This window comes from Pseudomonas sp., from assembly GCF_030683065.1.
Lineage (GTDB): Bacteria > Pseudomonadota > Gammaproteobacteria > Pseudomonadales > Pseudomonadaceae > Aquipseudomonas.
The window spans coordinates 57,672-154,006 of the sequence record NZ_JAUXMX010000063.1 but is presented as its reverse complement, the minus strand read 5'-3'; the positions used below and the strand labels follow the sequence as shown (position 1 = coordinate 154,006).

At 61.3% G+C, this 96,335-nt stretch carries 75 protein-coding genes, 1 tRNA gene and 3 pseudogenes (1 of these 79 only partly in view); 38 read left to right on the top strand and 41 right to left on the bottom strand.

The window, feature by feature from the left end; genetic code table 11:
- The 8 genes and pseudogenes from Q8K09_RS20780 to Q8K09_RS20745 all read right to left on the bottom strand — a co-directional run.
- Positions 1-140 (bottom strand): annotated as a pseudogene (locus Q8K09_RS20780) (4-aminobutyrate--2-oxoglutarate transaminase); the annotation flags it as partial.
- A gap of 105 nt (positions 141-245) precedes the next feature.
- Positions 246-1,703, bottom strand: a complete 1,458-nt coding sequence (gabD, locus tag Q8K09_RS20775) for an NADP-dependent succinate-semialdehyde dehydrogenase (protein WP_305256903.1) — start codon at positions 1,701-1,703, stop codon at positions 246-248.
- Positions 1,704-1,728: 25 nt separating this feature from the next.
- Positions 1,729-2,556 (bottom strand): ABC transporter permease, encoded by an 828-nt coding sequence (locus tag Q8K09_RS20770; RefSeq protein WP_305256902.1) that lies wholly within the window; start codon positions 2,554-2,556, stop codon positions 1,729-1,731.
- An 86-nt stretch (positions 2,557-2,642) separates the two neighbouring features.
- Entirely contained in the window at positions 2,643-3,896 is a 1,254-nt protein-coding gene (locus tag Q8K09_RS20765; RefSeq protein ID WP_305256901.1) for an ABC transporter permease, read from the bottom strand.
- Positions 3,897-3,972: 76 nt separating this feature from the next.
- Positions 3,973-5,007: an ABC transporter substrate-binding protein gene (locus tag Q8K09_RS20760; protein ID WP_305256900.1), complete on the bottom strand. Its 1,035-nt coding sequence runs from the start codon at positions 5,005-5,007 to the stop codon at positions 3,973-3,975.
- A 53-nt stretch (positions 5,008-5,060) separates the two neighbouring features.
- Positions 5,061-6,170, bottom strand: a complete 1,110-nt coding sequence (locus Q8K09_RS20755; RefSeq protein WP_305256899.1) for an ABC transporter ATP-binding protein — start codon at positions 6,168-6,170, stop codon at positions 5,061-5,063.
- 365 nt (positions 6,171-6,535) lie between these two features.
- The gene (locus tag Q8K09_RS20750; protein ID WP_305256898.1) at positions 6,536-7,165 is read right to left on the bottom strand and encodes a response regulator transcription factor; all 630 of its coding nucleotides are present in this window, start codon (positions 7,163-7,165) and stop codon (positions 6,536-6,538) included.
- A complete protein-coding gene (locus Q8K09_RS20745) occupies positions 7,162-9,570 on the bottom strand; it encodes a PAS domain S-box protein (RefSeq protein ID WP_305256897.1) in 2,409 nt (802 codons plus the stop codon). Before Q8K09_RS20745 ends, Q8K09_RS20750 begins: the two co-directional genes overlap by 4 nt.
- Before the next feature lie 199 nt (positions 9,571-9,769).
- On the opposite strand from Q8K09_RS20745, the gene Q8K09_RS20740 reads away from it, so the two are divergent.
- Positions 9,770-10,786 (top strand): alpha/beta hydrolase family protein, encoded by a 1,017-nt coding sequence (locus Q8K09_RS20740; RefSeq protein ID WP_305256896.1) that lies wholly within the window; start codon positions 9,770-9,772, stop codon positions 10,784-10,786.
- 115 nt (positions 10,787-10,901) lie between these two features.
- On the opposite strand, the gene Q8K09_RS20735 is transcribed toward Q8K09_RS20740, so the two are convergent.
- The 3 genes from Q8K09_RS20735 to Q8K09_RS20725 are packed head-to-tail and all read right to left on the bottom strand — an operon-like array spanning position 10,902 to position 13,354.
- Positions 10,902-11,660 (bottom strand): DnaJ domain-containing protein, encoded by a 759-nt coding sequence (locus tag Q8K09_RS20735; protein WP_305256895.1) that lies wholly within the window; start codon positions 11,658-11,660, stop codon positions 10,902-10,904.
- The gene (murU, locus tag Q8K09_RS20730; RefSeq protein ID WP_305256894.1) at positions 11,661-12,332 is read right to left on the bottom strand and encodes an N-acetylmuramate alpha-1-phosphate uridylyltransferase MurU; all 672 of its coding nucleotides are present in this window, start codon (positions 12,330-12,332) and stop codon (positions 11,661-11,663) included.
- On the bottom strand, positions 12,329-13,354 hold the full coding sequence (locus Q8K09_RS20725; RefSeq protein ID WP_305256893.1) for an aminoglycoside phosphotransferase family protein: 1,026 nt from the start codon (positions 13,352-13,354) through the stop codon (positions 12,329-12,331). Before Q8K09_RS20725 ends, murU begins: the two co-directional genes overlap by 4 nt.
- Positions 13,355-13,478: 124 nt before the next feature.
- Here Q8K09_RS20725 and Q8K09_RS20720 point away from each other — a divergent pair, with 124 nt between their 5' ends.
- The 11 genes from Q8K09_RS20720 (at position 13,479) to Q8K09_RS20670 (ending at position 27,996) form a co-directional block, all read left to right on the top strand.
- Positions 13,479-16,244, top strand: coding sequence for an LPS-assembly protein LptD (locus Q8K09_RS20720; RefSeq protein ID WP_305256892.1), 2,766 nt, complete (start codon positions 13,479-13,481; stop codon positions 16,242-16,244).
- On the top strand, positions 16,225-17,517 hold the full coding sequence (locus Q8K09_RS20715) for a peptidylprolyl isomerase (RefSeq protein WP_305256891.1): 1,293 nt from the start codon (positions 16,225-16,227) through the stop codon (positions 17,515-17,517). The genes Q8K09_RS20720 and Q8K09_RS20715 overlap by 20 nt, the downstream gene beginning before the upstream one ends.
- Positions 17,518-17,631: 114 nt before the next feature.
- On the top strand, positions 17,632-18,624 hold the full coding sequence (gene pdxA / locus Q8K09_RS20710; protein WP_370869590.1) for a 4-hydroxythreonine-4-phosphate dehydrogenase PdxA: 993 nt from the start codon (positions 17,632-17,634) through the stop codon (positions 18,622-18,624).
- A gap of 142 nt (positions 18,625-18,766) precedes the next feature.
- Positions 18,767-19,597, top strand: a complete 831-nt coding sequence (rsmA, locus tag Q8K09_RS20705; RefSeq protein WP_305256890.1) for a 16S rRNA (adenine(1518)-N(6)/adenine(1519)-N(6))-dimethyltransferase RsmA — start codon at positions 18,767-18,769, stop codon at positions 19,595-19,597.
- Between the two features lie 148 nt (positions 19,598-19,745).
- The gene (apaG, locus tag Q8K09_RS20700; protein WP_305256889.1) at positions 19,746-20,126 is read left to right on the top strand and encodes a Co2+/Mg2+ efflux protein ApaG; all 381 of its coding nucleotides are present in this window, start codon (positions 19,746-19,748) and stop codon (positions 20,124-20,126) included.
- Positions 20,126-20,950: a symmetrical bis(5'-nucleosyl)-tetraphosphatase gene (locus tag Q8K09_RS20695; RefSeq protein ID WP_305256888.1), complete on the top strand. Its 825-nt coding sequence runs from the start codon at positions 20,126-20,128 to the stop codon at positions 20,948-20,950. The genes apaG and Q8K09_RS20695 overlap by 1 nt, the downstream gene beginning before the upstream one ends.
- Positions 20,947-21,276, top strand: a complete 330-nt coding sequence (glpE, locus tag Q8K09_RS20690) for a thiosulfate sulfurtransferase GlpE (RefSeq protein WP_305256887.1) — start codon at positions 20,947-20,949, stop codon at positions 21,274-21,276. Before Q8K09_RS20695 ends, glpE begins: the two co-directional genes overlap by 4 nt.
- Positions 21,277-21,557: 281 nt before the next feature.
- Positions 21,558-23,480 carry a PrkA family serine protein kinase gene (locus Q8K09_RS20685; RefSeq protein WP_305256886.1) on the top strand — a complete coding sequence of 641 codons (1,923 nt, stop codon included), beginning with the start codon at positions 21,558-21,560 and terminating at the stop codon, positions 23,478-23,480.
- Positions 23,481-23,585: 105 nt separating this feature from the next.
- Positions 23,586-24,857 carry a YeaH/YhbH family protein gene (locus tag Q8K09_RS20680; RefSeq protein WP_305256885.1) on the top strand — a complete coding sequence of 424 codons (1,272 nt, stop codon included), beginning with the start codon at positions 23,586-23,588 and terminating at the stop codon, positions 24,855-24,857.
- Positions 24,854-26,434: a SpoVR family protein gene (locus tag Q8K09_RS20675; protein ID WP_305256884.1), complete on the top strand. Its 1,581-nt coding sequence runs from the start codon at positions 24,854-24,856 to the stop codon at positions 26,432-26,434. Before Q8K09_RS20680 ends, Q8K09_RS20675 begins: the two co-directional genes overlap by 4 nt.
- Positions 26,435-26,772: 338 nt before the next feature.
- Positions 26,773-27,996: a multifunctional CCA addition/repair protein gene (locus Q8K09_RS20670; protein ID WP_305256883.1), complete on the top strand. Its 1,224-nt coding sequence runs from the start codon at positions 26,773-26,775 to the stop codon at positions 27,994-27,996.
- Positions 27,997-28,035: 39 nt separating this feature from the next.
- Here Q8K09_RS20670 and folK read toward each other — a convergent pair whose 3' ends face one another.
- Complete coding sequence (folK, locus tag Q8K09_RS20665; RefSeq protein WP_305256882.1) at positions 28,036-28,575, bottom strand: 2-amino-4-hydroxy-6-hydroxymethyldihydropteridine diphosphokinase; 540 nt, start codon at positions 28,573-28,575, stop codon at positions 28,036-28,038.
- Positions 28,566-28,922 carry a dihydroneopterin aldolase gene (gene folB / locus Q8K09_RS20660; protein WP_305256881.1) on the bottom strand — a complete coding sequence of 119 codons (357 nt, stop codon included), beginning with the start codon at positions 28,920-28,922 and terminating at the stop codon, positions 28,566-28,568. The genes folK and folB overlap by 10 nt, the downstream gene beginning before the upstream one ends.
- 251 nt (positions 28,923-29,173) lie before the next feature.
- On the opposite strand from folB, the gene plsY reads away from it, so the two are divergent.
- Positions 29,174-29,743, top strand: a complete 570-nt coding sequence (gene plsY, locus Q8K09_RS20655; RefSeq protein WP_305256880.1) for a glycerol-3-phosphate 1-O-acyltransferase PlsY — start codon at positions 29,174-29,176, stop codon at positions 29,741-29,743.
- 226 nt (positions 29,744-29,969) lie between these two features.
- On the opposite strand, the gene tsaD is transcribed toward plsY, so the two are convergent.
- The gene (tsaD, locus tag Q8K09_RS20650; RefSeq protein ID WP_305256879.1) at positions 29,970-30,995 is read right to left on the bottom strand and encodes a tRNA (adenosine(37)-N6)-threonylcarbamoyltransferase complex transferase subunit TsaD; all 1,026 of its coding nucleotides are present in this window, start codon (positions 30,993-30,995) and stop codon (positions 29,970-29,972) included.
- A 205-nt stretch (positions 30,996-31,200) separates the two neighbouring features.
- Here tsaD and rpsU point away from each other — a divergent pair, with 205 nt between their 5' ends.
- The 4 genes from rpsU to Q8K09_RS20630 all read left to right on the top strand — a co-directional run bounded on the left by rpsU (position 31,201) and on the right by Q8K09_RS20630 (position 35,800).
- Positions 31,201-31,416: a 30S ribosomal protein S21 gene (gene rpsU / locus Q8K09_RS20645; RefSeq protein WP_003296736.1), complete on the top strand. Its 216-nt coding sequence runs from the start codon at positions 31,201-31,203 to the stop codon at positions 31,414-31,416.
- A gap of 140 nt (positions 31,417-31,556) precedes the next feature.
- Positions 31,557-33,536: a DNA primase gene (gene dnaG / locus Q8K09_RS20640; protein WP_305256877.1), complete on the top strand. Its 1,980-nt coding sequence runs from the start codon at positions 31,557-31,559 to the stop codon at positions 33,534-33,536.
- Between the two features lie 67 nt (positions 33,537-33,603).
- Entirely contained in the window at positions 33,604-35,451 is a 1,848-nt protein-coding gene (gene rpoD, locus Q8K09_RS20635; RefSeq protein WP_305256876.1) for an RNA polymerase sigma factor RpoD, read from the top strand.
- Positions 35,452-35,723: 272 nt separating this feature from the next.
- Positions 35,724-35,800: transfer RNA gene (locus tag Q8K09_RS20630), tRNA-Ile, on the top strand.
- A 57-nt stretch (positions 35,801-35,857) separates the two neighbouring features.
- Here Q8K09_RS20630 and Q8K09_RS20625 read toward each other — a convergent pair.
- A pseudogene (locus Q8K09_RS20625) lies at positions 35,858-36,015 on the bottom strand (YqaE/Pmp3 family membrane protein).
- 132 nt (positions 36,016-36,147) lie between these two features.
- Here Q8K09_RS20625 and Q8K09_RS20620 point away from each other — a divergent pair.
- The 8 genes and pseudogenes from Q8K09_RS20620 to Q8K09_RS20590 all read left to right on the top strand — a co-directional run bounded on the left by Q8K09_RS20620 (position 36,148) and on the right by Q8K09_RS20590 (position 47,967).
- Complete coding sequence (locus Q8K09_RS20620; RefSeq protein ID WP_305256875.1) at positions 36,148-37,617, top strand: sigma-54-dependent Fis family transcriptional regulator; 1,470 nt, start codon at positions 36,148-36,150, stop codon at positions 37,615-37,617.
- Positions 37,618-38,056: 439 nt separating this feature from the next.
- Positions 38,057-39,442 (top strand): GntP family permease, encoded by a 1,386-nt coding sequence (locus tag Q8K09_RS20615; protein ID WP_305256874.1) that lies wholly within the window; start codon positions 38,057-38,059, stop codon positions 39,440-39,442.
- 113 nt (positions 39,443-39,555) lie between these two features.
- Entirely contained in the window at positions 39,556-41,106 is a 1,551-nt protein-coding gene (locus Q8K09_RS20610; RefSeq protein ID WP_305256873.1) for an acyl CoA:acetate/3-ketoacid CoA transferase, read from the top strand.
- 640 nt (positions 41,107-41,746) lie between these two features.
- Positions 41,747-41,893, top strand: a pseudogene (locus tag Q8K09_RS21410) (ATP-binding protein); the annotation flags it as partial.
- Complete coding sequence (locus tag Q8K09_RS20605; protein ID WP_305256872.1) at positions 41,890-43,851, top strand: ATP-binding protein; 1,962 nt, start codon at positions 41,890-41,892, stop codon at positions 43,849-43,851. The pseudogene Q8K09_RS21410 and the gene Q8K09_RS20605, both read left to right, overlap by 4 nt.
- Positions 43,848-46,718, top strand: a complete 2,871-nt coding sequence (locus Q8K09_RS20600; protein WP_305256871.1) for a CHASE domain-containing protein — start codon at positions 43,848-43,850, stop codon at positions 46,716-46,718. The genes Q8K09_RS20605 and Q8K09_RS20600 overlap by 4 nt, the downstream gene beginning before the upstream one ends.
- A gap of 37 nt (positions 46,719-46,755) precedes the next feature.
- Positions 46,756-47,151 (top strand): diguanylate cyclase domain-containing protein, encoded by a 396-nt coding sequence (locus Q8K09_RS20595; RefSeq protein ID WP_370869591.1) that lies wholly within the window; start codon positions 46,756-46,758, stop codon positions 47,149-47,151.
- A 153-nt stretch (positions 47,152-47,304) separates the two neighbouring features.
- Complete coding sequence (locus Q8K09_RS20590; protein ID WP_305256870.1) at positions 47,305-47,967, top strand: endonuclease; 663 nt, start codon at positions 47,305-47,307, stop codon at positions 47,965-47,967.
- 103 nt (positions 47,968-48,070) lie between these two features.
- On the opposite strand, the gene Q8K09_RS20585 is transcribed toward Q8K09_RS20590, so the two are convergent.
- The 6 genes from Q8K09_RS20585 to Q8K09_RS20560 all read right to left on the bottom strand — a co-directional run bounded on the left by Q8K09_RS20585 (position 48,071) and on the right by Q8K09_RS20560 (position 56,706).
- Positions 48,071-50,026, bottom strand: coding sequence for a PhoX family phosphatase (locus Q8K09_RS20585; protein ID WP_305256869.1), 1,956 nt, complete (start codon positions 50,024-50,026; stop codon positions 48,071-48,073).
- Positions 50,027-50,066: 40 nt separating this feature from the next.
- On the bottom strand, positions 50,067-50,861 hold the full coding sequence (locus Q8K09_RS20580) for an energy transducer TonB (RefSeq protein ID WP_305256906.1): 795 nt from the start codon (positions 50,859-50,861) through the stop codon (positions 50,067-50,069).
- 5 nt (positions 50,862-50,866) lie between these two features.
- Positions 50,867-51,310: a protein TolR gene (gene tolR, locus Q8K09_RS20575; RefSeq protein ID WP_305256868.1), complete on the bottom strand. Its 444-nt coding sequence runs from the start codon at positions 51,308-51,310 to the stop codon at positions 50,867-50,869.
- Positions 51,311-51,320: 10 nt separating this feature from the next.
- Complete coding sequence (gene tolQ / locus Q8K09_RS20570) at positions 51,321-52,031, bottom strand: protein TolQ (protein WP_305256867.1); 711 nt, start codon at positions 52,029-52,031, stop codon at positions 51,321-51,323.
- 185 nt (positions 52,032-52,216) lie between these two features.
- Positions 52,217-54,142, bottom strand: a complete 1,926-nt coding sequence (locus Q8K09_RS20565; RefSeq protein WP_305256866.1) for a phytase — start codon at positions 54,140-54,142, stop codon at positions 52,217-52,219.
- A gap of 71 nt (positions 54,143-54,213) precedes the next feature.
- Complete coding sequence (locus tag Q8K09_RS20560) at positions 54,214-56,706, bottom strand: TonB-dependent receptor (protein WP_305256865.1); 2,493 nt, start codon at positions 56,704-56,706, stop codon at positions 54,214-54,216.
- A 401-nt stretch (positions 56,707-57,107) separates the two neighbouring features.
- Here Q8K09_RS20560 and Q8K09_RS20555 point away from each other — a divergent pair, with 401 nt between their 5' ends.
- Both Q8K09_RS20555 and Q8K09_RS20550 read left to right on the top strand, forming a co-directional pair.
- Positions 57,108-58,025: a GGDEF domain-containing protein gene (locus Q8K09_RS20555; RefSeq protein WP_305256864.1), complete on the top strand. Its 918-nt coding sequence runs from the start codon at positions 57,108-57,110 to the stop codon at positions 58,023-58,025.
- Between the two features lie 11 nt (positions 58,026-58,036).
- On the top strand, positions 58,037-59,071 hold the full coding sequence (locus Q8K09_RS20550; protein ID WP_305256863.1) for an AraC family transcriptional regulator: 1,035 nt from the start codon (positions 58,037-58,039) through the stop codon (positions 59,069-59,071).
- Positions 59,072-59,277: 206 nt separating this feature from the next.
- Here the strand turns inward: Q8K09_RS20550 and Q8K09_RS20545 are convergent, their stop codons facing one another.
- Together Q8K09_RS20545 and Q8K09_RS20540 are read right to left on the bottom strand one after the other, a co-directional pair.
- A complete protein-coding gene (locus Q8K09_RS20545; RefSeq protein ID WP_305256862.1) occupies positions 59,278-60,282 on the bottom strand; it encodes a DUF481 domain-containing protein in 1,005 nt (334 codons plus the stop codon).
- A gap of 120 nt (positions 60,283-60,402) precedes the next feature.
- A complete protein-coding gene (locus Q8K09_RS20540) occupies positions 60,403-61,401 on the bottom strand; it encodes a DUF481 domain-containing protein (RefSeq protein WP_305256861.1) in 999 nt (332 codons plus the stop codon).
- Between Q8K09_RS20540 and Q8K09_RS20535 the strand changes: the two genes are divergently transcribed.
- Entirely contained in the window at positions 61,400-61,792 is a 393-nt protein-coding gene (locus tag Q8K09_RS20535; protein WP_305256860.1) for an MGMT family protein, read from the top strand. The genes Q8K09_RS20540 and Q8K09_RS20535 overlap by 2 nt on opposite strands.
- Before the next feature lie 43 nt (positions 61,793-61,835).
- Positions 61,836-63,404, top strand: coding sequence for an AmpG family muropeptide MFS transporter (locus Q8K09_RS20530; RefSeq protein ID WP_305256859.1), 1,569 nt, complete (start codon positions 61,836-61,838; stop codon positions 63,402-63,404).
- Between the two features lie 189 nt (positions 63,405-63,593).
- Here Q8K09_RS20530 and Q8K09_RS20525 read toward each other — a convergent pair whose 3' ends face one another.
- The 10 genes from Q8K09_RS20525 to bioB all read right to left on the bottom strand — a co-directional run bounded on the left by Q8K09_RS20525 (position 63,594) and on the right by bioB (position 75,973).
- Positions 63,594-65,372, bottom strand: a complete 1,779-nt coding sequence (locus Q8K09_RS20525) for an acyl-CoA dehydrogenase C-terminal domain-containing protein (protein WP_305256858.1) — start codon at positions 65,370-65,372, stop codon at positions 63,594-63,596.
- 169 nt (positions 65,373-65,541) lie between these two features.
- Positions 65,542-67,338 carry an acyl-CoA dehydrogenase C-terminal domain-containing protein gene (locus Q8K09_RS20520; protein WP_305256857.1) on the bottom strand — a complete coding sequence of 599 codons (1,797 nt, stop codon included), beginning with the start codon at positions 67,336-67,338 and terminating at the stop codon, positions 65,542-65,544.
- Positions 67,339-67,785: 447 nt separating this feature from the next.
- Entirely contained in the window at positions 67,786-69,591 is a 1,806-nt protein-coding gene (locus Q8K09_RS20515; protein ID WP_305256856.1) for a phenylacyl-CoA dehydrogenase, read from the bottom strand.
- A 416-nt stretch (positions 69,592-70,007) separates the two neighbouring features.
- On the bottom strand, positions 70,008-70,778 hold the full coding sequence (locus Q8K09_RS20510) for a putative metalloprotease CJM1_0395 family protein (protein WP_305256855.1): 771 nt from the start codon (positions 70,776-70,778) through the stop codon (positions 70,008-70,010).
- 161 nt (positions 70,779-70,939) lie between these two features.
- Complete coding sequence (locus Q8K09_RS20505; protein ID WP_305256854.1) at positions 70,940-71,239, bottom strand: hypothetical protein; 300 nt, start codon at positions 71,237-71,239, stop codon at positions 70,940-70,942.
- A gap of 96 nt (positions 71,240-71,335) precedes the next feature.
- Positions 71,336-72,025, bottom strand: a complete 690-nt coding sequence (bioD, locus tag Q8K09_RS20500) for a dethiobiotin synthase (RefSeq protein WP_305256853.1) — start codon at positions 72,023-72,025, stop codon at positions 71,336-71,338.
- Between the two features lies 1 nt (position 72,026).
- Entirely contained in the window at positions 72,027-72,830 is an 804-nt protein-coding gene (gene bioC / locus Q8K09_RS20495; protein WP_305256852.1) for a malonyl-ACP O-methyltransferase BioC, read from the bottom strand.
- 78 nt (positions 72,831-72,908) lie between these two features.
- Positions 72,909-73,640 carry an alpha/beta fold hydrolase gene (locus tag Q8K09_RS20490; RefSeq protein ID WP_305256851.1) on the bottom strand — a complete coding sequence of 244 codons (732 nt, stop codon included), beginning with the start codon at positions 73,638-73,640 and terminating at the stop codon, positions 72,909-72,911.
- Positions 73,633-74,805: an 8-amino-7-oxononanoate synthase gene (bioF, locus tag Q8K09_RS20485; protein WP_305256850.1), complete on the bottom strand. Its 1,173-nt coding sequence runs from the start codon at positions 74,803-74,805 to the stop codon at positions 73,633-73,635. The genes Q8K09_RS20490 and bioF overlap by 8 nt, the downstream gene beginning before the upstream one ends.
- Positions 74,806-74,917: 112 nt before the next feature.
- Entirely contained in the window at positions 74,918-75,973 is a 1,056-nt protein-coding gene (gene bioB, locus Q8K09_RS20480; protein ID WP_305256849.1) for a biotin synthase BioB, read from the bottom strand.
- A 79-nt stretch (positions 75,974-76,052) separates the two neighbouring features.
- On the opposite strand from bioB, the gene Q8K09_RS20475 reads away from it, so the two are divergent.
- From Q8K09_RS20475 to rarD, 3 genes are all read left to right on the top strand, one after another.
- Entirely contained in the window at positions 76,053-76,787 is a 735-nt protein-coding gene (locus Q8K09_RS20475) for a ComF family protein (protein ID WP_305256848.1), read from the top strand.
- 245 nt (positions 76,788-77,032) lie between these two features.
- On the top strand, positions 77,033-78,007 hold the full coding sequence (locus Q8K09_RS20470) for a serine/threonine protein kinase (RefSeq protein ID WP_305256847.1): 975 nt from the start codon (positions 77,033-77,035) through the stop codon (positions 78,005-78,007).
- Between the two features lie 468 nt (positions 78,008-78,475).
- On the top strand, positions 78,476-79,369 hold the full coding sequence (gene rarD / locus Q8K09_RS20465) for an EamA family transporter RarD (protein ID WP_305256846.1): 894 nt from the start codon (positions 78,476-78,478) through the stop codon (positions 79,367-79,369).
- Positions 79,370-79,618: 249 nt separating this feature from the next.
- Here rarD and Q8K09_RS20460 read toward each other — a convergent pair whose 3' ends face one another.
- Positions 79,619-80,137: a glycine cleavage system protein R gene (locus Q8K09_RS20460; RefSeq protein WP_305256845.1), complete on the bottom strand. Its 519-nt coding sequence runs from the start codon at positions 80,135-80,137 to the stop codon at positions 79,619-79,621.
- A 56-nt stretch (positions 80,138-80,193) separates the two neighbouring features.
- Positions 80,194-80,652, bottom strand: coding sequence for a GNAT family N-acetyltransferase (locus Q8K09_RS20455; protein WP_305256844.1), 459 nt, complete (start codon positions 80,650-80,652; stop codon positions 80,194-80,196).
- 362 nt (positions 80,653-81,014) lie between these two features.
- On the opposite strand from Q8K09_RS20455, the gene Q8K09_RS20450 reads away from it, so the two are divergent.
- The 6 genes from Q8K09_RS20450 (at position 81,015) to Q8K09_RS20425 (ending at position 89,563) form a co-directional block, all read left to right on the top strand.
- Entirely contained in the window at positions 81,015-83,204 is a 2,190-nt protein-coding gene (locus Q8K09_RS20450) for a malate synthase G (protein ID WP_305256843.1), read from the top strand.
- Between the two features lie 276 nt (positions 83,205-83,480).
- Positions 83,481-85,100 carry a methyl-accepting chemotaxis protein gene (locus Q8K09_RS20445; protein WP_305256842.1) on the top strand — a complete coding sequence of 540 codons (1,620 nt, stop codon included), beginning with the start codon at positions 83,481-83,483 and terminating at the stop codon, positions 85,098-85,100.
- Positions 85,101-85,123: 23 nt separating this feature from the next.
- Positions 85,124-86,305: a porin gene (locus tag Q8K09_RS20440; protein ID WP_305256841.1), complete on the top strand. Its 1,182-nt coding sequence runs from the start codon at positions 85,124-85,126 to the stop codon at positions 86,303-86,305.
- A gap of 11 nt (positions 86,306-86,316) precedes the next feature.
- The gene (locus Q8K09_RS20435; protein ID WP_305256840.1) at positions 86,317-86,721 is read left to right on the top strand and encodes a phosphate ABC transporter substrate-binding protein; all 405 of its coding nucleotides are present in this window, start codon (positions 86,317-86,319) and stop codon (positions 86,719-86,721) included.
- A gap of 209 nt (positions 86,722-86,930) precedes the next feature.
- The gene (locus Q8K09_RS20430; RefSeq protein ID WP_305256839.1) at positions 86,931-88,862 is read left to right on the top strand and encodes a putative nucleotidyltransferase substrate binding domain-containing protein; all 1,932 of its coding nucleotides are present in this window, start codon (positions 86,931-86,933) and stop codon (positions 88,860-88,862) included.
- On the top strand, positions 88,859-89,563 hold the full coding sequence (locus Q8K09_RS20425; RefSeq protein ID WP_305256838.1) for a PolC-type DNA polymerase III: 705 nt from the start codon (positions 88,859-88,861) through the stop codon (positions 89,561-89,563). Before Q8K09_RS20430 ends, Q8K09_RS20425 begins: the two co-directional genes overlap by 4 nt.
- 164 nt (positions 89,564-89,727) lie before the next feature.
- Here Q8K09_RS20425 and yegQ read toward each other — a convergent pair whose 3' ends face one another.
- The 6 genes from yegQ to Q8K09_RS20395 form a co-directional block, all read right to left on the bottom strand.
- Positions 89,728-91,044 carry a tRNA 5-hydroxyuridine modification protein YegQ gene (yegQ, locus tag Q8K09_RS20420; protein WP_305256837.1) on the bottom strand — a complete coding sequence of 439 codons (1,317 nt, stop codon included), beginning with the start codon at positions 91,042-91,044 and terminating at the stop codon, positions 89,728-89,730.
- A 169-nt stretch (positions 91,045-91,213) separates the two neighbouring features.
- Entirely contained in the window at positions 91,214-91,720 is a 507-nt protein-coding gene (locus tag Q8K09_RS20415; RefSeq protein WP_305256836.1) for a hypothetical protein, read from the bottom strand.
- Between the two features lie 83 nt (positions 91,721-91,803).
- Positions 91,804-93,573 carry a sodium:solute symporter family protein gene (locus tag Q8K09_RS20410; RefSeq protein WP_305256835.1) on the bottom strand — a complete coding sequence of 590 codons (1,770 nt, stop codon included), beginning with the start codon at positions 93,571-93,573 and terminating at the stop codon, positions 91,804-91,806.
- Between the two features lie 3 nt (positions 93,574-93,576).
- On the bottom strand, positions 93,577-93,837 hold the full coding sequence (locus Q8K09_RS20405; protein ID WP_305256834.1) for a DUF4212 domain-containing protein: 261 nt from the start codon (positions 93,835-93,837) through the stop codon (positions 93,577-93,579).
- Between the two features lie 608 nt (positions 93,838-94,445).
- Complete coding sequence (locus Q8K09_RS20400) at positions 94,446-94,598, bottom strand: DUF3096 domain-containing protein (RefSeq protein WP_305256833.1); 153 nt, start codon at positions 94,596-94,598, stop codon at positions 94,446-94,448.
- A 266-nt stretch (positions 94,599-94,864) separates the two neighbouring features.
- Positions 94,865-96,335 carry the 3' portion of a methyl-accepting chemotaxis protein gene (locus Q8K09_RS20395; RefSeq protein ID WP_305256832.1) on the bottom strand. It continues 560 nt past the right edge of the window, so only the last 1,471 of its 2,031 coding nucleotides appear in the window; its start codon lies off the right edge, out of view; the stop codon is at positions 94,865-94,867.

Here is a 96,335-nt window from a genome sequence, read left to right as displayed (position 1 = left end):
AAGTCAATAAACTCGTGGCCTTCAACGTCGATCACCGTGGCGTTCTGCGCCCGGTCGGCGAAGATCGGGTGGATCTGCCCGACGCCACGCGGAACGGCAGCGGTGCGGCGTTGCATCAAAGATTCGTTGGTCTTGCTCATGTCATTCCTCGGATCTGGCTTTACCGTAGGGTGCGCCGTGCGCACCGAAAATAGGGGCAAGGTGCGCACGGCCTAGGCGACCCCGCGCACCCTACGAAAGGGCCATCAGATGCCCATACAGAGGTATTTGATTTCCAGGTACTCATCCAGGCCGTATTTCGAGCCTTCACGACCCAGCCCTGAGGACTTCATGCCGCCGAACGGCGCCACTTCGGTGGAGATCACCCCGGTATTGATGCCAACCATGCCGTACTCCAGCGCCTCAGCCACGCGGAACACGCGCCCCAGGTCGCGGGCATAAAAGTAGGCAGCCAGACCGAACTCGGTGTCGTTGGCCTGACGGATCACATCGCCCTCGTCGCTGAACCGGAACAGTGGCGCCAGCGGGCCGAAGGTTTCTTCACGCGCCACCGCCATGTCTGCAGTCACGCCGCTGACGATGGTCGGCTCGAAGAAGTTGCCGCCCAGGCTGTTGCCGCCAGCGACAAGGGTCGCGCCCTTGTCCAGGGCATCAGCCAGATGCCGCTCGACCTTGGCCACCGCCTCGGCGTTGATCAACGGGCCGGTGGTGATGCCCTCGTGCATGCCGTTGCCGACCTTGAGCTTGGCCACCGCCACCTGCAACTTGGCGGCGAAGGCGTCATACACGCTGTCCTGCACATACAGGCGGTTGGCGCAGACGCAGGTCTGCCCGGCGTTGCGGTATTTGGAGATGATCGCCCCTTCGACTGCCGCATCCAGGTCGGCATCGTCGAAGACGATAAAAGGCGCGTTGCCGCCCAGTTCCAGCGAAAGCTTCTTCAGGGTCGGCGCGCACTGCTGCATCAGTTTGATGCCGACGCCAGTCGAGCCGGTGAACGACAGCTTGCGCACGATCGGGTTCTCGCACAGTTCGGCGCCCACCTCACGGCTGGCGTCCACGTCGGCCGGGATCACGCTGAGCAGGCCGGCAGGAATACCCGCGCGCTCGGCCAGAGCGGCCAGGGCCAGGGCCGAGAACGGGGTCTGCGGCGCAGGCTTGAGGACCATCGCACAGCCCACGGCTAGAGCCGGACCGGCCTTGCGGGTGATCATGGCGCTGGGGAAGTTCCACGGCGTGATGGCCGCGGTCACGCCGACGGGTTCCTTCTGTACCAGAATGCGCTTGTCCATGGCATGCGCCGGAATCACATCGCCGTAGGCACGCTTGGCCTCCTCGGCGAACCACTCGATAAAGGAGGCGGCGTAGGCGATCTCGCCGCGGGCCTCGGCCAGGGGCTTGCCCTGCTCGGCGGTCATGATCCGCGCCAGGTCTTCCTGGTTGGCCATGATCAGGTTGAACCACAGCCGCAGGCGATTGGCCCGCTCTTTGGCGGTCAATGCGCGCCAGGCCGGCTGCGCGGCTTGCGCCGCTTCGATGGCACGACGGGTTTCACCGCGGCCCATGTTCGGCACACTGCCGATTTTTTCAGCGTTGGCCGGATTGAATATCTCGGTGCGCGCGCCGCTGTCGGCCTCGCACCACTGGCCATTCACATAAGCCTGCTGGCGCAGCAGGCTGGGGTCCTTCAACTCAAGGCTCATGCGGACTCTCTTATTCGTTTGGCGATCAGGTTGGTTGCTGGGTACGCATTTTTTCGCTGCGCCCGCGCAGCCATTCCAGGGTCAGCAACAGCAGGATGGAGAAGCCAATCAGCAGGGTCGCCGCGGCGGCGATGGTCGGGCTGAGGTTCTCGCGGATGCCGCTGAACATCTGTCGTGGCAAGGTGGTCTGCTCCGGGCCGGCGAGGAACAGAGTAACCACCACTTCGTCGAAGGACGTGGCAAAGGCAAACAGTGCACCACTGATCACCCCTGGAGCGATCAGCGGCAGGGTCACCCGGCGGAACGCAGTCAGCGGCGAAGCGCCGAGGCTGGCAGCAGCGCGCACCAGGTTATAGTTGAAGCCCTGCAGGGTGGCCGACACCGTGATGATGACGAAGGGCACGCCCAGCACTGCATGCACCACGATCAGCGAGAAGTAGCTGTTACCCAACCCCAGCGGAGCGAAGAACAGGTAGCTGGCCACACCGACGATCACCACCGGCACCACCATCGGTGAGATCAACAGGCTCATCACCAGGGCCTTGCCGCGGAACTCGCCGCGGGTCAAGCCAATCGCCGCCAGAGTGCCGAATACCATGGCCAGGGCGGTGGCCGCCGGGGCGATGATCATGCTGTTCTTCAGCGAGCGCATCCAGTCGGCGGAGGTAAAGAAGTCCTCGTACCAGCGCAGGGAAAAGCCCTGCAGCGGGTAGACCAGAAAGCTGCCGGAGTTGAACGACAACGGGATGATCACCAACACCGGCAGGATCAGAAACAGCAGCACCAGGGCGCAGAGAGTGCGCAGGCTGTAGTACCAGACGCGCTCGACGGGTGACAGGTAGGGGCTGAGCATAGGGGCTTACTCCACTTGATCTTGTGCTTGAAGCGCCCTCTCCCAAAACGGGACAGGGCCATCAGATGCCTGCGACGCAGACTGTTTTAGGCCAGCCTCAACTTGCTTGCACCAACCAGCCAGCTGTACACCACATAAAGCACCAGGGTGGCACCCAGCAGCAGACTGCCAAGGGCGGTGGCCATGCCCCAGTTGATGGTGTTGTTGGTATAGAAGGCGATGAAATAGCTGATCATCTGGTCGCTCGGGCTACCCAGCAGCGCCGGGGTGATGTAGTAGCCGATCGACAGGATGAACACCAGCAGACAGCCCGCGCCGACCCCGGCCAGGGTCTGCGGGAAATACACCCGCCAGAAGCTGGCGAAGGGATGGCAACCCAGGGATACCGCGGCGCGCATATAGGTGGGCGAGATGCCCTTCATCACGCTGTAGATCGGCAGAATCATGAACGGCAGCATGATATGCACCATGGCGATGTACACCCCACTGCGGTTGAACACCAACTGCAAGGGTTCATCGATGATGCCTAGCGACAGCAGCGCGCCATTGATCAACCCGCCTGACTGCAAGAGCACGATCCAGGCCGCGACCCGCACCAGGATTGAGGTCCAGAAGGGCAGCAGCACCAGGATCATCAGCAGGTTGCTTTGCCGGGTCGGCAAGGTGGCCAGCAGGTAGGCAAGCGGGTAAGCCAGCACCAGGCAGATGACGGTAATCACCAGGCTCATCCAGAAGGTGCGCACAAAAATATCCAGGTAGATGGCCTGGTCCGGAGTGGCACTGGCCAACTCGCCGAGATCGTCGATGCGATGGTCGAGGGCAGCCAACAGGTAATAGGGGGTAATGCTCGAACTGTTGCGGCGGATCACCTGCCAATAGGCCGGATCACCCCAACGCTCATCCAGGTTTTCCAGAGCGTCCTTGTAAGACGCCGGTTCGCTGGCGAAAGGCAAAGCACGGGCGGTGCTGCTGATCAAGCTACGAAAGCCGGCCAATTCCATGTTCAGCCGTTTGGACAGATCACCCAGGCTGCGCTGCTTGCGCGCCTCGACGATATCCAGAGCCACGGCGCGATACACCGCCTCGCTCGGCAGTGCCTTACCATTCCACTCGGCGATGGCATCGACAGTAAGCGGCAGACTGGTGACCACTTCCGGGTTATCCACACTGCGCCAGAGCAAGGCACCGATTGGCACCAGGAAGGTCAGCAGAAGAAACACCAGCAAGGGCAAGATCAGCGCCTTGGACTTGAGCCGATTGAAACGTTCGGCGCGGGCCAGACGCTGCTTGAGACTGGGGCTGGTGGTAGGCAGGTCGGTAACAGGCAGTACGCTGGCCATGAAAAACTCCGTATGCAACGGCCGCACGGGCCGACGAGTAACCCCGGCCTTGCAGCCGGGGTCGGGTCAGGCGGCTTTAGTTACGCGCAGCCCAGGCATTGAAGCGCTGTTCCAGCTGCTCGCCGTAGTCAGCCCAGAAGGTCACGTCGATGGCGACCTGGTCTTTGATGTTTTCAGGCGTGGTCGGCATGACGCTCAGACGCTCGGGTGCCAGCAGGTCGATGGCCTGTTTCTTGGCCGGGCCGTAGGCAATGTTTTCGGCGAAGATTTTCTGCTGCTCAGCTTCTACCGAGAAGGCGATGAACTGCTTGGCCAGCTCCTGATTCGTGGCACCACGCGGGATCGCCCAGGAATCGAAGTCGTAGATGCCGCCGTTCCACACCACCTGCAGGTTGCTTTCGTCCTGCACGGCAGCGATCCGACCGTTGTAGGCCGAGCTCATCACCACATCACCCGAGACCAGGTACTGCGGCGGCTGGGCACCGGCTTCCCACCACTGGATATTCGGCTTGAGCTCATCCAGCTTGCGGAAGGCGCGATCAACACCTTCGCGGGTCGCCAGTACTTTGTAGACTTCTGTCGGCGCCACGCCGTCAGCCATCAGGGCGAATTCCAGGGTGTATTTGGCGCCCTTGCGCAGACCGCGCTTGCCGGGGAATTTCTCTACGTCCCAGAAATCGACCCAACCGGTCGGTGCTGCACTCAGCTTGTCGGCGTTGTAGGCCAGCACCGTCGACCAGACGAAGAAACCTACGCCGCACGGCTGGATAGCGCCGTCGATGAAATCGTCCGGGTTACCGAACAATGCCGGATCGAGCGGTTCGAACAAGCCTTCGTCACAGCCACGCGCCAGCTCGGGCGATTCAACTTCGAGCAGGTTCCAGCTCACGCTGTTGGTGTCGACCATGGCCTTGACCTTGGCCATCTCGCCGTTGTACTCGCCGGCCAGAATCTTGTTACCGGTTTTTGCCTCGAAGGGTTCGTAGAAAGCCTTGACCTGCGCAACCTTGCTCGCGCCGCCAAATGAAATCGCAGTCAAATCGACAGCCATTGCCGGTACTGCAAGGGCCACCCCAACGGCCAGGGCCGCAAACTTCAGGGATCTCGACATTGTTGTTATCTCCTCTGTGTCACATGGGTAAGGATGAAGCACTACTAATAGGTTCAGTCCGGCTGCTGCGGGTCGAGTGCACGGACGTGCTCGACATGCCAGCCGAGCGGCACCAAGTCGCCGACGGCCAAAACGGAGTCCAGCTCGGCCACCGGCTGTTTGATGTAAAAGTCGCTTTTACCGCAGACCTCCATGCGAATCCGCACGTGGTCGCCCAGATAGATGAACTCGGCAACTCGCCCGGAGAAGCGGTTCGGGCAGGCCTCGCTGTGACCGTTCAAGCGGATTCGCTCGGGACGTACCGAAAGGGTCACCGGCTCGCCTGGCTGACCGACATTCACCGCCAGCGCTTCGACCCGCTCACCACGGGCCAGGCCGACCACACAGCGCTCGCCATCACGGCTGATCAGGTGACCGCTGAGGCGGTTGTTCTCGCCGATAAAGTTGGCGACGAAGGTATTGCTCGGCTGCTCATACAGGGTGCGCGGGTCGGCGATCTGCTGAATCTCGCCCTGATGGAACACCGCGACCCGGTCGGACATGGTCAGCGCCTCGCCCTGGTCGTGGGTGACGTAAACCACAGTCACGCCCAGACGCTGGTGCAGGTGCTTGATCTCCATCTGCATGTGCTCGCGCAACTGCTTATCGAGGGCACCCAGGGGTTCGTCCATCAGCACCAGTTGCGGCTCGAACACCAGGGCGCGGGCCAGGGCCACACGCTGCTGCTGGCCGCCGGAAAGTTGCCCGGGGTAGCGATTGCGGAAGCTATCCAACTGCACCATCGACAGTGCACGCTTGACCCGCTCGCTGGTGTCGGTACGCGACAGACCGCGCACCGTCAGGGGGAACGCCAGGTTCTCGGCCACCGTCATGTGCGGGAACAACGCATAGTTCTGAAACACCATGCCGATGTCACGCTTGTGCGGCGGCAGCTTGGTCAACGAACGTCCACCGAGGAGAATTTCCCCGGCGGTGGGGGTTTCAAAACCGGCCAGCATCATCAAGCTGGTGGTCTTGCCCGAACCGGACGGCCCGAGCAGGGTGAGGAACTCGCCCTTGCGGATATCCAGATTGAGATCTTTAACGATCAGGTTTTCGCCGTCATAGCTTTTTTGCACGCCACGAAAGCTCACCAACACATCGCTTGCCTGAGACCCGGTCATTGCCACACCCTTTGTTGTTGTCTGCACGCTGATGGCACAAGACTAGGGGCGTTATACCGGCGGCAAAATCAGGCAGGATGACAACCTTTTATAAGGCGAACGGAGAGATTGGCGTAGGGATTGCCCTACAAAAACAACGCCCCGCGCAACGCCCCAGTAAGAGGCGCCCAATGCACCAGAATGGCCGTCGCTGGGAGGCCTGCACGCCTTGCCTCGGGCAGGATTAGCGCAATATCCAGGCAGGCTGAACGCCCTATTGCAGAGCAGTGCGCAGGCGGTTCTGAGTCAGCAGTGCTGCGGCAGCAGGCGAGCGTTTTTCCACAGCACGCATCCGATGACTCACGCCGCATGGCGAGATCAGCCGCTCAGACCAGACGATGCTCCATGGCATAGCGCACCAGGTCGGCCATCGAGTGCACGCCGAGCTTTTGCATCAAGCGCGCCTTGTGGGTGCTCACGGTCTTGTTGCTGATCGCCAGATGCAGGGCGATATCGTTGACCCCTTCGCCGCGCACCAGACGCTCGAACACCGAGAACTCACGTTCGGAAAGCTGGGCATGGGGCGGCCGTGAATCGGTCAGGCCGACCTCGAAGACCATGCGATCGGCCAGATCCGGGTCGATGTAGCGGCCACCGCCGGCCACCTTGCGGATGGCGGTGATCAACAGCGCCGGGTCACTGTCCTTGGTTGCATAACCGGCCGCGCCGATCTTCAGCGCGCGGGCGGCCATCTGCGCCTCGTTGTGCATCGACAGCACCAGGATCGCCGGGCCGTTGGCCAGCGCACGGATCCGTGGAATCGCCTCCAGGCCATTCACGCCAGGCATGCTGATATCCAGCAACACCACGTCGCAGGCAGTCTTGCGCAGGCACTCGAGCAACAGTTCACCATTGCCTGCCTCGCCGACTACCTCGAGGTCACGGGCCATACCGATCAACTGTTTGATTCCTTCACGCACTATGGCGTGGTCCTCAGCCACTATTACCCGAATCACACCACGTCCTCCTCGGCCACCGCCACTCGTGCGTACAGCGTAGTCCCCTCGCCGGGCTGGCTGTCAATCTGCAACTGGCCGCCGAGCATCAATACCCGCTCCTGCATGCCGACCAGGCCGAACGATTGTCCCGGCTTGCGCTGCTCGGGCGCAAAACCCTTGCCGTCATCGCTGACGCACAGGCACAGCTCGCCGTCCTCCAGGTGCAGGCTCACCTGAACGCTGTGCGCGCCGGCGTGGCGCATGATATTGGTCAGCGCCTCCTGCAGAATGCGAAACAGGCCGATGGCCTTGGCATCGCTGAGTTTCGGCAAGTTTTCCGGCACCTCGACCATGCACGGGATCTGGGTGCGCGCCTCGAAGCGGCGCACCTGCCACTCGATGGCCGAGGCGATGCCGGCATCGAGAATCGGCGGGCGCAGGGCGCTGGCCACATCGCGCACCAGCTGAAACAGCTGGGCGATCAGGCGCTTCATGTTCTGCAGGTGCTTATCCAGCTCCGGCATCTGACCGGAACAGACCAGCTCGCACATGGCCGTTTCCAGCTTGAGCACGGTGAGCACCTGGCCCAGCTCGTCATGCACCTCGCGGGCAATGCGCGCCTTTTCCTCTTCGCGCACGCTCTCCAGATGCGCCGACAACTCACGCAGGCGCGCCCGCGATTCGCCCAGGGCCAGCTCCACCTGTTTATTTTCGGTAATGTCCCAGACGATCCCGTCCCACACCACCCGCCCCTCGCCCAGGCGCCGCGCGGTGGCCTTGATATCGGCCCATCGCAGTTGCCCGGCGCGAGTAACAATGCGCCCCTGCCACTGCCAGTCACTGTCCCCGGCGAGGGCCGCGTCCTGGGTGCGCCGGTAGCTGGCCTGATCGTCGGGATGCACCAGGCTGCGAATCCCACGGTCAACGCGTTGCAACTCGACGGCCGGATAACCGACCAGTTCGGCGCTGGCCTCGCTGATGTAAGCAAACACCACCGGCTGCTCAATCGCGGCGCGCTCCAGGCGGAACACCAGCCCAGGCACATTGCCAGCGATACCTTTGAGCCGTGCCTCGCTTTCCTGCAGGGCGGCGCGGGCGCGACGACGCTCGGTAACATCGGCGAGGAACACCACTAGGTATTCCGCCCGATCGAAACGCAGGAAGCTCAGCGACACATCTGCCGGCAAGCCACTGCCATCGGCGCGCCGGCACTCGGCCTCGAAACCCGGCAAGGCTTCGCCGGTGCTACGCGCCAGCTTCCACAGGCTCAACCAGCGATCCATATTCAGGCTGGGCTCCAGCACCTGCAACGGCAGCTCCACTAATGACCCGCTGGCATAGCCGAGCATCTCTTCGGCGGCGCGGTTGGCATAACGCACATGGCTGTCCCAATTGACCCAGAGAATGCCTACGGTGCTGTGGTCGATGGAAAACTGACTGAGGCGCAGGGCCTGCTCCGCCACCTCGCGCTGGCTCAACTCCTGGCGCACACCGAGTAGTTGCCGCTCCAGACCGCGGCGCTGCTGACGCAGGTGCAAGACGATGGCCGCGGCGCTGAGCAAGGCCAGCAACAGCAACAACGCGAGGCCGCGCCAGAAGGCCAGGGATTCACCGATCTGCGGGTATTTCAACGGCAGCCAGCGCTCACGCAGGCGCTCGATCTCGCGCCCGGGCATGGCCTCAAGGGTTCGCTCGATGATTTCCGCCAGCAGTGGTTCGTCGCGCCGACTGGCGACGCGCAGCAACTGGGGCAGACCGATATCGCCGACGATACTCAGGGTCGCAAACTGCGGCTCGCGCAACAGCAAGCTGAGCCGCGCCTCGTCAACCACCGCGTAGCTGACCTCCTTACGCAGCAGGCGCAACAGCCCCACTCGCTCCGAACTCACCGCCTGCAACTGGAGGTTGTTGTGGGTCTTGTACAGGTACTCGAACGCGGCGCTCGGCTCGCGTACCGCGACCGGCTCATCGTACCCCAGGCGATCGAGGTCAACCGCACTGATACCGCGCTGCTCACTCACCACCAGATGCGGCACCCGCATGTAAGGTGCGGAGTAGAGCCATAAGCGCAGGCCTCGTGGAGTCTGTTGCAGCCCTGGGGCAAGGTCGACCTCGCCTCGGCGCAACGCGGCATCCAGCTCGTCCTGGTCGGCGTAGCGCAACCAGACCGGCTGCACACCCATGCCCTTTAATACGCGGCTCATCAGCTCGACATTGGCCCCGGAAAGCCGCTGCAGACGCCGGTCATACAAGGCCCAGGGCGCTTGCATGAGCAGCCCTACACGCAGCTGCCGATGCTCGCCGAGCCAGGCCTGTTGCTCGGCCGTATACAGTGGACGCAGGGGCAGCAGCGTATCTTCAGCCCCTGCAAAAAACGGCCACACCAGCAATAAAAAGAGAAAGCGCGACCACATGGAACTCATTGCCAAAACTACTCTGTCAGGACGTGGGAAAAGATTCGCAAGAGGTGAAAACAACCATCGTCGTCAGGCCAAACCAGCACGAGGGTTCACGTGTTCATACCTTACTCCAGTCGAGGGCCCGCTCGCCAAGGGATAGCGCTGACAAAGCGCCGCGCAAGCAGTAGGCTAAAGCGCTTATTGTCCTGCTCTGGAGTAGCCCATGCCCCGCGCCCTTCGCCCCCTGCTGACAGCCCTGAGCCTGAGCCTGCTACTGCCGATCAGCTCGTCACTGCAGGCCGAAGAACCCGGCACCGCAGACGACCAGGGCGCAGCACTTGATCCGACCGCGGCAGACCTGGATCGCCCAGCACAAACCGAGCGCAGCGCAGATGCTGCCAGCGCGCTGAGCCGCCTCTTACCCGACCAGGAACAGCAATTACTCCAGGCTGGAGAGGAGTCTTTCCTCGCCCTGTGGCTACCCGCCAATACGGCCGAGGCCCATGGCGTGGTGATACTGGTGGCTGGCGATGGCGAAAGCGCCGACTGGCCCAACGTGCTTGGCCCATTGCGACGCAAGTTGCCAGAGGCCGGCTGGCACAGCCTGACCCTGAGCCTGCCAGACCCACAGGATGCACTGCCGCCAGCATCCAGCATCAACCCCGCAAACACGGCTCCGCCAGCCGATGAACCGGTCAACAGCGATGAGACTGACGCTGCGGGCGCTACCGAGGAGCCGGCCCCAGCGGCCGACGCCGTAGAGCCGGCGCCAAGCATCCAGAACGATCAACCCGCGCAAGACCCCGCCGAACGTCACGCCGAGCGCATCAAGCAGCGCATCAGCGCGGCGCTGGAACTGGCGCGCCAGCGGCAGGTCAAGCACATCGTCCTGCTCGGCCACGGCAGCGGCGGATACTGGAGCACACGCTACCTCAGCGAAGAACAACCCGCCGACGTGCGCAGCCTGCTGCTGGTGAACGTCAAGCCGGCAGCCGATGCCAGCCCAGGACTGGACGAACTGCAAGCCAGCCTCAAACTGGCCACTGGCGACTTCTTCTACAAAGATCAACAGCTTGAACGCAACGCCGCTGCCCGACGCGTCCAGGCCAGCAAGCGCCAGGAACACCCGGCTTATACCCAGGTGGCCCTCAAGGCCTTGCCGGGCAACCTTGAGGTCGAGCAGGAGCAACTCTACCGCCGACTGCGCGGCTGGCTGACGCTGCAACTGAAGGCGCGCTGAGTGGCCATGGTGCACTGCCCGCGGCGAGTGACACGGATCGCGGGTTGCTCGGGGTAATTAATAGGCGCGCAGGACCCTGGAGGCGAGAGCTTTACAAGCCCTGCGGGAGCATCGCCTAACGAAAGCCGCGGCGCTGGCGAACCAGCCCATAGGCCTGGTGCAGCTCACGGGTCTTTTCCGTGGCTTCGCGCAGCCGCTCCGCCGATGCACCACTGCCGACCAGCTTGTCCGGGTGGTGGCGGCTCAACAGGCGCCGGTAGGCGCGTTTGATCTGCGCCGGTTCGCTATCGGCAGTCACGCCGAGCAGCTGTAGCGCCTGCTGATAACTACCACCGCCGGCCGCGACCGACCCCTGTTTCGGCGCATAGGCCGCGCTCAGCACTTGCTGGGTTGCCATCGACACAGCCAACCACTTGCCCCAGAGCAGAATCAACTCGCGCTCCGTCTGGCTGAGCCGACCGTCCACCCAGGCCATGCGCCAGCACGCACGCAACAGGGCTTCCGCCTGGGCGCGCTGGCGGCGCAGTGGCGCACGCAAGCCATCACGTCCGGTCTTGCCACGCGCGAAAGCCTCGACCGCCCGCTGCCGCCCCGCGGCATCCAGGCCCAGGCGCTGCATCTCGGCACGCGCCTGGAGGATATGCGCTTGCAGCACCCGGCCATCGCACTTGGCCAGACGACCAAGCAGGACAAACAGCAATTCCTCATCCCCCGGATGTGGCTTGCCGCCAAGCCGCTCGCGCAACGCCGACCAACTGTGCAAGCGCAAGCGTCGATCCACGACCTGACCGAGCAGCCCGCCCAGCAAGGCGCCTGGAATACTGGCCAGGGCCAGGCCGCCGACGGCACCGAGCAACGTCGCAGGCCAGAGCACTTAGTGCCCCACGGCGAGCAAATGCTCGACTTCGGCCAGGCGCTCATGGGTGCCAACATCGACCCAGCGGCCGGCGAAGCGCTCGCCACTCACCACACCTTCGCCCATGGCACGGCGCAACAGAGGGGCCAGCTTGAAGGCGCCCGGCTGGCAACCAGCAAACAACGCCGGAGCCAGCACGGCGATGCCGCTGTAGGTCAGACTCGGCTGCTCGGCATGCGTCTCGCTGACCTGCTCGGCACACAACGCGAAGTCACCAATACGGTGATGCGGCGGGTTATCCACCAGCACCAGATGAGCCAGCCCCGCCAAGGGCTGACGCAATTGAGCAAAGGGGTAATCGGTAAAAATGTCGCCATTGACCAGCACAAAAGGCTGATCGCCCAGCAGCGGTAACGCACGAAAAATCCCGCCACCAGTCTCCAGCGGCTCGCCTTCGGCGGAATAGGTGATGCTCAGGCCAAAGCCCGCACCATCGCCCAGGTAGTCTTCGATCTGCTGACCGAGCCAGGCGTGATTGATCACCAGCTCGCTAAAGCCGGCGGCGGCCAAGGCGCGCACGTGGTACTCGATCAACGGCACACCGGCGGCCCGGACCAGCGGCTTGGGCGTATGCAGGGTCAAAGGACGCAGGCGTTCGCCCTTGCCAGCCGCCAGGATCATCGCCTTCATGCTGGCACCGCCGCGACCCGGGGCAGGCTGGCGAACAGCTGCGCCAGTTCGGCCAACTCCGGCCGGCGCGCCAGTACGGCTTCTATATAGGCGAAGAAGCGCGGCACATCGTCCAGATACCTGGGCTTGCCATCGCGGTGGCAGATTCTCGCGAAAATGCCGATTACCTTGAGATGCCGCTGCACGCCCATCAGGTCGCTGGCACGCAGGAACTCGTCCAGCTCGGCCTGCACCGGAATCCCTGCCGCCCTGGCCTGCTGCCAATAGCCGGCAAGCCAGGCGCGCACCCGCACCTCGGGCCAGCTGAGAAAGGCATCCTTGAACAGACAGGTAATGTCGTAGGTCACCGGACCGTAAACCGCATCCTGAAAATCCAGCACACCCGGGTTCGGCGTGCCGAGCATCAGATTGCGCGGCATGAAGTCGCGATGCACCAGCACCTTGGGCTGGGCCAAGGCGCTGTCGATCAGCAGCGTGCAGATGCGCTGCCAAGCGGCCTGTTGCGCCGCATCCAGCTCCACGCCCAGGTGACGCTGCACATACCACTCGGGAAATAGCTGCAGCTCGCGGCGCAGCAAGGCATCGTCATAACTGGGCAGCGGCGCATCCATCGGCAGCTGCTGAAAAGCCAGCAAGGCCTGCACGGCATCGTCGAACAACTGATCGGCGTTCTGCCCGTCGATCACGTCCAGGTAGGTCTGCCGCCCCAGATCACTGAGCAGGAGAAACCCCCGCTCCAGATCTGCCGCAAGAATCTGCGGCACATTGACTGCGGCCTCGGTCAGCCGCTCGGCGACCTTGACGAAGGGCCGGCAATCCTCTTGAGGCGGCGGTGCATCCATCAGGATCAAGCTGTGACCATCACCCTGCCAACGGAAATAACGGCGAAAACTGGCGTCACTGCTGGCGGAGGTCAGCGTGCCAGTCGGCACATTCCCCCAGCCGCGGGCAGCAAACAGGGCTGGCAGTTGCTGGTCGAGCCAACGTTCAAGGAGCTGCAGGCGTATATCTTCATCAGGCATTACGAGGGTCTCCGACGGCGCTAGCCGTTACGCGGGTCATGCTTTATTATCCAGCATCTTTTTCAGCCCATCGAGAGGCGTGCGGCCCCTGGGCCCAATGCGCGCAGGAAGCCCGGAAAACAAGATGGCAGTAAAATACCCTAGGTTCAGCAAAAAATTCCCTCTTCTGGTAACTGGCGGCCTTCTGGCCTTACAGCCAATGGCCAGCCAATTTGCTGTCGCTGCCGAGCAGTATAACTGCCAGGTATCCGCTACCGGGGGCTGGGCATGTGCCCCAAAAGCCAGTAGCGCTGCGGTGCCTGAACGGCCCGCGCAGACAGTGACGCCAACCGCCACGGCCCAGCGCCAAGGCAGCCCTGACACCGGCCGAGCCTCTGGCACGACCCTGGTCACAGAGAGTGGCGGCAAAGCCCTGGCTTCACGCAGCGCCGACTACAGTCACCTCGACTGGGTGCCCCGCGAGAACCTGAGCGAAGCGCAATTGGCAGAAGTCGGCCCCTACTGTGCAGGCGGCTATGTCGAGCCGAGCCGGCCGGGAATGAACGACCAGACGCCGATGAGTCAGGCGCCACTGTTTATTTCTGCCAAAGCCTCGCGCTACGCGCAGGAAGAGCAGGTCGCCACCCTGGCTGGCGATGTTGTACTGCGTCAAGCCGGGCTGCAGGTCGAGGCCGACGAAGCCAACCTGTATCAGGCCGAGAATCGCGGCGAACTGACTGGTAACGTGCGCTTGCGCGATCAGGGCATGTTGGTCGTCGGCGACCGCGCCGAACTGCAACTCGACAACGGTGAAGCCAAGGTCGAGAACGCCGAGTACGTGCTACACAAAAGTCATGTACGCGGCAGCGCGCTGTACGCCAAGCGCGAAGAGAGTGCCGTCATCCGCTTAAAGGACGGTACCTATACCTCCTGCGAACCGGGCAGCAATACCTGGCACCTGAAGGGCAACAACGTCACGCTGAACCCGGCCACCGGTTTCGGAACGGCGACCAACGTGACCCTGCGGGTAAAGGATTTCCCGGTCTTCTACACACCCTATATCTACTTCCCGATTGACGACCGCCGTCAGTCCGGCTTCCTGCCGCCGAGCATCAGCAGCTCCAGCGACAACGGCATGACGCTGCAAACACCGTACTACTTCAACCTGGCGCCGCACTACGACGCCACGCTCTACCCGACCTACATGAGCGATCGCGGCCTGCTCCTCGAAGGCGAGGGTCGCTACCTGACCAAGAGCAGCGAAGGCCAGCTTGGCGCGGCCTACCTCGACGACAGCAACGACGACCGCAAACTGCAGTCCGAATTCGAAGATCAGCGCTGGCTCTACAGCTGGCAGCACAAGGGCGGCCTCGACTCGCGCCTGCTGACCGAAGTCGACTACACCGACATCAGTGACCCCTATTACTTCCAGGATCTGAACACCGATCTCGGCATCGGCTCCACCAGCTACGTCAACCAGCGCGGCACCTTGACCTATCGCGGCGGCAGCTACACCGCGCGCCTTAATGCGCACGCTTACGAACTGGCCAACATCACCGATATCACGCCGTATAACCGCATGCCGCAGATCACCCTGAATGGCGCCCTGCCATTCCAGCCCGGTGGCCTGAACATCAGCTACGGCAGTGAACTGGTGCGTTTCGACCGCGACTTGCGCTCCGGCAACTTTATCAATGAAGAGGGCGTGGCCGAACAGCCTTGGTACGACGCCAACCTGCGTGGCTTGGCCCGCGCCAACGGTAGTCGCCTGCACCTGGAGCCAGCCGTCAGCCTACCGATCGACTGGAGCTGGGGCTTCGTCAAGCCACAGGTCAAATACCTGCACACCAATTACGACCTGAGCCTCGACCAACAGGGCAAGGCTAGCCTGCTGGCCGAAGAGGAGTTCAACGGTAGCCAGGATCGTGGCGTGCCAATCTTCAGCGTCGACAGCGGTCTGTACTTCGATCGCGACACCACGCTGTTCGGCAAATCCTACCGCCAGACTATGGAGCCACGCCTGTTCTACCTCTACGTGCCCGAGGAAGACCAGACCGATATCCCGATCTTCGACACCGGCGAAAGCACCTTCAGCTACTCATCGCTGTGGCGTGAAAACCGCTTCTCCGGCAAGGACCGCATCGGCGACGAGAACAAGCTGTCGCTGGGCGTTACCAACCGCTGGATCGAGAGCAACGGCTTCGAGCGCCAGCGCTTCAGCATCGGCCAGGCCTTCTACTTCGAAGACCGCAAGGTGCAGATGCCCGGTATCGACTACCGCACCAATCAGGACGCACTGGCCTCACAATCGCCTTACGCCCTGGAGTATCTGTATCGCTTCAACCGCGACTGGCGCTTCTCCTCGGACTTCAACTGGGACCCAGATACCCGCAGTACCCGTTCGGGTAGCGCGATGTTCCACTATCAGCCAGAAGACAATCCGAACAAGGTGGTCAATGCCGGTTATCGCTACCGCAACGACACCGTGCGTTTTGACCAGACCACCGGTAACTGGTTGGTTGGTGGCGGTGACTTCGGCACGCCAGGCAGCCCCAACTACATCAAGGACTACTACAAGGTCAGCCAGCATGACGTCTCGGTGATCTGGCCGATCGTCCCGCAATGGAGCGTGATCTCTCGCTGGCAGTATGATTATGGCCGTGATCGCACCCTCGAAGCCTTCGGCGGCTTTGAGTACGACAACTGCTGCTGGAAGCTGCGCCTGATCAATCGTTACTGGATCGACTATGACGAAGTCAGCCTGAATCCAGCACTGAATGATGAGCCGGACCGCGGTATTTTCCTGCAAATCGTCCTCAAGGGCCTGGGTGGTGTAACAGGCAACAAGGTTGAGACTTTCCTCGATCAAGGCATTCAAGGTTATCGTGAACGTGAAGATCAAGCTTTCTGATTGCGTGCGCCCGCTGCTGCTGGGCGCACTGTTTCTGGGTGCTGCGGCGCAAGCCGAGGTACAACCTCTCAACCGCGTCGTGGCAATTGTCGACAATGACGTAATCATGCAAAGCCAGCTGGACGTGCGGGTGCGCGAGGTGCAGCAAACCATCGCCAAGCGCGGTGCGGAATTGCCTCCGGTGCAGGTCCTCAGTCAGCAGGTGCTGGAACGCCTGATCATTGAGAACATACAACTGCAGATTGGCGACCGCTCCGGCATTCGGATCACCGATGAAGAGCTAAACCAGGCACTGGCCAGCATTGCCCAGCGCAACAACATGAGCCTCGAGCAGTTCCGCGCAGCACTGGTGCAGGATGGCCTGTCCTTTGACGACGCCCGTGATCAGGTGCGCCGTGAAATGATCATCAGCCGTGTGCGCCAACGCCGGGTAGCCGAGCGCATCCAGGTCACCGACCAGGAGGTGCAGAACTTCCTCGCGTCCGACCTCGGCAAGATGCAGCTGTCGGAAGAGTTCCGCCTGGCCAACATCCTCATCCCTCTGGCGGACGGTTCTTCTCCACAAGACATCCAGGCCGCTGAGCGCCAGGTACAAGAGCTGCACCAGCAGCTGCGTGCAGGCGCAGACTTCGCCCAAATGGCAGTCACCCGCTCAGCCAGCGAGACCGCTCTTGAAGGTGGCGAAATGGGCTGGCGCAAGGCCGCGCAACTGCCGCCGCCATTCGACGCCATGATCGGCGCGATGTCGGTCGGTGACGTCACCGAGCCGATGCGCACGCCCGGCGGTTTCATCATGCTCAAGCTGTTGGAAAAGCGTGGCGGCGGCACTCAGGTGCGTGACGAAGTCAACGTTCGGCACATCCTGATCAAGCCTAGCGAGATTCGCAGCGAAGCAGAAACCAAGCGCCTGATCGAGCGCCTGCACGAACGCCTACTGGCTGGTGAAGACTTCAGCGAGCTGGCGAAAAGCGTCTCTGAAGACCCAGGCTCGGCGCTCAACGGCGGCAGCCTCGACTGGATCGACCCCAGCGTGCTGGTACCCGAGTTCCGCGACGTGATGAGCAACACCGCCAGCGGCGAGCTGTCCAAGCCGTTCAAGAGCCAGTATGGCTGGCATGTGCTGCAGGTTGTTGGCCGTCGGGCCACCGATGGCAGCGCGCAGTTCCGCGAGCAGCAGGCGTTGACCGTGCTGCGTAACCGCAAATACGACGAAGAACTGCAAGCCTGGCTGCGGCAGATACGCGACGAGGCCTACGTCGAAATCAAACTCTGACCGACGTTCGCAACGAAAAGCCCGGCCCACAACGCCGGGCTTTTTCGTTCTGCAGCAGGCACAACCGCAGCGTAAAGTAGTGCTCCCCGCCCCCTAGCCCAGGAGAATCTGTCCATGAAGGCACACCACCTCTTCGCACTGACCCCAGGCGAGCCAGCGGGCATCGGCCCAGACCTGTGCTTGCTGCTCGCGCGTCAGGCGCAGCCCCATGCGCTGATCGCCATCGCCAGCCGCGAGCTACTCACCGAGCGCGCCCACTGCCTGAACCTGAACATTCAATTGCTCGACGCAGGCCCCGGCAACTGGCCGACCGCCCCTGCGCCGGCCGGCAGCCTGTTTGTCTGGGATACCCCGCTGAGCGAAGCTGTGCAGCCCGGCCAACTGAACCCGGCCAATGCCGCTTATGTACTGGAAACCCTGAGACGCGCCGGCCAGGGCTGCCTCGATGGGCACTTCGCCGGCATGATTACCGCACCCGTGCACAAGGGTGTAATCAACCAGGCCGGGATTGCCTTCTCCGGGCACACCGAATTTCTTGCCGAGCTGACCCACAGCGAACAGGTGGTGATGATGCTCGCCACCCACGGCCTGCGCGTGGCTCTGGTGACGACCCATCTGCCGCTCAAGGATGTCGCCGCCGCCATCACCGCCGAGCGCCTGGCCCGGGTCAGCCGCATCCTCGACCATGACCTGCGTACTAAATTCGGCATCGCCCGGCCGCGCGTTCTGGTCTGCGGCCTCAATCCGCATGCCGGCGAAGGTGGCCACCTCGGCCGCGAAGAGATCGAGGTGATCGAACCGACCCTTGCGCTACTGCGCGGCGAAGGCATTGACCTGGTCGGCCCGCTGCCGGCCGACACCCTGTTCACCCCCAAATACCTCGACCACTGCGATGCGGTGCTGGCGATGTACCACGACCAGGGCCTGCCAGTACTCAAGTTCAAGGGCTTCGGCGCGGCCGTCAATATCACCCTGGGCCTACCGATTATCCGCACCTCGGTCGACCACGGCACGGCGCTGGATCTGGCCGGAAGCGGCAAGATCGACACCGGCAGCCTGCAGGTCGCCCTGGAAACGGCCTATCAGATGGCCGCTAGCCAGGCCTGAGGGCGCGGCCTCAAGCGCGTGCCGGAGTGAGAGTTTCACCCGGCAACGGCTTAAGGGTTGAGGCTTGTGGCTGCTTCACTGTTAAACTGCGACGTTTTACGTATTCGCTTTAAGCTGGCGGCTTGAAGCTTGGAGCTGCTCCATGTCCGAACATCCCCAACACCGCGCGCGCAAGCGCTTCGGCCAGAACTTCCTACACGACGCAGGAGTCATCCACCGCATTCTGCGCGCCATTCACGCCCGTGAAGGCGAGCGTGTGCTGGAAATCGGCCCGGGCCAAGGCGCCCTCACCGAAGGGCTGCTGAGTAGCGGCGCGCAACTCGACGTAATCGAACTGGATCGCGACCTGATCCCGATCCTCAATGCCAAGTTTGCTGCCGAGCCGCGCTTCCAACTGCATCAGGGCGACGCCCTGAAGTTCGATTTCAGCAGCCTCGACCCGGCACCGCACAGCCTGCGCGTGGTCGGTAACCTGCCGTACAACATCTCCACCCCGCTGATTTTCCACCTATTGAACAACGCCGCACTGATCCGCGACATGCACTTCATGCTGCAGAAGGAAGTAGTAGAGCGCTTGGCTGCAGTCCCCGGCGGCAAGGACTGGGGCCGGCTGTCGATCATGGTGCAGTACCATTGCCGTGTGGAACATCTATTCAATGTCGGCCCCGGCGCGTTCAATCCACCGCCCAAGGTCGACTCGGCGATCGTCCGCCTGGTACCGCATGACGTACTGCCCCACCCGGCCAAGGATCACCGCCTGCTCGAAAACGTGGTGCGCGAGGCTTTTAATCAGCGCCGCAAAACCTTGCGCAATACGCTAAAGGCCTTGCTCAGTAATGATGAAATCGAAGCCGCCGGTGTAGATGGCAGCCTGCGGCCCGAGCAGCTGGACCTTGCCGCTTTCGTCTGCCTGGCTGATCGACTGGCTGATCGACTGGCCGAGCAACAAGCCGAACAACCAAGCGCTGTCTGAGCTCGTTAAACTGACTGTTCGCATTGAACGGCGACGGCTGCTTTAGTCGAGCTTACGGATTGCAGATGAGCCTTGCGAGACAACATGTTCCGGCTCGCCTGCAACACAGCATTACCCAGTGCAGCAGATTACAAGCAGGTTTTTATCCATGTCAGATTCTCGCTACCAGGTCGACGTCAAGATTGTTACCCGCTACCTGCCAGAGCAGTCGCAGCCGGAGCAGAACCGCTTTGCCTTCGCGTACAACGTGACCATCGTCAACCTAGGTGAGTTGCCGGCCAAACTGCTGTCGCGCCACTGGCTGATCACCGATGGCGACGGTCATGTGCAGGAGGTTCGTGGCGCGGGAGTAGTCGGTCAACAACCACTGATCGCAGCCGGCGACAGCCACATCTACAGCAGCGGCACCGTCATGGCCACCCGTGTTGGCACCATGCAGGGCAGCTATCAGATGCTCGCCGAAGACGGCAAGCAGTTCGACGCCCTGATCGCGCCGTTCCGCCTGGCGGTTCCGGGCTCGCTGCACTGATGGCTACCTATGCCGTAGGCGATCTGCAAGGTTGCCTCAAGCCCCTGCAATGTCTGTTAGAGCAGGTTGCCTTCGATCCAGTGAATGACCGCCTGTGGCTGGTCGGCGACTTGGTCAACCGCGGCCCCGAATCGCTTGCCACTCTGCGCTTTCTCTACCAGATGCGCGATGCGCTGACCTGCGTCTTGGGCAACCATGACCTGCACCTGCTGGCTGTCGCGTCGAATATCGAACGCCTGAAGAAAAGCGACACCCTGCAGGAGATTCTCGACGCGCCTGATCGCGCCGACCTGCTCGATTGGCTGCGCCGCCTGAAACTGCTGCATTACGACGCCGAGCGCGACACCATCCTCGTGCATGCAGGTATTCCACCGCAGTGGTCGCTGCACAAAGCCCTCAGGCGCGCCGCCGAGATTGAGGAGGCCTTGCTCGACGATGCGCGTTTTCCGCTGTTCCTCGACGGCATGTACGGTAACGAGCCAGCCAAGTGGGACAAGGACCTGCATGGCGTGGCCCGCCTGCGGGTAATCACCAACTACTTCACGCGCATGCGTTTCTGCACGGCCGATGGCACCCTGGACCTGAAAAGCAAAGAAGACGTGGCCAGCTCGCCGCCCGGTTATGCGCCCTGGTTCAGCCACAAACAGCGCAAGACCCGCGGGCACAAGATCATCTTCGGCCACTGGGCGGCCCTGGAAGGACGCTGTGACGAGCCCGGCCTGTTCGCACTGGATACCGGTTGCGTGTGGGGCGGCGCCCTGACCCTATTGAATATCGACAGCGGCGAACGTCACCGCTGTGACTGCAGCGAGGTGCACGCATGAGCGAATTTTCCCGTATCCCCCCGGCCGCCGCCCAGGTTTTGCGCCAGCAAGGCGCCACAGTGGTCGACATCCGCGACCCGCAAAGCTTTGCTGCCGGCCATATCAAAGACTCGCAGCACCTGGACAATCATTCGCTGCATGATTTCATCGCCAAGACCGATCTCGACCTGCCGCTGATCGTCACCTGTTACCACGGAAACTCCAGCCAGAGTGCTGCAGCCTACCTGGTCGGCCAGGGCTTTTCGGCGGTGTACAGCCTGGACGGCGGCTTTGAATTGTGGCGCGCGACCTTCCCCGACGAGGTTGCACAAACGCCTGACGAATAAAAATTTATCACCCCTCAAAACCACGCCGGCACTGGGCTACCGCCCCGCCTAACGAGCGGTAATATCCTGTTATCGTTCGTTGCCACTTGATCTTGCCGATTCCGAACTATCCTTTAGCTCAGGCCATCCAAAATCAAGGTAGAGCCGGCTAGCCGGCATCCGGGCCATCGGTAAGACCTTTAGGTGTTCTGGGGGAGTCTTCTCGGCTGACATGCCAGCAGATCACCCGTACCCGCACAACCGAGGCCACGGCGGCTCTAAGCATCGCGCGAGGTGAAGTCATGAGCATATTCAGCCACTTCCAACAACGTTTCGAGGCGACTCGGCAGGAGGAATACTCCCTGCAGGAGTATCTCGAACTGTGCAAGCAGGAGCGTAGCGCCTACGCCACTGCAGCAGAACGTCTGCTACTGGCGATTGGCGAGCCTGAATTGCTCGACACATCGAGCAACTCACGGCTGTCACGCATCTTTTCCAACAAGGTGATCCGCCGCTATCCCGCCTTCGCCGACTTCCACGGCATGGAAGAATGCATCGACCAGATCGTTTCCTACTTCCGCCATGCCGCCCAGGGCCTGGAAGAGAAGAAGCAGATTCTCTACTTGCTTGGACCGGTTGGCGGCGGCAAATCATCACTGGCGGAAAAGCTCAAACACCTGATGGAAAAGGTGCCTTTCTATGCGATCAAAGGTTCACCCGTATTCGAATCGCCGCTCGGGCTGTTCAACGTCGACGAGGATGGCGCCATCCTCGAAGAGGAGTACGGCATTCCGCAGCGCTACCTAAGCAGCATCATGTCGCCCTGGGCAACCAAGCGCCTGACCGAGTTCGGCGGCGACATTAGCCAATTCCGCGTGGTCAAGCTGTACCCCTCGATCCTCAACCAGATTGCCATCGCCAAGACCGAACCGGGCGATGAGAACAACCAGGACATCTCAGCCCTGGTCGGCAAGGTGGATATCCGCAAGCTCGAGGAATTCCCGCAGAACGACGCCGATGCCTACAGCTATTCCGGTGCCCTATGCCGCGCCAACCAGGGCCTGATGGAATTCGTCGAGATGTTCAAGGCCCCCATCAAGGTGCTGCACCCGCTGCTGACCGCCACCCAGGAAGGCAACTACAACAGCACCGAGGGGCTGGGGGCGATTCCCTATAGCGGCATCCTGCTGGCCCACTCCAACGAGTCGGAATGGCACAACTTCCGCAACAACAAGAACAACGAGGCGTTCATCGACCGCATCTATATCGTCAAGGTGCCCTACTGCCTGCGCGTCACCGACGAAATCAAGATTTACGAGAAACTGCTGTTCAACAGCTCCCTGGCCAAGGCCCATTGCGCGCCGGACACCCTGAAGATGCTCGCCCAGTTCTCGGTGCTGAGTCGCCTGAAGGAACCGGACAATTCGAACATCTACTCGAAGATGCGCGTCTATGACGGCGAAAACCTCAAGGACACCGACCCCAAGGCCAAGTCGATCCAGGAATACCGCGACAGCGCGGGTGTCGATGAAGGCATGAACGGCCTGTCGACGCGTTTCGCCTTCAAGATCCTCTCCAAAGTGTTCAACTTCGATCCCCACGAGATTGCTGCCAATCCGGTTCACCTGCTCTATGTGCTGGAGCAGCAGATCGAGCAGGAGCAGTTCCCCGGCGAGACCCGTGAGCGCTACCTGCGCTTTATCAAGGAGTACCTGGCGCCGCGCTATATCGAGTTTATCGGCAAGGAAATCCAGACCGCCTACCTCGAGTCCTACAGCGAATACGGGCAGAACATCTTCGATCGTTACGTGCTCTACGCCGACTTCTGGATTCAGGACCAGGAATACCGCGACCCGGAAACCGGTGAAATCCTCAACCGCGTGGCGCTCAACGAGGAACTGGAGAAGATCGAGAAACCAGCAGGCATCAGCAACCCGAAAGATTTCCGCAACGAGATCGTCAATTTCGTGCTGCGTGCCCGGGCCAACAACAACGGCAAGAACCCGACCTGGCTCAGCTACGAGAAACTGCGCGTAGTGATCGAGAAAAAGATGTTCTCCAACACCGAGGACCTGCTACCGGTCATCAGTTTCAACGCCAAAGCGAGCAAGGAGGACCAACAAAAACACAACGACTTCGTCACTCGCATGGTCGAGCGCGGCTACACCGACAAGCAGGTTCGCCTGCTGTCCGAATGGTATCTGCGGGTTCGCAAATCGCAGTAAGGCAGCCATAAGCAGCAAGCTTCAGGCTGCAAGCACCAGCGACCGCACGCCGGGGTCGCACTTGCAGCACGTAGCTTGTGGCTTGCAGCTCCTCGGAGGGGCCCTATGAGCCATGTGATCGACCGCCGTCTGAACGGCAAGAACAAGAGCACGGTAAACCGTCAACGGTTCTTGCGACGCTACCGTGACCACATCAAGAAAGCCGTCGAAGAGGCGGTGAGCCGTCGCTCCATTACTGACATGGAGCATGGCGAACAGATCAGCATCCCCGGACGCGACATCGACGAGCCGGTATTTCACCATGGCCGCGGCGGCAAACAGACCGTCGTGCATCCGGGTAACCGGGAATTCACCACCGGCGAGCACATTCCACGCCCGCAAGGTGGCGGCGGTGGGCGCGGCGCCGGCAAGGCCAGCAATAGCGGCGAAGGCATGGATGAATTCGTCTTCCAGATCACCCAGGAAGAGTTTCTCGACTTCATGTTCGAGGATCTCGAACTGCCCAACCTGGTCAAGCGCCACCTGACCGGGGCCGACACCTTCAAGACCGTACGCGCAGGCATCAGTAACGAGGGCAATCCATCGCGGATCAACATCGTGCGCACCCTGCGCTCAGCCCATGCCCGGCGTATCGCGCTGTCCGGCAGCAGCCGTACCAAACTGAAAGATATCCAAGCCGAACTGGAGCGGCTCAAGCGTGAAGAGCCAGACAACTTCAGTGATATTCAGGCGCTGGAAGCAGAGATCGGCCGGCTCCAGGCCCGAATCAAGCGGGTGCCCTTTCTCGACACTTTTGATCTCAAATACAACCTGCTGGTCAAGCACCCCAACCCCAGCTCGAAAGCAGTGATGTTCTGCCTGATGGACGTCTCCGGCTCCATGACCCAGGCCACCAAGGACATTGCCAAACGCTTTTTCATCCTGCTGTACCTGTTTCTCAAGCGTAACTACGACAAGATCGACGTAGTGTTTATCCGCCACCACACCAGCGCCAAGGAGGTCGACGAGGAAGAGTTTTTCTACTCCCGCGAGACCGGCGGCACCATCGTCTCCAGCGCACTTAAACTGATGCAGGAGATCATGGCCGAACGCTACCCCAGCAACGAGTGGAATATCTATGGTGCCCAGGCGTCGGATGGCGACAACTGGAATGACGATTCGCCGATCTGCCGGGATATATTGATCAAGCAGATCATGCCGTTCATGCAGTACTTCACTTACGTCGAGATCACCCCGCGCGAGCACCAGGCGCTGTGGTTCGAGTACCAGCAGGTGAGCGAAGCCTTTGACGACACATTTGCCCAGCAGCAACTGGTGTCGGCAGGCGATATCTACCCCGTGTTCCGCGAACTGTTCCAGCGGAGGCTTGTGACATGACAGCGTATGACAGCAACGTACCGGCGAAGAAACGCCAACCGATCTCCACCGGCTCGGAATGGACCTTCGAGCTAGTTCGCGCCTACGACCGCGAAATCAGCCGACTTGCCGAGCGTTATGCGCTGGACACCTACCCCAACCAGATAGAGGTGATCACCGCCGAACAGATGATGGATGCCTACGCCTCGGTTGGCATGCCGCTGGGTTATCACCACTGGTCCTATGGCAAGCACTTCCTCAGCACCGAGAAGAACTACAAGCGCGGGCAGATGGGCCTGGCCTACGAGATCGTGATCAACTCCGACCCCTGCATCGCCTACCTGATGGAAGAAAACACCATGTGCATGCAGGCACTGGTGATCGCTCACGCCTGCTACGGCCACAACAGCTTCTTCAAGGGTAACTACCTGTTCCGCACCTGGACCGATGCCAGCTCGATCGTCGACTACCTGGTGTTCGCCAAGCAGTACATCATGCAATGCGAGGAGCGCCACGGCATCGATGCAGTAGAAAACTTGCTCGACTCCTGCCATGCCCTGATGAATTACGGTGTCGACCGCTACAAGCGCCCCGATCCGATTTCCGCCGAGGAGGAGCAGCGCCGACAAAAGGAGCGTGAGGAGCATCTGCAGAAGCAGATCAACGACCTCTGGCGCACCATTCCCAAGGGCGCAGGCAAGCGTGGCGACCACGACAACAAACGCTTCCCCTCGGAACCCCAGGAAAACATCCTCTACTTCCTGGAGAAACACGCACCGCTGCTCGAGCCCTGGCAGCGTGAGGTGATCCGTATCGTGCGCAAGATCGCCCAATACTTCTATCCGCAGCGCCAGACCCAGGTGATGAACGAAGGCTGGGCCTGTTTCTGGCACTACACCCTGATGAACGACCTGTATGACGAGGGTCTGGTCACCGACGGTTTCATGATCGAGTTCCTTCAGTCGCACACCAGCGTGATCTACCAACCGTCCTTCGACAGCCCCTACTACAGCGGCATTAACCCCTACACCCTGGGCTTCGCCATGTACCGCGACATTCGCCGGATCTGCGAGGAGCCCACCGACGAGGACAAACACTGGTTCCCCGATATCGCCGGCAGCGACTGGCTGACAACGCTCAAGTTCGCCATGAGCAGCTTCAAGGATGAGAGTTTCATCCTGCAGTACCTGTCACCCAAGGTAATCCGCGACCTCAAGCTGTTCAGCATTCTCGATGACGACCAGAAGGACGAACTGCTGGTCCCGGCCATCCATGACGAGCCCGGCTACCAGAACATCCGCGAAGCCCTGGCGGCCCAATACAACCTGGGCAATCGCGAGCCCAACATCCAGATCTGGAGCATCGACCGGCGTGGCGACCGCTCACTCACCCTGCGCCACCAGCAGCACGACCGCAAACCACTGGGTAACTCCACCGACGAAGTGCTCAAGCACCTGCATCGCCTGTGGGGCTTCGATATTCACCTGGAGACCCTACAGGGCGACAAATTGATCGACACCCAGCACGTACCACCCAAGGGGGACAGCGACCACAACAGCGACTACCCCCGACTGGACCTGATCATTCCACCGATTTGATACCCGGTCGCCCTCCATTAGCCTGGATGACACGAGCAACAGCGTTTGCGGCAAGCAGGGTGACGAAGGTGCAGCCGGATACCATCCGGGAGCGGTTGTCTTCCACCCTCGCAAGCGCACCACCGCACCGTAGGAGGGGCCTTGGCCACGAACCGTGGCCCGGGCAATATCCATTCGCGGACAAGTCCCCTCCCACAAAAGCGCCACAGAACCGCAGCACGGAGCATTGGCCGCAAACCGTGCGGAAACCCGCTTCCACTCTCGCCTGTCAACACACTCAAAGCGTGGCCGCCAAGGCCTTGTAGCCGCTATGCTGTGCCGCCTACAGAGGAGCAGACATGCAGATCTACAAAGTTGGCGGCGCAGTGCGTGATCGCCTGCTCGGTCGCGACGTCACAGAGGTTGATTGGGTGGTGGTCGGTGCCAGCGCCGAGCAGATGTTGGCGCAGGGCTATCGCCCGGTGGGCGCAGACTTCCCGGTGTTCCTGCACCCGCAGACCAGCGAGGAGTATGCCCTGGCGCGAACCGAGCGCAAGAGCGGGCGCGGCTATGGCGGCTTCACCTTCTACGCCAACCCGGACGTCACCCTCGAAGAAGACCTGATCCGCCGCGACCTCACCGTCAATGCCATGGCCGAGGACGATCAGGGCCGCCTGATAGACCCCTATGGCGGCCAACGTGACCTCGAAGCCAGGTTGCTACGGCATGTCTCCCCGGCCTTCGCCGAAGACCCACTGCGCGTCCTGCGCGTCGCCCGCTTTGCCGCGCGCTATGCGCCACTGGGTTTTCGCGTGGCGCCCGAGACCCTGGCGCTGATGCAGCAACTGAGCGACTCCGGCGAACTCTCGGCACTGACCGCCGAACGCAGCTGGAAGGAAATCTCCCGCGCCCTGCTCGAACCGCGCCCCGATGTGTTTATCCAGGTCCTGCGCGACTGTGCCGCCCTAAAAGCGCTGCTGCCGGAGGTCGACGCCCTGTTCGGCGTGCCACAACCGCCCGCCCATCACCCGGAAATCGATACCGGCTTGCACGTGCTCAGCGTCATGCGCCAGTGCGCCGAGCACCAGCAACCATTAGCAGTACGCTGGGCCTGCCTGCTGCATGATGTCGGCAAAGGCCTGACACCAATGGCCGACTGGCCTCGGCATATCGCTCACGAACAGCGCGGACTGAAGCTGATCCGTGCAATCAACGCACGCAGCAAGGCACCGAAAGACTGCCAGGAACTGGCCCTGCTGGTCGGCGAATACCACACCCATGGCCACCGCGCACTGGAGCTGAAAGCCTCGACGCTGCTGGAGTTATTGCAACACTTCGATGTGTTTCGCCGCCCTCAGCGCTTCGAGGCGTTCATTGCTGCCTGCGAGATGGATGCACGCGGCAGGGACGGGCTGGAGCAGCGCGATTACCCGCAGGCGGCCTACCTGCGCGGCGCCATGCAGGCCGCCCGCGCAGTGGCGGTACAGCCGTTGGTAGAGCAGGGTTTTCAAGGCCCCGAGCTGGGCGAGGCCCTCAACCGCGAGCGCCTCAAGGCGCTCAACGCCTACAAGGCACAGTCGTAGGCTGTGTGCGCTGCGATCCACTGGTGCGCACGGCGCACCCTACGCCGGTTTAGGAAACGCCTGGAGCAACTCGCTCGGAGTCAGTTCGACGCCGCGCCACTGGAATGGCACGGGACACAGCTGCTGCTCGATCTGCGCCGCCCGCCAGAGGGCGGCAAAACTGCGCTGCTCTGCAGGATGCAGGCGATCCGGCAGCAGCAGCGCCAACGGCCAGAGCACAAAGGCGTTTTTCAGAATTTCTGCGCGCGGCAACACCAGCCCGTCGAAATTGCCGACCTGATCGCCATACAACAGCACATCGATATCCAGAGGCAACGCCTTGCGCTCGGGCGCATAACGGCCGTTGTCCGCCTCGATAAATTTCAGCCGCCGATCAAATTCACCCAATGGCAGCTCGCTATAGCCCGCCACCACCAGGTTGAAGAAGGGGCCACTCTTGATGCCCACCGCCTGGCTTTCGAATACTGGCGAACAGCGCATGTCGCGCAGCATGCTGGCCAGCGCATCGAGCCCGGCCTGCAAATGCACCTCACGCTCGACATTGCTGCCCAGGCCAAGCACTACGGGAGTTAGCGACATCCGCGCTCGATCTCCACACCAACACTGCCAACCGCCGCCGGCACCGCCCCAGGCTTGGTCAGCCTGAGACGCAGCCAGGGGATCTGAAACTCGCTCATCAACACCTCGGCCAGCCGCTCGGCAAAAGTTTCAACCAGAATAAACTGCGCGTCGCTGGCGAAAGCCTGCACACGCGCCGACACCGCCGCGTAATCAAGCGCCTTGCTCAGGTCATCACCAGCGGCAGCAGGACGGTTGTCCCAGCCCAAGCACAAATCCAGGCGCAAGCACTGGCGAATGGTGCGCTCCCAGTCGTAGGCGCCGATTACCGTATCGACTTCCAGGCCGTCAATAAACACTGTGTCCACACACTTTCTCCACAACACGCCAACGCCGCAGCATATCGCTGACGGACCAAGTAACAACTACTACCGTGTATGACTATACGGCGTTGAAATCAGGTTTAAGTGCTCATTTGCGACGCACACGCCACGCTTTCGACGTGCCAGGCTAGCCCAGCACGCCATAAAAGTAATGCAGCCGAGGCATAGCCTGCGCTCGCTACCTTTTTCAACCGCCTGCTAGAATCTCGCCACTCCCTCAGCGTGGAATGGCTACCATGTTTTGGCTACTGGCGATCCTCGCCTACCTGCTCGGCTCACTGTCTTTCGCCATCCTGCTCAGCCGCAAGGCGGGTGGGCCGGATCCGCGCATCAGCGGCTCAGGCAACCCCGGCGCTACCAATATGCTGCGGGTCGCCGGCAAACGCCTGGCCATCCTGACCCTACTTGGCGACCTGCTCAAAGGCCTGCTACCGGTTCTGGCCGGCGCCCTGCTCGGCCTCAACATGCAACAGCAAGCCTGGCTAGGCCTTGCGGCCGTGATCGGCCACCTCTACCCGTTGTACTTCCGTTTCCGTGGTGGCAAAGGCGTCGCCACTGCGGCCGGCATGCTGCTGGGGCTTTACCCGCCAGCCGCACTATTGGCCATCTGCGCCTGGCTACTGAGCTTCAACCTGACCCGCACCAGTTCACTGGCCGCGCTGATCGCCACCCCAATCAGCTTGCCATTGCTAGCCTGGCAGCAACCTGCAGCACTCCTCCCCATGAGCGTCGTAACCGGCATGATGGTCTGGCGGCACCGCAGCAACCTACGCGATCTTTTCGACGGCCAAGAACGGCATTTTTGAGTAGCAGCTGCAAGCCACAAGTGGGCTCGACGGCGGCGCGCCCGTCCTTATCAAAAAAATAACTCGTTGTTTTATATTTAAAAAATAAATATTCCAAAGCCTTGTAGGAGCAAGCTTGCTGGCGATCTTTGCAGGTCAAAAGCATCGCCAGCAAGCTGGCTCCTACAGAGTTTGCTGCGCGACAGCGCTAAGTCGAAGACGGGGCGGCCCCTCTTATGGCTTTCGACTAGAGCGCCGGCAATGCCTCCATCGGCCAACGCGCCTGCACCTTGATGTTCAGCTCTTCATGCTGGCCCGCCTTGAGGCGCTGACAACCGGCATAGGCAATCATCGCACCGTTGTCGGTGCAGAATGCCGGGCGGGCATAGAACACCTGCCCGTTGAACTCGGCCAGCATTTCCTCCAGCCTCAAACGCAATGCCTTGTTCGCACTCACCCCGCCTGCGATCACCAGAGAGCGCAGCCCAGTCTGTTTGAGCGCGCGCCGGCACTTGATGGTCAGGGTCTCGACCACAGCCTGCTGGAACGCCAGGGCGACGTCACAGCGGGTCTGCTCGCCGTCGTCGCCAGCGGCGCGGCACTGCTGCCAGGTGTTGAGGGTAAACGTCTTCAAACCGCTGAAACTGAAATCCAGCCCTGGCCGGTCAGTCATTGGCCGCGGAAAAGTAAAGCGCCCTGGCGTGCCTTGCTCAGCGCGCCGCGCGATTTCCGGCCCGCCCGGATATTGCAGGCCCATCATCTTGGCGGTCTTGTCGAAAGCTTCCCCGGCGGCATCGTCGAGCGACTCGCCAAGCAATTGATAACGACCGATACCGTCGACCCTCACCAACTGGGTATGACCACCGGAAACCAACAAAGCGACGAACGGAAAAGCCGGCGGGTTTTCTTCCAGCATCGGAGCCAGGAGGTGACCTTCCATATGGTGCACGCCAAGCGCCGGAATGCCCCAGGCGAAAGCCAGCGCCTGGGCACAAGACGCCCCCACCAACAGCGCGCCGACCAGCCCTGGCCCTGCGGTATATGCAATCGCCTCGATATCGCCCTGCGTGCATTTAGCCTCGGCCAATACCTCGCGAATCAACGGCAGCATGCGTTTGACGTGATCGCGCGAGGCCAGCTCAGGCACCACCCCGCCGTAAACGCGGTGCTGCTCAATCTGACTGAACAAGGCATCGGCCAGCAGGCCACGCTCACTGTGATAGAGCGCGACACCCGTCTCATCGCATGAAGTTTCCAATCCCAGTACCAGCATGGACAACGCCTTGATATCGAGGGGCTAAACGCCAGAAGGCGCGCATGATAATCGGCGCTGACGGACTCAGACCAGTCCTTTTCGATCAGAGGCTTTGCATTCCTCGCGATGAGGGGGTAACATCCGCAACCCTTAAAACGTACGTTCTCCAGCGCCATTTGCCAGGAGTACGACACCCCCCGGTAATAAAGAAGGTACGCCCTGGATGCCAGCCGTCAAAGTTAAAGAGAACGAACCCTTCGACGTAGCTCTGCGTCGCTTTAAGCGCTCCTGTGAAAAGGCCGGTGTTCTGGCCGAAGTTCGCAGCCGTGAATTTTATGAAAAGCCGACTTCCGAGCGTAAGCGTAAAGCAGCAGCCGCTGTTAAGCGTCACGCCAAGAAAGTACAGCGCGAACAGCGCCGCAGCGTTCGTCTGTACTAATACGTACAAGCGCAACGCCTGAATGCCCGGTTTCGGCCGGGCTTCGCTTTCGGACTCCGCACCACTCATGAGTGTTGCGGGGTCTTTTAGTTTCCGTAACATTTGCCTGACTGCCTCACACGGCAGCATCCTGAGCGCCCATGGCCGGCCTGATCCCACAGTCTTTTATCGATGACTTGCTCAACCGCACCGATATTGTCGACGTGGTCGCCTCGCGCATTCAGCTGAAAAAAGCCGGCAAGAACTACACCGCCTGCTGCCCCTTCCACAAAGAAAAAACCCCCTCCTTCAGCGTCAGCCCGGATAAACAGTTTTATTACTGCTTCGGCTGTGGCGCGGGCGGCAACGCCCTGGGGTTTATCATGGACCACGACCAACTGGATTTCCCCCAGGCAGTCGAGGACCTGGCCAAGCGCGCCGGCATGGACGTGCCTCGCGAGGAAGGCGGACGCAACAGCAAGCCGCGCCAACCGACCGACTCACCGCTCTACCCGCTACTGACCGCCGCCGCCGACTTCTATCGCCAGGCCCTGAAGAGCCATCCGCAGCGTAAAGCCGCCGTGGACTATCTCAAGGGTCGCGGCCTGTCCGGAGAAATCGCCCGCGATTTCAGCATGGGCTTTGCCCCGCCCGGCTGGGATAATCTGCACAAGCACCTGGCCAGCGACAGCCTGCAACAAAAAGCCATGATTGATGCCGGCTTACTGGTAGAGAACGCCGAGAGCGGCAAACGCTACGATCGCTTCCGCGACCGCATCATGTTCCCCATCCGTGACAGCCGCGGCCGGGTAATTGCTTTCGGCGGACGCGTGCTCGGCGATGACAAACCCAAGTACCTGAACTCCCCGGAAACCCCGGTATTCCACAAGGGCCAGGAACTCTACGGCCTGTTCGAGGCACGCAAGCACAACCGCGACCTCGACGAGATCATGGTGGTCGAGGGCTACATGGACGTTATCGCCCTCGCCCAACAAGGCCTGCGCAACGCCGTCGCCACCCTCGGCACCGCAACCAGCGAGGAGCACCTCAAGCGCCTGTTTCGCGTCGTACCCAGCGTATTGTTCTGCTTCGACGGCGACGCCGCAGGGCGCAATGCCGCCTGGCGCGCCCTGGAAGCAACACTACCAAGCCTGCAAGATGGCCGGCGCGCGCGCTTCCTGTTCCTGCCTGACGGCGAAGACCCGGACACCCTGGTACGCAGCGAAGGTACTGACGCCTTCCGCGCGCGCATCAACCAGCACGCCCAGCCCCTGGCTGATTATTTCTTCCAGCAACTCAGCGCAGAAGCCGATCCGCGCTCGCTCGAAGGCAAAGCCCACCTGGTGACCCTGGCCGCCCCACTGATCGACAAGATCCCCGGCAACAACCTGCGCACCCTGATGCGCCAGCGCCTGACCGAAATCACCGGACTCAGCGGCGAAGCCTTGAGCCAGATGGCGCCAACCGCCAAAAGCAGCGCCCAACCCAGCACTGGCGCAGCACCCGGCGACTACTACCCGGACCATGGCGAAATACCCGACAGCGCCTATTACGACACCGCTCCCAGCCACAATGAATATGAAAACCCAAGCCCGACAGCGGGTTTCGAGCGCAATAAAGGCAAGGGCGACTGGAAGAAAGAAGGCAGCAAATGGAGCAAAAAGGGCCGCGGCGACTTCACTCCGCGCGCGCCACGCACCGCTGTCAGCGTCGAATCGCCGCACCTGAGCGCTTTGCGCACCCTGCTGCATCACCCCGAGCTGGCACAGAATGTTGAAGACGTCAGCCACTTCGCCGCCGAAGACGACACTTACGCACAACTGCTGGTAGCCCTGCTCGGCGCCCTGCAAAAAAACCCGAAACTGCGCGCACTGCAGCTGATCGCGCGCTGGCACGGCACCGAGCAGGGCCGCCTGTTACGGGCTCTGGCGGAAAAGGAATGGCTGATTTCAGCCGATAACCTTGAACAACAGTTTTTCGACACTATAACTAGCCTTGTGGCTCGCCAGCGCGAGCGCAGCCTGGAACATTTGATCAACAAAGCCCGTCAAAGTGAGTTGAGCGCAGAGGAAAAAAACCAACTGCGCAACCTGCTAAGCCGTAATGCATCACCGGTAATCCCGAGCCCAACTGGCGCATAGGGGTCTTATTCGGGTATAATCCGCGGCTTGTTTTTAGCCCGCCAAGACCTTCAATGGATAGGGTGTTATGTCCGGAAAAGCGCAACAGCAGTCTCGTATCAAAGAGTTGATCACCCTTGGTCGTGAGCAGGGCTACCTGACTTACGCGGAGGTCAACGACCACCTGCCCGAAGATATTTCAGATCCGGAGCAGGTGGAAGACATCATCCGCATGATTAACGACATGGGGATCAACGTATTCGAGGTTGCGCCAGATAAGGATTCTCTTATGCTGGCCGACGCCGATACCGACGAAGCGGCTGCGGAAGAAGCAGCTGCTGCGTTGGCAGCGGTCGAGACCGACATTGGCCGGACTACGGACCCAGTGCGCATGTACATGCGTGAAATGGGCACCGTGGAACTCCTCACGCGTGAAGGCGAAATCGAAATCGCCAAGCGTATTGAAGAGGGTATCCGTGAAGTGATGGGGGCTATTGCCCACTTCCCAGGCACAGTCGACAGCATCCTCGCCGAATACACCCGCGTTACCACCGAAGGTGGCCGCCTGGTTGAAGTCTTCAACGGCTACATCGACCCCGACGACGGAAGTGTCCCTGCCGAAGCCGCCGCGCCGGTACCGGTCGCCGACGGCACTGCCACCGATGCCGCTGACGACAAGGAAGAGGACGATAGCGACGCCGAAGAGGAAGAAGAAGGCGATGGCGGTCCTGATCCAGAAGAGGCTCTGCGCCGCTTCACGGCCATCTCCGAGCAAATGGAGATTGCCAAGGCTACGCTGAAGAAGCATGGTCGCAGCAGCAAGCAAGCCATCGCTGAGCTGAAAGCCCTGGCCGAACTGTTCATGCCGATCAAGCTGGTGCCCAAGCAGTATGAAGCACTGGTGGTTCGTGTGCGCGGTGCCTTGGAGCGCTTGCGCGCCCAAGAGCGCGCCATCATGCAACTCTGCGTGCGTGATGCACGCATGCCGCGCGCTGACTTCCTGCGCTTGTTCCCAGGCAATGAAGTCGACGCGACCTGGTCTGAGCAACTTGCCAAGGGCAAGGCCAAGTACGCGGAAGCCATCGGCGGCCTGCAAGTCGACATTCAGCGCTGCCAGCAGAAGCTGGTTGCCCTGCAAGCCGAGTGCGACCTGACGCTGGCCGAGATCAAGGACATCAACCGTCGCATGTCGATCGGCGAGGCCAAGGCCCGTCGCGCGAAGAAAGAGATGGTTGAAGCCAACCTGCGTCTGGTGATCTCGATTGCCAAAAAGTACACCAACCGCGGCCTGCAGTTCCTCGACCTGATCCAGGAAGGCAACATCGGCCTGATGAAGGCGGTGGACAAGTTCGAATACCGTCGCGGCTACAAATTCTCGACCTATGCCACCTGGTGGATCCGTCAGGCGATCACTCGCTCGATTGCCGACCAGGCCCGCACCATTCGTATTCCGGTGCACATGATCGAGACGATCAACAAGCTCAACCGTATCTCCCGGCAGATGTTGCAGGAGATGGGTCGCGAACCGACCCCGGAAGAGCTGGGTGAACGCATGGAAATGCCCGAGGACAAAATCCGCAAGGTATTGAAGATCGCCAAAGAGCCGATCTCCATTGAAACCCCGATCGGCGACGACGAAGATTCGCACTTGGGCGACTTCATTGAAGACTCCACCATGCAATCGCCTATTGATGTGGCGACCGTGGAAAGCCTCAAGGAAGCCACCCGCGAAGTACTCTCCGGCCTCACCGCGCGTGAAGCCAAGGTACTGCGCATGCGTTTCGGCATCGACATGAATACCGACCACACCCTTGAGGAAGTCGGCAAACAGTTCGATGTAACCCGCGAGCGGATTCGTCAGATTGAAGCCAAGGCGCTACGCAAGCTGCGTCACCCGACGCGAAGCGAGCATCTACGCTCCTTCCTCGACGAGTAATACCAAACCCCCGGCCCAAACCGGGGGTTTTGCTATCTGCCTAGCCAAGCCCCTCGCAACAACGATCAGCGCCCACGCCCCCTTACTCCTGGCCGCGGCACGCAACTCATGGCGATCGCCAAAGGCATAAAAACCAAGACCCGGGAGCTGCTTCTCAACACCGGGGGCCGCGAGCCGAGCGCAAACAGCTCCAGCGCACCCATAATCTTCCTCGACCCACGCGTTCGGTTGTCACTACAGAGCCGGCACCGGTATACTCCGCCGGCCTCTGAGGGCCCATAGCTCAGTTGGTTAGAGCAGAGGACTCATAATCCTTTGGTCCACGGTTCGAGTCCGTGTGGGCCCACCAACTCCAAAGCCGCGCACTGCGCGGCTTTTTGCTGTGTGAGCTTCGCCGAGAACAAACTCAGCGCTTGGCGATGACGTACACCGCGTGAACGATACCGGGGATGAAGCCGAGCAGGGTCAGCAGAATATTCAGCCAGAAGGCGCCAGCGAAGCCGACTTGCAGATAGACGCCGACTGGTGGCAAGGGATGGCGATCAGAATACGGACCAGATCCAAAGGTGTTCTGCGTTATTGGATAAATCGGGCATGTATAGAAGATCTAACGCGCAGGTTTATCCGAGGTTCCTTGCCGCTTTCGCGCAGCGCTGGCCATAATCGGCCGCACTCCTTCCTCGGAACCCTGCTGCCATGGCGATTTCTCGCGCAGATCTCGATCAACACGGCCTGATCATCGGCGTTTCGCCCGAGCGTTTTCGCGCCGTGGCCATGCCCCTGCTGTTCGACCATCTGAATGCGCAATGCGAGGGCACCATCGCGGTCAACCGCCAGGCGCGCATCGTCTGGATCAATGACAAGTACGCCGAGAAGGTCGGCATCAGCGACCCGCGCAGCGTGCTCGGCAAAGAGATCGAAGAAGTGCTGCCAGCCAGCCGCCTGCGTGAGGTGGTGGAAAGCGGCCAGCCGAGCATGCTCGACCTGATGGCCTTCGGCAGCGAGCACTTCGTGGTCACTCGCATTCCGTTGCGTGACGAGGACGGCACCCTGGTCGGTGCCCTGGGCTTTGTGTTGTTCGACCGCGCCCGTCACCTCAAGCCGCTGATGGCCAAGTTCAACGTGCTGCAAAGCCAGTTGGTCGCCACCCAGCACGAACTGGCCAAGGCGCGCCGCGCGCGTTACACCATTGCCGGCTTTATCGGCAGCAGCCCGGCGGCCAGCGAAGTGAAGCGCCAGGCCCGCCGCGCCGCACAACTGGACGCAACGGTGCTGCTGCGCGGCGAAACCGGCACCGGCAAGGAGCTGCTGGCCCAGGGCATCCACAACCTGTCGCCACGGGCCAACGGCCCTTTCGTCGCGGTCAACGTGGCAGCGATTCCAGAAACTCTGGTCGAGGCCGAGCTGTTCGGCACCGCGCCCGGGGCCTTTACCGGCGCGGATCGCAAGGCGCGCATCGGCAAATTCGAGGTGGCCAACGGCGGCACCCTGTTCCTCGACGAGATCGGCGATCTGCCGCTCGCATTGCAGGCCAAATTGTTACGGGTGCTGCAGGAGCAGGAGGTTGAGCCGCTCGGCTCCAATCAGGTCAAACCGCTGAATGTGCGAGTGATCGCCGCCACCCATATCGACCTGGAAGCCAAGGTCGCCGCCGGACAGTTTCGCGATGACCTGTATTACCGCCTGAATGTCCTGGCCCTGCATGTACCGCCACTGCGCCAGCGCCGCGAGGATATTGCGATGCTGATCGAACACCTGCTCGACGATATCGCCAACCGCTCCGGCCAGGCGCCGATGGAGCTGAGCGCAGACGCCCTGACCCTGCTCGCCGAACAGCCCTGGAGCGGCAATGTGCGCGAATTGCGTAACTTGCTGGAGCGGGCGCAGTTGGCCGGCGAAGGCGCCGAGCTGGACGCCGCACGCATAGGCACGCTGCTGGACGCCAGCGGCAAACTGGCGGCGCCAGCTAGGGTACAGCCGCCACCTGCACCACAACCCGGCTCGACCGAGCCGCTGGCCGAGAGCCTGGCCCGTAGCGAGCGCGCCGCCCTGCAAGCGGCCCTGCGCGCCTGCCAGGGCAACCGACGCCAGGCCGCCGTGCAACTCGGCATCTCCCGCGCCAGCCTGTACAACAAGCTGCAACAGCATGGGCTGAGCGAGCGTTAAGCCGCAAGTGGGAGCGGTGGCGGCATACCCGGTTTTGTCGGCGCATCGGAGAATTGGTGCGCGCGGCGCACCCTACGAGGTGCGGCCAGGCCGTAGGGTGCGCCATGCGCACCAAGAACCCGAGCCAGCCAGCGTCCACAAAGCTGGACACATCCTGGGAGAAAACTTCCAAAAATCCGGACATGTCCACATATATGGACACTATCCCGCCACTCGCGGGAACCTCTGACCATTCCAGAAAACCGGAACATCCCTGCACATACCCGGATAAAAACCCCTGGTTAGCCGCTGATCGCTACCCAATCTAGCCTTTCCACCCAGGCACAAGCAACCTGGCACGTCTTTCGCTCTGGGTTGTTGCATGGATTGCGTACCCCGCAGCCATCCGCGGCCCGCCAGCAAGAGCGGCGCCTAAAACAACAACAAAAGGAACGCCCCAATGGGTACCCTCGGTATTCTGATTTCCCTCGCATTGTTGATGTACCTCGCCTACCGCGGCATCAACGTACTGATCCTCGCCCCGCTGCTGGCCCTGCTCGCCCTGTTGTTTTCCGGCGATATCGCCATGCTGTTGCCGACCTACACCCAGGTCTTCATGAAGGCCATGGGCGGTTACGTTATCCAGTTCTTCCCGCTTTTTCTGCTCGGCGCGCTGTTCGGCAAGCTGATGGACGACTCAGGATCAGCCCGCGCAATCGCCCATGGCATCGTCGCCAAGGTCGGCAGCGAGCGGGCGATTCTGGCTATCGTGCTGGCGTGCGGCATCCTCACCTACGGTGGCGTGTCGCTGTTCGTGGTGGCCTTCGCCGTGTACCCGATCGGCGCCGCGCTGTTTCGTGAAGCCGCGATTCCCAAGCGCCTGATCCCCGGCGCCATCGCCCTCGGTTCCTTCACCTTCACCATGACCGCCCTGCCCGGCACCCCGGCGATCCAGAACGCCATTCCCAACCCGTTCTTCGGCACCGACGCCTTTGCCGCGCCGGGCCTTGGGGTGATCGCCGGCCTGATCATGTTCGGCCTCGGCACCTGGTGGCTGACCGCCCAGGCGCGCAAGCTGAAAGCCGCAGGCGAAGGCTACGGCGAGCATCGCGACGATCCGGTGGCCCAGGACAACAGCGGCATTCCCGGTTTCTGGCTGGCCCTACTGCCGATCCTGCTGGTGATCGCGCTGAACTTCCTGATGGCCAAGCAGGTGCTGCCCAACCTCGACGCCAGCTACCTGGCCAAGCCGGAATTCGGCGGTCTGCAGGACGCCAAGTCGCTGATCGGCATCTGGGCGATCATTGTCGCCCTGAGCGCGGCCATCCTGCTGCTGATCGCCATGCACTGGAAGCGCTGGATGGACCTGAAGAAGACTGTCAACGACGGTGCTTTCGGCTCGATGCTACCGATCCTAAACACCGCAGCCGAAGTCGGTTACGGCACCGTGATCGCCTCGCTGGCAGGCTTCGTGGTGATTCGCGACCTGGTGCTCGGTGTCTCCGATAACCCGCTGATCTCCGAAGCCGTGGCGGTGAACATCCTCGCTGGCATCACCGGTTCGGCCTCGGGTGGCATGTCGATTGCGCTGAAGACCCTCGGCGAACAGTACCTGACCCTGGCCAACGCCGCCGGCATCAGCCCGGAACTGCTGCACCGGGTGGCGGCCATGGCCTCCGGCTGCATGGACACCCTGCCGCACAACGGCGCGGTGATCTCGCTGCTGGCGATCTGCAAACTGACTCACCGCGAGTCGTACAAATTCATCTTCGTCAACACCGTGGGCTTTCCCATGGTGGCGTTGGTGGTGGTGATCACCCTGGGCACCCTGTTTGGCAGCTTCTGATCGATACCCCTGTAGGAGCGGCCCATGGCCGCGCTTGCGGTTCGCGGGCATGGAACTAGGCGTCGCCCCCGCTCCTACAAATGATTTAGCCCCTTTCGCTTCGAGTACCCACCATGAGCAAGATCATGACTGCCGCCGCTGCGGTGGCACGCATCGCCGATAACGCCAACCTCGCCACCGGCGGTTTTGTCGGCATCGGTTTCGCCGAGGAAATCGCCATCGCCCTGGAGCAGCGCTTCCTCGCCGAACAGGCACCTCAGGGGCTGACCCTGGTGTATGCCGCCGGCCAAGGCGACGGCAAGGGCCGCGGCCTCAACCACCTGGCCCATGAAGGCTTGGTGCGGCGGGTGATCGGTGGCCACTGGGGTCTGGTGCCGGGCCTGCAGAAGCTGGCAGTGGACAATCGCATCGAGGCCTACAACCTGCCGCAAGGGGTGATCTCCCAGCTGTTTCGCGACATCGCCGCCGGCAAGCCAGGGCAGCTGTCGCGGGTCGGTCTGGGCACCTTCGTCGACCCTCGCCTCGGTGGCGGCAAGCTCAACGCGTGCACCACCAACGAGCTGGTGCGGCTGATGCCCATCGACGGCGAGGACTATCTGTTCTACCAGAGCTTCCCGATCCACGTCGGCATTGTCCGCGCCACCAGCAGCGATGCCGATGGCAACCTGTCGTTCGAGCGCGAGGCGCTGACCATCGAAAGCCTGGCCATCGCCATGGCCGCACACAATTGCGGCGGCATGGTGATCGCCCAGGTCGAGCGTATCGTCGAGCGCGGCTCGCTCAATCCGCGCGAGGTGAAGATTCCCGGCATTCTGGTCGACTGTGTGGTGGTCGCCGAGCCGCAGAACCACCAGCAGACCTTCGCCACCGCCTACAACCCGGCCTTCGCCGCCGAGATCCGCATACCGGTGGACAGCCTGGCGCCGCTCCCGCTGGACGTGCGTAAACTGATCGCCCGCCGCGCCGCCCTGGAGCTCAAGGCAGGCGCGGTGGTCAACCTGGGTATCGGCATGCCCGAAGGCGTCGCCGCGGTAGCCGCCGAGGAAGGCGTGATCGAGCGCCTGACCCTGACCGCCGAACCCGGGGTGATCGGTGGCATTCCGGCCTCGGGCCTGGACTTCGGCGCGGCGAGCAATCACAGCGCACTGCTCGACCAGCCCTATCAGTTCGACTTCTATGACGGCGGCGGCCTGGATTTGGCCTTCCTCGGCCTGGCCCAGGCGGATGCGGCCGGCAATCTCAACGTATCCAAGTTCGGTTCGCGCCTGGCCGGTGCTGGCGGCTTTATCAACATCAGCCAGAACGCCAAGCGGGTGGTGTTCGTCGGCACCTTTAGCGCCGGCCCTCAGGACATCCGCATCGACAACGGTCAGCTACGGATTGTCCGGGACGGCGAGTTGCGCAAGTTCGTCGCCGAGGTGGAGCAACGCACCTTCGCCGGTCGGCTGGCTGCCGAGCGCGGCCAGCCGGTGCTGTATGTCACCGAGCGCTGTGTGTTCCAACTAACCCTGGATGGCCTGGAGCTGATCGAGGTCGCCCCCGGTGTGGATCTCGACCGCGACATTCTTGCACGCATGGACTTCATGCCTATCGTGCGCCAGCCCAGGCTGATGGATGCACGGCTGTTTCACCCTGAGCGCCTGGGCCTGCACCAGACCTTGTAACGCTTTGAGCGAAAACGCGGGCCCGATCTTGGGCCCGCGCTTTTTTTGGATTCACCCCAACCCCACGACGCTGTTCCGACAGGTTGTGCGCAGCACTATCCTTCCTGCCCCGCCACATCGCCGCCCGCATCGACTTAAAGCGACTTAAAGAGTCAGAGTCGATTTATCTCAGTCAGCCCAATAAATGCGCATCCATTTATTTTTGGTCGCCCTGCGGCGTTGCTACCTGCTGCACGGCCGTCATCAATCGAACACGCCGTGAATTTCATCCAGCGTGGACATTCTTGCGAGCACATCCGCGCGTTCACAGCCGAGGGCTGCAGGTCAGCACAGCCAGAGTCAGCCCATGATTGAGGCGACGCTGGCGAACCCAAGTCGCGTTGCGACAAAGCAATAGTCCACGCTCTGTATTCGCTACAAATGATGTTGAATGTAACGCGCACATAACTGTTGAAAAAACAAAGCGGGTACTGGTATCTGCAGCCCGAGCACTGGCCTAATGACAGGTCGCCGATTGAGGCCTGCCTTGCCTCCGCCGTTCGGGGCGTTGACGGTCGTGGGGCGTGGTGGCAATTGCATGGGCAGTGCGTGAAGCGCGCATTAGGCTGCCAGGTAACAGCTCGTAAGCCTTAACTAAAAGGGCACCGGCCTGGGGCTGGCCATCAGCAAGCAGTTGATGGAGCAAATGGGCGGCCGGATCGGCTTCGACTCGATAGAGGGCCAGGGCAGTACCTTCTGGCTTGAGCTTCCCATCAGTACAAAAACAATACAGAGCGCTAGCCTATGAACAAGCATCCGGGTCACCCGATCGCCCCGCTTAACGAGCCTCGCCGGCTGGCGGCTCTGCTGGCCTTCGAGTTGCTGGATACGCCAGCCGAAGCGATGTTTGACACCATCACTGCATTGGCCGCACATATCTGTAATACCCCCATAGCACTGATCTCGCTGATCGATGTAGAACGCCAGTGGTTCAAGAGCCGTGTCGGCCTGGAGGCAAGCGAGACACCGCGCGAGATCGCCTTCTGTGCCCATGCGATCAACCAGGACGAACTCTTCGAGGTAGAGAACGCCTTGCTCGACCCGCGCTTCTGCGATAGCCCATTGGTCGTCGCTGCACCGGATATCCGTTTCTATGCGGGTATGCCGCTGAGCGATGGCCGGGGAAATAACCTCGGCACGCTGTGCGTCATCGACCGCCAGCCGCGCCAGCTCAACGAACAGCAGCGCAAGAGCCTGCAAATGCTCGCCCAACAAACCGTACAGCTATTTGAACTGCGCCTGCAGGCCCGCCATCAACGTGAGCAGGCCGCGTTGCACAAGGCCATGCTGGGCAGTGCTGGCACGGCGGTAATCGTGGTCGATCCAGAGGGTTTGATTCAACAGGCCAGCCCCGGTGTTACAACGTTGCTGGGGTACAACGCCGATGATCTACCGGGACGACCACTGGCGTTACTGCTGGCCCAGGATGGTCACCAATTGCCTAACGACCTGTTGCGCCCGAGCTCGCCTCAGGGCAGCAGTCAAACGCCACTGTATGAAGCGCAGATGCGTCATGTGGCAGGCCATGCGGTGCCGGCGCTACTGAACATCTCGCCAATCAATCTGGACGGAAGGTTCGACCTGGGCTATCTGTGCATCGCCCATGACCTGAGCTATCGCGAGGAGGCCCTGCAACGTCTGCAGCGACTTGCCGCTCAATTGCCCGGAGTGGTCTACCAATTCCAGTTGTTTGACGATGGCCGCAGCTGCTTTCCCTATGCCAGCCAGGGCATGGAGGTTATTTATGGCGTCACACCGGAGGCGGTCAAGGATGATGCCAGCAGGGTCTTCGCCCTGATTCATCCCGACGATTTGAGTACGCTAACCGATAGCATTGCCGTCTCTGCGGCCAACCTTGACCTGTGGCATCAGGAGTACCGCGTATTGCACCCCGGTAAAGGGCTCATCTGGGTCGAGGGCCGGGCTGCGCCACAACGGCGCCCCGATGGCAGCGTGCTTTGGCATGGTTTTATCAGTGATATCACTGAACGCAAGCATATGGAGCGACTAAAAAGCGAGTTTGTCTCCACCGTCAGTCACGAACTGCGCACCCCACTGACCTCCATTACCGGCTCATTGGGCCTGATTAACGGCGGAGCACTAGGGCCGGTGCCCGACACCATGAAAGGCATGCTTGCCATCGCCGAAGGCAACACCCAGCGCCTGCGCAACCTGATCGACGACCTGCTGGACATAGACAAACTAATCGCAGGAAAAATGACCTTCAACCTGCAATCCATACAGCTCAATGAGCTGCTGGCAGAGTGCAACGCTAGCAACCAGGGTTTCGCTCAGCAGCACAGCGTGAGCTTGTTGCACAACGACGACGGCGCGAGACTGCAGGTAGTTGCCGACCCGCTGCGCCTGCAGCAGGTGCTGAGCAACCTGCTTTCCAATGCGCTGAAGTTCTCCCCGCCCCAAGGTGAGGTTTGCCTTTACAGTCAGCAACAGGGCTCGCGGGCACGCATTTTGGTCAGTGATCAGGGCTCTGGTATAGCTGCAGAGTTCACCACCCGAATATTCGAAAAATTCTCCCAGGCAGATGCCAGCGACCGTCGACAGAAAAGCGGCACGGGCCTGGGGCTGGCCATCAGCAAAGAACTGATCGAGCGCATGGGTGGCAGCATTGGCTTTATCAGCGAGCCGCAACAGGGCAGCACCTTCTGGATCGAGCTGCCATTGCGCGGCCAGCAAGACGCCTCATGAAGTTACTCGAAAAACTCCTGTATCAACGTCCCAGAATGATGCCGCTAGTGGTACTGCTGTGTGCCTCGCTGGCAACGCTGGGGGCTTGCTACGGCTTGCGTCAGAGTCAGCTAGCTGCTGCTGAGCTGCACTTTCAGCAACTCGCCGGGGAAGTACTCGAAGCCATCGAAAGGCGCATGAACAATCACCGACAAATCCTCTTGGGCGGTGCTGGTCTGTTTGATACCCACGATGCGATCACGCGTGAAGATTGGCAGCGTTATGTCAGTCGCCTTGATTTAGAAATGCTCTACCCCGGCATCCAAGGCGTGGGCTACAGCAAGGTGATCCGCCCCGACCAGCTGGCAAATTTTGAGGCTGGGGTACGCCGCGAGGGCTTCGCTAATTTTACCCTGCGGCCCCCAGGTGCTCGCGAGCTGTACACCCCCATCCTGTTCCTGGAACCCTTCACTGACCGCAACCGCGCCGCCCTCGGCTTCGACATGTACTCTGAGCCTGTGCGCCGAGCGGCCATGCTTACGGCAGCGCAAACGGGTCAGCCGCAGCTCAGCGGCAAGGTCCGGCTGGTTCAAGAAAACAGCGGCCCAGTGCAGCCCGGGTTGCTGATGTATGTGCCGGTTTACCGATCAGGGGTATCGTTGAATAAGGCACATGAGCGCCTTGCGGCGCTGCAAGGTTTCGTCTTCAGCCCCTACCGGGTCAACGACCTGATGAGCGGGATACTCGACGGACGTAATCTGCAGGTCGATTTTGCCCTCTTCGCGGGTCCCGAGGCCGACCTCGAACAGCGGCTATTCGTCAGTCATCCTCGTATCGAATCCGTCGGTGCCGCACTGAGCCAGGCACAACTCCAGTTGTTCGGCCAAACATGGACCGTGGCCTTTCATGCCCAGCCGGGGTTCTTCAAGGGCTTCCAACAAGGTCAGGGTGTCCTGCTGCTGCTTGGCACGATTATCAGCCTGCTGCTGTTTTTCCTTACGCGCACGCTTGCGCAGGGCCAGCAGCAGGCGCTTGCACTGGCCGGCGATATGACCATGCAGTTACGCAACAGCGAGGCGCGGCTGCAGCGAGTCCTGCAAGGCGGCCATGACGGCTGGTGGGACCTGGATATGGTTAGCAAGGCGTTCTATGCATCGACCCGCACCTGGCAGATGCTTGGCTACCCTGAAGACGGCCCGCAACCACCGCTCAAAGACTGGACGCAACTGGCTCACCCCGAAGACTGGCCTGAGCTGCAAAGCCTACTGCTACCGCCCGCCGGTGAACTGGTGCAGTACTTGAACCATGAGTGTCGCCTGCTGTTGCAAAGCGGCCAGAGCTTGCCGGTACTGCTGCGGGCACTGGTGCAGTATTCAGGCGAAGGTCAGATGCTGCGCGCCAGCGGCACCGCGATGGATCTCAGCGAACAAAAACGCATCGAGCAGTTGAAGAACGATTTTGTCTCAACTGTCAGTCACGAGCTGCGCACGCCGCTGACGTCCATTTCGGGCTCACTTGGCCTGATCAATGGCGGGGCACTGGGTAACGTTCCCGAGGCCATACGGCCGATGCTGGAAATCGCTCAACAGAATAGCCTGCGCCTTTGCCACTTGATCAACGACCTGCTGGACATGGACAAGCTTGCCGCAGGAAAACTCAGCTTCGAGCTGGCCAATCTGCAACTAGGCGCACAACTCACCGAGTCTTTGCAGAGCATCCAGGCGTACGCCAGGCAGCATCACATTGAGCTGCAACTCGATACTGCAGCGCCGGTGCCTATTCGAGCCGACTCCCTGCGCTTACAACAGGTTCTGGCCAACTTCCTGTCGAACGCCATCAAGTTCTCCCCACCTGGTGCTCAGGTACGGCTGCACAGCACACTGCGCGATGGCCGCGTACGGGTCAGCGTGACTGACCAGGGCCGCGGTATTGCCGAACATTTTCGCAGCCATATTTTCCAGAAGTTTTCCCAGGCCGACACTGGCGATCAACGCCAGAAAGGTGGCACCGGTCTGGGCCTGGCCATCAGCAAAGAATTGATCGAACGCATGGGTGGCCACGTCGGCTTTGACTCGCAGGAGGGTAAGGGCAGTACTTTCTGGTTCGAGCTGCCGGTAATGGTCAACCACCCACCCGAGCAGGATCTGCACCGCCCCAGCATTCTGGTGGTAGAGGATGAAGCCGATATTGCTCGGCTACTGCAATTGCTGCTTCAGCGTGCGGGCTACCGGGTTTTACTGGCCTATAGCCTCACGCAGGCGCGCCAGTTGCTGAGCAGCGAACCTGTTGCTGCCATTACCCTGGATCTGCGCTTGCCCGATGGCAACGGCATCGAATTCATCCAGGAAATACACCGCGACCTGGCCACTCGAGAGCTGCCTATCCTGGTGATCTCGGCTGCAAATGAGCAGGGTCAGCTTAGCCTGCAAGGCGGGTTCCATGTCGTTGACTGGCTGGACAAACCAATTGATCCGGCACGTTTACTGGGGGGGTTGCGCAGGGCACTCAGTGGCACGGGCGAAAAACCACGCATCCTGCATGTCGAGGATGATGCGGATCTGCGCTTGGTGATTGCTGAGCAGGGTCGCCACTTGGCAGACTTCGTTGGCGTTGCAACGCTAAGCGAGGCTCGCCAGCGCCTTAACGCTGGCGGCCTGGACTTGGTGCTATTGGATTTTAACCTGCCCGATGGCAACGGCCTGGAGCTAATTGATGAGGTTCACCGGCTCTGCCCAGGGCTGCCTATAGTTGTTCTGTCATCGACGGAACTGTCCACTGAGCAATTGAGTCGAGTAGAGGCGGCACTGGCCAAATCGCGAACGGACGCTCAAGACTTCCTCAACGTTCTGGCCCGCCTGCTACCGACCAAAGAGACCGACCATGCCTGATCTCAAGCGCATGTTGCATGTGGAGGACGACCTCTAAATCCAGGCGGTTGCCAACCTGCTACGCCAGCGCCTTCGCCGAGTTGGCAGCCTCGGTCCTTACGGCGGCGAAGAATTCATGGCCGTGCTACCCGACTGCAGTGGCGAACAGGCCGTACGCATGCTCGATTGGCATCAGCGCGCCTGCAGAGCAACACAGCGTAGCTGCCAGAAAACCCGGCATCGCGTGCAGGCGCTGATCGGCTCTGGAAAGCAAGAATTGGGCGGGGAGGAATTGCAGCGGGCGAATGCCCAAAAAAGAAAAACCCCGCTGGTGCGGGGCCTTTGCAGACTGTGTACTGACATCCGTGTTGCGCGCACCATCCTGGCGGCTATCCAGCGTATCCCTTTTGGTTACTCTGCGCTTCCTGCGCTACGTCCATGCCAAGTAGATTAGTCCTCTGGCGCAGATCGCAGTAGTGGCGATCTGCAGCACGCCCTGTAAGCTGAGGCTTACATATTACCGATCACCGCGCGGCGTCATCATGTGACGTCGGCCCCTCCTACAAAAACAACAGACCCCGAACACAGCGGTCAGCAGGGCTTTATCATGCGCGCAGTAATTATCGCTCTCGGTTGCCTGGCAGCCAGTTTCAGCCTGCCGGTTCTGGCCAATGGTCAGAGCCAGATTGCCGATCCGCAGGTTCGTGACCACTTGTTCTGGAACGAGCTGTATGGCGCCGGCGGCACCTCGCTGTATTGCGCCAAGGCCTTCACCGGAGACAGTGGTGGCGGACTGCTCAGCGCCAGCCTGATCTACAGCAGCCCGCAGTTGAAAAGCGCCCTGCGCTGCAGCACTGATCGCCAATGCAACATCATGAACCCGCGCTATGCCTATATGGCCGCCGACCTGCATAACCTCTACCCGGCGCTAAACCGCGTCGAACAGACGCGGCGTAACGCCCAGTTCGGCGAACTGGGCGCTGACGGCCAGAGTGCGTTCGCCGACATCGGCTGCGACCTCAAAAGCAGTTTCAAACTGCTGGAACCGCGCAACGCCGCCAAGGGCAATATCGCCCGGGCGATCTTCTATATGCACATCGAATACGGCCTGCCCATCGTCGGCCAGGCGAGCATGTACAAACGCTGGCACCAGATGGACCCGCCGGATGCCGAAGAAAATGCGCGCAACGACAAGATCGGCAGCCTGCAGGGCACCCGCAATCGCTTTATCGACGACCCGGCCCTGGTCGATCAATTGATCGCCGACTGACCAAGCCATGACCCAGCCAAATTAGCGCACCCGACAGCCGAGCGGCCACGCCGACCGCTCACGCTCGCGGCTCCGCTCGGCTAATACGCAGTACCTGGCAGGCTTAGCTGCCGATTACCCCACCATCGTTTTTGCTGATCATTACCGTGGTCGAGCGTGGCCGGGTTTTGCTGTCGCTGGCCGGGTAGCTGATACCCGGATGCTGGATATTTGCCCACATGGTTTTGCCGTCCGGGCTCCAGGCCAGGCCTGTCACTTCGCAGCCACGCGGGCCAACCAGAAAGCGCCTGACCTCACGAGTACTCGGGTCAGCGCAGAGCAACTGGTTGCAGCCCATAGCCTGCATGGCCGGCTCGTCGTCGCCGTAGTCGGTCTGGATCCACAGGCGGCCATGGCGGTCGAAGGCCAGGCCATCGGGCGAGGAGAAAATGTCGCCGTTGATGGTGCCGGTCAGATTGGCTGGCACGGCGTTGCCAGCGGCGTCCCTGGCGCCTTTTTGCTCACCCGCCAGAAGGAACAGCTCCCAGCTGAAGGTGGTTGCGGTGGGATCGGCGCCCTGTTCATTGAACCGCAAAATCTGCCCGTGCAAGTTCTGCGGGCGCGGGTTGGCTTGGTCGGTGGGTTGTTTGTCGCCACGGCCATCGTTGTTGGTCAGGGCGACGTAAACCTCGCGGCTCGTTGGGTGCACGGTGGCCCATTCCGGACGATCCATCGGTGTGGCGCCAGCATGGTCGGCGGCAGCGCGGGTGTTGAGCAGCAGTTCGGCCTGGCTGGCAAAACCATTGGCGGCGGTCAGGCCGTTTTGCCCATGCACCAGCGCCAGCCATTGACCAGAGCCATCGGCATCGAAGCGCGCGGCGTAGAGGGTGCCGGCGTCGAGCAGGTCGCGGCTGGCCTTGGGGTTGGCCGCGTCGAAACGCCCGTTGGGGACGAATTTGTAGACATACTCGCCCTTGGCATCATCGCCGGAATAGAACGCCATACGCCCGTCATCGCCCAGGCTGAGGGCCGCGCACTCACGGCTGAAGCGACCAAAGGCGGTGCGTTTGATCGGCTGCGCTTGCGGGTCGAAGGGGTCAATTTCCACTACCCAGCCAAAGCGATGGGGCTCGTTGACGTAACCGCCGTGGTCTTGCTGCGTATCGGGGGTGGCGTTGAAGCGCGGGTCAGCAGTTTCCCAGGCGTAGTTTTTACTGGTGCCTTCTTTGGCCAGACCGTAGCGCTTGTGCGACACGCGCGCGGCGTAATCGACCTGATCACGGTTGATAAAGTAGTTGTGCCAGTTTTCTTCGCAGGTGAGAAAGGTGCCCCAAGGGGTCACGCCGGTGGCGCAGTTGTTGAGGGTGCCGCGCACTTCGTGGCCAGTGGGGTCGGCCACGGTTTTCATCAGCTCATGTCCGGCCAGCGGACCGGCGATGCGCATGGCGGTCAGGGCGCTGATACGGCGGTTGTAGGGCGAGTCCATGACCCGCTGCCATTGGCCGTCAGCGGCTTTTTTCACCTCGATTACCGAGACGCCATGGGCGGCTTGCTCCTTGCGCACTTCGCTCAGCGGGCGCGGCTTGCTCTGGTCGATCTGGTTGGTGGGGTGCAGCGGCGGGTTGACGTATTCGTGGTTCATTACCAGCAGGCCACGGTCTGTCTCGCCGTCAAAGGCGAAAAAATCCATGCCGTCGTGGTTGTCACCGGCCTGCTTGAGCTGGGCCTGCCAATCGTCGCTGGCATCCGGGTTCCACTGCGGCGCGCCAGCCTCGACCGGGTCACCCCAGGAGAAGAACGGCGTGGCGCTGTAGCCCTCGGCGACCAGCACGCGGTCGAATTGCGAACCAACCTGGACCGGCACCCCCTTGAAATTGAGCAGCGGGCTGGCATGGGCGCGTAGGCTCAGGCCCATGCCACCGGCGAAGAAGCTCAGGGCCGCCAGGCTCAGGCCGCCTTTGAGTACGTTGCGCCGACGGGTGTCGACCAGCTGGGCGAGAGTTGGGTTGGCGCTGGGGTTGATCGACTGGTCGTCGTGGGCTTCGAGGCTGGCGTGAAATTGGCTGTGGTCGTGGCTCATCAGTGGCTCTCGCTGATTATCGGGTGGCTGGCGGCGCGGTTCATTCGATGCGATAGGTAAAGGTGTTTTTCACGTTGGGCACGGCTACGGCTTTGCCGTCGATCACCCGCGGTTGGTAGCGGAAGCTTTTACTGGCGGTTAATGACGGGCGGATGAACAGGGGATGGCACTCACCCGCCACCTGCGGGTCTTCCACCCGGCCCAGGGCGTTGACCGTGTAGCTGACCGTGCACTCACCCTCAAGGCCCTTGTCCAGCGCGCGCTGCGGATACGCCGGCGCCTGTTTGGCAATCGGCAGGTACTGGCGACTGGCAGCCGCAGCCTGGGCCTGGTGCGCACGCGCGGCGGCGTCGGCCTGCTGACGCTGCTGGTCGGCGACCTGTTGCAGGCGCTCGGCCTGCTGGCGCTGTTCCTGCTCACGTTGCTGCTGGTCGAGGCGAGTCTGTTCCTCACGCTTGCGCTCAAGCCGCTGACGGTCCTGCTCACGCTTCTCGTGCTCCACGCGCTTACGCGCCAGAGCGGCCTGCTCCAGTTTCTGCTGGGCGATACGCGGATCGATCTGCGGCTCCACGGGCGCACGCACGTCTGCCAGCGGGGCTTCAAGCGGCACGGGCAGCGGGGCTTCCATCACCGGCGCGGGTGGCGGCAAGCTGACCAACTGCATGCTGAGGGTGCTGATGCTCGGCGCCAGCGGTTTTTCCACCGGCCAATTGGCCAGCAACAGAGCCAGCACCACCCCATGCAACACCAGGGTCAACAACACCGCCTGGGCATTGCGCAGGCACGACGCGGGCAACCTGGGCCAGGTAATCGAGGCGGGCCGTTCCATCAGCATGCTGCTCACTGCGGCGCCTCGGTAATCAGGCCCAGGTTACTCACCCCACCCTGCTGCAAGGCGGCGATCCCGGCCACCACCGTGGCGTAGTCGGCGGTCTGATCAGCGCGGATATACACCTGGGTATCGCCACGCTCGGCGATGATCTGCGTGACCTTGGCGGTCATTTCGTCCAGGCCCACGGCGCTATCGGTCTGCTGCTCAGTGTTCAGCTCGCTGCCCAGGTTCCAGTAATAGCCACCGTCAGCCTGTACCGAAAGGGTGAGGATCTGCTGCTGGTTGTCAGTCGGCAGCGCTTCGCTGGCGACCTTGGGCAACTCGATCTTCACCCCCTGGGTGAGCATCGGCGCGGTGACCATAAAGATCACCAGCAGCACCAGCATCACGTCGATGTAGGGCACCACGTTCATCTCGGCCTTGGGGCCGTGTTTGCTCATCGGCTTGCGCATGGCGGGCTCCTCAGGCAGCGGCGCTGACGTGGCTGCTGGCGGCATGCAGCTTGCGGTGCAGACGTGCCTGCAATTCGTTACCAAAGCCGTAGTAGCGCGAGGTCAGGGTGGCGACGCGAGCGCTGAAGCGGTTGTAGGCGATCACCGCGGGAATAGCGGCGAACAGGCCGATGGCGGTGGCGATCAGCGCTTCGGCGATGCCCGGGGCGACCGTGGAAAGCGTCGCCTGCTGCACTTGAGACAGGCCGATAAAGGAATTCATGATCCCCCAGACGGTGCCGAACAGGCCGATATAGGGGCTGACCGAACCGACCGTAGCAAGAAACGGCAGGCCCTTTTCCAGGCGTTCTTCCTGCTCGCTGATGGCCACCAGCAGCGAGCGCTCGACCCCATCGATCACCAGCTCGCCGGCAATCCCCGGTTCGCGCTTGAGCTGGATGTACTCGTGATAGCCAGCCTGAAATATCTGCTGCAGGCCGGCATCCTCATCGAGTGAGTCGCTGCCTTCGCGGTACAGCTGGGCGAGGTCGTGGCCGCTGCGAAAACGCAGCTGAAAGTCTTTCATCAGGCGCTCGTTGCGGCGCAGTACCGCGCTGCGCTGGATGATCAGGTACCAGCTGAGCAGCGACGCCAGCAGCAGGGTGAGCATCACTGCCTGGACCAGCAGGCTGGCATCACTGACCAGACTCCAGACGGTCATCTGTTCGAGGGTGTTGTGCATGGTTGTCTCCTTACATCGCGCGCTTGGGGAACGCCCCGGACGCTATTCGATTACGTTTGTGTTGCCGGTTGATGACAGCAGCGTTGAAGCCTGTCATCGGCCGGCTTTTGTAGGAGCCAGCTTGCTGGCGATCCGCGTGCGGCACAGCCGATCGCCAGCAAGCTGGCTCCTACAGCGTGTGCTGTTTACTCCAGACCCAGGGCCTCGGCCACCGCAGCCCAGGGCAGGTATTTGTAGTTCTGGCGGTCTTCGGGCATGCGCTTGCGGCCGTCCTGCACCACCAGCATGCCGTCGTTCCAGATGCCGCCCAGGTTGGCCGAGGTGACTTCCAGCCCGTCGGTTTCCGATGCGCCATCAATACCCAGTTGCGCGTTCAGGCCGATGCGAAACGCGCCGCGCACGGCATAGGGCGCAGTCGCATCAAGCACCACGTAGCTGTCGTTGCCCTGGCTGGAGATCACCAGGTAGTCACGCGTAGCGCCCTGGTAAAGGGCCAGGCCCTCGATGTCGTCGTGGACCACGCCGCCTACCGCAATCACCTGTTCGAGTTGCGTCGGGGCATCGGCGCGAGCGTCCAGCACCCAGACCGCTACATCCTCTTCGCCGACGAACAGGCGCTGGCCACGGTCATCGGCCACGCAGCCTTCCGGCTGGCTGTCGACCTTGAACTGGCGCACCAGCTCACCCTGGATGCGGCCATCGCCTGCACTCAGGCGGTACTGCAGAAAGGTGCCGTCCTTGTCGTTGGGAATTGCATGGATGGCACCTGCGGCATCCTTGAACATGCACAGGCCGTAGATGTCCTTGAGCGGCGTGGGCACTTGGCCGAGGTCGCGCAACTCACCGCTGCTGCGGTCAATGGCAAACACCTGCAAACTGTTTTGGTCACGGTTGCTGGCCACGGCCAAATCGACCAGCTCGCCATTAAGGTCAAAGCCGGCGCGCACATCGACGTTGTTCATCCGCCCAATACGCAAGTCCTGTAGCTGCTTGCCGGCCAGGTCATAGGCAAGCAGACCACCTTGCTTGTCGGTGCCGAGCACACGGCTTTGTTGTGCGTCTGTTGGGTGCACCCAGATCGCCGGGTCATCGGCGGCATCGCCCAGGCTCGGTACCGGATCGGTTTGCACCTGCACCGGCAAAATCGGCAGCGCGGCTGGCTGCTCGGGGGTTGCCGGCAACCAGGCCAGCTGGCCATGCTGCAGGCCGTCGTCGTCGCGCACCAAGAGCTCCAGGCCGCCCGCCACCGCGCGCGCACTGAGGCCTTGCGGCTCGTTCAGATCCCCCAGGGGCAGCACCGGCTGAGCCTGCCAGCCTTCTGCGCCACGCTGATAGCGGTGCAGGTTGTTGCTTTCCGGGTCCAGCGCCAGCACGCCGCCTGGCACCACGGCCATGCCGGCGAGCGCGTTGCTGATATCACCGAACGGCTGCACCAGGCCCACCGGTTCACGCACCAGATCGGCCTCGGCATGGGCGGCATAAGCCCACAGGCCGACGCCTTCTTCGTTGACATACAAGAGTTCGGCGACATCGTCGACCTGGCAGTGTTCGCTGGCCGGCGGCAAGCTCATGCCGCGTACGCGCTTGGGCGTTGCCAGCGGCACTTCGTTTTGGGCGACCAGCCACTGCTCGCCGATGCCCTCCTCACCAATCAGGAAGACAAACGCGTTGTGCGCTGCATCGCGGTATAGGCACAGGCCGTCGATCTTGTACGCCGGTTGCGGCAGGTACAGCGGTTCGCCCCAGCGCTTATTCGCCAGGTTGACCAGCATTGCTTGCTGACGGTCGACGTCCAGCGCTGCCACCAGCAGGCCGCTCGGGCCGACCCGATGATCGATGCTGGCGAAGGTGCCGGGCAACTGGCTGAGGGTCACGCCCTGCTTGTCCAGCACAAACAAGCCCTGTTTCTCACTGCTCTGCAGGCGCTCGGCACCTGGCCAGAAACTGTCGCTGGCCAGCCACTGCGCCGCCTCGACCGCCGCCATGGTGGGGCTGGAAAGCCCCTGCAGCGTCAGGGCCGCGGGGGCTTTTTCATCAACCTGGCTTTGGCAGGCACTGATAGCAATCAGGCTGGCGAGCAGGAGATTTTTCTTCACAAACGCAAGGTGCATGCCGGTAAATCCTTATCAAAAGCTATCACTGTGGCGCGGGCGCACGCTCGCGCGCCCAGCCGATAGAACAATCAGAAGTGGGTGAAGGTCAGGCCGAGCTTGTAAGTCGGGCCGTATTCCTCGTACTGGGCGTTGAAGTCGCGGCGGCCGCTATAGACGTAGTAGGACTCGTCCGTCAGGTTTTGCGCCTGGAAGGTCAGTTGCAGCGCTGGGGTGAGGAAGTAACCGGCGCTAACGTCGACAAACACCTGCTCATCGGCATAGAGGTCATGGGCCTTGTCGTCGATGCCGGCGACTTCAGCCAGGTAGGCGGATTTGTAGTTGGCCGACAGGCGCAGGCTGAGCGCGTCGTCTTCCCAACCGAGCATCAGGTTACCGACCGTGTCTGATTGGTTCGGCAGGTCGATGCTGCGCGACAAGCCCTGCCCTTCAATCTGCGCGTCGGAGCGGCTGAAGGTGGCGTTGGCACCCATCAGCAGGCCGTTCCAGGGTGCCGGCAGCCAGTCGAATTTCTGCGAGTAGGCCAGTTCCAGGCCATACAGTTTGGCGCTGTCGCCATTGGCGAAGGTCAAGGCTTCATCGAAGGCCAACCATTCGCCCGTGCCAGCCAGGTCGGTGTTGTAGACGAAGCTGTCGATGTCCTTGTAGAACACGAATGCCGAGACCACGCCCGCACGGCCCATGTAGTGCTCAATGCCGAGGTCGAAATTCATCGCCTCCAGCGGGTCGAGATCCGGGTTGCCAAAACTGGCATCAGCGTCATCGATGGCAAAGCCCGGTGCCAGTTGGCCAAAGGTTGGGCGCACCACGGTGTTGGTCCAGGCCGCGCGCACTTGCGTGCTGGCATTCAACTGATAGCGTGCATGCAAGCCTGGCAGCCAGTGGTCATAACGCTTCTTGCTTTCGCTGTTTTCAAACACGCCATCACGGATGCCGGTGCCCTTGGCTTCGAACTCGGTGCCCTCGTAGCGCACCCCGGCAATAAAGCGCCAATCGTCGACGTCGAGGCTGTTCATCAGGTAGGCGGCATTGATGTCTTCGCTCATTTCGAAGTCATTTACCCGCGACTCTTCTGCGTTGTAGAACTCATCTCTGTTCAGACCGCCAAGCAGGCGCTCGATGGCATTGGCGCTGATGCCCGGGCCGAAACGTCCCAGGCCGTAATCCACGCTGCCCTTGGTGAACTGGCTCAGGTTGAGGTCGGCATCGGTCAAGCCTACGTCACCGAGGTCTTCGTATTTCCAGGCCTCCAGGTCGTTATCTTTTTCCCGCTGGCTGAGCTTGCCGCCGAATTTGACCTGCGCCGCATAGCCGCTGAGGTCGAAGTCACGCGCCAGGTCGAGCTTGATGTTCTGCTCGGTATCGGTGGTCTTCTGCTTTTCCCACTCGACCTCGCTGAGGGTGAAGTTGTTCGGGTCGTAGAACGCCGGGTCGATGCTCAGGCGCGGCTTCTTGGTGTTGCTGAAACCGGCATCGGCAAAATCGTCGTTACCTTCAAAGTTCGCCCCGGCAATGCCTTCTGGGCTGTCTTCGCTGGAGCGGCTGAAGCCTGCCTGGGCACCGATAGTCCACAGCCCCAGCATGCGCTCGCCCCCAAATACGTAGGACTGCACTTCCTGGGTTTCCTCGCGGCTCTTCAGCTCGCGGTAACCTTCAGCATCGCCACGTTCGCCAGCGGCCTGCGCATCGGCAAACTCGATACCGGCAGCGTTGCGGGCTTCGCTGTCTTTGTAGCGGCTATAGAGGGTGCGCAGGTAATAGCTGGAGAGGTCATCGGGCTTGTAGTCGAAATTCAAGCCAAAGCCGGTGCGCTCGCGGGTAATGGCGTAGTTACGCTGTTCCAGCTCTTCCAACCGGGCGCCATTGTCGAAGTCCCAGGCACCGCCGGTTTCGACGTTGTCCGAGCCAAAATCACGCTCCTCCCAGCTCAGCGCTGCGGCTACACCGAAGTTATCCGTGCCGTCGCCCAGGCTGAAACGGTCGCTGATTGCACCAGAAAATTTCGGACTGGCTTGCGCGGTGTTCTCGTCGTAGCTGCCTTCGGCGCTGCCGGTGTAAAACAGGCCGTCGTGGTCGAACGCCGACAGGCTTTCCACCTCTACCGTGCCGCCCAGGGAGTTGGCGTCCATGTCTGGGGTCAGCGACTTGACCACTGTCAGCGACTGCACCAGTTCCGAGGGCAATACGTCGAGGGCCACGGCGCGCCGATCACTTTCCGGCGAAGGCACCAGGGTGCCGTTGATGGTCACGCTGTTCAGGTCCGGGCCAATGCCGCGCACGCTGACAAAGCGCCCTTCACCCTGGTCGCGCTCAACCGACAGGCCGGGAATACGCTGCAGCGCTTCCGCGGCGTTGTCGTCCGGCAACTGGCCGATGCCGTCAGCGTGCACCACGCTTTCCACGTTGTCGGAGCTGCGCTGCTGTTTCAAGGCCTTGTCGACGCTGACGGCCTGGCCAACCACTTCGACGTATTCGGTGGCTGGCTCAGCCGCGAACGCCAGGCTGCTGGCGATCGCCAAGGCCAATGTACTGAGCTGACAGACTTTCTGTGTGCAGCGCTTCATCGCATACCCTCCACAAACGTGAACTACGCCGGGCGCCATTGGCCTGGCAACGTGGAGGGCAAGCTAGGCGGGGCTCATGACGCTTCTGTGACAGCCCAAAGCGACGCCAGGTAAAACGTCAGCTTTGCGCCGATTTTTCCGGGCGTTTGAGCCGATTCGACCCCTTCACGGTGCTCTGGCTCACCGCTGGCCGCGCCTGCAGCCTTTATAAACAGGGCTACCAGAGCGCGGGAATCGCGGCTAAAGCCACTTCGCTGACGTCGCGATTGGGCGATCGGGGCAGCCAACGCACAAAAATCGCCAACTGACCTGAGCTGATTCGACCTCCCCACGCTGTAACCAAACCGTCATGGGCATCTGCTCTGCTGGCGCGACTGTGCCGATACGGAGCCTGTGTAACCATGCCACCCCTGCTGAAATTTCACGCTTGGAAACTCTGCGGCCTGCTGCTGGCGGCCAACTTCGGTTTGCTCGCCTACCTCAGTGTCGGCACGCTCAAGGCACTAAGCGAATGGAACTGGACCGATATCGGCGGTGAAGGCGGCTCGGCGCTGTTGGTGCTGGTATGGATCGGCCTGCTGCTGAAAAGTCGCCCGGCCGGACAAGTCACCACCTTGCTGTTCTATGGCCTGGCCTGCCTGTTCTTCTCCCTCTGGATGGATACCCTCGACGAGTTCGTGCAACTGCCGACGGGCATCGCGTGGGACAAGTGGCTCGAGTCGGGACCGATGCCCGTGGGTTTTATCCTGATGACCTTGGGCATCTACCACTGGCACCGCGAACAGTTGGCCATCAGCGCACAGATGGAAAAGCGCGAACGGCTGTTTCGCGAGCACCGGCTGTTCGACAAGGTCACCCCGCTGGGCGGAGCCGACTACCTGCGTTTGCAGTTGCAACAGGCGTTGCAGGAGGCGCACAGCGAGCAACAACCGCTGTCCCTGGTGATCCTCGACCTGGACGATTTCAGCCGGGTCAATCGCGAATACGGCCACGCCGAGGGCGACCGCGTGTTGCAGGTGGTGTCCCAGGTGGTGGTGCTCAACCTGCGCCGCCAGGACCTGCTCTGCCGCCTGGCCGGCGATCGCTTCGTGGTGCTGCTGCCCAATACCGGCGAACAACAGGCCCGGCATCTGGCCCTGGAACTGCAAGCCGCCGTGCAGCACCTGGCCTACAAAAGCCACCTGCACGGCGAGCGCCTGCAACTGAGTGCCAGCGTGGCGGTGGTCATGGCCCAGCAGGACAGCCCGGAGAGCCTGCTGCAACGGCTCAACCTGGCGCTGGCGCGAGCCAAGCAACCGCCGTTCATCAAGCGCGCCTGAGGCCTGAGTAGATGGCCTTGAAAACCACCTGGTACGAATGCGACAGCCGCTTTATCGCCGCCCATTACCAGCCCGCCGCGCTACTCGACCTGGCGCTCGGCCGCGACGTCGACAGTCACCGCCTGCTGCGCGGCACCGGCTTGTTCCATGACGATATTCTCGCCGGCCAGGTTCGCATCAGCCCCGGACAATTCCTGCAACTGATCGACAACGCCCAGCGCCTGCTGGCGGCCGACGACACCAGCTTTCTGTTCGGCCAGCGCCTGTTGCCCGGCCACTATGGCGCCGCCAGCCATGCCTTGCGCCACGCCGCAAGCCTGCACCAGGCATTGACCCTGCTGGTCGAGCAGCGCGCCCTGCTCAGCCCGCTACTGGCGCCGCGATTGCTGATTGATGAGCACAACGCCTACCTGTACTGGCTGGACAGTTGTGGCGCCGGGGAACAACGGCGCTTTCTGCTCGAAGCCAGCATGACTGCCGTCTGCGCCAGCAGCCGCTGGCTGGCCGGAGAAAAACTGCCCTGGCAATGCAGCTTCAGCCATGCGCAACCGCGCTATATCGAGCAGTACTGGGTCAACCTGGGCGAGCAGGTCCAGTTCGACCGTCAGGTGGACATGATGAGCATCCCGCGTCACTACCTGCACGTGCCATGGCCAATGGCCTCGGCCACGGCCGGTCAAGTGGCGCAGCAGCAGAGCAAGCGGCAACTCGACGAACTGGGCGTCGATGCCAGCCTGCTGGATCGCCTGTACGACCACTTGCAAGCGCACATTCGCCAGCCGATGAACCTGGAGCAGGTCGCCCAGGTATTCGACATGAGCCCGGCCACCCTCAAGCGCAAACTGCACAAGCACGGCACGCACTTTCAGGAACAGCTCGACCTGGTGCGCAAGCACGTCGCGCTCTATCTCTATCAGGCGCAGGGGTACAGTAACGAAGAGGTGGCCGCTTACCTGCAGTTTCACGATACGACCAACTTTCGTCGCTCGTTCAAACGCTGGACAGGCTATTCCCCGAGCGCACTGCTGCAGTTGCTCGGTTCTTGAGGCTCAGCTGGGTTCACTTAGCGCCCCATGCATGCCACGCCTGACGGGGACATGGCCTGCAATAGTGCTGCTCACTAGGGTTGAGTGAACAGCATTGCGGTCGATTGCAGCGTTGCTACTCAGGCCACCCGCTGCCGGGTGAGCGCGGTGACAGCAAACATCACACCGACAAGCCATCGAATGACGGCTAGCGCATGACGAACGACTTACCAGCCGACGCCAAAGCCCAGGCTGTAGTGGGTCTCGTCCAACTCGCCCTCTGAGCCACTGACCAGGTCTTTTTCGGCCTTCATGTTCAACGAAGCCCAGTCGGTGACCTTGTAGCGCAGGCCCACAGCAGCATCCAGGGTGTAGTCGGCTACATTGGCCAGCGGCTTGCCGACCTCGCCGTTGCTGAACAGCTCGAAGCTCTTGCCGACCAGATAGCGGTTGTAGTCCCACTTCATGCTCACGGCATGGAAGTTGTCCTTTTCGCCATTGGCATACTCGTAGTCGGTGCGGTTGAGCAGGCCCGCTACCGAGAATGCGCCCAACTCATTGTCCCAGAACTGGTAACCCGGGCCGGTACCGACGGTACGCTGACGGGCCAGCTCTTCGACCTGATCGCGCTTGTACTCGAGACGCCCCTGCCAGAACCAGTTTTCGTCGAGAAAACGGTCGAGCGCATATTCGGCACTCCAGTTATCGGCGGTCATCACGTCGTTCTGAAACTCGCGGTCGTAACCGGCTTCTGCGTTGTGCCGCCACAGGCCATGGCGGGCCTGGGTTTTCAGGTCGACATCATAGTCATCGGTGTCGGCTTCGGCGCGCTTATAGTCCAGCGCCGCATCGATATTGCCCTTCCAGGTCAGATCCTCAACCAATGGCTTGGGCTTCATGATCCGCTGAATACTTGCCAGCTCGATGGTTCTTGGCCCGTCACCATTGGCCAGGGTGACCTTGCCCTGCTCCGCGGCTAACAGGGCCTTGGCCCGCTCGCCGGTAACCTTGCCTGCCTTGACCAGCAACTCCTGGTCACTTTCAAGGGTGGCGATTTTATTCCAATCCAGCGCAATGGAACCGCCGTAATCGGTTTCCAGGAGCAGTTTCTTGCCCTCGAAGAATTTAATGGTGCCGCTCAGCCGATCACCGTTTTTCAACCATACGGTATCGGCCAGCAGAGGGCTGGTAGCTGCCGAAAGGGCCAGGCATAGCAAGGTTCTGGAGATCATAAAGGGCTTGAAAAACTCTGATTAAATAAAGGCCGGGCATTATGCGCAAGCCCAAGGACTGAACAAGCACTGACCGTCGGATTTTATCGGAGTTCCAGCAACACGACCGGCGTCACGCCGCTACCAACCGACCCCGACGCCCAACAGATACTGACGCTCGGATGAGGTGCCCCCAAGGCCACGAATCTGATCCAGTTCATAGAGCAGCGACAAACGCGCCCAGCTGTTGAGCCGATAGCGCAGACCGATCTCGCTGTCGAGTACGTAGTCGATTTCAGCGATTTCGGGGATCTGCAGTTCGGCGTTGCTATAAAACTCCAGGCGAGTGCCCCACAGCAGACGCTTGTAATCCCATTCCAGGGAGAAGGTGTCGAAGTCCAGAGTGCGGGTAGTCGTTTCGAAGTGAACACGATTGAACTGGCCGATCAGGTCGAAGCGGCCCAGTTCGTTATCCCAGAAGCGATAACCGGGCCCGGTGCCGACGATACGCTGGCGCCTGACGAACTCGAACTGGTCTTCCTGCTGCAGACCGCCAACCCGCCAGAACCAATGTTCGCTGAGGAAGCGATCAAGGTCGTACTCCAACGTCCAGTTGTCGTCGACCTTGGTGCCGTTTTTGGTCTCGTACTCCAGATCGCCGGTCAGGACATGACGCCAGCGCCCATGTTCGAGCCGGGTATTGCCCTTGAGCTTCCACTCATCGGAGTCATCCGCTTTGCGCTCCATGTCCAGCTTGGCGTCGAGATTACCCTCCCAGAGCCGATCTTGCAGCACCGGCCGCGGCGGGACCATACGGGTAATGCTGGCCAGCGGCACGGTCTGGGTCGTCGCATTGATGACCCGCACCATGCCTTTGCCAGCCGCAGCCAACTGTTTGCTGTGCTCGCTGTCCAAGCCCTGGCGACGCAGCAACAGGGGTTTGTCTGAGCGCAAGGTATCGATATCCTTCCAATCAATCAGCACCTGGCCGGCATAGCGGGTTTTCAGTGCCAGCTTGCCACCGTCGAGCAACAGGATTTCGCCACTTAGTCGATCGCCATTACTCAGCCAGACCGTGTCCGCCGACACCGGCGTGGCCAAACCAACGAATGCAGATAACAGCAGGGTGCGCAGGAGCATGATCGGTCGACAACCAGCAGGTCAGGATGGGGTTGCCAAGCATGCCGCGTCCGCGCCGCCAGCGGCAAGCCAGGAAGCACGACGTGAGGCACTTTATATGACGCTAGCGCACGTTCCGCCGGGCCAGGTGGTCAGCTATGGTCAACTCGCAGAGCTGGCAGGCCTGGGCCGTGCCGCGCGCTGGGTCGGACGCAGCCTCAGTCAGTTGCCGCAGGGCTCTACGCTACCCTGGCATCGGGTTATTGCCGCCAGTGGTCGCCTGAGTCTGCCGGCAGGCAGTATTGCCGGCGCAGAACAACGAGCGCGCTTGCGCAGCGAAGGTGTGTTCGTGGTCAATGACCGCGTGGATATCCGACAGCACGGCTGGCGTCCAGTGGAGCACAGCGGTTAGAGTGCGGCCTTTCATTCATTCTCAGCAGACAGATACCCGCTCAATGCCCCGTAAAAGCTGGCGCGAAGCCATCGCCGCCTACTCCAGCCCCTCCACGCTGGTGCTGTTGCTCCTAGGGTTCGCCGCCGGCCTGCCCTATATGTTGGTGTTCTCCACGCTCTCTGTGTGGTTGCGCGAAGCAGGCGTGGCGCGTGAAACCATTGGTTTTGCCAGCCTGATCGGCTTGGCTTATGCCTTCAAATGGGTCTGGTCGCCACTGCTTGATCAGTGGCGCCTGCCGTTGCTCGGCAGGCTCGGCCGACGCCGTTCCTGGCTGGTCCTGTCTCAGGTGCTGATTGCCATCGGCCTGGCCGGTATGGCGCTGTGTGATCCGCAGACCAAACTGACCTGGTTGATCTCCCTGGCGGTGCTGGTGGCCTTTGCCTCCGCCACCCAGGACATTGCCATCGATGCCTACCGCCTGGAAATCGTCGAGGACACCCGCCAGGCGGCCCTGGCCGCCAGCTACATGGCCGGCTACCGGGTCGCGGCCTTGCTGGCCACCGCGGGCGCCTTGTACTTCGCCGAAGGTTTTGGTTCTACCGTGCAGCTTTACCAGCACAGCGCCTGGGCTGGCACCTACCTGATGTTCGCCTTACTAATGTTGCCGGGCCTGATCACCAGCCTGTGGATGCGCGAACCGGCAGTGCCGCTGCAAACCCAACTGGCGGCCGCACGCTATGGTTTCAGCCATCAGATAGCCTCTGTGCTGGTGCTGATCGTGCTGCTGGTCTCGGTGCCGGCGATGTTCACCCAGTTTTATTACACCGATTTCGCCAGCCTGGTGCGTGGTGAAATCAGCCTGCTCAATCTGCTCCTCGAAGACCGCGCCTTCCTGCGCGCCCTGCTGTACAGCATTCTTACCGGCCTGTGCCTGTCGACCATGGGCCGCCGCGGGCTGGCGCCGGTACTGACGCCGATCAACGACTTTATCGTCCGCTACCGCTGGCAGGCCTTCCTGCTGCTCGGGCTGATCGCCACCTACCGCATGTCAGACACCGTGATGGGCGTGATGGCCAACGTGTTCTACATCGACCAGGGCTTTACCAAGGACCAGATCGCCAGCGTCAGCAAGCTGTTCGGCCTGGTCATGACTCTGCTCGGGGCTGGTTTTGGCGGTCTGCTAATCGTGCGTTTCGGTATTATGCCGATCCTGTTCATCGGTGGCGTGGCATCGGCCGCCACCAACCTGCTGTTTCTCATGCTCGCCGGCATGGGCGCCGACCTGCAGATGTTGATCGTCACCATTTCCGCCGACAACTTCAGCGCTGGCCTGGCCACAGCGGCGTTCGTCGCCTACCTGTCGAGCCTGACCAACCTGCAGTTCTCGGCCACCCAGTACGCGCTCCTCAGCTCGATCATGCTTCTGCTCCCGCGACTGATCGGTGGCTACTCCGGAGTAATGGTGGAGAAATACGGTTATGCCGAATTCTTCCTGATTACTGCCTTGCTGGGCATCCCGACCCTGATCCTGATTGCCTTGCAATGGCGACGCGAACGCCCATTGCAAGAGGGTTCGACGCCACCAGAAGCGGTCGATACACCGCCATTGAAAACTGAAGCCAACAGCTAGCCTGGCGCACCATGCAAAACGCCGCTTCCCCATTCAGGGTGAAGCGGCGTTTTTCCTTAAGCGAACAGCACGGCCAGCGTTTATGCCTTGGCATGAGCGCTCCGACAACGGCCAACTATCGCCAGCGCCCTTACATAACCAAAAAGCCCCGATCATGGATCGGGGCCTTTGCGTTACCGGGTGTGCGGCTTAGAACTGCGCAGCATCCAGCAGGTACAGGCTTTCGCTGCCAGCCTTGACCGAGGCGGTCAGGGAGTGGATGCGCGGCAGGATACGGGCGAAGAAGAAGCGTGCGGTACCCAGCTTGCTGACGTAGAAATCGTCCTGATCCTGCTTGGCCAGCGCAGCCCGGGCCATCAGCGCCCACATGTAGGCATACGCGGTGTAACCGAACACGTGCAGGTACTCGACCGAGGCAGCACCCACTTCGTTCGGGTTGGCCTTGGCGCGCTCCAGCAAGTCGCTGGTCATCAACTCCAGGTTGGCGATGGCATCTTTCAGCGGGTTGACGAACTCGGCCAGCGAGGCGTCAGCGCTGTCGGTGAAGGCCTTGATCTCTTCAGCGAAGTGCTTGTAGAGCGCACCGCCGCTGCCGACCACTTTACGCCCGACCAGGTCGAGGGCCTGGATGCCGTTGGTGCCTTCGTAGATCTGGGTGATGCGGCAGTCACGGATCAGCTGCTCCTGGCCCCACTCGCGGATAAAGCCGTGGCCGCCGAATATCTGCTGGCCGTGCACCGTGGTTTCCAGCGCCATGTCGGTGAGGAAGGCTTTGGCCACCGGCGTCAGCAGGGCGACCAGTTCTTCGGCACGCTTGCGGGTGGCGGTGTCTTCGCTGTACTTGGCGGTATCCAGTTGCATGGCCACGTAGCTGGAGAACGCACGGCCACCTTCGTTCAGGGCTTTCATGGTCAGCAGCATGCGGCGCACGTCAGGGTGCACGATGATCGGGTCGGCGGCTTTGTCTTTAGCCACCGGGCCGGTCGGTGCGCGGCTCTGAATGCGGTCGCGGGCATACTCGACGGCGTTCTGGTAGCTGCGCTCGCCCAGGGCCAAGCCCTGGATACCCACGCCCAGGCGCTCGTAGTTCATCATGGTGAACATCGCCGCCAGGCCACGGTTCGGCGCATCGACAATCCAGCCGGTGGCGCCGTCGAAGTTCATCACGCAGGTGGCCGAGGCCTTGATGCCCATCTTGTGCTCGATGGAACCGCAGGAAAGCGCGTTTTGCTCGCCCAGCGAACCGTCGCCATTGACCATAAACTTCGGCACCAGAAACAGCGAGATGCCTTTCGGGCCCGCTGGCGCGTCCGGCAGCTTGGCCAGTACCAGGTGGATAATGTTCTCGGTCAGGTCGTGTTCACCGCCGGTGATAAAGATCTTGGTACCGCTGATCTTGAAGCTACCGTCAGCTTGCGGCTCGGCCTTGGTGCGGATAATCCCTAAGTCGGTGCCGGCATGCGGCTCGGTCAGGCACATGGAGCCAGCCCAGACGCCGGAATACATATTTGGCAGGTATTTCTCTTTCAGCTCTTCGCTGGCATGGGCGTTGATCGACAGGCAGGCACCAGCAGTCAACATCGGGTACAGGCCAAACGACAGGTTGGCCGAGTTGACCATTTCTTCCACTTGCGCGGAGATCACCTTGGGCATGCCCATGCCGCCAAACTGCGGGTCGCCACCAACGCCTACCCAGCCACCGTCCGCGTAGGTTTGATAAGCCTCAGGGAAGCCGGCCGGCGTTTTCACCGCGCCGTTGTCCCAGGAACAGCCTTCCTCGTCACCGCTGCGATTGAGCGGCGCAATGCTGCCCGCCATGACCTTGCCGGCCTCTTCGAGAATGGCGCTGGCAGTGTCTGCATCCACCACGTCGGCCAAGGCAGGCAATTGAGCCCACAGCGTGGAAACCTCAAACACTTCGTTGAGTACGAAGCGCATGTCGCGCAGGGGAGCTTTGTAGTCAGCCATGAAAAATCCTCGAACGAAGCAACAGGGTTAAAACGGGTGGGTGAGTCTAACCGAGCAACTTTTCAGACACATAGGGTCGTGTTGTGACCGTCAAGTCTTCGCCTGCCGATCAACCTCAGATAGTAAAATCCCGCCAACTGGCGGGATTTTGCATAGCCTCAATCGCCGATCAGAGACCGAAATGCTCTGCTGGCAGGCTCATCATGCATGCGCTGCCCGCCTCGGCCGCAGCCAGGTGAGCGGCGGTGCGCGGTAGCAGCCGCTTGAAGTAGAACGCACACGTTGCCAGCTTGGCCTGATAGAACGCCGCCTCGCCGGTGCCTGCCTCAAGCTTGTGTTGCGCGACCACAGCCATGCGCAACCAGAAGTAGGCCAGCGTGACGTAGCCGGAATACATCAGGTAATCCATGGACGCCGCACCGACCTCGTCGGGGTTCTGCAGCGCCGCCACGCCGATCTTCTGCGTCAGCTCACCCCACTGCTTGTTCAATACGGCCAACTGGTCGACATGCTCCTTGAGCTGCGGATGATCGACCTGCGCCTCGCAGAATTTATGCACGATCTTGCTGAAACCACGTAACAGCTTGCCCTGACTGCCGAGCACCTTGCGCCCGAGCAGATCGAGGGCCTGGATGCCGTTAGTGCCTTCATAGATCAGGGCGATGCGGCAATCGCGGACTAACTGCTCCATGCCCCACTCGCGAATATAGCCGTGGCCACCCAACACCTGCATACCCTGATTAGTCACCTCCAGGCCGGTCTCGGTCATGAAGGCTTTGCAGATCGGCGTAAGGAAGGCGAGCAGATTTTCCGCTTCGTCACGCTGTTCGGCGCTGTCGCTACGATGCGCCTGATCAAGCAGTTGTGCCGTGAAATAAGCCAGGGCGCGGTTGCCCTCGTTAAATGCCTTCATGGTCAGCAGCATGCGCCGCACATCGGGGTGGACGATGATTGGATCGGCCGCCTTTTCCGGCGCCTTCGGCCCGCTCAGAGCGCGCATTTGCAGGCGCTCGTTGGCATATTTGAGCGCGCCCTGGAAACTGGCTTCGCCGAGACACAGCCCCTGCATGCCAGTGCCCAGGCGTGCATGATTCATCATGGTGAACATGCAGTTGAGGCCCTTGTTGGCCTCACCGATCAGGTAGCCGCTGGCACTGTCGAAGTTGATCACGCAGGTGGCCGATGCCTTGATGCCCATCTTGTGCTCGATCGAGCCACAAGATACCGCATTGCGCGCACCCACCTGGCCAGCAGTGTCAGGCAGAAACTTGGGCACGATAAACAAGGAAATACCGCGGGTTCCAGCAGGCGCATCCGGCAGCTTGGCCAGCACCAGATGAACGATGTTCTCGCTCATGTCGTGCTCACCGGCAGAGATGAATATCTTGCTACCACTGATCGAATAGCTGCCATCTGCCTGGGGCACGGCACGGGTCTTGATCAGGCCCAGATCGGTACCGCAATGCGCTTCGGTCAGGCACATGGTGCCGGTCCAGCGGCCTTCAGTGAGCGGGGTCAGGTAGGTTTGCTTCTGCTCTTCGCTACCGTGGGCATGGATCGCCGACATGGCACCGTGAGTAAGCCCCGGGTACATGCCCCAGGATGTGTTGCTGGTGCCGACCATCTCGCTGATCAGCAGACCGAGGGAATGCGGCAGACCCTGGCCGCCGTAAGCCGGGTCGGCAGCCAGGCCATTCCAGCCGCCTTCGACATACTGGGCGAAGGCTTCCTTGAAGCCCTTGGGCGTGGTCACTACACCGTTATTGAACTGACACTCCTGCTCGTCGCCGGAGCGGTTCAATGGAGCCAGCACCTGCTCGCAGAACTTGGCACCTTCTTCGAGGATCGCAGCGACCATGTCTGGTGTGGCATCGCCAGCGCCGAGTGCGGCGTAGCTGCCATGGAAGTCGAAAACATCGTCGATCAAAAAGCGCGTATCGCGCAGGGGAGCCTTGTAATCGGGCATGGTCATTCTCCGTCAGCTGGCGCGCAAGGCGCGGATCAATACCCCTACGCTACTGCCGAAGCGGGCTGGGCGACAACGACCGTATGCCCGCTGAATGCAGCGCCATAAATAACCGGTGAGCGGCCGGAGGGAGACGCTGGAGACGCCAACCTCTGCGCGATCAAGCACGATCTTGATGGGTATCGCTGCGCTCAACCCTACGCGGCCCGTCGCATCCTACAAAAGCCCCGAGCATGCAAATTGACTGGCTATCCGTAGGATGGCGTTGAGCGTAGCGATACCCATCGGCGGCCAATAAAAAAGGCGGCATCGCCATCGGCAACGTGCGCCAACCTCACGAGAAGCCGTTTAACCGCTGATTGACCCGTGACGCGCCACTCCCCCCAGACGCAAAAAAGCCGCTACCCCGAGAGGTAGCGGCTTTTCCAGGCGAAATCGCGGGAAGGCTTAGTAGCCCAGTGCGAAGTCGTCTTCGTGCATGTCCATCAGGTTGCCAGCGCCGGACAACATGGTGGCCACGTGGGTGCGGGTACGCGGCAGGATGCGTGCAAAGTAGAAACGCGCGGTCTGCAACTTGGCCTTGTAGAAGGCTTCATCGGCAGCACCAGCAGCGATTTTCTCGGCAGCCAGGCGCGCCATATCAGCCCAGAAGTAAGCCAGGCAGACGTAACCGGAGTACATCAGGTAGTCGACCGATGCAGCGCCAACTTCTTCGCGGTCTTTCATCGCGGCCATACCGACCTTCATGGTCAGTTCGCCCCACTCCTTGTTCAGCTGGGCCAATGGCTCAACGAACTCTTTGACGGCTGCGTTGCTTTCGTTGCTCTGGCAGAACTTGTGCACGATCTTGGTGAAGCCTTTCAGCGCTTCGCCTTGGGTCTGCAGCACTTTACGGCCGAGCAGATCGAGCGCCTGGATGCCAGTGGTGCCTTCGTACAACATGGAAATGCGGCTGTCGCGAACGTTCTGCTCCATGCCCCACTCAGCGATAAAGCCGTGACCACCATAGATTTGCACGCCGTGGTTGGCTGCTTCGAAGCCAACTTCGGTCATGAACGCCTTGGCGATCGGCGTGAGGAAGGCCAGCAGTGCGTCGGCTTGCTTCTTCTCGGCTTCGTCCTGGCTGTACTTGACGATGTCGACCTGCTTGGCAGTGAAGTACACCATCGCACGGTTGCCTTCAGCGAAGGCCTTCATGGTCAGCAGCATGCGACGCACGTCCGGATGGACGATGATCGGGTCGGCGGCTTTTTCCGGCGCTTTCGGGCCAGTCAGGGAACGCATCTGCAGACGCTCACGAGCGTACTTCAGGCCACCCTGGAAGCCGATTTCAGCATGGGCCAGGCCTTGCAGCGCAGTCCCCAGACGAGCGATGTTCATAAAGGTGAACATGCAGTTCAGGCCTTTGTTCGCCGGGCCGATCAGGTAACCGGTGGCGCCGTCGAAGTTCATCACACAGGTAGCGTTGCCGTGGATACCCATCTTGTGCTCGAGCGAGCCACAGGACACCGCATTACGCTCGCCAACAGCGCCAGATGCATCGGACAGGAACTTGGGCACGATGAACAGCGAGATACCCTTGGTACCCTGCGGTGCATCGGGCAGGCGGGCCAATACGATATGGACAATGTTGTCGGCCATGTCGTGTTCGCCAGCGGAGATGAAGATCTTGGTGCCGGAAACCTTGTAGCTGCCGTCGGCCTGTGGGTCTGCCTTGGTGCGCAGCATACCCAGGTCGGTGCCGCAATGCGGCTCGGTCAGGCACATGGTGCCAGTCCACTCGCCGGACACCAGCTTGGTCAGATAAGCCTCTTTCTGCTCATCGGTGCCGTGCTCGGCGATAGTGTTCATCGCGCCATGCGACAGGCCAGGGTACATGCCCCAGGACCAGTTGGCGGTACCGACCAGTTCGCTGACCACCAGACCAAGCGACTCGGGCAGGCCTTGGCCGCCGTGAGCGACGTCATGGGCCAGGCTCGGCCAGCCACCTTCTACATACTGCTTGTAGGCTTCCTTGAAGCCGGTCGGAGTTTTAACCCCGGACTCGCTCCAGGTACAACCTTCGATATCACCCACACGGTTCAGCGGCGCCAATACCTGCTCACAGAACTTGGCGCCCTCTTCGAGGATGGCGTCAACCATGTCCGGGGTAGCATCTTGGCAGCCAGGCAGGCTCTGATAATGCGCTTCGTAGCCGAACAGTTCGTCACGGACAAAGCGAATATCACGCAAGGGGGCCTTGTAGTCAGGCATAGCGGTTAACCTCTGCGATGGACTTATTAGTGTGTTTGGGTGACCGACTAAACGGCCGCTTGGGGGATTACTCCCGATTGCCTGGCGACAGTTTGGCCACCCCAGCAATCAAACAAGTGTTTGAAACATACGTTTACGGCCCTACCTTGTCAAGCACCGCTGGACTGCCAAGCGGTGACTGGCAACACGCTGCAAAGCCGTCTCCAGGTATTCACGGTAAGGCGCAGCAGGTGACGTTCCGTTCGCAGCGAAGCGCCAACCCGCCGGGATGTGTGCCGTGCCGATAAACCATGGTGCACTGCCTGCGGCGAGTGACGCCCTACGGATCGCGGATTGCTCAAGATTATTGGTCGGAGTCTAGACCGCCTGGAGGCGGTCGCAGTGGGCCCGTGCTTTTTTACAATCGCACCAACCGTTCAGCCCAGCAGATCGATCAACGGCGCCGAATCTGCTGATTCGGCAGTGCGCTGGTACAGGCCGAGATCGACTGCAGGCGAGCGCGATGATTGCAGAGTCGCATCTGACTCGTCGTCTGGCGCCGCAGGCTCGCCCGCCTCGCTTGATTGAGCACGCTCTGCGCTCGCTTCTGCGGCCTCACTGAGGCGCAGTTCAGCCAGTTCGGCGCGCGCTTGCACCATCTGCGCCTGGGCTTGCGCTGCCACGCGCAAGTCCTGCCCCGACGGCTCGGCCGGGGCCAGCGCTGCACGCACAACGACCTCCATTTTGCTCAGCGTGGCTTGCGGATCGTTCGCCACGGCGCCGGTGTCGATACTGACCTCTCCGGCGATGGCATAGCGCTGGCCGTCCGGCCCCCGGGTATAGGTGTAGCTCGGGGCACCGGCATAGCTGCCGCCAACTGCTGCGTGGGCCTGTTCGTGGGTACGCACTTCGCGATCACGACTAACCAACTCGGCAATTTCCAGTTGTTCGATGCGCTGTTGTTGCGGGCTGGTCTCGGCGTTGTTCTGCTTGCCAGCAGACTGAGCCGACTGCCCGGTGGCTTGATCAGCCTCTTCGCGGGCGGAAGCAGCTTGTTCGTCGCCGAGGGCGGGGGAAGGCGTAGCGGGAGCCTGGGCGGCACGGGTCAGATCAAGGGAAACATCCGGGGAGGCGGCAGACGAAACAGGCCGCGCTTGCAGTGGCTGCACTGCTGGCGCCAAATACTCAGGCACAGCGCCAATTTGCATGCCATACCCCCTTGTTGCGTATCTGTTAAGGACGTCGGCAACCTCAAAGGTTGTAGAAACAACGCGTATCGTTGCGTGACGACCGCCGATAAGATGCAGCCAAACACGCTACACGAAGGATCAACGAGCCTTTTGGCACGACCAAACCGTTTAACACGCGCTCAGGCTTTGGTGTCGATCAGGGTGCCCAGCACTTCATCGGCAGTGCGCACCACACGCGCGCCCACTTGCGCCTCATTCTGGCCTACACGCAATGCAACCATGCTTTCAGTCAGATCCGCACGGTTTTGTCCGGACGTTTCAGGTGCCTGATTGACTTGATTCGGCGCAGGCGTCTGCGCTGGCTGTTGTGGCCCGGCGAGCGAGTTGCCGGCGATTTCGGCTGCAGCCTGATCGACCCGCCGCTGCCCTGATTGAATAGTGCTGATGCCTGAACGAAAGGCGTTACCGGAGATTTCCATAAAACAGCTCCCGCAGGTGAGCTCCATTGGTACGCTGTATTGAAGCAGATAATGAGCACGTAGCGTACTGGCAAACAGCTATGACTGACGACCGGCTTATAGCCCGAACTCCAGCAATGCCAAATCGAGGCATTCGGCCACAGCCGCTGGCGTCGCCTTGACCAAGCGCGGCACTCGCCCCAGGCAAGGCGCCGGCAAGCGCTCGGCAAGGGTCGCCAGGTTCTCCTCCAGACGCGACGTTTCAGGGTCGATCACATTGGCCACCCAGCCGGCCAGGGTCAGGCCGTCACGGGCAATCGCCTCGGCAGTCAGCACAGCGTGATTAATGCACCCCAGGCGCACCCCCACCACCAGAATCACTGGCAGATCCAGGCTGATCGCCAGATCGGACAGCGCGGCCTGCCCGGCCAGCGGTACGCGCCAACCACCAGCGCCTTCGACCAGGGTGAAATCCGCCCCTTTGTCGAGGATCGCCTGCACCGGCCCGCGCAGCGCCTCCACATCCAACACTACACCGGCTTCGCGCGCCGCCAGATGCGGGGCGATAGCCGGGACAAAGGCAAACGGGTTGACCTCGGCGTAGTCCAGCGTCAGCGAACACTCGCCAAGCAGCGCAATGGCATCGTCATTGCGCAGACCGGCGGGCGTCTTGCTGCAGCCGGAGGCCACTGGCTTGGCGGCGGCGGTCGACAAACCAGCCATGCGCGCGGCATGCAACAGGCCGGCGGCAATGGTGGTCTTGCCCACTTCGGTGTCGGTACCGGTGACGAAAAAGGCTGCAGTCATCTCAATTCTCTTTACGCAAAATGCCGTAGACCACCTGATAGCTAGCCGGTAGCCCTTGCGCCTGGCGAAAGCGCTCGTAGGCAGTGAGCAGCGCCAGCATGCGCGCGCGACCGGTCAGACCACCCGGGCGACCGGGGTTAAGGTTGTGCGCACCCAACGCCTTGAGTTCATGGGTCAAGCTACGCAGGTCGGGGTAGTGCAGCACTTCGGCTTGAGTTTCCAGGCTGAGCAACTGCAGGCCGCTGCCCGCGCAGAGCTGCTGGTAATCGTCGAAGTGACGGAAGCGGTTGACGTGGACGAAGCCGTCCACCGCCTGCCAGCTGTCGCGCAACTCGTGCAGGGTACCGACGCACAGGCTGCTGAATGCCAGCACACCTCCGGGACGCAACACCCGCCGGGCCTCACTGAGCACCGCGCGAAAGTCCGCACACCATTGCAGCGCCAGGCTGGAAAACAGCAGGTCGCAGGACTCGCTGCGCAGCGGCAGGCGCTCGGCATCGCCAGCAATAAAGTGTTGCGCGCCAGCCAATGGCTGGGCGTGGCGCAGCATGCCCTCGGCAATATCCAGGGCTACACCCTCGGCCGCAGCGAAACGCGCCCCAAGGGCGCGACTGAAATGCCCGGTGCCGCTGCCCAGATCGAGCCAGCGCTGCGGATTCAGAGTAGCCGGCAAGCGCGCCAGCAACTCGCTGCCAACTTTACGCTGCAGGGCCGCGACGCTGTCATAGCTGTCGGCCGCACGAGAAAAGGACGCCGCCACCTGACGCTTGTCCGGCAGGCCGCCGGCCTGGAACGCCTCGCTCATCGGCGGCCCCCGACGCAGGGCGCGTGGTGCGTACCATGGAGGGCATACGATTGGTGTGCATGGCGCACCCTACGGGAATCAGTCATCGCCGACCTCATGCAGAAAAGCCTGAATCGCAGCCGCGATCTCATGGGGACGCTCCAGCGCGAAGGCATGGCTGACACTGTCGATCAAGCCGATCTCGACATCCGGCAGCAGCGCCAGCAGGGCAGCCGCCGTATTCGCCGGCACCAGGGCATCGGCACCGGCATACAGATGCAGTTGCGGACCGACAAAGTCCTGCAAGGCGCCGCGGGTATCCAACGCAGCCAGCACATCCAGCCCGGCCAGCAGACTCTCGGCACGCACCTGCGGCGCTGCGCTGAGCAGTAGTCGCGACAGCCCGCGCGGCTCCACCGCGCCCTGGGCGCAGAGCAAGGCAAAGCGCTTCAATGTGGCGCGCGCATCCGTCGCGCAGCCCTGACGAAACACGCTGAATGTCTCGGCCGCCAGCGCACTGGACCACGTCGGCGCAGCGACGAAACGCAGATTACTGGCCAGGGTCAGCAGGCCGGCGCAGCGCTCGCCACGCCGCGCGGCCAGTTCACTGGCGAGCATGCCGCCGAGTGACCAGCCGCCGAGCCAGGCGTCCTGGGGCAGGTTTGCGTCGAGTTCGTCCAGCCAATCGGCGGGGTCGCTGGAGTCCAGCAACGGTAAGGGTTCGATCTCGACCCGCAGCTGCGCGTCGAGCCCACGCAGGGCGTCGGCCAGCGGCTCCAGCGGCGCACTGCCGAGGCCCCAGCCGGGCAACAAAATCAGGCGATCACGCATCGCTGCTCTCCAGTAACGTCCAGCACTCGGCCAATGCCTCCAGCAGCAGTTCCAGCTGGGCACTGCTGTGCGCCGCTGACAGGGTCACGCGCAGGCGCGCACTGCCGGCCGGCACCGTGGGCGGACGAATCGCGGTGACCAGCAAGCCGCGCTCGCGCAGCAGTTGCGACAGGCGCATGGCCCGAGCGCTGTCCCCGATCAGGATCGGCTGGATCGGCGTGGCGCTGTCCATCAACTCAAGGCCAATAGCCTGGGCGCCTTCACGGAAGCGCTTGATCAAGGCGTTCAAGTGTTCGCGCCGCCAGTGCTCGCTGCGCAGCAATTCGAGGCTCTTCAGAGTGGCGCAGGCCAACGCTGGCGGCTGGCTGGTGGTGTAGATATACGGCCGAGCAAACTGCACCAGGGTCTCGATCAGTTCTTCACTCCCCGCGACGAAGGCGCCGGCAGTGCCGAACGCCTTGCCCAGGGTGCCGACCAGTACCTGCACAGCATCCATGCCCAGGCCGAAGTGCTCGACGATGCCGCCACCGGTCGCGCCCAGTGGGCCGATACCGTGGGCGTCGTCGACCATCACCCAGGCGCCCTTGGCCTTGGCTGCCGCGCACAGCGCCGGCAGGTCGGCCAGGTCGCCGTCCATGCTGAACACGCCGTCAGTGACCACCAACGTATTGCCGCGAGCCTTATCCAGGCGGTTGACCAGGCTGGCGGCATCGTTGTGCAGGTAACGGGAAAAGCGCGCGCCGGACAACAGCCCGGCATCCAGCAGGGAGGCGTGATTGAGCCGGTCCTCCAGCACCGTATCGCCCTGCCCCAGCAGCGCGGTGACCGCACCGAGGTTGGCCATGTAGCCAGTGGAAAACAGCAGCGCCCGCGGCCGCCCGCTGAATTCAGCCAAGGCCTCCTCCAGTTCGTGATGCGGCGTGCTATGACCGATCACCAGGTGCGAGGCGCCGCCGCCGACCCCCCAACGCAGGGCGCCAGCGCGCCAGGCCTCGATCACCTGCGGGTGATTGGCCAGGCCGAGGTAGTCGTTGGAGCAGAAAGCCAACAGCTCACGGCCGTCGACCTTGACCAGCGGCCCTTGCGGCGAATCGAGCAAGGGCCGCTGCCGGTACAGACTGGCGGCGCGGCGTTCGGCGAGGCGAGTGGAAAGATCAAAAGGCATGGCAATCACCGTAGGAGCCAGGGGGACGCCTAGTCCTTGCTGGCGATCCACCAACCGACGACGGATCGCCAGAGTGCCGGATCGCCAGCAAGCTGGCTCCTACAAAAACGGGTTAGACCGCAGCGTTATAGAACAAGCTGGAATCACGCTGCTCGGCCAGCGCTTGCTCGATAGCAGCCTGGTGCACTTCGTCGGCGTGCTCTTCGCGCTCTTCAGGCTTGATGCCGAGACGGGCAAACAGTTGCATGTCTTTGCCAGCCTGAGGGTTGGCAGTGGTCAGCAGCTTCTCGCCGTAGAAGATCGAATTGGCACCGGCGAAGAAGGCCAAAGCCTGCATCTGCTCGTTCATCGCCTCGCGGCCGGCGGACAGGCGCACGTGCGAGTGCGGCATCATGATCCGCGCCACGGCGAGCATGCGGATGAAGTCGAAGGGATCGACATCCTGCTCATCGGCCAGCGGCGTGCCCTTGACCTTGACCAGCATGTTGATCGGCACCGACTCCGGGTGTTCCGGCAGATTGGCCAGCTGGATCAGCAGGCCGGCGCGGTCGTCCAGCGACTCGCCCATGCCAAGGATGCCGCCGGAGCAGATCTTCATTCCCGAATCACGTACATACGCCAGGGTTTCCAGGCGCTCGCCATAGGTGCGGGTGGTGATGATGCTGCCGTAGAACTCCGGCGAGGTGTCCAGGTTGTGGTTGTAGTAATCGAGGCCAGCTTCGGCCAGGGCGGCGGTCTGCTCCTTGTCGAGCTTGCCCAGGGTCATGCAGGTTTCCAGACCCAGGGCCCGCACGCCTTTGACCATCTGCAGCACGTAGGGCATGTCCTTGGCCGATGGGTGCTTCCAGGCCGCGCCCATGCAGAAGCGGGTAGAGCCAATGGCCTTGGCCTCGGCGGCGGCCTCCAGCACTTTCTGCACTTCCAGCAGTTTTTCCTTTTCCAGGCCGGTGTTGTAATGGCCGGACTGCGGGCAGTACTTGCAGTCTTCCGGACAGGCGCCGGTCTTGATCGACAACAGGGTCGAGACCTGTACGCGATTCTGGTCGAAATGCGCACGGTGCACGGTCTGCGCGTTGAACAGCAGGTCGTTGAAGGGTTGTTCGAAGAGCGCCTTGACCTCGGTTAGGGTCCAATCGTGACGCAAGTGGGCAGCGGTGGTGGCGCTCATCGGTAATTCCTTGTTGGTTGTAGCGGCTGCTAAAATCAGCCAGCACGACACGGATGTTCGGCATATTTAAGGAAGCTTTATGCGCTGTCAACTAGACGAGCAGCACAAGGTTTACAAGTGGTTAAAAAACAAACAGCACTGCCTGCTCTGCGACGAGCCGGCGGACAGCACAAGCAGCCTGTGCGTCAGCTGTGAGAGCGAGCTGCCATGGCTTGGCCCACGCTGCCAGATATGCGCCCTGCCACTGCCGCACGCTGGACTTACCTGCGGTGGCTGCCTGAAACGCGCGCCGCGCTTTGATCGCGTCGAGGCACCCTGGCGTTATGCCTTCCCGATCGACAGCCTGATTACCCGCTTCAAGCACCAGGCCAAGTGGCCACTGGGACGTCTGCTCGGCGAGCTTTTGTCACACCACTTGCGGCACGCCTTCGATGAAGGCCTGGCCAGACCCGACCTGCTGTTGCCCGTCCCCCTGGCCATACGCCGGCAGCGCCAGCGTGGCTTCAATCAGGCAGAGTTGCTCGCCCAGTGGTTGAGCGAGCAGTTGACGCTGCCGCTACACAAGCACTGGCTGCAACGGATTATCGACACGCCAGCGCAGCAGCAACTGGACGCCGCCACCCGTAAACGCAACCTGCGCCGCGCCTTTGCCCTCGCACCTGAAAGTCAGGTCGACGGCCTGCACCTGGCCCTGGTCGACGATGTGCTGACCACCGGCGCCACCGCCGAAAGCCTGGCGCGGCTGCTGAAAAAGGCCGGCGCGGCGCGGGTCGACATCTATTGCCTGGCGCGCACGCCGAAACCTGGGGACTGACGCCAGCGATCGCATCCGGGCTCGAACCGATTCGTAGGATGGCGTTGAGCGCAGCGATACCCATCACCGCGAGTGCCAACTCACCTCCAGGCAGGTAATTGCTGACGATGGTCATAATCGGTCTGCGCGCCGATTGACTGACTGCCGATGGGTATCGCTACGCTCAACCGCATCCTACAAAGACCCCGGACACGCCCAGCCCCGGATAAGCGCTACACTCGTCGGCCCAGAGACCGGAGCCGACCATGTCCCATCCATTTGCCGCACTGACCCCCGACCTGGTGCTGGATGCCGTGGAAAGCATTGGCTACCTCAGCGATGCCCGGATCTTGGCGCTCAACAGCTATGAGAATCGCGTCTACCAAGTGGGTATCGAGGACGAAACGCCGCTGATCGCCAAGTTCTACCGGCCGCAGCGCTGGACCGACGCGGCGATTCGCGAGGAGCACAGTTTCACCTTCGAACTGGCCGAATGCGAGGTGCCGGTGGTGGCACCTTTGGTACGTGATGGCGAAACCCTGTTCGAACATGCCGGCTTCCGTTTTGCCCTGTTCCCGCGCCGCGGTGGCCGTGCGCCGGAGCCGGGCAACCTGGAGCAACTCCATCGCCTCGGCCAACTGCTCGGGCGCCTGCATGCCGTTGGTTCGCTCAAGCCCTTCGCCCACCGGGAAACCCTGCAGGTGGAAAACTTCGGCCACGCCTCGCTGGCCACCCTGCTGGATGGCAACTTCATTCCGCGCAGCCTGTTACCCGCCTACGAGTCGGTGGCCCGCGACCTGCTCAAGCGCCTCGACAGTTTGTTCGCCAACAACCCGGTGCAAGCGATTCGCCTGCATGGCGACTGCCACCCCGGCAACCTGCTGTGCCGCGACGACACCTTCCATATGGTCGACCTCGACGACTGCCGCATGGGGCCCGCGGTACAGGATCTGTGGATGATGCTGGCCGGCGAGCGCCATGAGCGCCTCAGCCAGTTGTCCGAACTGATGGACGGCTACCAGGAGTTCCACGACTTCAACCCGCGCGAACTGCCGCTGATCGAGGGCCTGCGCTCCCTGCGCCTGATGCACTACAGCGCCTGGCTGGCGCGGCGTTGGGACGACCCGGCATTCCCCCATAGTTTCCCCTGGTTCGGCACTGAGCGTTATTGGGGCGAACAGGTGTTGATGCTGCGCGAGCAACTGGCGGCGCTCGATGAAGAACCGCTCAGGTTGTTCTGATAAACGCTACCCAGCAGACCTGGACGCAGGCTATGCACGTAGGGTGCGCCGCGCGCACCGCAGCAATTGCGTGGATAAAGACCGGGCGCCCCCCTGCGCGCCTACACGGATCGACTCCAGACGCAGGTTGCCGATCGCGTATCAACGACTCCAACTGCAGTTCGCTGCCGACAGCGGCAGAAAGTGGTGCGCATGGCGCACCCTACCCGGCATTCAGCCGCACCTCGTAGGAGCCAGCTTGCTGGCGATCCGGGCCGCCGCCGGAATATCGTCGGAGTGCCGAACCACAGCAAGGACTAGGCGTCCCCCTGATTACTACAGGTAAAGCCCGAGGCACCGGCTGCTGTAAAGCCGTTCTTACGCAAATCGGCTTTTCTCCTGCCAGGAAAAACCTGAGCATGCAGACAAGTGTCGAGCCCCGCGACTAGAATCCATGCCCTTCGTGACACGCCTCAGCAAGGATTCTGCATGGCCACCGCCAACCCGCGTCGCGGGTACATTCTGGGCTTGACCGCCTACATCATCTGGGGCCTGTTCCCACTGTATTTCAAAGCCATCCAGAACATCCCCTCGCTGGAAATCATCGTCCACCGTGCACTCTGGTCGGCAGTCTTCGGTGCTGCGCTGCTGCTGGTATGGAAACACCCCGGCTGGCTACGCGAGCTGCGCGAAAACCCCAAGCGCCTGGCCGTACTGGCGCTGTGCGGCCTGCTGATCGCCAGCAATTGGCTGGTGTACGTCTGGGCGGTGAATAACGAACGCATGCTCGAAGCCGCGCTGGGCTACTACATCAACCCGCTGGTCAATGTGCTGCTCGGCATGCTGCTGCTCGGCGAACGCTTGCGTCGCCTGCAGTGGCTGGCGGTCGGCCTGGCCGCAGCGGGTGTTGCGCAACAGGTGTGGCAAGTCGGGAGCCTGCCCTGGGTATCACTGGTGCTGGCGCTGACCTTCGGCTTCTACGGCCTGATCCGCAAGCAGGCACCGGTCGCCGCGCTGCCTGGCCTGGTGGTAGAAACCTGGCTACTGCTGCCATTGGCGATCGGTTGGCTGCTCTGGCACCCCGCGGCGATGAGCAGCCAGGCCGCGTTCTGGAGTACGCCCGAAGCGCTCTGGTTAATCGCGGCTGGACCTATCACCCTAATCCCACTGGTGTGCTTCAACGCTGCCGCACGCCACCTGCCGTACACCACCTTGGGCTTTCTGCAATACATAGCCCCGACACTGGTGCTGATCCTGGCGGTTACAGTGTTCGACGAGCGTTTCGACCCGAGCAAGCTGCTGGCCTTTATCTGCATCTGGGCCGGCCTGGCGCTGTACAGCGTCGACGCCTGGCTGACCCTGCGCAAGCGCGGACAAGGCTGATCCAGCAGGCGCCAGACTGTATAAAAAACACTCAACCATCTGCATGCCCCGTAAACCGTGGCGTGCAGCCATCCATCCCAACCTTATCCACAGAAGCATCCCCGGCCTGTGTGCACAAGTTATTGAAACAGCTGCTTTTTTAACCAGAACCCGAAGAACCGCGGGGCACTAGCTCGGGCGCCATAGCTCCCCAGCTTATCCACAGCGATACCCACGCCAACCGTGGATATGTGCCACCCCTCCTCTGCGTCAAGTATCGGTGCGCAGATTGAGTTCCACCATCAAGTCGTCGGCGAGGGTTTCCAGCTGGGCTTGCAGCGCATCGAGGGAAAACTCGAGTGGTACCGCCAACTGTGCTTCAGCGTGAAACAGCAATTCGCCACTCATGGGCGCTGGCGTCACTTCGGTAATCAAACGTTCCAGATTGACCCCGTGCTCGGCGAGCAAGCGGGTGATGTCGCGGATGATGCCCGGCCGGTCATTGCCGACCAGGTCGAGATGAATTGACTTCCAGTTGCCGGAGGGCTCGGCGCCACCGTGCTCCAGCAGCACGCGAATCCCCTCGGCGCCCAGGCCTTGCAGCGCCTCGACCAGTTCAGCGTGGTCCTTGGCCGGCACCGCGACGCGCAAGATGCCGGCGAACTGACCAGCCATGCGCGACATGCGACTTTCCAGCCAGTTACCGCCGTGCTCGGCCACGCATTGGGCGAGCCGCTCGACCAAGCCAGGTTGATCCTTGGCGATGACGGTTAATACCAGATGATCCATGGCAAGCCTCTCGTTTTCATTCAACAGTCAGGAAATACACGCCCACTGCAGCGCGTTCAGTCGCCGTCTGGCGGCAAGGCCAGCCAGTAGGTGTGGAACAGGTCGTCGCGCACATAGCCGAGCCGCTCATACAAAGCCTGCCCGGCCAGATTGCTCTTCGCCGTCTGCAACTGTAAACCACAGGCGCCTGTGCTTTCGGCATAGGCGCGGGCGGCGTTCATCAGTGCCTCGCCAACCCCCTGGCGCCTGGCGCACTCGTCCACATACAGGTCGCTCAACAACCAGGCCGGCTGCAGCGCCAGCGAAGCCTGGAACGGGTAGAGCTGGACGAAACCAAGCGCCCGATCCTGCGCGTCACGCGCCAGAAACAGCAGCGAGTCGCCTCGACTCAAGCGCGCGTCGAGAAACAGGCGGATAGCCGCCAGCGGCTTATCCTCCTGATAGAACTGCAAATAGCCGGCAAACAACCGGGTCAGGTCGTCGAGATCGGCCGCGCTGGCCTGGTGTATATGCATCGTCTTGCCTCCTCCACACGCTCATCTGGCGCGACATTCCCGCAGGCGCTGCATGCGCTGTGCGTTCACAGGCCCTCAACATGTATGCCGCAGTATAGGCGGCCTAACGCGCAGCAACCGCAACGCCAACCCAATTAATGTGTACTGTTTTTATTTTTTTATGAAACAATAATTTCTTAACTTGGGAACAAAACGTCCGCCGCGTGACTGCAAATCGTCTCTTGGTCGTACAACGACGCACACCCACTGATTTTCCAATAATCTTGATGTAGTATGCCGCGCCTCGGACTACAAGACTTAAACCCAGGGTTCGAAGCGGCTATTTGAGTAGAGCTGAAGAGCTGAGCAGAGTGAGGCAAGTGATGACTGAACGCGTTCAAGTAGGTGGCCTGCAGGTCGCCAAAGTGCTGTTCGACTTCGTGAATAACGAAGCCCTCCCAGGTACAGGCATCGTTGCCGACACGTTCTGGGCCGACTTTGAGGCTGTGATCAACGAGCTGGCCCCGAAAAACCGTGCCCTGCTGGTCAAGCGCGATGAAATCCAGGCACAGATTGATGGCTGGCACCAAGCCCGCGCCGGTCAGGCCTTTGATGCCGTGGCTTACAAAGCCTTCCTTGAGGAAATCGGTTACCTGCTGCCGCAACCGTCTGGCTTCCAGGCCACTACCGAGAACGTCGACGAAGAAATCGCTCACCTGGCCGGCCCGCAGCTGGTGGTGCCAGTGATGAACGCACGCTTCGCACTCAACGCCTCCAACGCCCGCTGGGGCTCGTTGTACGATGCCCTGTATGGCACCGACGTGATCAGCGAAGCAGGCGGCGCCGAGAAAGGCCGTGGCTACAACAAGGTTCGCGGTGACAAGGTCATCGCCTTCGCCCGCGCCTTCCTCGACCAGGCTGCGCCGCTGGCCGCCGGCTCTCACGTCGACGCCACCGGTTACCGCATCGAAGCCGGCAAACTGCTGGTCAGCCTCAAGGGCGGCAGCAACAGCGGCCTGCTCGACGACGGCCAACTGGCAGGCTTTCAGGGCGATGCCCAGGCGCCGATCGCCATTTTGCTCAAGCACAATGGCTTGCACTTCGAAATCCAGATTGACGCCAGCACTCCGGTCGGCCAGACCGATCCAGCCGGGGTCAAAGACCTGCTGATGGAAGCGGCACTGACCACCATCATGGACTGCGAAGACTCGATCGCCGCAGTCGATGCCGACGACAAAGTAGTGGTCTACCGCAACTGGCTGGGCCTGATGAAAGGCGACCTGGCCGAAAGCGTGTCCAAGGGCGGCCAGACCTTCACCCGCACCATGAACCCGGACCGGGTCTACACCCAGGCCGACGGCGGCGAGCTGACCCTGCACGGGCGCAGCCTGCTGTTCATCCGTAACGTCGGCCACCTGATGACCATCGACGCGATCGTCGACAGCCAGGGCTTCGAGATCCCGGAAGGCATCATGGACGGCGTGCTGACCAGCCTGATCGCCATCCACAACCTGAATGGCAACACCAGCCGCAAGAATACCCGCACCGGCTCGATCTACATCGTCAAGCCGAAGATGCACGGCCCGGAAGAAGTCGCCTTCACCAGCGAACTGTTCGGTCGCACCGAGGACGTCCTCGGTCTGCCGCGCAATACCCTGAAAGTCGGCATCATGGACGAGGAACGACGCACCACGGTCAACCTCAAGGCCTGCATCAAAGCGGCCAGCGAGCGCGTGGTGTTCATCAACACCGGCTTCCTCGACCGCACCGGCGACGAAATCCATACCTCGATGGAAGCCGGCGCCATGGTGCGCAAGGCCGCCATGAAAGCCCAGAAGTGGATCGCCGCCTACGAAGACAATAACGTCGACGCCGGTTTGGCCACCGGCCTGCAGGGCCGCGCGCAGATCGGCAAAGGCATGTGGGCCATGCCCGACCTGATGGCGGCGATGCTCGAACAGAAAATCGCCCACCCGCTGGCCGGCGCCAACACCGCTTGGGTACCTTCGCCAACTGCCGCCGCCCTGCACGTGTTGCACTACCACCAGGTCGACGTGTTCGCCCGTCAGGCTGAACTGGCCAAACGTGCGCCGGCTTCGCTGGACGATATCCTGAGCATCCCGCTGGCCGCCGAGACCAACTGGACGCCCGAAGAAATCCAGAACGAACTGGACAACAACTCGCAAGGCATCCTCGGTTACGTAGTGCGCTGGATCGACCAGGGCGTCGGCTGCTCCAAGGTGCCGGACATCAACGACATCGGCCTGATGGAAGACCGCGCCACCCTGCGCATCTCCAGCCAGCACATGGCCAACTGGCTGCGCCATGGCGTGGTCACCCAGGAGCAAGTGATCGAGAGCCTCAAGCGCATGGCGCCGGTGGTCGATCGGCAGAACGCCAGCGACCCGCTATACAACCCACTGGCGCCGGACTTCGACAGCAACATCGCGTTCCAGGCGGCCCTGGAACTGGTGGTCGAAGGCACCAAGCAGCCTAACGGCTACACCGAGCCGGTCCTCCACCGCCGTCGCCGCGAATTCAAGGCGAAGAACAAGGCGAAGAACGGCCTGTAACTCGATACTAACGAGAACGTGAACCGCCCTTCGGGGCGGTTTTTATTGCGCAGCCAGAAAGCATTGAAGAGGTAGCAGATACGCTGCCCAAGGAAAGAATATTTTTGTCCGACAATTTTAGGGCAAGACGGGTTTATTGGCTCTAGAAATACCGCTGCTGGCCGAAACCATAGATGGCCATAATAGAAAATATGACCGTAAAATGACCAAATGGCGGAACACGTTCACTATTTGTGCCGCTACACGCCACACCCCTCCCCCCTGGGTATTTCTGCCATGTTGAAAAATCTCTCACTGACGCTGAAATTCTTGCTGTTGCCCGCCATTGCCTTGCTAGGCCTGCTCCTATTCGTGGCTTATACCTCGCTGCAACTGGCCAACAATGATGTACGGCTGGTCACGCTGGAAACCAACAGTTTCCCGACCCTGGAAAAAGCTGATGCGGTGATCTTCCAGTATTCACGCCTTCCCGGCCTGCTCAATAGCGCAGTGGCTGCAGGCGAACTGGAAACCCTCGACGAAGCCCGCAAGGTACTGGCTGAAATTGCCAGCAAGCAGCAAGAGCTGCAACGCCTGGTGACCCTGGCCGATCGCCGTCAGGAGCTGGACACTTGGCGAAGCGCCATTCAGCGTTATGCCGACAATGCATTGCCGGCATCGGAACAGCTGATCAATGGCAGTGCCAGCTTCGAAGACCTCGCCCCGAGCCTCGGACGGATGGCAAGCGACCTGAACAGTGCAGAAAAGTCTGGCGAGGCGTTTCGCAGGCATGCCTACCAGGATTTCCAGGAAACGCTGGCGAAAACCCGCACAGATAATGCGACTACCACACGGGTCGGTTTTGCCCTCTCCGCCATTTTGGTACTGCTGATCAGCATCGCTTCCATACTGGTAATCCGCGGCACCATGGCCAACGTGCGCGGCGTAATCACCTCACTGCAAGCTATTGCCCGTGGTGACGGCGACCTGACCCGCCGCGTGAATGTCGACTCAAATGATGAGATCGGCGAAATGATTCAGCTGTTCAATGGTTTTATCGACAAGCTGCAAGGCACCATTCGGCAAATTATCGATGCTGCCAGCCCACTCGCGGGCATGTCCCAGGAGCTGTACCGGCTGACCCAGGATGCCAAAGAGAACTCGCGCTCTCAGCAAGGTCATACCGAGTCGATCAGCCGCGACATACTGAACATGACCAACAGCATTCAGGAAGTCGCACACCGCTCGCAACAAGCCTCCGAGGAAGCCGGTGCAGCCTCGCAACAAGCAGACCAGGCGCGCAAAAACATTGGCAGCCTGTCGAGCAGTATCAGCGACCTGGGCAGCAGCGTGATGGATGCTGTCGGTGCCATGCAGCAACTGGAAGAAGAAACCCAGCAAGTGGGCTCCGTACTCACAGTCATCCGCAGCATTGCCGAACAAACCAACCTGCTGGCGCTCAATGCCGCCATCGAGGCGGCGCGGGCCGGCGAACAAGGCCGCGGCTTTGCGGTGGTGGCAGACGAGGTGCGTAATCTGGCCTCAAAAACCGCGGCTTCTACGGCGGAAATCCAGAACATCATCATGCGCCTGCAGAACAGTGCCAACGGCGTACTCAACGTGATGACCGCCAATGGCGAGAAGGCCCAGGCGAGTATCGAGCGCTCGGTCCAAGCCACGCAAATTCTTGAAGCCATCGTCAGCGCCGTCGGTCATATCAATCAGTTGAACGCAGGGATTGCGCAGTTCACCCAGGAACAGATCGGTCTTTCCAGTTCCATTCAGCAAGACACACAAGTGTTGCAGCAGGACGCACAAGCAACCGCTCAAGGTGCAGAAGCCACTGCTCGCCTCGGCGAGCAGTTGGTCGGCACAGGGGACCATCTGCGCGCGGCAACGGCCCAATTTCGCGTTTAACCTGAACACAGGAGCATCACTGCATGTTTAAAGTACGCCTGCTTCCCTTGGCCATCTGCCTGGCTACAGCCCCAGCGTTCGCGCTGGAGCAAGGCGAATACCGTTTCAACACCTTCGGCACTGTCGGCTTCACCCACCTGGGCGGAGAAGACGATGGCCGAAGCTATGGCATCACCGGCCAGACCACTGATTCCTGGCGCGGCGATCAGCTGTCCAAGTTTGGTGCGCAGGTCAATTACGGCCTCACCGACAGCATTGGCGCAACGCTGCAACTGACCGCCAAGCCCGCACAAGACGAATGGAAAGCCAACGTGGAGTGGGCTTATTTATCTTGGCAGGCCAACGACAGCCTGATGCTGCGCGCCGGCCGTCTGCGCACCCCGGTTTACATGTATTCGGAAAGTATCGACGTAGGCTTCAGCTACCCATGGCTGCGCCTGCCGGACGAGGTCTACAGCCAGGTCCAACTGTCTAACTATGAGGGTTTGGACGCGGTTTACAACCTGCCACTTTCCTTCGGTTCAATGGCCTTCCAGGTAGCCGGTGGTCAGGCGAAGAACCGCGACATCTTTGCCTTCGATGACATGCATGACATCGACTACGACAAGGTATTCGGTGCCAGCATCAGCCTGGCAACCAACGATCTCGGCACCCTGCGCGTGGGCTATGTGGAAGCGGATATCTCCTCTGAGATTGAAGGCGTAGTGCGATTGCCTGCTTTGGCGGGTGGCGGGGTCATTACCCAGGCATTCCAAAGCTTGGACAAGCAAAAGGGCAAGTTCACCTCTATCGGCTACCAGTACGACAACGGCACCTGGCTGACCAGTAACGAATGGACCTCACGTGTTATTGAGGCCGACGGTTTTGGCAGCGTAGATGCCTTCTACCTGATGGGTGGCCGTCGCTTTGGCGAGTTCCTGACCCATGTCACCTACGCACAACTGGATGACGATGCCGGCCGGCAGAACTCCTGGACGCTGGGACTGAACTACAACCTGCTGCCCAACGTGGTCCTGAAAAGCGAATACAAGCGTGTTGACACCTCAGGCGGCTATGACGGCGTGTTTGTAAGTACGCCCCAGGAAGCGTTCGATAACGCCATCAATGCTGAGGGCATCGGCCCAATTCCAGCCGGTGTGGTTGGCAGCCCCGCCCGCAACTTTGACGGCGACATCATCAGTGTCGGCGTCGATTTCGTATTCTGAGGAGAGCATTCATGAAGTATTCCATTCGAACGCTCTGCGCTGTGATGTGCCTGGGTGCCAGCGCCCTGGCTCAGGCCGAGGTGGCGGTCATCGTTAACCCCGGCGCGGCTAAAGCACCTAACCAGGCGGAAGTCAGCAACATCTTCCTGGGCAAGGACAAATCCATGAAAGGCGTGGACCACAAAGATTGGTCGCCGACCAAGGACGCGTTCTACACCAGCGTCACCAACAAAAGTGAATCCCAGCTCAAATCCTACTGGTCAGGACTGGTCTTCACCGGCAAGGGCCAGCCACCGCCAACCGTAGGCGGTGACGCCGAGGTGATTGCCAAAGTCGCAGCAGAAGCAGACGCCATTGGCTACGTCGACGCCGCGTCAGTGAATGATTCGGTGAAGGTGCTGTTTACCCTCCCCTAGCATGCTCAGGTAAACGCTTCGGTTTGCTGACAATTGAAAGCAGCCCGTAAAGCAAAGCCATAAAGCCCCCGGAAGAGCAACTTCCGGGGGTTTTTTATGGCCTGTCGACAAGGCCTCAACACTGACGCATCTGCGCCTAGACTTACGTCCAATGGCGCAAATGGCTGCGCCAACCGAGGATGCTTTATCAAAGAATCGTGAGGCCGCCCATGAGCAAGTCGGACGCTTACACCCAAGCGGGAAAGACAGCGGTGTCGCAGAACATCCACGGCACCGTAGAGTTCCTGCAGAAATATCCCCCGTTCAACCAGATGGACATGGCCCACTTGGCCTATCTGGTGGAAAACTGCCAGCTGCGTTTCTATAGTGCTGGCGAGACCATCATCAAGCCGACTGATGGTCCGGTTGAATACTTCTACATCGTCAAGCAGGGCCATGTGCATGGCGAGCGCCCGCACTCGGCCAAGCGCGGCACTGAAACCACCTTCGAAATCACCAGCGGCGAGTGCTTCCCCTTGGCCGCACTGATCGGTGAACGTGCCACCCGCACCGAACACCTGGCCGCCGAAGATACCTTTTGCCTGCTGCTCGCCAAGCCGGCCTTTATCAAGCTGTTTTCGCTGTCCAACCCGTTTCGCGACTTCGCCTTGCGCGGGGTCAGCAGCCTGCTCGACCAGGTCAACCAGCAGGTCCAGATGCGCGCGGTGGAAAGCCTCGGCGCGCAGTACTCGCTGGACACCCGTCTGGGCGAGTTGGCGATGCGCCAGCCGATCAGCTGCCCGCCCGATACGCCGCTGCGCAAGGCCGTGCAACTGATGCACGAGCAGCACGTTGGCAGCATCGTTATCGTCGACCCGGCACACAAACCTTTGGGGATTTTCACCCTGCGCGACCTGCGCCGGGTGATTGCAGATGGCAGCTCGCTGGATCAGCCGATCGACAGCCTGATGACGCTCGAACCGTTCTACCTGCCGCCCGACGCCAGCGCCTTCGAGGCGGCAATCGCCATGACCGAGCGGCATATCGCCCACATCTGCCTGGTTGAACACGAGCGCCTGTGCGGTGTGGTGTCCGAGCGCGACCTGTTCTCCCTGCAGCGGGTCGACCTGGTCCATCTGGCCCGCACCATTCGCCATGCCGGCACAGTCGAGACCCTGGTGGCACTGCGCAGCGACATCCAGCAATTGGTCGACCGCATGCTCGCCCACGGCGCCAGTTCAACCCAGATCACCCACATCATTACCCTGTTTAACGACCACACCGTATGTCGGGTAATCGAACTGACCCTGGAAGACCTCGGCAACCCCGGCGTGCCTTTCACCTGGCTATGCTTCGGCAGCGAAGGCCGACGCGAACAGACCCTGTACACCGACCAGGACAACGGCATCCTGTTCGAGGCCGCCGACTCGGTGGCGGCCGACGATATCCGCCAACGCCTGCTGCCACTGGCCGTCGAAATCAACCAGCGCCTGGCCCTGTGCGGATTCACCCTGTGCAAGGGCAACATCATGGCCGGCAACCCGGAACTGTGCCTGTCGCGCCAGGAGTGGGCGCGGCGCTTCAACAGCTTCATCAATGAGGCGACCCCGGAAAACCTGCTCAGTTCGACCATCTATTTCGACCTGCGGGTAGTCTGGGGTGACCCCTATGGCTGCGACCAGTTGCGCCAGGGCCTGCTCAAACAGGTCGCCAGCAACAGTCTGTTCCAGCGCATGCTGGCCGAGAATGCCCTGAGTCACCGCCCGCCGGTTGGCGTGTTTCGTGACTTCGTAGTGGCGCGCAAAGGGGCCGAGAAAGACACCCTCGATCTCAAGGTGCAAGGCCTGACCCCCTTCGTCGACGGCGCCCGCCTGCTGGCCCTGAGCCATGGCGTCGAAACCTGCAACACCCTGGAGCGCCTGCGCGAACTGATCGCCAAAGGCGTGATTGAGCCGCTCGATGGCGCGGCCTATGAAGAGGCCTACCACTTCATCCAGCAAACCCGCATGCAGCAACACCAACTGCAGACCCGCGACGGCCTGCCCTACTCCAACCGGGTCGACCCTGGTCACCTTAATCACCTGGATCAGCGCATTCTGCGAGAGTCCTTCCGCCAGGCACAGCGACTACAGAGCAGCCTGGCCGTGAGGTATCAGTTATGAGCACCTTCACTTGGTTCACCGGGCGCGGCCCGATCCTGACCCAGCAGCAACTGGAGCGTCAGCGCGGCCTGCGCCAGGCAGCCGAGCTGGATGAACGCAGCCTGCGCCAGCAGCGTTTTGTGGTTCTCGACCTGGAAACCAGCGGCTTGAACATGCGTCGCGACCAGGTGTTGTCGATCGGCGCAGTGGTCATTGAGAACGGTGCCATCGACCTTAGCCAACAGTTCGAATGCACCCTGCAGAGCGCTGGCCACCAGGCCAGCGTCAGCACCCTGATCCACGGCATCGCACCCAGTGAGATCGCCAACGGCGAGGAACCGGCTGAAGCACTGCTGGCATTCATGGAGTTCGTCGGTGACAGCCCGCTGCTCGCCTTCCACGCCGAATTCGACCAGCGCATGCTGGCCCGTGCGCTCAAGCAGAGCCTGGGCTATCGCCTGCAGCATGCCTTCTTTGATGTCGCCGAAATAGCCCCTTTACTGTGCCCCAAGGCCAATCTGCCCCACGCAGGACTGGACGACTGGACACAACACTTCAGCCTACAAGTACATCAGCGTCATCATGCCAGCGCCGACGCCTTGGTAACCGCCGAACTGGCGCTGATCCTGTTTAGCAAGGCGCGCCAGCAAGATCTGGATAGCCTGCCCGCGCTGCTGCGGCAGCTCAATAGCCGACGCCGCCAACGGGCGCACTCGATTTAACAGCCCTGCGCCCGGCAGGAGAACCCCTGTCGCGCAACAAACTGGATGCACTCATGTCTAGCGGCTTGTAGACGCGGCGGGAACGCCTAGCTCCATGCCCGCGAAAGAAATCGTACGAATGGCGTGCTCCTACAAGAGCGCAAAGCAGCGTACGCAGCGCGCTGCTACAGATCCCTCATTAACAGGCCATAGTCCAGCTGCACCTCAGGCGGTACTGGCAGGTAGACCACATGGCCGTCGCCTGGTGCGACAGTCACCGCCTGGCCTTGGCGGTTTTCCAACTGTTCGAGGGTGAAGCGCAGGTTGCCCTGGGGCGTCATCAGCTCCAGGCCATCGCCGAGAGCGAAGCGATTTTTCACTTTCACTTCAGCCAGTTCACCACGCCGCTCGCCAGTCAACTCGCCGACAAACTGCTGCTGTTCGGACACCGAGCTGCCACGCTCATAATTCTGGTACTCGTCGTGCACATGACGGCGCAAAAAGCCCTCGGTGTAGCCGCGATGGGCCAGGGATTCCAGGGTGCCCATCAGCGACTTGTCGAATGGCCTACCGGCCACGGCATCGTCGATCGCCTTGCGGTATACCTGAGCGGTGCGCGCCACGTAATAGTGGGACTTGGTCCGCCCCTCGATCTTCAGCGAGTGCACGCCCATCTGCACCAGGCGCTCGACGTGCTGCACCGCACGCAGGTCCTTGGAGTTCATGATGTAGGTGCCATGCTCATCTTCAAAGGCAGGCATTGCCTCACCTGGGCGCGAACTGTCTTCCAGCAGGAAGACTTGCTCGGAGGGCGCGCCAACGCCTAGAGTCGGCTCGACAATCTGCACAATATCGCCGAGCTCGTTCTCGACGGCCTGGTCGGCCTTGTACTCCCAGCGACAGGCATTGGTGCAGCTGCCCTGATTGGGGTCGCGCTTGTTGATGTAGCCCGACAACAGGCAACGTCCGGAATAGGCCATACACAGCGCACCGTGGACGAACACCTCCAGCTCCATGCCCGGCACTTGCTGGCGAATTTCGGTGATTTCCTCCAGCGACAGTTCGCGCGACAGAATCACCCGGCTCAGCCCCTGTTGCTGCCAGAACTTCACGCTGGCCCAATTCACCGCGTTGGCCTGCACGGAGAGGTGAATCGGCATCTGCGGGAAATGCTCGCGCACCAGCATGATCAGCCCGGGGTCGGACATGATCAACGCATCCGGGCCCATCTCGATCACCGGAGCCAGATCCCTCAGGAAGGTCTTCAGCTTGGCGTTATGCGGGGCGATATTAACCACCACATAGAACTGCTTGCCCTGGGCATGCGCCTCGGCAATACCAAGGGCAAGGTTAGCGTGATCGAACTCGTTATTGCGCACCCGCAAGCTGTAACGCGGCTGCCCGGCATACACCGCATCGGCGCCGTAGGCGAAGGCGTAGCGCATGTTTTTCAGGGTGCCGGCAGGGGACAGCAGTTCGGGGTAACGAAGGGAGGTGGCCATAAACCGCGGGCTCGGAAATCCAGGGGGGGGACGGGATTCTAGAGAGTCAGGCGGGCGGCCGCATTGATCTGGGTCTATGCCAGCGCCTGCGACTCCAAGTGGCGGCAGGCGGTTACTGCAGAAGCCCTGGCCCCAAGCTGCAGATCAGGGATCTATCTCAACTCATTCTCTACTGGCAGACCTGCTGGTAGAGCACATCATCCTTGGCAATGCGCTTTAACTGATCCAGCTGCGGTTTTTTCTGTGCATCCAGGGGCAACAATTCTGCCGTTATACAATTGAGCAAATGCGGCTGATAGCTGACACGGTCGACATGCTGTTTTTCAAAGCGATACAGGTTAAAGGCCACCACATCACCACCAGCGACATCCTCGCGCAGCATGCTTTTGCGGTCGAGCACGGTGAAGGCAGTGGTCATCGGCCAGTAAAACGTCCAGGGCCGCCAGAACACCTCGCCGGTTTCACTGGCCACCAGCACGGACTCAGCCGGCTGACGCAGCAGCTGGTGGTCGAACCAGGAATACTCGTAGTAAATCTGGTAGCTCAGCATGCCCAAACCGCCAAATGCCGGAATGATCCACCTGGGTAAGCGGTTGCCCGTCAGTTTGCGCAGCAGCATGGCAATACCCGCCGCACCCAACCCCGAAACCACGATGGCAAGTATTGTCCACAACATTGACTGACTCCCGAAAATAAAACGGGCCTCTCAAGGAGGCCCGCTGATAAGACCCTGATCAAACATGATCAGGTTGATTATGCTCAGTGGCTCAACGCGCCACCAGCACCTTTGGGAGTACGAACGCTTTCCACCAGGTCCTGGATCTCCTGAGGTGGCGCTACGGTCGCAAGAGACACGGCGTAGGCGACAGCAAAGTTGATGAGGGCACCCACAGTACCGATAGACAGCGGCGAAATACCAAACATCCAGTTATCCGGGGTGTTGGGGAAAGTCGCCGTGCCTGGGATGAAGAACCAACCCAGATACAGGAAGATGTAAACGACAGTGAACACCAGACCAACCAGCATGCCGGCAATCGCGCCCTTATCGTTTACCCGCTTGGAGAAGATCCCCATCATCAATGCAGGGAACAGCGTGGCCGCGGCTATACCGAAGGCCAATGCCACCACCTGCGCGGCAAAGCCAGGCGGATTGAGCCCCAGCCAGGTAGCCAGCAGGATAGCGACCCCCATCGAGATACGCGCAGCAAGCATTTCGCCCTTCTCGCTGATCTTGGGATTGATCATGTTCTTGATCAAGTCATGACTCACGGCTGAGGAAATGGCCAGCAACAGACCGGCAGCCGTCGACAATGCAGCAGCAATAGCACCCGCTGCGATCAGACCAATAACCCAGCCCGGCAGGTTGGCAATTTCCGGGTTAGCCAGTACCAAAATGTCGTTGTTAACGGTCAACTCGTTGCCCTGCCAGCCGCGAGCTTCAGCAGTCGGGGTAAAGGCCGGGGCGACATCGTTATACAGCTGAATACGACCGTCGTTGTTCTTGTCTTCCCACGTGATCAAACCAGTGGTTTCCCAGGTTTTCACCCAATCCGGACGCTCTTCATACGCAAGCGCTGGAGCCTCAACACCCTGCGGATAGACGGTGGTCAGCAGGTTCAGGCGTGCCATGGAAGCCACAGCAGGCGCAGTGAGGTAAAGCAGGGAGATGAAGATCAATGTCCAACCGGCAGACCAGCGCGCATCAGCCACTTTCGGCACGGTGAAGAAGCGAATGATTACGTGCGGCAGACCGGCCGTACCAATCATCAGCGACAGGGTAAAGAGCACCATATTCAGCTTGTTGCTGACATCGGCTGTGTAGTCAGTAAAGCCCAGACCCGCAACGACTTCATTGAGCTTCTGCAGCAGCGGCATGCCTGACTCAGTGTGCTCACTGAACATACCGAACATCGGAATCGGATTGCCGGTCAGTTGCAGGGAGATGAACACCGCAGGAATGGTGTAAGCAATGATCAGTACCACGTACTGCGCCACCTGGGTGTAGGTGATGCCCTTCATGCCACCGAACACCGCGTAGCAGAACACCACGCCAGCAGCGATCCAGATACCGGTAGAGTTGCTCACTTCAAGGAAGCGCGAGAACGCCACGCCAGCACCGGCCATCTGACCGATAACGTAGGTTACGCAGATGATGATCAGGCAGACCACTGCAGCCAGACGAGCACCGTTGCTGTAGAAGCGATCACCGATGAAGTCAGGCACAGTGAACTTGCCGAACTTGCGTAGATAAGGCGCCAGCAACATAGCCAGCAGCACATAGCCGCCGGTCCAGCCCATCAGGAACGTTGAGTTGGCATAACCGCCAGCGGCGATCAGGCCTGCCATAGAAATAAAGGAAGCCGCTGACATCCAGTCGGCTGCAGTTGCCATGCCGTTGGTGATGGGGTGAACACCCCCGCCGGCGACGTAGAACTCTTTGGTCGAGCCAGCACGCGCCCAGATGGCAATGCCGAAGTAGAGCGCGAAGGAAGCGCCCACAAACAGCATGTTGATTACAAACTGACTCATGGATTATTCCTCGACATCGAATTGTTTATCGAGTTTGTTCATTTTCCACGCGTAGAAGAAAATGATCACGACAAAGGTGATAATCGAACCTTGCTGGGCAAACCAGAATCCAAGGTCGGTACCGCCGACAGAGATACCTGCCAACAAGGGCCGAAGAAGTATGGCGAAGCCGTAAGACACCAGCGCCCAAACAACCAGGCTCCAGGTAATTAGCCGAACATTCGCCTTCCAGTACGCTGCAGCATTTTCTTTTTCAGAAGTCATAGCTCCTCCGGTATTATTATTTTCATGCATCGTCAAATTAGCAGTAGGCCACGCCAAGCCGACAGCTAGACCTTGGTCTTAGCCTCTCTGCGGCAGACTTGGATTTAATATTTTTTCCTTTAATAACAATCACTTGAATAAAACAAAAACGACCCTAAACAGCCTGCAACTAACTTTAGTCTAACAACCGCCCCGGCGCTGGCCGGCCCAGGCCGCTGGAACGTCGCGCCACAGCGGCTTCAAGCAAACAGCCAGACTATCTGCGGCATCAATAAATGGCCCCGTCGTGACGCCCCAGGCCAGCACACGCCATACGCAAAACGAAAGAAACCCGCGCATCAGGCAAAGTGACCCTGCGTTTCAAATAGCCCAACGCTGCATCACATGTTTGGAGGCGGTCGTAGCCGGCGGCTCTACCTTGCCGGCATTGCCCAAGGCGGCAACCCGCAAGGTGTTGCATGCAACAGGCGCCGCAAAGGCCTGAGAACGAAGGCGCGGGCAGGCTGGCGTCGCGTGACGACGCACCCCACCGTAGGCAATGCCTAAGGGCGCACACATAGCCCTTTACAGGGTCATTGCGAACCTCATCGCGCGGGGCTCGCGACTGATTAAAAACGCAAGGTGAAGTTGCCTGTACCGAAGATTCCGACCAGGCCAATAACGATCAAATAAATGGCCACGATGTAGTTCAGCAAGCGCGGCATAACCAGAATCAGAATGCCGGCGAGCAACGAAACCAACGGGGTAAAAGCGAGGTTCATAGTAGTTACCTGGGATTTATTAAGCCTGCAGTATGCGCGCCAGCCCCAGACAGCACAGCCTCTATCCATCGCCAGAGCTGCAACCAATCAACTGCACGTTTCACTTAACCCGCGAGGCCGTGAACATCTCGACGCAAGGCACTCGCGACAACATGCAACAGAGCACGGCGGGACTTTCTGCGCGGGGCAGAGCGACAGTCGCGGGTTAAGCGCATCCATACCCGCGCCGCCCGTAGCATCAGAAGACCTGCACTTTATTGGGCCTATCAGCCCAACTTGAAACGTCCGGTATTCTGCTCCAGTACCTGACTACCGCGACGCAACTGCTCAGCCGCATCGCTCACCGCATGTGCGCCGTCGAGCATGGCGCTAGCGCCCTGATCGACCTGCTGGATATTGCCGCTGACCTCATCGGCGGTGGCCGCTTGCTGCTCGGCAGCAGTGGCAATCTGCGCCAAGCGATCGCTGACCCGTTGGACAGACTCGACTATTCCAGCTAAATCCTCACCCATTGCCAGCACGCTGCCGACATCACCCTCTGCCTGCTGTACGGCCTCCTCCATCAGGCTTACGGACTGGCCGACCACACGATGCAGGTCGGCGACTGTCTGGGCGATTTCCGCAGTAGAGTTTTGCGTACGCTGCGACAGCGAGCGCACCTCGTCGGCGACCACCGCAAAACCACGGCCCTGATCGCCAGCACGCGCAGCTTCAATGGCGGCGTTGAGCGCCAGCAGGTTGGTCTGTTCAGCGATGCCCTTGATCACATCGACCACCCGGGTGATCTGCTCGGTCTGCTCACGCAGCTGCTGCAAGGTCGCGGCACTGTCACCCAGGCGACTGCTGAGCTGACGCATGCTGGCGCTGGTGCGCTCGCTGCGCTGGTTGCTCTGGTTAGCGATTTCGCGGGTATGCCCGGCTTCCATCGCTGCCTCCTCGCAGCTTTGCGCAACGCTCTGCGCGGTGGCTGCCATTTGTGTCGCAGCGGTGGCGATCTGACTCATCTGACCCTGCTGCTGCTCCACTGCCGTTAAGGCGCTCTGCGCCTGGCTGCTGAGCAACTGGACAGTGCCACCCAGGTTATGGCTTTCCTGATCGACGCCCTGCAGCGAGCCACGCAACTGCTCAACAGCGGCATTCAGCGCGGTGGCGATACTCGCCAGATCGTCTTCGCCATGCACCTGCATGTGAACGCGTAGGTCGCCATCACGCAGGCCCTGCGCGGCGGCAATGATGCCGGCGGTGCTGCGGCGAATCGAGGCATTCAGGCAGAACAGCACATAGAGCGCCAGCAGGGTCAGCACGCCGAACACCGCAATCACTTGCCCTATTTTGTACTGTGCCTGCTGGCGGTAGTCGCCCAGGCTCAGGGCGAACTGCTGGTACAACGCCTGCTGCAGATCCGTCAACTGGACCTGCAAGACGTCTATCCGCTGGATGAATTGCTCGGGGCTCAAGGCCATGGGGCTGGCCTCGAACATGTCGCGGTCGATCTCGCGCAGGAACTTCTCGAAACCTTGCTCAGCAACGGTAAACGAGGCCTGCAAATCACCCTTCGAGGCCACTGACTGCTGGCCGAGGGTGGCACGCGCCTTGATCAACTGGCCGAGCGACTCATCCAGAGTACGGCGCAAATCGCGGATCAATACCCGGCTCTGCAGGGTGAAATGAGCCGAGAACACCGCGCCATAACCCTGGCTGGCGAAACTGCCAAGACGCTCCTGCAAACGCGGCAGG

Bases quoted from the DNA above. Each gene is read 5' to 3' on its own strand.
- gabD (WP_305256903.1), bottom strand. From the start codon at position 1,703: ATGAGCCTTGAGTTGAAGGACCCCAGCCTGCTGCGCCAGCAGGCTTAT.
- Q8K09_RS20770 (WP_305256902.1), bottom strand. From the start codon at position 2,556: ATGCTCAGCCCCTACCTGTCACCCGTCGAGCGCGTCTGGTACTACAGC.
- Q8K09_RS20765 (WP_305256901.1), bottom strand. From the start codon at position 3,896: ATGGCCAGCGTACTGCCTGTTACCGACCTGCCTACCACCAGCCCCAGT.
- Q8K09_RS20760 (WP_305256900.1), bottom strand. From the start codon at position 5,007: ATGTCGAGATCCCTGAAGTTTGCGGCCCTGGCCGTTGGGGTGGCCCTT.
- Q8K09_RS20755 (WP_305256899.1), bottom strand. From the start codon at position 6,170: ATGACCGGGTCTCAGGCAAGCGATGTGTTGGTGAGCTTTCGTGGCGTG.
- Q8K09_RS20745 (WP_305256897.1), bottom strand. From the start codon at position 9,570: ATGAGTTCCATGTGGTCGCGCTTTCTCTTTTTATTGCTGGTGTGGCCG.
- Q8K09_RS20740 (WP_305256896.1), top strand. From the start codon at position 9,770: ATGCCCCGCGCCCTTCGCCCCCTGCTGACAGCCCTGAGCCTGAGCCTG.
- murU (WP_305256894.1), bottom strand. From the start codon at position 12,332: ATGAAGGCGATGATCCTGGCGGCTGGCAAGGGCGAACGCCTGCGTCCT.
- Q8K09_RS20725 (WP_305256893.1), bottom strand. From the start codon at position 13,354: ATGCCTGATGAAGATATACGCCTGCAGCTCCTTGAACGTTGGCTCGAC.
- Q8K09_RS20720 (WP_305256892.1), top strand. From the start codon at position 13,479: ATGGCAGTAAAATACCCTAGGTTCAGCAAAAAATTCCCTCTTCTGGTA.
- pdxA (WP_370869590.1), top strand. From the start codon at position 17,632: ATGAAGGCACACCACCTCTTCGCACTGACCCCAGGCGAGCCAGCGGGC.
- rsmA (WP_305256890.1), top strand. From the start codon at position 18,767: ATGTCCGAACATCCCCAACACCGCGCGCGCAAGCGCTTCGGCCAGAAC.
- apaG (WP_305256889.1), top strand. From the start codon at position 19,746: ATGTCAGATTCTCGCTACCAGGTCGACGTCAAGATTGTTACCCGCTAC.
- Q8K09_RS20695 (WP_305256888.1), top strand. From the start codon at position 20,126: ATGGCTACCTATGCCGTAGGCGATCTGCAAGGTTGCCTCAAGCCCCTG.
- glpE (WP_305256887.1), top strand. From the start codon at position 20,947: ATGAGCGAATTTTCCCGTATCCCCCCGGCCGCCGCCCAGGTTTTGCGC.
- Q8K09_RS20685 (WP_305256886.1), top strand. From the start codon at position 21,558: ATGAGCATATTCAGCCACTTCCAACAACGTTTCGAGGCGACTCGGCAG.
- Q8K09_RS20680 (WP_305256885.1), top strand. From the start codon at position 23,586: ATGAGCCATGTGATCGACCGCCGTCTGAACGGCAAGAACAAGAGCACG.
- Q8K09_RS20675 (WP_305256884.1), top strand. From the start codon at position 24,854: ATGACAGCGTATGACAGCAACGTACCGGCGAAGAAACGCCAACCGATC.
- Q8K09_RS20670 (WP_305256883.1), top strand. From the start codon at position 26,773: ATGCAGATCTACAAAGTTGGCGGCGCAGTGCGTGATCGCCTGCTCGGT.
- folK (WP_305256882.1), bottom strand. From the start codon at position 28,575: ATGTCGCTAACTCCCGTAGTGCTTGGCCTGGGCAGCAATGTCGAGCGT.
- plsY (WP_305256880.1), top strand. From the start codon at position 29,174: ATGTTTTGGCTACTGGCGATCCTCGCCTACCTGCTCGGCTCACTGTCT.
- tsaD (WP_305256879.1), bottom strand. From the start codon at position 30,995: ATGCTGGTACTGGGATTGGAAACTTCATGCGATGAGACGGGTGTCGCG.
- rpsU (WP_003296736.1), top strand. From the start codon at position 31,201: ATGCCAGCCGTCAAAGTTAAAGAGAACGAACCCTTCGACGTAGCTCTG.
- dnaG (WP_305256877.1), top strand. From the start codon at position 31,557: ATGGCCGGCCTGATCCCACAGTCTTTTATCGATGACTTGCTCAACCGC.
- rpoD (WP_305256876.1), top strand. From the start codon at position 33,604: ATGTCCGGAAAAGCGCAACAGCAGTCTCGTATCAAAGAGTTGATCACC.
- Q8K09_RS20620 (WP_305256875.1), top strand. From the start codon at position 36,148: ATGGCGATTTCTCGCGCAGATCTCGATCAACACGGCCTGATCATCGGC.
- Q8K09_RS20615 (WP_305256874.1), top strand. From the start codon at position 38,057: ATGGGTACCCTCGGTATTCTGATTTCCCTCGCATTGTTGATGTACCTC.
- Q8K09_RS20610 (WP_305256873.1), top strand. From the start codon at position 39,556: ATGAGCAAGATCATGACTGCCGCCGCTGCGGTGGCACGCATCGCCGAT.
- Q8K09_RS20605 (WP_305256872.1), top strand. From the start codon at position 41,890: ATGAACAAGCATCCGGGTCACCCGATCGCCCCGCTTAACGAGCCTCGC.
- Q8K09_RS20600 (WP_305256871.1), top strand. From the start codon at position 43,848: ATGAAGTTACTCGAAAAACTCCTGTATCAACGTCCCAGAATGATGCCG.
- Q8K09_RS20590 (WP_305256870.1), top strand. From the start codon at position 47,305: ATGCGCGCAGTAATTATCGCTCTCGGTTGCCTGGCAGCCAGTTTCAGC.
- Q8K09_RS20585 (WP_305256869.1), bottom strand. From the start codon at position 50,026: ATGAGCCACGACCACAGCCAATTTCACGCCAGCCTCGAAGCCCACGAC.
- Q8K09_RS20580 (WP_305256906.1), bottom strand. From the start codon at position 50,861: ATGCTGATGGAACGGCCCGCCTCGATTACCTGGCCCAGGTTGCCCGCG.
- tolR (WP_305256868.1), bottom strand. From the start codon at position 51,310: ATGCGCAAGCCGATGAGCAAACACGGCCCCAAGGCCGAGATGAACGTG.
- tolQ (WP_305256867.1), bottom strand. From the start codon at position 52,031: ATGCACAACACCCTCGAACAGATGACCGTCTGGAGTCTGGTCAGTGAT.
- Q8K09_RS20565 (WP_305256866.1), bottom strand. From the start codon at position 54,142: ATGCACCTTGCGTTTGTGAAGAAAAATCTCCTGCTCGCCAGCCTGATT.
- Q8K09_RS20560 (WP_305256865.1), bottom strand. From the start codon at position 56,706: ATGAAGCGCTGCACACAGAAAGTCTGTCAGCTCAGTACATTGGCCTTG.
- Q8K09_RS20555 (WP_305256864.1), top strand. From the start codon at position 57,108: ATGCCACCCCTGCTGAAATTTCACGCTTGGAAACTCTGCGGCCTGCTG.
- Q8K09_RS20550 (WP_305256863.1), top strand. From the start codon at position 58,037: ATGGCCTTGAAAACCACCTGGTACGAATGCGACAGCCGCTTTATCGCC.
- Q8K09_RS20545 (WP_305256862.1), bottom strand. From the start codon at position 60,282: ATGATCTCCAGAACCTTGCTATGCCTGGCCCTTTCGGCAGCTACCAGC.
- Q8K09_RS20535 (WP_305256860.1), top strand. From the start codon at position 61,400: ATGATCGGTCGACAACCAGCAGGTCAGGATGGGGTTGCCAAGCATGCC.
- Q8K09_RS20540 (WP_305256861.1), bottom strand. From the start codon at position 61,401: ATGCTCCTGCGCACCCTGCTGTTATCTGCATTCGTTGGTTTGGCCACG.
- Q8K09_RS20530 (WP_305256859.1), top strand. From the start codon at position 61,836: ATGCCCCGTAAAAGCTGGCGCGAAGCCATCGCCGCCTACTCCAGCCCC.
- Q8K09_RS20525 (WP_305256858.1), bottom strand. From the start codon at position 65,372: ATGGCTGACTACAAAGCTCCCCTGCGCGACATGCGCTTCGTACTCAAC.
- Q8K09_RS20520 (WP_305256857.1), bottom strand. From the start codon at position 67,338: ATGCCCGATTACAAGGCTCCCCTGCGCGATACGCGCTTTTTGATCGAC.
- Q8K09_RS20515 (WP_305256856.1), bottom strand. From the start codon at position 69,591: ATGCCTGACTACAAGGCCCCCTTGCGTGATATTCGCTTTGTCCGTGAC.
- Q8K09_RS20510 (WP_305256855.1), bottom strand. From the start codon at position 70,778: ATGCAAATTGGCGCTGTGCCTGAGTATTTGGCGCCAGCAGTGCAGCCA.
- Q8K09_RS20505 (WP_305256854.1), bottom strand. From the start codon at position 71,239: ATGGAAATCTCCGGTAACGCCTTTCGTTCAGGCATCAGCACTATTCAA.
- bioD (WP_305256853.1), bottom strand. From the start codon at position 72,025: ATGACTGCAGCCTTTTTCGTCACCGGTACCGACACCGAAGTGGGCAAG.
- bioC (WP_305256852.1), bottom strand. From the start codon at position 72,830: ATGAGCGAGGCGTTCCAGGCCGGCGGCCTGCCGGACAAGCGTCAGGTG.
- Q8K09_RS20490 (WP_305256851.1), bottom strand. From the start codon at position 73,640: ATGCGTGATCGCCTGATTTTGTTGCCCGGCTGGGGCCTCGGCAGTGCG.
- bioF (WP_305256850.1), bottom strand. From the start codon at position 74,805: ATGCCTTTTGATCTTTCCACTCGCCTCGCCGAACGCCGCGCCGCCAGT.
- bioB (WP_305256849.1), bottom strand. From the start codon at position 75,973: ATGAGCGCCACCACCGCTGCCCACTTGCGTCACGATTGGACCCTAACC.
- Q8K09_RS20475 (WP_305256848.1), top strand. From the start codon at position 76,053: ATGCGCTGTCAACTAGACGAGCAGCACAAGGTTTACAAGTGGTTAAAA.
- Q8K09_RS20470 (WP_305256847.1), top strand. From the start codon at position 77,033: ATGTCCCATCCATTTGCCGCACTGACCCCCGACCTGGTGCTGGATGCC.
- rarD (WP_305256846.1), top strand. From the start codon at position 78,476: ATGGCCACCGCCAACCCGCGTCGCGGGTACATTCTGGGCTTGACCGCC.
- Q8K09_RS20460 (WP_305256845.1), bottom strand. From the start codon at position 80,137: ATGGATCATCTGGTATTAACCGTCATCGCCAAGGATCAACCTGGCTTG.
- Q8K09_RS20455 (WP_305256844.1), bottom strand. From the start codon at position 80,652: ATGCATATACACCAGGCCAGCGCGGCCGATCTCGACGACCTGACCCGG.
- Q8K09_RS20450 (WP_305256843.1), top strand. From the start codon at position 81,015: ATGACTGAACGCGTTCAAGTAGGTGGCCTGCAGGTCGCCAAAGTGCTG.
- Q8K09_RS20445 (WP_305256842.1), top strand. From the start codon at position 83,481: ATGTTGAAAAATCTCTCACTGACGCTGAAATTCTTGCTGTTGCCCGCC.
- Q8K09_RS20440 (WP_305256841.1), top strand. From the start codon at position 85,124: ATGTTTAAAGTACGCCTGCTTCCCTTGGCCATCTGCCTGGCTACAGCC.
- Q8K09_RS20435 (WP_305256840.1), top strand. From the start codon at position 86,317: ATGAAGTATTCCATTCGAACGCTCTGCGCTGTGATGTGCCTGGGTGCC.
- Q8K09_RS20430 (WP_305256839.1), top strand. From the start codon at position 86,931: ATGAGCAAGTCGGACGCTTACACCCAAGCGGGAAAGACAGCGGTGTCG.
- Q8K09_RS20425 (WP_305256838.1), top strand. From the start codon at position 88,859: ATGAGCACCTTCACTTGGTTCACCGGGCGCGGCCCGATCCTGACCCAG.
- yegQ (WP_305256837.1), bottom strand. From the start codon at position 91,044: ATGGCCACCTCCCTTCGTTACCCCGAACTGCTGTCCCCTGCCGGCACC.
- Q8K09_RS20415 (WP_305256836.1), bottom strand. From the start codon at position 91,720: ATGTTGTGGACAATACTTGCCATCGTGGTTTCGGGGTTGGGTGCGGCG.
- Q8K09_RS20410 (WP_305256835.1), bottom strand. From the start codon at position 93,573: ATGAGTCAGTTTGTAATCAACATGCTGTTTGTGGGCGCTTCCTTCGCG.
- Q8K09_RS20405 (WP_305256834.1), bottom strand. From the start codon at position 93,837: ATGACTTCTGAAAAAGAAAATGCTGCAGCGTACTGGAAGGCGAATGTT.
- Q8K09_RS20400 (WP_305256833.1), bottom strand. From the start codon at position 94,598: ATGAACCTCGCTTTTACCCCGTTGGTTTCGTTGCTCGCCGGCATTCTG.